76 protein-coding genes (1 of these 76 cut by a window edge) are annotated in these 84,582 nt (G+C 72.6%); 23 read left to right on the top strand and 53 right to left on the bottom strand.

Annotated features, from left to right (window positions below; all coding sequences use genetic code 11):
- Positions 1-187: hypothetical protein (locus tag ACYVK5_RS00755; protein WP_460701373.1), on the bottom strand; the 187-nt coding region annotated here is incomplete at its 3' end.
- 478 nt (positions 188-665) lie between these two features.
- Between ACYVK5_RS00755 and ACYVK5_RS00750 the strand changes: the two genes are divergently transcribed.
- From ACYVK5_RS00750 to ACYVK5_RS00740, 3 genes are read left to right on the top strand one after another with little or no spacing between them, the layout of a single operon-like run.
- Positions 666-1,625: an AAA family ATPase gene (locus tag ACYVK5_RS00750; protein ID WP_460701379.1), complete on the top strand. Its 960-nt coding sequence runs from the start codon at positions 666-668 to the stop codon at positions 1,623-1,625.
- The gene (locus ACYVK5_RS00745) at positions 1,625-2,944 is read left to right on the top strand and encodes a DUF58 domain-containing protein (RefSeq protein WP_460701372.1); all 1,320 of its coding nucleotides are present in this window, start codon (positions 1,625-1,627) and stop codon (positions 2,942-2,944) included. The genes ACYVK5_RS00750 and ACYVK5_RS00745 overlap by 1 nt, the downstream gene beginning before the upstream one ends.
- Before the next feature lie 46 nt (positions 2,945-2,990).
- Entirely contained in the window at positions 2,991-5,360 is a 2,370-nt protein-coding gene (locus ACYVK5_RS00740) for a transglutaminase family protein (RefSeq protein WP_460701371.1), read from the top strand.
- A 103-nt stretch (positions 5,361-5,463) separates the two neighbouring features.
- Here the strand turns inward: ACYVK5_RS00740 and ACYVK5_RS00735 are convergent, their stop codons facing one another.
- From ACYVK5_RS00735 to ACYVK5_RS00725, 3 genes are all read right to left on the bottom strand, one after another.
- Entirely contained in the window at positions 5,464-5,877 is a 414-nt protein-coding gene (locus ACYVK5_RS00735; RefSeq protein WP_460701370.1) for a DUF3040 domain-containing protein, read from the bottom strand.
- Positions 5,878-5,969: 92 nt separating this feature from the next.
- Positions 5,970-7,184 (bottom strand): DNA polymerase IV, encoded by a 1,215-nt coding sequence (gene dinB / locus ACYVK5_RS00730; RefSeq protein ID WP_460701369.1) that lies wholly within the window; start codon positions 7,182-7,184, stop codon positions 5,970-5,972.
- A gap of 43 nt (positions 7,185-7,227) precedes the next feature.
- The gene (locus tag ACYVK5_RS00725) at positions 7,228-7,704 is read right to left on the bottom strand and encodes an SAV_6107 family HEPN domain-containing protein (RefSeq protein WP_460701368.1); all 477 of its coding nucleotides are present in this window, start codon (positions 7,702-7,704) and stop codon (positions 7,228-7,230) included.
- Between the two features lie 90 nt (positions 7,705-7,794).
- Between ACYVK5_RS00725 and ACYVK5_RS00720 the strand changes: the two genes are divergently transcribed.
- Positions 7,795-8,781: a spermidine synthase gene (locus ACYVK5_RS00720; RefSeq protein ID WP_460701367.1), complete on the top strand. Its 987-nt coding sequence runs from the start codon at positions 7,795-7,797 to the stop codon at positions 8,779-8,781.
- A 163-nt stretch (positions 8,782-8,944) separates the two neighbouring features.
- On the opposite strand, the gene ACYVK5_RS00715 is transcribed toward ACYVK5_RS00720, so the two are convergent.
- The 5 genes from ACYVK5_RS00715 to ACYVK5_RS00695 all read right to left on the bottom strand — a co-directional run bounded on the left by ACYVK5_RS00715 (position 8,945) and on the right by ACYVK5_RS00695 (position 13,973).
- Positions 8,945-9,148: a cold-shock protein gene (locus tag ACYVK5_RS00715; protein ID WP_123815030.1), complete on the bottom strand. Its 204-nt coding sequence runs from the start codon at positions 9,146-9,148 to the stop codon at positions 8,945-8,947.
- A 199-nt stretch (positions 9,149-9,347) separates the two neighbouring features.
- Positions 9,348-10,361, bottom strand: a complete 1,014-nt coding sequence (locus ACYVK5_RS00710; RefSeq protein WP_460701366.1) for a proteasome assembly chaperone family protein — start codon at positions 10,359-10,361, stop codon at positions 9,348-9,350.
- 84 nt (positions 10,362-10,445) lie between these two features.
- Entirely contained in the window at positions 10,446-10,883 is a 438-nt protein-coding gene (locus ACYVK5_RS00705) for a response regulator (RefSeq protein ID WP_460701365.1), read from the bottom strand.
- 64 nt (positions 10,884-10,947) lie between these two features.
- The gene (locus ACYVK5_RS00700; RefSeq protein ID WP_460701364.1) at positions 10,948-12,630 is read right to left on the bottom strand and encodes a sensor histidine kinase; all 1,683 of its coding nucleotides are present in this window, start codon (positions 12,628-12,630) and stop codon (positions 10,948-10,950) included.
- A complete protein-coding gene (locus tag ACYVK5_RS00695; protein WP_460701363.1) occupies positions 12,627-13,973 on the bottom strand; it encodes a PP2C family protein-serine/threonine phosphatase in 1,347 nt (448 codons plus the stop codon). The genes ACYVK5_RS00700 and ACYVK5_RS00695 overlap by 4 nt, the downstream gene beginning before the upstream one ends.
- Positions 13,974-14,137: 164 nt before the next feature.
- Between ACYVK5_RS00695 and ACYVK5_RS00690 the strand changes: the two genes are divergently transcribed.
- The 3 genes from ACYVK5_RS00690 (at position 14,138) to ACYVK5_RS00680 (ending at position 20,128) form a co-directional block, all read left to right on the top strand.
- Positions 14,138-16,393: a HelD family protein gene (locus tag ACYVK5_RS00690; protein WP_460701362.1), complete on the top strand. Its 2,256-nt coding sequence runs from the start codon at positions 14,138-14,140 to the stop codon at positions 16,391-16,393.
- 59 nt (positions 16,394-16,452) lie between these two features.
- The gene (serA, locus tag ACYVK5_RS00685; protein WP_460701361.1) at positions 16,453-17,691 is read left to right on the top strand and encodes a phosphoglycerate dehydrogenase; all 1,239 of its coding nucleotides are present in this window, start codon (positions 16,453-16,455) and stop codon (positions 17,689-17,691) included.
- Positions 17,692-17,773: 82 nt separating this feature from the next.
- A complete protein-coding gene (locus ACYVK5_RS00680; protein WP_460701360.1) occupies positions 17,774-20,128 on the top strand; it encodes an autotransporter-associated beta strand repeat-containing protein in 2,355 nt (784 codons plus the stop codon).
- A 136-nt stretch (positions 20,129-20,264) separates the two neighbouring features.
- On the opposite strand, the gene ACYVK5_RS00675 is transcribed toward ACYVK5_RS00680, so the two are convergent.
- From ACYVK5_RS00675 to ACYVK5_RS00625, 11 genes are all read right to left on the bottom strand, one after another.
- Positions 20,265-21,578 (bottom strand): aminotransferase class III-fold pyridoxal phosphate-dependent enzyme, encoded by a 1,314-nt coding sequence (locus tag ACYVK5_RS00675; RefSeq protein WP_460701359.1) that lies wholly within the window; start codon positions 21,576-21,578, stop codon positions 20,265-20,267.
- Entirely contained in the window at positions 21,578-22,708 is a 1,131-nt protein-coding gene (locus ACYVK5_RS00670) for an ABC transporter substrate-binding protein (RefSeq protein WP_460701358.1), read from the bottom strand. The genes ACYVK5_RS00675 and ACYVK5_RS00670 overlap by 1 nt, the downstream gene beginning before the upstream one ends.
- Positions 22,695-23,450: an ABC transporter permease gene (locus ACYVK5_RS00665; RefSeq protein ID WP_460701357.1), complete on the bottom strand. Its 756-nt coding sequence runs from the start codon at positions 23,448-23,450 to the stop codon at positions 22,695-22,697. The genes ACYVK5_RS00670 and ACYVK5_RS00665 overlap by 14 nt, the downstream gene beginning before the upstream one ends.
- Entirely contained in the window at positions 23,447-24,385 is a 939-nt protein-coding gene (locus tag ACYVK5_RS00660; RefSeq protein ID WP_460701356.1) for an ABC transporter ATP-binding protein, read from the bottom strand. Before ACYVK5_RS00660 ends, ACYVK5_RS00665 begins: the two co-directional genes overlap by 4 nt.
- The gene (locus tag ACYVK5_RS00655) at positions 24,382-25,260 is read right to left on the bottom strand and encodes an ABC transporter permease (RefSeq protein WP_460701355.1); all 879 of its coding nucleotides are present in this window, start codon (positions 25,258-25,260) and stop codon (positions 24,382-24,384) included. The genes ACYVK5_RS00660 and ACYVK5_RS00655 overlap by 4 nt, the downstream gene beginning before the upstream one ends.
- Complete coding sequence (locus tag ACYVK5_RS00650) at positions 25,257-26,279, bottom strand: TIGR03842 family LLM class F420-dependent oxidoreductase (RefSeq protein ID WP_460701354.1); 1,023 nt, start codon at positions 26,277-26,279, stop codon at positions 25,257-25,259. The genes ACYVK5_RS00655 and ACYVK5_RS00650 overlap by 4 nt, the downstream gene beginning before the upstream one ends.
- Positions 26,280-26,315: 36 nt before the next feature.
- Positions 26,316-27,746: a dihydropyrimidinase gene (hydA, locus tag ACYVK5_RS00645; protein WP_460701353.1), complete on the bottom strand. Its 1,431-nt coding sequence runs from the start codon at positions 27,744-27,746 to the stop codon at positions 26,316-26,318.
- 53 nt (positions 27,747-27,799) lie between these two features.
- Positions 27,800-28,648, bottom strand: coding sequence for a nitrilase-related carbon-nitrogen hydrolase (locus ACYVK5_RS00640; RefSeq protein ID WP_460701352.1), 849 nt, complete (start codon positions 28,646-28,648; stop codon positions 27,800-27,802).
- Between the two features lie 303 nt (positions 28,649-28,951).
- On the bottom strand, positions 28,952-29,140 hold the full coding sequence (locus tag ACYVK5_RS00635; RefSeq protein WP_460701351.1) for a DUF5302 domain-containing protein: 189 nt from the start codon (positions 29,138-29,140) through the stop codon (positions 28,952-28,954).
- 163 nt (positions 29,141-29,303) lie between these two features.
- A complete protein-coding gene (nrdR, locus tag ACYVK5_RS00630) occupies positions 29,304-29,816 on the bottom strand; it encodes a transcriptional regulator NrdR (RefSeq protein ID WP_460701350.1) in 513 nt (170 codons plus the stop codon).
- Between the two features lie 134 nt (positions 29,817-29,950).
- Positions 29,951-30,529 carry a LysM peptidoglycan-binding domain-containing protein gene (locus tag ACYVK5_RS00625; protein WP_460701349.1) on the bottom strand — a complete coding sequence of 193 codons (579 nt, stop codon included), beginning with the start codon at positions 30,527-30,529 and terminating at the stop codon, positions 29,951-29,953.
- Positions 30,530-30,707: 178 nt separating this feature from the next.
- Here ACYVK5_RS00625 and lexA point away from each other — a divergent pair, with 178 nt between their 5' ends.
- Positions 30,708-31,472 carry a transcriptional repressor LexA gene (gene lexA / locus ACYVK5_RS00620; RefSeq protein WP_460701348.1) on the top strand — a complete coding sequence of 255 codons (765 nt, stop codon included), beginning with the start codon at positions 30,708-30,710 and terminating at the stop codon, positions 31,470-31,472.
- A gap of 43 nt (positions 31,473-31,515) precedes the next feature.
- Here lexA and ACYVK5_RS00615 read toward each other — a convergent pair whose 3' ends face one another.
- From ACYVK5_RS00615 to hflX, 3 genes are all read right to left on the bottom strand, one after another.
- Positions 31,516-32,502, bottom strand: coding sequence for an L-lactate dehydrogenase (locus tag ACYVK5_RS00615; protein ID WP_460701347.1), 987 nt, complete (start codon positions 32,500-32,502; stop codon positions 31,516-31,518).
- A gap of 56 nt (positions 32,503-32,558) precedes the next feature.
- Positions 32,559-34,703, bottom strand: a complete 2,145-nt coding sequence (locus ACYVK5_RS00610; RefSeq protein ID WP_460701346.1) for an ATP-dependent DNA helicase — start codon at positions 34,701-34,703, stop codon at positions 32,559-32,561.
- A 63-nt stretch (positions 34,704-34,766) separates the two neighbouring features.
- Positions 34,767-36,299 carry a GTPase HflX gene (hflX, locus tag ACYVK5_RS00605; protein ID WP_460701345.1) on the bottom strand — a complete coding sequence of 511 codons (1,533 nt, stop codon included), beginning with the start codon at positions 36,297-36,299 and terminating at the stop codon, positions 34,767-34,769.
- 85 nt (positions 36,300-36,384) lie between these two features.
- Between hflX and ACYVK5_RS00600 the strand changes: the two genes are divergently transcribed.
- Positions 36,385-37,005: a class I SAM-dependent methyltransferase gene (locus ACYVK5_RS00600; RefSeq protein ID WP_460701344.1), complete on the top strand. Its 621-nt coding sequence runs from the start codon at positions 36,385-36,387 to the stop codon at positions 37,003-37,005.
- A gap of 46 nt (positions 37,006-37,051) precedes the next feature.
- Here ACYVK5_RS00600 and dapF read toward each other — a convergent pair whose 3' ends face one another.
- The 3 genes from dapF to ACYVK5_RS00585 are packed head-to-tail and all read right to left on the bottom strand — an operon-like array spanning position 37,052 to position 39,698.
- The gene (gene dapF, locus ACYVK5_RS00595) at positions 37,052-37,993 is read right to left on the bottom strand and encodes a diaminopimelate epimerase (protein ID WP_460701343.1); all 942 of its coding nucleotides are present in this window, start codon (positions 37,991-37,993) and stop codon (positions 37,052-37,054) included.
- Entirely contained in the window at positions 37,990-38,994 is a 1,005-nt protein-coding gene (gene miaA / locus ACYVK5_RS00590; protein ID WP_460701342.1) for a tRNA (adenosine(37)-N6)-dimethylallyltransferase MiaA, read from the bottom strand. The genes dapF and miaA overlap by 4 nt, the downstream gene beginning before the upstream one ends.
- 35 nt (positions 38,995-39,029) lie before the next feature.
- Complete coding sequence (locus tag ACYVK5_RS00585) at positions 39,030-39,698, bottom strand: hypothetical protein (protein ID WP_460701341.1); 669 nt, start codon at positions 39,696-39,698, stop codon at positions 39,030-39,032.
- Between the two features lie 98 nt (positions 39,699-39,796).
- Here ACYVK5_RS00585 and ACYVK5_RS00580 point away from each other — a divergent pair, with 98 nt between their 5' ends.
- Both ACYVK5_RS00580 and ACYVK5_RS00575 read left to right on the top strand, forming a co-directional pair.
- Positions 39,797-40,396 (top strand): type III secretion system chaperone family protein, encoded by a 600-nt coding sequence (locus tag ACYVK5_RS00580; RefSeq protein WP_460701340.1) that lies wholly within the window; start codon positions 39,797-39,799, stop codon positions 40,394-40,396.
- Positions 40,393-40,956 carry a type III secretion system chaperone family protein gene (locus tag ACYVK5_RS00575; protein ID WP_460701339.1) on the top strand — a complete coding sequence of 188 codons (564 nt, stop codon included), beginning with the start codon at positions 40,393-40,395 and terminating at the stop codon, positions 40,954-40,956. Before ACYVK5_RS00580 ends, ACYVK5_RS00575 begins: the two co-directional genes overlap by 4 nt.
- An 8-nt stretch (positions 40,957-40,964) precedes the next feature.
- On the opposite strand, the gene miaB is transcribed toward ACYVK5_RS00575, so the two are convergent.
- A complete protein-coding gene (gene miaB, locus ACYVK5_RS00570) occupies positions 40,965-42,677 on the bottom strand; it encodes a tRNA (N6-isopentenyl adenosine(37)-C2)-methylthiotransferase MiaB (protein WP_460701338.1) in 1,713 nt (570 codons plus the stop codon).
- Positions 42,678-42,871: 194 nt separating this feature from the next.
- On the opposite strand from miaB, the gene ACYVK5_RS00565 reads away from it, so the two are divergent.
- From ACYVK5_RS00565 to ACYVK5_RS00550, 4 genes are all read left to right on the top strand, one after another.
- Positions 42,872-43,657, top strand: a complete 786-nt coding sequence (locus tag ACYVK5_RS00565; RefSeq protein ID WP_460701337.1) for an amino acid ABC transporter ATP-binding protein — start codon at positions 42,872-42,874, stop codon at positions 43,655-43,657.
- Between the two features lie 56 nt (positions 43,658-43,713).
- The gene (locus ACYVK5_RS00560; protein ID WP_460701336.1) at positions 43,714-44,568 is read left to right on the top strand and encodes a glutamate ABC transporter substrate-binding protein; all 855 of its coding nucleotides are present in this window, start codon (positions 43,714-43,716) and stop codon (positions 44,566-44,568) included.
- Positions 44,569-44,669: 101 nt separating this feature from the next.
- Positions 44,670-45,359: an amino acid ABC transporter permease gene (locus tag ACYVK5_RS00555; RefSeq protein WP_460701335.1), complete on the top strand. Its 690-nt coding sequence runs from the start codon at positions 44,670-44,672 to the stop codon at positions 45,357-45,359.
- Positions 45,356-46,273 (top strand): amino acid ABC transporter permease, encoded by a 918-nt coding sequence (locus ACYVK5_RS00550; RefSeq protein WP_460701334.1) that lies wholly within the window; start codon positions 45,356-45,358, stop codon positions 46,271-46,273. Before ACYVK5_RS00555 ends, ACYVK5_RS00550 begins: the two co-directional genes overlap by 4 nt.
- Positions 46,274-46,435: 162 nt before the next feature.
- Here the strand turns inward: ACYVK5_RS00550 and ACYVK5_RS00545 are convergent, their stop codons facing one another.
- The 3 genes from ACYVK5_RS00545 to ACYVK5_RS00535 all read right to left on the bottom strand — a co-directional run bounded on the left by ACYVK5_RS00545 (position 46,436) and on the right by ACYVK5_RS00535 (position 48,770).
- Entirely contained in the window at positions 46,436-47,005 is a 570-nt protein-coding gene (locus ACYVK5_RS00545) for a regulatory protein RecX (RefSeq protein ID WP_460701333.1), read from the bottom strand.
- 35 nt (positions 47,006-47,040) lie between these two features.
- A complete protein-coding gene (gene recA, locus ACYVK5_RS00540) occupies positions 47,041-48,309 on the bottom strand; it encodes a recombinase RecA (protein WP_460701332.1) in 1,269 nt (422 codons plus the stop codon).
- 227 nt (positions 48,310-48,536) lie between these two features.
- Entirely contained in the window at positions 48,537-48,770 is a 234-nt protein-coding gene (locus ACYVK5_RS00535) for a DUF3046 domain-containing protein (protein ID WP_460701331.1), read from the bottom strand.
- A gap of 143 nt (positions 48,771-48,913) precedes the next feature.
- Here ACYVK5_RS00535 and ACYVK5_RS00530 point away from each other — a divergent pair, with 143 nt between their 5' ends.
- Both ACYVK5_RS00530 and ACYVK5_RS00525 read left to right on the top strand, forming a co-directional pair.
- Complete coding sequence (locus ACYVK5_RS00530; protein ID WP_460701330.1) at positions 48,914-53,995, top strand: Lhr family helicase; 5,082 nt, start codon at positions 48,914-48,916, stop codon at positions 53,993-53,995.
- Positions 53,982-54,785: a DNA-formamidopyrimidine glycosylase family protein gene (locus tag ACYVK5_RS00525; protein WP_460701329.1), complete on the top strand. Its 804-nt coding sequence runs from the start codon at positions 53,982-53,984 to the stop codon at positions 54,783-54,785. The genes ACYVK5_RS00530 and ACYVK5_RS00525 overlap by 14 nt, the downstream gene beginning before the upstream one ends.
- A 75-nt stretch (positions 54,786-54,860) precedes the next feature.
- Here the strand turns inward: ACYVK5_RS00525 and ACYVK5_RS00520 are convergent, their stop codons facing one another.
- The 5 genes from ACYVK5_RS00520 to ACYVK5_RS00500 all read right to left on the bottom strand — a co-directional run bounded on the left by ACYVK5_RS00520 (position 54,861) and on the right by ACYVK5_RS00500 (position 60,005).
- Positions 54,861-55,217 (bottom strand): helix-turn-helix domain-containing protein, encoded by a 357-nt coding sequence (locus ACYVK5_RS00520; RefSeq protein ID WP_460701328.1) that lies wholly within the window; start codon positions 55,215-55,217, stop codon positions 54,861-54,863.
- A gap of 274 nt (positions 55,218-55,491) precedes the next feature.
- The gene (locus tag ACYVK5_RS00515; protein ID WP_460701327.1) at positions 55,492-55,992 is read right to left on the bottom strand and encodes a CinA family protein; all 501 of its coding nucleotides are present in this window, start codon (positions 55,990-55,992) and stop codon (positions 55,492-55,494) included.
- Positions 55,989-56,582 (bottom strand): CDP-diacylglycerol--glycerol-3-phosphate 3-phosphatidyltransferase, encoded by a 594-nt coding sequence (gene pgsA, locus ACYVK5_RS00510; RefSeq protein ID WP_460701326.1) that lies wholly within the window; start codon positions 56,580-56,582, stop codon positions 55,989-55,991. Before pgsA ends, ACYVK5_RS00515 begins: the two co-directional genes overlap by 4 nt.
- Before the next feature lie 105 nt (positions 56,583-56,687).
- Positions 56,688-59,318, bottom strand: a complete 2,631-nt coding sequence (locus ACYVK5_RS00505; protein ID WP_460701378.1) for an FtsK/SpoIIIE family DNA translocase — start codon at positions 59,316-59,318, stop codon at positions 56,688-56,690.
- 273 nt (positions 59,319-59,591) lie between these two features.
- The gene (locus ACYVK5_RS00500; RefSeq protein ID WP_460701325.1) at positions 59,592-60,005 is read right to left on the bottom strand and encodes a hypothetical protein; all 414 of its coding nucleotides are present in this window, start codon (positions 60,003-60,005) and stop codon (positions 59,592-59,594) included.
- Between the two features lie 124 nt (positions 60,006-60,129).
- Between ACYVK5_RS00500 and ACYVK5_RS00495 the strand changes: the two genes are divergently transcribed.
- On the top strand, positions 60,130-60,756 hold the full coding sequence (locus tag ACYVK5_RS00495; protein ID WP_460701324.1) for a TetR/AcrR family transcriptional regulator: 627 nt from the start codon (positions 60,130-60,132) through the stop codon (positions 60,754-60,756).
- 99 nt (positions 60,757-60,855) lie between these two features.
- Here the strand turns inward: ACYVK5_RS00495 and ACYVK5_RS00490 are convergent, their stop codons facing one another.
- From ACYVK5_RS00490 to rraA, 3 genes are all read right to left on the bottom strand, one after another.
- Entirely contained in the window at positions 60,856-62,541 is a 1,686-nt protein-coding gene (locus ACYVK5_RS00490) for a ribonuclease J (RefSeq protein WP_460701323.1), read from the bottom strand.
- A 38-nt stretch (positions 62,542-62,579) separates the two neighbouring features.
- Complete coding sequence (gene dapA / locus ACYVK5_RS00485) at positions 62,580-63,569, bottom strand: 4-hydroxy-tetrahydrodipicolinate synthase (RefSeq protein ID WP_460701322.1); 990 nt, start codon at positions 63,567-63,569, stop codon at positions 62,580-62,582.
- A 108-nt stretch (positions 63,570-63,677) separates the two neighbouring features.
- Complete coding sequence (rraA, locus tag ACYVK5_RS00480) at positions 63,678-64,142, bottom strand: ribonuclease E activity regulator RraA (RefSeq protein ID WP_460701321.1); 465 nt, start codon at positions 64,140-64,142, stop codon at positions 63,678-63,680.
- A 78-nt stretch (positions 64,143-64,220) separates the two neighbouring features.
- Between rraA and ACYVK5_RS00475 the strand changes: the two genes are divergently transcribed.
- Complete coding sequence (locus tag ACYVK5_RS00475) at positions 64,221-64,730, top strand: GNAT family N-acetyltransferase (RefSeq protein ID WP_460701320.1); 510 nt, start codon at positions 64,221-64,223, stop codon at positions 64,728-64,730.
- A gap of 99 nt (positions 64,731-64,829) precedes the next feature.
- A complete protein-coding gene (locus ACYVK5_RS00470; RefSeq protein ID WP_460701319.1) occupies positions 64,830-65,300 on the top strand; it encodes a hypothetical protein in 471 nt (156 codons plus the stop codon).
- Here the strand turns inward: ACYVK5_RS00470 and ACYVK5_RS00465 are convergent.
- From ACYVK5_RS00465 to ACYVK5_RS00420, 10 genes are all read right to left on the bottom strand, one after another.
- Positions 65,267-65,773, bottom strand: a complete 507-nt coding sequence (locus tag ACYVK5_RS00465) for a hypothetical protein (RefSeq protein WP_460701318.1) — start codon at positions 65,771-65,773, stop codon at positions 65,267-65,269. The genes ACYVK5_RS00470 and ACYVK5_RS00465 overlap by 34 nt on opposite strands.
- A complete protein-coding gene (gene dapB, locus ACYVK5_RS00460; protein WP_460701317.1) occupies positions 65,770-66,543 on the bottom strand; it encodes a 4-hydroxy-tetrahydrodipicolinate reductase in 774 nt (257 codons plus the stop codon). Before dapB ends, ACYVK5_RS00465 begins: the two co-directional genes overlap by 4 nt.
- A gap of 33 nt (positions 66,544-66,576) precedes the next feature.
- Positions 66,577-67,905 (bottom strand): M16 family metallopeptidase, encoded by a 1,329-nt coding sequence (locus tag ACYVK5_RS00455; protein WP_460701316.1) that lies wholly within the window; start codon positions 67,903-67,905, stop codon positions 66,577-66,579.
- Position 67,906: 1 nt separating this feature from the next.
- Positions 67,907-70,165 carry a polyribonucleotide nucleotidyltransferase gene (locus tag ACYVK5_RS00450; RefSeq protein ID WP_460701315.1) on the bottom strand — a complete coding sequence of 753 codons (2,259 nt, stop codon included), beginning with the start codon at positions 70,163-70,165 and terminating at the stop codon, positions 67,907-67,909.
- A 192-nt stretch (positions 70,166-70,357) separates the two neighbouring features.
- The gene (gene rpsO, locus ACYVK5_RS00445; protein ID WP_460701314.1) at positions 70,358-70,627 is read right to left on the bottom strand and encodes a 30S ribosomal protein S15; all 270 of its coding nucleotides are present in this window, start codon (positions 70,625-70,627) and stop codon (positions 70,358-70,360) included.
- Positions 70,628-70,767: 140 nt separating this feature from the next.
- Positions 70,768-72,681, bottom strand: a complete 1,914-nt coding sequence (locus ACYVK5_RS00440; RefSeq protein WP_460701313.1) for a bis-aminopropyl spermidine synthase family protein — start codon at positions 72,679-72,681, stop codon at positions 70,768-70,770.
- A gap of 120 nt (positions 72,682-72,801) precedes the next feature.
- On the bottom strand, positions 72,802-74,352 hold the full coding sequence (locus tag ACYVK5_RS00435) for a DUF6297 family protein (protein ID WP_460701312.1): 1,551 nt from the start codon (positions 74,350-74,352) through the stop codon (positions 72,802-72,804).
- Positions 74,349-75,032, bottom strand: coding sequence for an ABC transporter ATP-binding protein (locus tag ACYVK5_RS00430; RefSeq protein ID WP_460701311.1), 684 nt, complete (start codon positions 75,030-75,032; stop codon positions 74,349-74,351). Before ACYVK5_RS00430 ends, ACYVK5_RS00435 begins: the two co-directional genes overlap by 4 nt.
- Before the next feature lie 130 nt (positions 75,033-75,162).
- Positions 75,163-75,390, bottom strand: a complete 228-nt coding sequence (locus ACYVK5_RS00425) for a helix-turn-helix domain-containing protein (RefSeq protein ID WP_460701310.1) — start codon at positions 75,388-75,390, stop codon at positions 75,163-75,165.
- Positions 75,390-76,022, bottom strand: coding sequence for a hypothetical protein (locus tag ACYVK5_RS00420; protein WP_460701309.1), 633 nt, complete (start codon positions 76,020-76,022; stop codon positions 75,390-75,392). The genes ACYVK5_RS00425 and ACYVK5_RS00420 overlap by 1 nt, the downstream gene beginning before the upstream one ends.
- A gap of 341 nt (positions 76,023-76,363) precedes the next feature.
- Here ACYVK5_RS00420 and ACYVK5_RS00415 point away from each other — a divergent pair, with 341 nt between their 5' ends.
- Positions 76,364-77,323, top strand: coding sequence for a bifunctional riboflavin kinase/FAD synthetase (locus tag ACYVK5_RS00415; protein WP_460701308.1), 960 nt, complete (start codon positions 76,364-76,366; stop codon positions 77,321-77,323).
- 29 nt (positions 77,324-77,352) lie between these two features.
- Positions 77,353-77,715 (top strand): GntR family transcriptional regulator, encoded by a 363-nt coding sequence (locus ACYVK5_RS00410; RefSeq protein WP_460701307.1) that lies wholly within the window; start codon positions 77,353-77,355, stop codon positions 77,713-77,715.
- A gap of 13 nt (positions 77,716-77,728) precedes the next feature.
- On the opposite strand, the gene ACYVK5_RS00405 is transcribed toward ACYVK5_RS00410, so the two are convergent.
- Complete coding sequence (locus ACYVK5_RS00405; RefSeq protein ID WP_460701306.1) at positions 77,729-78,322, bottom strand: TetR/AcrR family transcriptional regulator; 594 nt, start codon at positions 78,320-78,322, stop codon at positions 77,729-77,731.
- Positions 78,323-78,457: 135 nt separating this feature from the next.
- Between ACYVK5_RS00405 and ACYVK5_RS00400 the strand changes: the two genes are divergently transcribed.
- Positions 78,458-79,648 (top strand): hypothetical protein, encoded by a 1,191-nt coding sequence (locus tag ACYVK5_RS00400; protein WP_460701305.1) that lies wholly within the window; start codon positions 78,458-78,460, stop codon positions 79,646-79,648.
- Positions 79,649-79,698: 50 nt separating this feature from the next.
- Here the strand turns inward: ACYVK5_RS00400 and ACYVK5_RS00395 are convergent, their stop codons facing one another.
- The 4 genes from ACYVK5_RS00395 to infB form a co-directional block, all read right to left on the bottom strand.
- Complete coding sequence (locus tag ACYVK5_RS00395; protein WP_460701304.1) at positions 79,699-80,133, bottom strand: hypothetical protein; 435 nt, start codon at positions 80,131-80,133, stop codon at positions 79,699-79,701.
- Positions 80,134-80,253: 120 nt separating this feature from the next.
- Entirely contained in the window at positions 80,254-81,219 is a 966-nt protein-coding gene (truB, locus tag ACYVK5_RS00390; protein WP_460701303.1) for a tRNA pseudouridine(55) synthase TruB, read from the bottom strand.
- Positions 81,216-81,677 (bottom strand): 30S ribosome-binding factor RbfA, encoded by a 462-nt coding sequence (gene rbfA, locus ACYVK5_RS00385; RefSeq protein ID WP_460701302.1) that lies wholly within the window; start codon positions 81,675-81,677, stop codon positions 81,216-81,218. Before rbfA ends, truB begins: the two co-directional genes overlap by 4 nt.
- A 138-nt stretch (positions 81,678-81,815) precedes the next feature.
- Positions 81,816-84,582, bottom strand: partial view of a translation initiation factor IF-2 gene (gene infB, locus ACYVK5_RS00380; RefSeq protein WP_460701301.1) — the 3' portion only. The gene runs 134 nt beyond the window's last position; the window shows 2,767 of its 2,901 coding nt (coding positions 135-2,901); its start codon lies off the right edge, out of view — the gene reads right to left on this strand; the stop codon is at positions 81,816-81,818.

Raw genomic sequence — 84,582 nt, 5'->3', positions numbered from 1 at the left:
CCGCCGTGCCGTCCATGCCGAGCGCCGACAGCAGCGCGTCCTGCGACCCGGTCGCGACCACTGCCGAAGCACCCGCTCCGAGCACAAGGACGAGGACTCCCGCGATCAGCACCGTCGAGCGTGAGCGCAGCCCTCGCGCCACGCGCGCCACCACGCGCCGCCCCTCGGCCAGACCCTGCGAAGCCATTCGCGCTCCCGCTCTCACGGCGACCGCCCCGACGGCGACCACACCGAGCACCGGAACGTACTCGACGCTCATTTCCCGCCCGGGTGAATATCGTCCCTGAATGAGCTTTTTGCAGATCCCGTTACCGGAATGAGATGATGCGTTCGACGGTCACGCCGCTCCGCCGCGGCGGACCCGGTCCGCCCGTCGCCGTCGTGCGCACGTGACGAACGCAACAGCTTTCGGCCCGTCTCCATTAGGCTGAACGGACACAGCGGACGTGCGGCGCGGCGCCGGCGACGTGACCCCACAGATCCCAGGCCGACGGAGGTTCTCCCCAGTGCAGCAAGATCCCCACGCTCCCGGCCTGTTCCAGCCACCGGCGGACGCTCCCGCCGCTGGTACGCCCGTTCGCCGGACGGCGGGCATCGTCCCGCCCCCGCCGTCGGCCACCACGCTGCGCTCCGGGAACGGCGCGGCGTCCGGTGACGCGGGCGCGATGCTGGCCGAGCTCGTGGACGCCACGAGCCGGGTACGCGCCTCGATCGAGTCCGTGGTCACGGGCCGGCCCGGACTGGCGGACATCACGCTCGCGGTACTGCTGGCCGAGGGACACCTGCTCGTGGAGGACGTGCCGGGCGTCGGCAAGACCACGCTCGCCAAGGCCCTGGCGCGCAGCGTCGACTGCGCGGCGGGACGCATCCAGTTCACGCCGGACCTGCTGCCGAGCGACCTGACCGGCGTGAACATCTTCCGCAACGACAGCCACGAGTTCGAGTTCCGCCCCGGTCCGGTGTTCAGCAACATCGTCATCGGCGACGAGATCAACCGCGCCTCCCCCAAGACGCAGTCCGCCCTGCTGGAGTGCATGGAGGAGGGGCAGACCACCGTGGACGGCACCACGCACATGCTCCCCCGCCCGTTCCTCGTCGTCGCGACGCAGAACCCGGTCGAGATGGAGGGGACGTACCCGCTGCCCGAGGCGCAGCGGGACCGCTTCATGGCCCGCATCACCGTGGGCTACCCCGACACCGACGCCGAACTGCTCATGCTGGAGCGGCAGGAGGCCACCACGCCGCTGAGCCACCTGGAGCCCGTCACCGACGGCGCGGCCATCCTCCGGTACGCGGCCTTCGTGCGCGGCGTGTACGCGTCGAGCTCGGTGAAGCGGTACGTGCTCGCCCTCGTGGGTACCACCCGCGAGCACCCCGGCCTGCGGCTCGGCGCCTCACCGCGCGCCTCGCTGCAGCTCCTCCGGGCGGCCAAGTCGATGGCCGCGATGGCCGGCCGCAACCACGTCCTGCCCGACGACGTGCAGCGCCTCGCCCGCCCCGTCATCGCGCACCGGCTCATCCAGACCACGGAGTCGCGCCTGGGCGGGACGACACCCGAGCTGATCGTGGACGACATCGTCCGCCGCACGCCCGTTCCGGCGCTCGACCGATCCGACCGCCGCTGATGCCACTGGTTGCCGCTCTCCGGCGCCTCGGCCGTGTACGGCTCACCGGCCGGGGCGTCGGAGCCTGCCTGATCGGCGTCGTGCTGGCCCTGGTCGGCCTGCTGCTGTCGCTGCCGGACCTCGTGGCCACCGGCGCGGCGGCGCTGCTCGCCGTCGCACTCGCCTGGCTGGTCACCGGGCTGCAGCGGCTCGACGAGGGACGCGGGGCGCTGGTGGTGCACCGCCGGGTGACGCCGAGCCCCGTGGTCCGTGACGCCCGGACCGACGTGCACCTCGCGGTCTCCGCGGCCGCGCCGACCGGCGCAGCCTACGAGCGCCTGGCCCGCCTGCGGCTGTCGGAGCAGGCCGCGCACGAGCTCGCGGGGCACGAGGGCATCCGCGCACGCGTGCACGCCCGGGCGGAACGGATCGATGTCACGTACTCACTGACGCCGTCGCGGCGCGGGCGCTGGCCGCTCGGGCCGCTGCTGACGTCGCGTACCGACGTGTTCGGCCTGGTCCGGGCCACGCAGCCGCTCGGCAGCACGACGGGCGTGGCGGTCTGGCCGCGCACGGTCGAGCTCCCGGTCCGCACGCGGACCCGCGGCGACGTCGACCGGGCGTCCGCGGGCGGCCGGCTGCAGTCGTCCGACGACGCCGTGCTGCGCGAGTACGTCCCCGGCGACGATCCCCGTCGCGTGCACTGGGCGAGCGCCGCGCGGCGCGGCCAGCTCCTGGTGCGCGCCGACGAGAGCGCCGGCGTGCGGCCGGTGAGCGTCCTGCTCGACCGCGCGCTGCTGCCGCACCAGCAGGACGGCGCCGCCGTGGCGTTCAGCCGGCCCGCGGCGGTGAGCGACGGCGAATGGGCGGTGGACCTCGTCGCGTCGATGGCGACCTCGTTCCTCGACGCGGGGCACCCCTCACGCATCCTCACGACCAGTGCGGCGCCGGCCGTCGATGGCGTCCGGTTCGTGCCGACCCGGTCCGCCCGGCACATGCTGCTCGACGCCTGCGTCGACCTGCACGGCCACCGGGGCCCGTCGGAGGCGGCGCACGCCGCCGGGACCACCGCCCGGGCGCTCCGGCTGGCACGCCGCCCGAGCGAGCTCCTGATCGCCGTCCTCGGGCCGCAGGGCCCGGACTCCCGGCGCGAGCTGGCCGCACTCGGCGCGGACCGCTCCTGCTGGGCGCTGCTCGTGGCCCCGCGCGGCAAGGGGTTCCGGCACGACATCGACGACACCGCGGCGGAGCTCACCGCGGCGGGCTGGCACGTGGCACGGTGCGAGACCCGCACCGATATCGAGCGCGCCTGGGCGCTCCTGAGCGAGGGAGCGGCGTGACGCAGGGAGCGGGAACGGAACACGAGGAACGGCGCGGAGAGAGAGCATGATCCCGGCACATCACGGAGCGCTCACCCGGACGGTCGTCAGCGGCGTCCTGGTCGCTGTCGCGACGATCGCGTCGATGTTCGCGCTGGGCGAGATCATCGAACCCGGCTCCTGGACCCGCGCCGGCGTGGCCGGCGTGATCCTGGTCGCCGCGAGCACGAGCCTGACTCGGTGGGCGCTGCTGAACCGGGCGATGACCCGGGCCGGCTCCGGGCGGGGTGCCGGCGGGCCCGGCGAGGGCTCCGCACGGGAGCCGGCGGGCGACCACGCGGCCGACCGCGCCGCCGGGACGGTGTCCTTCGTGGCCACCATCGTCGGCCTGGCGGTAGCCTCCTGGTACGTCCTGGCCCGGTACGGCACCCCGACCGGCGAGATGACGCTGCTCGTCGGGGGCGACGAGTGGCGCTGGGCCCTCGACCGGTTCGCGACCGCCACCGACATCATGATCATGGAGCGCGCGCCCGTCGAGGACAGCCTGCCCATCGGGATGGTCGCCGTCGGCGGCACGCTCCTGATGTTCCTCGTCGCCGACTCGCTCGCCGGCGCGCGGATGCCCGCCATGGCCGGACTCCCCCTGCTCGTGCTGTGGACGCCGGCGCTGTCGATCATGGGGCGGATCCCGGCCGGGACGTTCGTCGTGGCGGTGACGGCCGCGCTGCTGCTGCTCACGCTCGACCAGTCCGGCTCCGGGTTCGCGCGCGGGCGGAGCCAGGACGCCGCCGTCGCCCGGGCGCGCCGGTCCCGGGCGTGGATCACGGCGGTCTCGTCCGTCGTCGTGGCCGTCCTCGCCCTGGGCACGGGTGCCGTGGTCGCGGCGGTTCCCGGCGTGGCCGGCAGCTTCTCGCAGATCTTCCGCACGCAGGGGCAGTCCCTGGAGTTGTCCGACGAGTTCGACATGCGCGCCGGCCTCGGTGCGCGGTCCTCGGCGGAGGTGCTCACCTACGAGATCTCCGACCCGGACCGGCGCGAGCCGCTGCGGGAGCGCACGTTCACCGCCTGGGACGGCCGCCGGGTCAGCTGGGACCCGCGCGACGGCGGTCTGGTGGACGTGACGTCGGAGTCGCGGCTGATGTCCGGGACGGAGAACCTGACGGGTGAGTCCGCCGCGCTCGACGTGCGCATCTCCTCCAGCCGCGACGGCCTCCTGCCGATCCCCGGTGGCCCCCGCCGGATCGTCATGACCGCGGGCGACGACCGGTGGCGCTGGGACCCGGTGCTGGACGAGGTCCGCAGCGACGGGCGGCTCACCGAGGGCACCCAGTACACGGTCGAGATGCTCGACCGCGGCCTTTCCGCCCGGTCGCTGCGCGCCGCGGGAGACGGCATGCCGGGGAGCGCGAACTACACGTCCCTGAAGGAGACGGAGTACCTCGCGGACACCACCGAGCTCGCGCGGGAGATCACCGACGGCGCCCGGACACGCTACGACCAGGCCGTGGCCCTGCAGAACTGGCTGCACCACGAGGGCGGGTTCACCTACAGCACCGACACGGCACCGGCCCGGACGAACGACGCCACCTGGGACTTCCTGACCGACCGGCAGGGCTACTGCGTCCAGTTCTCGACGGCGTTCTTCGTCATGGCCCGCTCGCTCGACATCCCGACGCGGATCGGCGTGGGCTACCTGCCCGGGGCCGACGACGACGGCGACGGCGTCTGGTCCGTCACGGGCCAGGACTCGCACTCCTGGCCGGAGGTGTGGTTCCAGGGCTTCGGATGGGTCCGGTTCGAGCCGACGCCGCAGGTGCAGACGGGCCCGCTGCCCGACTACGCGAACCCGGTCGCCGCGACCGGCCCGGCACCGACCGAGGTGCCCCAGGATCCGCGGCCCACGAACGTCCCGGAGGCCGATCCCGAGGACGAGCCCACGGCCGAGGAGGACCCGGCCGGGGCCGCGGCGGGCCGGGGAGCCCGGGGTGAATCCCTGCCCTGGGAGGTATGGGCCGGCACGGTCGCCGGTGCGCTGGCCGTCTGCGCGGGCGGGCTGTGGCTGCTCTTCCGGCGCCGCCAGGACTCGGTGACGCTCGACCCCGAGCAGGCATGGGGACGGGTGGTGGCGCAGCTCGCCGAGCGGAACGTGGTGCTCGGGCCGTCGACGACGCTACGCCAGGCGCCCGACGAGATCGCGGAGCAGGTCCGGGCGCGCACCGGGAACCCGCTGCCCGACGAGACCGCGGAAGGCATCGTCACCCTCGCGCAGGCCGCGGAGAACGAGCGCTACGCCCGCGAGTTCGTGTCGCCGTCGCCGGGTCAGCTCGACGAGCTGACCGAGACGATCTCCGCCGGGATCTCCGAGACCCTCGGCGCGACGCCGGACACCCCGGCGGCCCGGGTCGGCGAGGTGCTGGCCCAGGCGCTGCGCCGCTGAGCGGCGTCGCACGGCGAAGGCGGCACGGATGGCGAAAGGCCGCCTGGGAACTCCCCCGGGCGGCCTTGCACCGATCAGTACGGCCGTGGACGTGGATCCCGGATCAGCGGCCCTCGCCCCGGCGGCGGTCCCAGCGTTCCTCGAGCCTGGTCAGGAGCCCTGACCAGCCCCCGCTGCCTGATGACTTGTCGTTGCCCTTCCCCGGCTTCGGGGGAGTGACGTTGCCCTCGGCGTCCACCACGCCCGACGGACCCGTCTTCCGTCGCGGCGCCGCGACGGCGAACACGACGCCCGCGAACATCAGGACGAATCCCACCACGCCGATCCAGGTGCTGGACGACGCGACGCCCACCACGAGAAGTAGCAGGCCGACGACGACGGCAACGCCCGCCAGCACATACCGCAGCACGGATCTGCGACCGGAGGACTGCAAGGTGTTCGCGAGACGCGGGTCGTCGGAGGTGAGGGCGCGCTCCATCTGCTCCAGCACTCGCTGCTCGTACTCGGAAAGCGGCATCGAGACCCCCAGATCTCGCAAAGTTACGGTGACCCCCTCAGGATAAGCCGGTCGCGCCCCGTGCGGTAGTCGACATCCCGGACGAAGCGGAACTAGGCGCCGAGGTCGATGGCTGCGCGGCCGAACTTCTGGCGCACGGCGTCCAGTGCGAGCTCGGCATCGCGCTGTGCGCCGGAACGAGGATCGGCGGCTTCCTCCAGCGTCGGCTGAGCGGCCAGACCCTCCCGCTCGAGCACGCGCTCCCCGCGCACGCCCACGAGCCGCACCGGCAGGCCGCGACGGTCCACGGACGCGACGAGCTCGCGTGCCACGAGGTAGACGTCCCGGGCCACGTCGGTCGGCCCCTCCAGGGTCCGTGACCGGGTGACTGTGACGAAGTCGCTGGTGCGCACCTTGACCGACACGGTGCGGGCCACCACTCCCTGCCTCCGCATCCGGGCGGCGACGCGGTCCGCGAGCTCCCGCACACGCCGTGCGAGGACGGTGTCATCGTGCACGTCGACACCGAACGTCGTCTCCGCGCCGACGCTGTGCTCCTCGCGTCCCGGCACCACCGGCCGGAGGTCACGGCCCCAGGCCAGGTTGTGCAGGTGCGCCCCGCTCACCCGCCCGACGGCGGTCTGCAGGCTGGGCAGGTCGGTGTGCGCCAGCTCCGCGACCGTCGTGATCCCCCACGCCGCCAGGGTCTTCTCGGTCTTCTCCCCGACGCCCCACAGCGCGCCGACCGGCAGGCAGTGCAGGAACTCGACGGTCGCCGCGTCCGGGATCAGCAGCATCCCGTCGGGCTTGGCGTGCGTCGAGGCCAGCTTCGCCACGAACTTGTTCCGCGCGACCCCCACCGACGCCGTGACGCCGTACTCCGCCCGGATCCGCTCGCGGAGGTCCGCCCCGATCGCGGTGGGTTCGCCGAGCCGCCTGCGCGCACCGGCAACGTCGAGGAATGCCTCGTCGACACTGACCTTCTCGACCAGCGGCGTGACCTCGCCGAGGATCTCCATGACTCCGCGGGACACCTCGGAGTACAGCGTGAAGTCCGGCGTGATCACGATCGCCTGCGGGCACAGCAGCCGCGCGCGCGTCATCGGCATGGCCGACTTCACCCCGTACGCCCGCGCCTCGTACGTCGCCGCCGCGACGACCCCGCGCTCCTGCCCGCCCACGATCACCGGCTTGCCGCGCAGCTCGGGCTTCCGGGCGACCTCGCACGAGGCGAAGAACGCGTCCATGTCGACGTGCATGACCGTGCAGCCGGACTCGTCGGAGCCCCAGTCCCGCCGCGCGGCCACGGACCTCGGAGCGCGGCTCACGGGCGCAGGAGGTCGAGCGGGTCGGTGGTGCCCGGGATCCCGGTCACGACGCCTCCGGCACGACCCGCAGGTGCGGACGGTGCGCGAACATCGCGTCCGGGTCCGCCAGCATCGCCACCTCGTCGCGGAAGTCCTCCGCGCACGCGACGATCTCGTCCGCCCGGGAGGCGTCCACCTCGCCGGCGCGCCCGGCGTCCACCGCCGCGCGGAGCTGCGCCCCCGACGCGAAGTATCCGGACCAGGGCGCCAGGTCCGGCTCGACGCGCACGAGCATCTCCCAGACCGTGCGGGCACCGGACCGCGGCGAGGGGCGCCCGCGCAGCGCCAGGACCGCGGCCGCCGCACGGATGGCGGCGAGGTGGGCGTGCCGGAATCGATCCTCCGGACGGGGCGCGGCGTGCGCCTGCGCCAGTTCGGCGTCCGCCCGGCGCAGCAGCGCCCGGACGCCGGGCGGTACGGGCCGCGGCACCCGCGTGCTCGCGGCGACGACATCCGATCCCCTGCCCTGGGTCATCCCCATGGTGCCCTCCGATCCGGTTCCTCACCGTCAGTCTCGAACATCTGTTCGAACATGTCAATCCGTCCCCGCCGGCGCGAGAGACTGGGCCCCATGGCCCGCCGCAAGACCCGCCCCGCCCGACGCACCCCATCAAACACCGGGACACTGACACTCCCCGCCGGGCCGGTCCCGATCAGCACCGGGACCGCGGAGGTGATCCGCGACCCCGACCATCCCGATCGAGTGACGCTGCACGTCAACGGCGTGCCGAGCTCGAGCCTCGACCTGGGGGACCCGGGATTCCTCGACTTCGAGTACATGCAGCAGATGGCCGCCGTGATCGCGCTCCTGCCCGCCGGGCCGCTGCGCGTGCTCCATCTCGGCGCCGCCGGCAGCGCCCTGGCGCGGTACGTCGAGCACGAGCGTCCCGGCTCCCGGCAGCTCGGCGTCGACCTCGACGCCCGCCTGATCGAGCTCGTGCGGGAGTGGTTCGCCCTCCCCCGCTCACCCCGCCTGCGCCTGCGCGCCGACGATGCCGGCCGCGCACTGGCGGGCCTGCCTCCGGAGTCGTTCGACGTCGTGGTCCGGGACGTCTTCGCCGGCGACGTCACGCCCGGGCATCTCGTCGGCACACGGTTCGCGCACGCGGCCCGGCGTGCGCTGCGGCCCGGCGGCGTCCTGCTCCTGAACTGCGCGGACCGGCCGCCGCTGACCGTCGCGCGCCAGGAGCTCGCGGGCCTCGCCGAGGTCTTCGGCCCCTCGGCGGCGGCGTCCGGGCGGCTGGCGGCGATCGCCGAGCCGGGGATCCTCAAGGGCCGCAGGTACGGCAACGCCGTTCTGGCGGCCGTCCGCGACAGCGGCGGGCCCGAGCGCGCCGACCTGCGGGACGCCGCGCTCGGGCGGGCGCTGCGCACGCTGGCCGTGCCCGCCACCCTGCTCGCCGGCGAGGACGCCACGCGCTTCGCGGGCACCGCGGCGCCCTTGGTGACGGCGCCGGATCCCACGGAGCGGGATCCCGATGCGCCGGATCCCACGGAGACGGACGCCAAGGATCGGGACTTCGAGGAGCCGGAGCCCGCACAGGCGGCATCCGGCTGACCCGGCACCGCTCGACGCGTCACCACCCCGGGACACGACGACGGCCGCACCCCGCGCACGGGATACGGCCGTCGTCAGCGCCGGAGCGCCGCCTCGCCGGGTCAGGCTCCGGGCGGAGGGCCGGTTCCCCGGCTCCCGCACGTCACCGCACCCGTCGTCGGCATCAGAGCGGAACTACCTGCTCCGCCTGCGGCCCCTTGGGGCCCTGGGTGATCTCGAACTCGACCCGCTGGGCCTCCTCGAGTGACTTGTATCCCTGCGTCTCGATCGCGGAGTAGTGCACGAAGACGTCGGCGCCGCCGCCGTCCTGGGCGATGAACCCGTACCCCTTCTCCGCGTTGAACCACTTCACAGAACCCTGCGCCATGCGTCTTTCGACCTTCCGTCACTGGGTGCGGGCCGAGTGCCCGCACCGTGCCGCGACGCGCCTGGGGCCCACGACGCACAAGGGCGCGGGGCCGGCAGCTCGCGGTGCGGCGTGCGCAAGTGTGGCACGGACCACCCTCCACCGCCATGGATAACGGACATTCCCGCTGTGTCGGAAACGAGAAGAGGCCCGGTCCGGGCTACTCGCCGGACCCGTCCTGCTGCGCGAGGAAGCGCTCGAGCTCCGCGCCGATCTCGTCGGCGGTCGGCAGCGGAGCGGACTCCGCGAGCAGGTTCGGGCGGCCGATCGACCGCGAGAAGGCGTCGTACTGCTCCTCGAGCGCGCTGACCACGGCCGCGATCTCGCCCGACTCGGCGACCTGCTGCTCCACCTCGATCCGGGCGTCGACCGCGGCGGCGTCGAGAGCACCGATCCCCAGCGCCAGGCCGGTCGTGCGCTCGATGTGCTGCAGCGCCACCACCGCCGCCGGCGGGTAGTGCGACTGCGCCAGATAGTGCGGCACGTGCATCGTGAAGCCGAGCGCGTCGTGGCCGGCCTCACCGAGCCGCAGCTCCAGCAGGGACGCCAGCGACCCGGGCACCTTCACCGACCCGAACCACGAGGTGTAGTCCTCGATCAGCCCGGACCTCGTGGCGTGCGCGGTCAGCGACATCGGCCGGGTGTGCGGCACGCCCATCGGGATTCCGTGCACCCCTACCGCGAGGCTCACCCCGAACCGGCGCACGAGCTGCTCCACGGCCGCGACGACGCGCTCCCACTGCAGGTCGGGCTCGGCGCCGTGCAGGAGCAGGAAGCCGGTCCCCTCCTGGTCGGTCACGTGGTCGATCGCGAGCTCCGGGGCGTCGTACCCGACCCAGCGGTCGCTGTCGAACGTCATCGTGCCGCGCTTGCTGCGGTAGTCGAGCAGCTGGTCGATGTCGAACGTCACCAGGCGCTCCGTGGTCAGTTCGCCGACCAGGTGCTCGACGGCGATCTCCCCCGCCGCACCCGCGTCCACGAACCCGCGCATCGAGTGCAGCAGGACCGGCCCCTCGCCCCGGCGTGCGATCCCGCGCCGCCCGACGACCTCGCGGCCCGGCACGGCCTCGGGGGCGTCGTCGGCGAACCGGCGCTCGTCGCCGAGGGCGTGCGCGCCCAGGGTCCGCGTCACGGCGGCCTCGTCAACCTCGTAGATTTCCTGCGGATCCAGCACGGTCTCTTCCTCGTCTCCTTCTCGACGACCCTGGTGCGAACATGACAACAACGGCACGAGGGAGGAACTTCCCGCGCCCGGTGTCTAGTGTCCGGGACGGAGCACCGTGGAGACGAAGAACTCGTCGATCTGCCGCACCACGGCCTGGAACTTGTCGAAGTCGACGGGCTTGGTCACGTAGGCGTTCGCGTGCAGCGAGTACGAGCCGACGACGTCCTCCTGCGCGTCCGACGTGGTCAGCACCACGATCGGGATGTGCCGCAGCATCGGGTCGTTCTTCACGACCGCGAGAACCTCCATGCCGTCCATCCGGGGAAGGTTGAGGTCCAGCAGCACCAGGTCCGGGTCCGGGGCGTCGGCCCACTGACCCTGCTTGCGCAGGAAGTCGAGCGCGGCCACGCCGTCGCCCGCCACCGAGACGTTCACCGGAGTCTCGTGCTCCGCGAACGCCTCCTGCGTCATCAGCACGTCGCCAGGGTCGTCCTCGACAAGGAGGATCTCGATCGGCCTGTGGTCTTCCACCTGAGGTCCTCCCGAACGGCAGCTCTCGTGTCGCCGAGCCCGCCCGCGTTCGCGATCGGTCGGCTCATCCGAGAGTAGTGGACTGCGCGCGTTCGGTCGACGTGCGCCGCGCTCCGGCCGAGGTCACGGTCCTGGCGAGGGTGAACCGGACGGTCGTGCCACCGCCCTCGGTCGCCTCGATCCAGATGTGGCCCCCGTGGTGCTCCACGATGCGTTTGACGAGCGCGAGACCGATGCCCGTCCCCGAGTACTCGCCCCGCGGGTGCAGCCGCTGGAAGATCACGAACACCCGGTCCGCGTACTGCGGCTCGATACCGATCCCGTTGTCGACCACGGAGATCTCCCACGCCGTGCGCATGGACCGCACCTCGAGGTGCACCGTCGCGTCCCGCTCCGGCTCGCGGAACTTCAGCGCGTTCGACAGGAGGTTCGCCAGCACCTGGTGCAGCAGCCGCGGCTCACCGCGCACGGTCGGCAGCGGATCGTGGGTGATCGTCGCCCCGGCCTCCGCGATCCGCTCCGACAGGTCGCTCTCGACCCGTCTCAGCACCTCGTCCAGGTCGACGGAGGCGTGCTCCTCCCCCGACCGTCCCACGCGGGAGAAGCTCAGCAGGTCCTTGATGAGCTCCTGCATCCGCTTGGCGCCGTCGACGGCGAACTCGATGTACTGGTGGGCCTTGTCGTCCAGCGAGTCGCCGTACCGCTGCTGGAGCATCTGGCTGAACCCCGCCACCTTGCGCAGCGGCTCCTGGAGGTCGTGCGAGGCCACGTAGGCGAAGTGCTCGAGGTCCCGGTTGCTGCGCTCGAGCTCACGCGCCTGGTCGGTGAGCATCACGTGGGCGTTCTCGACCTCCTGCTGGGCGAGGCGCATGTCCTCCATGTGGTGCAGCAGCTCGCGGCGCATCCCCTCCACGTGCAGCGACAGCGACATGATCTCGCCCGCCCCCACGGGCTTGATCTCGGTCTCGATCGACCCGGCCGCCACCGTTCGCACCGCTCTGGTGAGGATGGCCGCCGGCTTGATCACCCAGGTCTCGAGGGCCAGCCACATCAGCGTCCCCAGCAGCACGACGACGAGCGCCAGGGTGACGATCGCGCCGACCAGGACCGCGTCCCAGGACTGCCGCTCGGCCAGCGTCGCGCCCCGGGCCTCGTTCAGGACCTCCAGGTACTCCACGACGTCGTCCCGGGCCCGTCCGACGCTCGCCACGCCGTCGGTGACGGGCGGCATCGCCCGTTCGGCGTCCTCGATGCACTGCTCGCGCGCCTCGTCGCTCTCGTCCTGGCCGTCGAGGGCCGCGACGCGCGCCTCGTCGACCGCCGCGACGGTCGGGCGCGCGAAGTCCGCGAGCCACGCGTCCATCGACACGATCGCGTGCTCCCGGGCCCGGGCGACCTCCGGGCGGGCGTCGAGGATCCGCGGGTCGACGTCGAGCCCGAGCAGGTCCGGGTCCGCGGCGATCCGGCGGTACGGCTGGAGCACCTCGGGACTGCACGTGGTGTAGTAGGAGCGGATGGACGGTTCGGCGTCCCCGAGCGCCAGCCGCGCCTGAGCGCCGTCGGCGAGGGCGTCGAAGTAGGCGCCTTCGACGAGCTTGCTCGCCTGTGCCGCCTGCGACCAGGCGAGCAGCGCGACGATCAGCGCGAGGACGATGGCGGTCGCGACGGAGCCCTGGAGCCGCGCCAGCCTGCGGCGCATCGACACCTGGGCGAGGGGTCTCTCCCAGGGCTCCGGCAGGACGGTCATGGGCGGCCCCACTCGGTGGAGTCGGCGAGCGTGGAGGTGCGCTCGGCGGGACCCGCGTCGTCGGCGGCGTCCCAGCCGGCGAGCAGGAGGGCGGCGTCGTCGGCGAGCGGTCCGCCGTGGAGCGTCCGGACCCGGCGCAGCACGCGGGGCACGACGTCGTGGCTGCCGCGGGCGAGCTCGGCGGACATCACCGCGCGCAGTCCGTCCACGCCGAGGCGCGGCAGGCGCCCGCGCTCGTCGGGTGCGGTGGGGGCGCCGTCGTCGTCGACGGTGACCTTGGCCTCGACGAGGCCGTCGGTGAAGAGGACGACGGTCCAGGGCCCGGGGAGCTCCACGCGGGTCGCCTCCCAGGATCCGGGCGCCGGGATGCCGAGGGCGCGGCCCCGCCCGACGGCGGTCAGCTCGGCGCACTCCGCGCCGTCGTCGGTGCGCGTCGCGAGCAACGGCGGCATGTGCCCGGCCAGGTACACGTCCATGGCGTCGCGCTCCGCCGCGACCACGACCTGGCAGAGCGTGACGAACACCTCCGGACCCTGCCGTTCGGGCAGGAGCACGCGCTCCAGGAGGGGCAGGACGTCGCCGGGGTCCGTGCCGGACAGCACGAGGGTGCGCCAGGCGGTGCGCATCGAGGCGCCGAGGGCCGCCTCGTCCGGGCCGTGCCCCGCCACGTCGCCGACGACGATCATGAGCGTCCCGTCCGGGCGTTCCACGGCGTCGAAGAAGTCCCCGCCGAGCAGGCCGTTCCCGCCGGGCAGGTACCCGACCATGAGCGAGATCCGCTCGTCGCGCACCACGGCCTCGGGCAGGAGGGCACGCTCGAGCCGCATGGTCTCGGCGGCGCGCACCTCGCTGCGGTAGAGCGCGAGCTGCTGGGCCGCCGACCGGCGCCGCAGCGTGGCATAGCGCAGCGCCCGGGCAAGGCGGTCGCCGTCGACCTCGCCCTTGACGAGATAGTCGTCCGCGCCGGCCGCCATCGCCTTGGTCCCGGCGCCCGCGGCGGCGTCGCCGGTCAGGACGACGACGGCGGGCGGCACGGGCAGCGAGTCCACGTGCGCGACCACGCGCTCCAGCGCGCTCAGGCCCACCGCGTCGGGCAGGCCCAGGTCCAGCAGGAGGCAGTCGACGCGGACGTCGTCGAGGATCGACAGGGCCTCGGTGACACGATGCGCCCGGTGCATGTCGGCGCGCACCCGGGCTCCGGTGAGCAGGTCGGTCACGAGGAGCGCGTCGGCGTCGTCGTCCTCGACGAGGAGGACGGTGAGGACCTCGGGCGGCTCGGGCGGGAACGAGATCGGAACGTCGTCGGCCGCGCCGTCGCGCGGTATTGCCCCTGCCGGGTCCATGGCGGCGATCCTACGCAGGGATTCCTCGCCGTGTCAGCGTCCCGCGTGTGAAGACCGCGAACCTCTTGACCTCCGGGGGATAATGGTCGGCCGGTCTTTCACGACCGACTACTTACCGACCCCAGGCCGAGCAACGGTCCGGCCAAGAATCACGGAGGTCACGCGTGACAGGTATCGGGAACGAGCTGAGCCACGAGCAGGCCGTGGTCGACGTCCTCTATGCCCGCCTCGACGAGCTGCGCGAGGCCACGCGCGGCCGGCTGCGCGACGTGCGGATGCAGGGCGCCGTCGGCACGCACCAGAACCGCAGCGAGCGCGACGCGTTCGCCACCCTGTACGAGGACCGCGCCGCGCAGCTCGACGCCGTCGAGGATCGTCTCGCGTTCGGCCGCCTCGACCTGGCGGACGACGAGGTCCGGTACGTCGGCCGTATCGGGCTGAACGACGCCGAGCACCGCGGGATCCTCACCGACTGGCGCGCCCCGGCCGCTGAGGCGTTCTACCGCGCCACCGCGCTCCACCCCGCCGGCGTCCGGCGACGGCGGCACCTGGTGACCAAGGGGCGCACGGTGACCGGGGTCGAGGACGAGGTGCTGGACCTGGACGCGGGCCTCGAGGCGGGTTCGCTGTCGGGCGAGGGCGCGCTGCTGGCCACGATGGCGACGGGGCGTACCGGCCGGATGACCGACATCGTCGCGACCATCCAGGCCGAGCAGGACCGGATCATCCGGTCGGAGCTCACCGGCGCGCTGGTGGTGCAGGGCGGGCCGGGCACCGGCAAGACGGCGGTGGCGCTGCACCGGGCGGCGTATCTGCTGTACGCGCACCGCAGGCTGCTGGAGCGGTCGGGCGTGCTGCTGGTCGGGCCGAACCGCGCGTTCCTGCGGTACATCGACCAGGTGCTGCCGTCGCTGGGCGAGACCGGCGTGGTGGCGACGACGATCGCCGAGCTCGTCCCGGGGGTGGAGGCGTCCGGCGTGGACGAGCCCGACGTCGCGCGTGTCAAGGGGCGGCCGTTGTGGCGCCGGGCGATCCGGCGCGCCGTGCGGGCGCGCGAGCGGGTGCCTGCCGCCGACCTGCCGGTGCGGGTCGAGGGTCACGACCACGTGATCCGCCGCGACGACGTGCGCGACGCGATCGCCCGCGCCCGGCGGTCGCACAAGCCGCACAACGAGGCGCGCGTCACGTTCGTCAAGGACATGCTGGGGCGGCTGGCCGATCAGGTGCGCGACGTCGACGGCACGCGGCTCGCCGCCGAGGACCGGGCCGCGCTCGTGGAGGACCTGCGTGAGCACCGGGACGTCCGCGTGGCCCTGAACCTGGCGTGGTTCCCGATCACGCCGGAGAAGCTGCTGGAGGACCTGTACGCGAAGCCGCACCGGCTCGCCGAGGCGGCGCCCGAGCTGAGCGACGCGGAGCGGGCTCTCCTGCGGCGTGCGGCGGGCAGCGGCTGGACCGAGTCCGACGTGCCCCTGCTCGACGAGGCGTACGAGCTGCTCGGCGAGGACGACGCGCTGGCCCGCGCGGAGGCGGCGCAGGCCGCGGCCGCCGAGGCGGAGGCTCTGGAGCACGCGCGCAGCGTGCTCTCGTCCGGGGCGGTGAACACGATGATCCAGGTCGACGCCGAGACGCTGGCCTCGCGGTTCATGAGTTCAGGGCCGTCGCTCACCACGGCCGAGCGCGCCGCCGCCGACCGTCGCTGGACGTTCGGCCATGTGGTCGTGGACGAGGCCCAGGAGCTCTCGCCGATGGCGTGGCACGCCCTGGCGCGGCGCGTGCCGACCCGGTCGATGACCATCGTCGGCGACGTCGCGCAGACGTCGTCGCCCGCCGGTGCCCGCGACTGGGCCGCGATGCTCACGCCGCTGCTGCGGAAGAGCTGGCGGCTCGCCGAGCTGACCGTCTCCTACCGCACGCCGGCGGCCGTGGCTGACGCGGCGCAGCGCGTCGCCCGGGCGGGCGGGCTTCCGGTGAGCGACCTGGTCGCCGCGCGGGACGTGGACGACGCGCTCTCCCTGGTGCGGGTTCGCGGCGCCGAGGTCGGGGCGTCCGAGGTCGCGCACGAGGCGGTGACGCTCGCCAAGGAGTTCGTCGAGCCGGAGGCCGGACGTGTCGCCGTGGTCACCCCGGCGTCCCGCACCCGGGAGATCGCCGAGGCGGTGGCCGGCGCCCTGCCGGCGGCGCTCGGCGACGCCGAGGCCGCCCGCATCGGCGCCCAGCGGCCGGAGGACCGCCAGATCACGGTGCTCAGCCCGCGCGAGACGAAGGGGCTCGAGTTCGACGCCGTCGTGCTGGTGGAGCCCGGCCTGATCGCCGCGGGCCCGGGCGGGCTGAGTGACCTCTACGTGGCGATGACCCGCCCCACCCAGCGCCTCGTCGTCGTCCACACGAAGGACCTGCCGGAGGGATTCACGGAGTAGGGCTGTCCGGATCACGGAACGGAGTTGTCTCAGGAAACGGCACGGCGCACGATGACCCCGTGCACCGTGCCCTCCTGCTCGAGAACATCCACCCCGGCGCCGCCACGAACCTCGAAGCCGCGGGCTTCGAGGTGGACACCCGCAAGGGTGCCCTGGACGAGGACGAGCTGATCGCCGCCCTCGACGGCGTCCACCTGCTCGGCATCCGGTCCAAGACCCAGGTGACCGAGAAGGTGCTGTCCTCCACCGACTCCCTCCTCGCGGTCGGCGCGTTCAGTATCGGGACCAACCAGATCGACCTGGCCGCCGCCGCGCATCGCGGCATCGCGGCCTTCAACGCGCCGTTCTCCAACACGCGGTCCGTGGTCGAGCTCGCGATCGCCGAGATCATCGGGCTCACCCGCCGGCTGCCGGAGCGCGACAAGGCGCTGCATGCCGGGGTGTGGGAGAAGTCCGCGACCGGCTCGCACGAGGTCCGGGGGCGCACGCTCGGCATCGTCGGCTACGGGAACATCGGCTCGCAACTGTCGGTGCTCGCGGAGAACCTCGGCATGTCCGTGGTCTTCTACGACCTCCAGGAGAAGCTCGCGCTCGGCAACGCCCGCCGCGCGGAGACGCTGGAGGAGCTGCTCGCGACGTCGGACGTCGTGACCCTGCACGTCGACGGGCGCTCCGGGAACGCCGGCATGTTCGGCGCCGAGCACTTCGCGGCGATGAAGCCCGGCGCGATCTTCCTCAACCTGTCGCGCGGGTTCGTGGTCGACGTCGACGCGCTGCGGGCGGGCATCGTCTCCGGGCACCTCGCGGGCGCGGCGATCGACGTGTTCCCGTCCGAGCCGAAGAAGTCGGGCGACCGGTTCGACTCGGTGCTGCGCGGCCTGCCGAACGTCATCCTCACCCCGCACGTCGGCGGGTCGACCGAGGAGGCCCAGGAGGCGATCGGCCAGTTCGTCTCGAAGAAGCTGCGTGACTACATCACGACCGCCTCCACGATGCTGTCGGTCAACCTCCCGGCGCTCCAGCTGGAGCACACCGGGACGGGCCGCATCGCCCTGCTGCACCGCAACGTGCCGGGCGTGCTGGCCCAGGTGAACCAGATCTTCGCCGACCACGGCGCGAACATCGAGGGCCAGATGCTCGCCACGCACGGTGACCTCGGCTACGTGGTCACGGACATCTCGGACGTCACGCACCGCGGGGCGTCCAAGAAGCTCATGGCGATGGACACCACGGTCCGCCTGCGCATCAACGACCAGTTCGAGCGGCCGGAGTTCCCGCCGGGCCCGGCGGCCCGCTAGCGGACCTGCGTCCGCCTGACCGGCCCGGGCCGGCCCACCCGCATGGCCGTACGGGTCGCGCGTTAGCGCTAACATTCACCCGGTGTCGTACTTGTCTCGTGTGTGGAATGGCCCGGCCCGGACAGCATCGCTCCCGCGGCTCCTTCTCGCGGCAGTCCTCGCCCTCGGCGTCGTCCCGGTCGCCGGCGTCCCGGCGCACGCCGCGACGGACATCACCGGTCAGGTGCGCGACGGCGAGAACGTCACGCTCGCGGGCGACGCCGTCGTCGCGCTCGGCGACGGCGAGGAGATCGTCTACGGCGGCGTCTTCTCCGGCGTCGGCACGCTGACGATCCGCGGCCCGGGCAAGCTGGTACTCACCGCGGACAGCGACTTCCAGATCCCCGAGAACCGCCGGCAGCAGCGGATCGAGCTCCTGGGCGCACAGAACCATCCCTACGCCGCGTTCCACGACCCCGACCCGCCCGCCGTCACGGTGGAGGCCGGCGCGACGCTGCAGTACGGCGACGGCTCCGGCGCGTCGGGCCGGGTGGGCCACTACCCCTACGACTTCCCGAACTTCGCCTGGAACGCGCTCAACCACCACATCGACGGAACGCTGATCGTCGCAGTCAGTGGTACGCCGTACCATCCGGGATTCCTCAGCGGCGGCGGGGTGCTGAACCAGCCCCGGGGTATCTGGGACGGCGTCTCTCTGGCCGGGGACCACTCGTTCTCGGGCACCATCGTCAACGGCACCGGTGTCCACGCCAGCATGCGGGACCAGTACCGCACGTCTCTCCCGAACCTCGAGAAGCTGGTCAACTACGGCTCGTTCATGATCGACACCCCGTTCGACTACGACACCGTCATCGGGTTCGACGTCTTCTCTCGTGAGTGGGGGAACGACATCAACTTCTACGGCGCCCCGGACGGCAGCCGGATCATCATGTCCGGCGTGTACTCCTGGACCGACCAGGGCACGGAGACCGACCCGCAACTCTCGGACCCCGGCCTGAACTGGCGGCCGGTGCCCAAGAACATCAACAAGCGCGGCGTGAACATCCAGGGCGCGATCGTGCAGTGGGGTGACGGCACGCACAACCGGTTCTTCCTGCCCGGCACGCGCGAGACCATCTACATCAACCTGTACACGCGTCGCGCGCGCGGCCACCTGATCTTCGACTACAACGGGCCCGTCACCCTCGGCGCGCCGATCTCCGGCGGCCTCTACCACGACACGATGGCCGCCGTCGCGACCGGCGACGTCACGGTCGCCGGCACACCGGGCAACGACGTCACCTTCGCGGACCAGCAGAACTACGACGGCACCACCACGATCGGGGCCGGTGCGACGCTGCGGCTGGGCACCGGGGAGCCAGGCCAGGACTCCTGGCTGATCACCGGCACGGACACGGCCCGGGTCGTGAACGACGGCACGCTCGTCGTCCGCAACGCCGACCGGGCCGTCGAGCTGTCCCGGATCACCGGCGCCGGATCCCTGAAGCAGGCCGGCGCCGCGCGGCTCACGCTCACGGGCGAGATCGCCTACGAGGGGCCGACGACGGTGTCGGGCGGAGAGCTCGTCCTGGCGGGCGCCGACCTCTCGGCCTCGTCGGGCGTCGCGCTCCCGGGACGCGGGGCCGTGCTCGACGTCGCCGCGGCGGGCGACGGCGGCGTGAACAACCTCCGCGGCGCCAAGGGAAGTACCGTGCGGCTCGGCTCCGCCACCCTGAAGGTCACGAACACCGAGCGCACGAAGTACGCCGGACGATTCACGGGCTCGGGCGGTCTCGTCAAGGCGGGCGACGGCGGCCTGACGTACTCCGGGACCAGCGCCGCCACGGGCCCGTGGACCGTGACCGGCGGGACGCTGTCGCTCGCGGGGGCGGAACTGGCGGGCGACCTCGGCGTGGACACGACCCTCGCGCTCACCGGGAAGAGCACCGTGGGTGGAGACCTGGTACTCCGGACGAAGGCCGTGCTCCGGACCGACACCGACGCCGGGCTGGACGTCGCCGGCGACGTCCGGCTGGGCGGCGCCCTCGAGCTCCGCCACGACGGCGACGCCGAGCCGCCCGGGGAGATCACGGTCGTCACCGCCGGCGGCCGGATCACGGGCACGTTCGCCGGCCTCGACGAGGGCAGCCAGGTCGACGTCGGCGGCACCACGTACGAGATCGCTTACGAGGACAACCGGGTGGTGCTCGCGGCACCGGCGACGACTCCCACGGAGAGCGCCGCCGCCGCTGCCGCCCCGCTCCCCAGCCGGGCCGACGACGACGGCTCCCCCACCGGTGTCCTCGCACTCGTCTCGCTCGCCGCGCTCGCCCTGGCCGCGCTCGCCACGCTCGGCGTCGTCGCGCTCCGCAGACGGCGCCGAGCCGTCGCCACCGGAGCCCGCCACGTCCGGGGCCCGGTCATCGCCAAGCCCCGGACGGAGGATGCGGTTCCGTGACCCCGTAGTGCGGTCGGCCCGCTGTCGTACGGTCGTCCCGATGTCGAGTGGTAGGTCGCTCGGGGGACCGACCACTCGACATCGGACCGACCGACCTCCACAACCCGCCGACCGCATCGTCCACCCGCGCGTTCCGTTACCCGGACCGTGCCGCGTCGTCGAGGACTCCGGAGAGCACCGCCAGGCCCTCGCGGGCCTCGTCCCGGGTGATGACGCACGGCGGGACGACGTGCACGCGGTTGTCGGCGATGAAGGGCAGCACGCCGCCGTCGAGCAGCGCCTGCTTGATCGCCGCCATCGCACCCGCGCCGAGCGGCTCCCTGGTCTCCCGGTCGGCGACCAGCTCGACCGCCCAGAAGACGCCGAGGCCACGCACCTCCCCGACCAGCGGGTTCTCCGCCGCGATCGCGGCGAGCCCCGGGCCCAGCACCTCGGACCCGACGCGCGCCGCGTTGTCCACGATCCCCTCGTCGGCCATGGTGTCCAGTGTCGCGACGATCGACGCCATGGCGAGCGGGTGCCCCGAGTAGGTGAGCCCGCCCGGGAAGGCCCGCTCGCCGAACGTCGCCGCGATCCTGGGCGACACGAGCACCCCGCCGACGGGCACGTACCCGGAGTTCACGCCCTTGGCGACGACCACGAGGTCCGGGCGCACGTCGTGCCGGTCCAGCGCCAGCCACGAGCCGGTGCGCCCGAACCCGGCCATGACCTCGTCCAGGATCAGCACGATCCCGTAGCGGTCCGCGATCCGCCGCACGCCCGCCAGGTAGCCGGGCGGCGGCACGAGGATGCCGGCCGTCCCGGGCACGGTCTCCAGCAGGATCGCCGCCACCGTGTCCGGGATCTCCGCCTGCACCACCCGCTCCAGGTGGTGCAGCGCGCGCTCGCACTCCTCCTCGGCCGAGGAGGCCCAGAACTCCGACCGGTACAGGTACGGCCCGAAGGCGTGCACGTGCCCCGTCGCGTACTCGTTCGGCACCCGCCGCCGGTCCCCCGTGGCGACGATCGCCGCGCCGGTGTTGCCGTGGTACGAGCGGTAGAGCGACACCACCTTGTCCCGGCCCGTGTGCACGCGCGCCATGCGGATGGCATTCTCGATGGCATCCGCCCCGCCGTTCGTGAAGAACACCTTGGCGCCCGCCCCGAACGGCGCGCGGGCGAGCACCCGCTCGGCAGCCTCGCCCCGCACCCGCACCGCGAGCGCCGGCGACGCCGTGACCAGTTCGCCGGCCTGGCGCGCGATCGCCTCGACGACACGCGGGTGCTGGTGCCCGATGTTGGTGTTCACCAGCATCGACGACAGGTCGAGCCACTCGTCTCCCGCGTGGTTCCACACGCGGGACCCGGAGCCGCCGGCGATCGCGAGCGGCGGATTGGCGGTGCCGGGCGACCAGGGCTGGATCAGGAGGTCACGGGCGGCGGCGAGCGCGCGGGCGTCGTCGTCGGCCATCAGTTCCCGCCCTCGACGAGTTGCACGTCGAGGGGCTCGAACTCCTCGCCCTGGATGTCCACGCCCTCGTCGGCGAGGGCGGCGAGCGCCTGCTCCACGTACTCGTTGGTGTAGGCCGTGGCGGGCGGCTCGGCGGTGATGACGGTCGCGCCGGTCTCGTTCTGGGTGCCCATCGCGATCTCGACGGTCCGGTCCCACTGTGCCTCGTTGACGGTGCCGATGCCGCTGGTGGAGGGCCAGATCAGCTTGTTCACCTCGTTTGCCTGCCAGAGCTGGTGGGAGGTGCCGAGGGTGGAGCCGGCGGCGGTGACGATCCCGGCTGCTTCCTCGGGGTTGTCGCGGACGTAGGCCCAGCCCTTGAGGGATGCCTTGACGAAGGCGACGGTGGTGTCCTCGTACCCGGTGTCGTCGGCGAGGCGGGCGGCGTCGGCCCAGATCGCGTCCTGGAGCATGGCGGTGTCGTGGTCGTTCCAGTCGATGACCTCGAGGTCCTCGGGCTGGTACAGCTCGCCGGTGTCGGGGTTCACGGTCTCCAGGATCTGGGCGTACTCGTTGTAGGTCATGGCCTGGGCGGCGTCGATGTCGCCGGCGAGGAAGCCGTTCATGTCGAACGCCTGCTGCACGAGGTCGATGTCGTCGGGGGTCCGGACCCCGGCATCCTGCATGCCGGCGAACAGTTCCCACTCGTTGCCGTAGCCCCAGGAGCCGACCTTCTTGCCGGCGAGGTCGGCGGGGTCGGAGATGCCGGCGTCCTTGAAGGCGACCTGGAGCGTGCCGGACCGTTCGAACACCTGCGCCACGTTCGTCACCTCGGTGCCCTGCTCGATGGAGCCGAGCACCTTCGGGACCCAGGAGATCGCGTAGTCGGCGTCGCCGGCGGCGAGCACGTCGATCGGCACGGTGTCGGTGCCGGCCTCCTGGATGGTGACGTCGAGGCCCTCGTCCGCGTAGTAGCCCTGGTCGACGGCGGCGTAGTACCCGGCGAACTGGGCCTGCGCCACCCACTGGAGCTGGAGGGTGACGGGTGTGGCGGCGCCGGGCTCGGGCTGTCCGGTCGCTCCGCCGCAGCCGGCGAGGGTGACGACGGCGGCCAGGCCCAGGGACGTGCGCAGCACATTAGTGACGTGCATGGTTGTTCCTCTCGATCAATGCGGTGACGGCGTAGAAGACGAGCCCGGTGACGACGGCGCCCAGCACGTACGCCCAGGCCAGGGCGTAGCGGCTGGAGGAGACGGCCGAGGTGACGGCCTTGCCGAGGCCGTCCACGGGACCGCCGAAGTACTCGGCGACGAGCGCCGAGATGACGGCGAGCGATGACGCGAGCCGCAGCCCGGTGAAGAAGAAGGGCAGCGCGCCGGGGAGGGTGACGTGCCGCGTGGCCTGCCAGGGCGTCGCGGCGTAGGAGCGCATCAGGTCGCGGTGCACGGGCTGGACCGTGCGCAGGCCGCGCAGGGTGTTGACGTACACGGGAACGAAGACGGCGATGGCGGCGACGACGACCCTGGTGGTCTGCGCGTCGCTGCCGAACATCGTGTAGAAGACGGGCGCCAGGCACACTATGGGCACCACGGCCGTCGCGGTGACGAGTGGGTTCGTCGCGTCGGCGAGGGGTCGCCACGACGCGGAGAGCCCGGCGCCGAGCAGCGCCATGGCGGTCCCGATGACGAGACCGAGCAGGGCGTTGCCGGCCGTGGCGAGGGCGGCGTCGGTGACGACGCCGAGGTTGGCGGCGAACTCCGCGGCGATGTCGGACGGCGCGGGGATCACGAACGGCTCGATCCCCAGCCCGGTCACCGCTGCCTGCCACAGCGTGACCGCCCCCGCGCCGACCGCGAGGGGCGCGCCCAGGGCGAGCCACCTGCCGCCGGTCATGAGGTCACCCGGTCGGGTTCGGTGGCACCGGGCTCGGTCGTGCCGGAGGCAGGAGCACCTGATCCGGACGGAGCGGCGCCGGAGGACGCCGGTGCCGGCTCGCCGTCGACAGCCCTCTCGGGCGCAGCTCCCCCGAGCTCGGCGTCACCTCGGTGCAGGGCCTCGCGGACGGCCGAGACGCGCTCGAAGTACGCCGGGTCCTCGCGCAGGTCGATCCCGCGCGCGGCGCGTTCCGCGGGCGTGCCGAGCGGGACGTCCAGGACCTGCACGACACGGCCCGGCCGGGGTGACATGACCACGACCCGGTCCGACAGGTAGACCGCCTCCGCGATCGAATGGGTCACGAACACGACCGCCGCCCCCGTGGTGTCGCGGATCCGCAGCAGCTCGTCCTGCAGCCGCTCGCGCGTCATCTCGTCGAGCGCCCCGAACGGCTCGTCCATCAGCAGCAGCCGGGGGCTGCGGGCCAGTGCCCGTGCGATCGCCACGCGCTGCTGCATCCCGCCCGAGAGCTGGTGGGGCCGGTGACCGGCGAAGTCCGCGAGCCCGACCAGCGCGAGCAGCTCGGCCGCCCGCTCGGCCCGGGCCGCCCGGTCACCCCGGGACCTGCCGTGCAGCTGCATCGGCAGCTCCACGTTGGCCCGTACCGAGCGCCACGGCAGGAGCCCTGCCTGCTGGAACGCGATCCCGTAGTCCTGGTCCTTGCGCGCCCGGCCGGCGGGCTTGCCGAACACGGTCACGCTGCCCGACGTCGGGGCGTCCAGGTCCGCGATCAGCCGCAGGAGTGTCGACTTGCCGCACCCCGACGGACCGATCAGGGACACCAGCTCACCCTCGCCGACCGTCAGGTCGACGCCGGCCAGCGCCACCGTCCCCGTACCGGTTCCCGCGTCGCCGAACACCCGGCCCGCGCCGGTCACGACCACCGCACTCATCGTTCCTCCTCCGTCCGGTACCGGCGCAGGGCCAGGGCGATCAGCGCCACCAGCCCCGTCGCCGCGAGCCCCACGACCACCGCGCCCGCGATGGGCGACCACTGCTTGGCCGGGTCGGCGCTGGCCGAGGCGCCGAACTCGACGATCATCCGGCCGAGCCCGCCGCGCAGGCCCGTGGACACCTCCGCGACCACCGTCCCGACCACCGCGTTCGCGGCGGCCAGTCGCAGCGCGGGCAGCAGGAACGAAACCGACGACGGCGCCCGGAGCCGCCAGAACGTCGTCCACCAGCCGACGCCGTAGGCGCGGAACAGGTCGAGGTGGACGCCGTCGGCGGCCGCGTCCGGGGCCGTGAACCCCCGCAGCGCCCCGACCGACACCGGGAAGAACGCCAGGTATGACGCGATCACCGCCACCGACATCCAGTCCTGCCAGTCCAGCGCTCCGATCTCGAGCTGCGCGCCCCACCGCTTGACCAGGGGCGCGATGGCGATCAGCGGCACGGTCTGGCTCAGCACCACCCAGGGCAGCAGGCCCGCGCGCGCCGGCACGAACCGCGCCATGAGCATCGCGACGAGCAGGCCGAGCACCACGCCGGCCACCCACCCGGCGGCCGAGACGCCGAGCGTGAATCCCGCACCCTGGAGCGTCGCCAGCCACAGCGGCGGCGCGTCGGGCGCGGAGGTCAGCGGTTCGGCGGCCCGGGCGGCCATGTCCCAGAGGTGCGGCATCGCCACGTCCGTGGTGCGAGGCAGGATCCGGGTCTCGCCGAGCACCCACCCGTCGTCGGGCATCAGGGCCTTGTACGCCTCCCAGGCGACCCCGAGGCCGACGACGCCGGACACCCCGGCGACCACCGCACGCGCGCCCCTCACCGCGTCCCCGGCGTGCCCAGCGCGGGGATGATCGTCTCGCCGTAGGCCCGCAGGGTCTCCTCCTGGCCGTCGTGCTGCAGGTAGATCGCGAACTGGTCGCAGCCCAGGGCCTCCAGCTCGCGTAGGCGCGCGATATGTTCCTCGGGCGTGCCGACCAGGCAGAACCGGTCCACCACCTCGTCGGGCACGAACTCCGTGTGGCTGTTGCCCGCCCGGCCGTGCTCGGCGTAGTCGTAGCCGGTGCGGCCCTCGATGTAGTCGGTCAGCGCCTGCGGAACACCCGACGCCGCCCCGTAGCGCGACACGATGTCGGCGACGTGGTTGCCGACCATGCCGCCGAACCAGCGCACCTGGTCGCGCATGTGCGCCATACCCGACGCGGACCCGTCCCCCACATAGGCCGGTGCCGCCACGCAGAACTTCACCGCGTCGGGATCCCGGCCGGCGGCCGCGGCGGCGTCCCGGACGGCACCGATCATCCACGCCGCGATGGCAGGGTCGGCGAGCTGCAGGATGTAGCCGTCCCCCACCTCGCCCGTCAGCGCGAGCGCCTTGGGCCCGTACGCGGCCACCCAGACGTCCAGCTCCGAGCCCTTCGACCACGGGAAACGGACCGGCCGGCCGTTCACCTCCGCCTCGCCCGAGTTGCCCAGGGCCCGGATCACCTCCACGGACTCACGCAGTGTCGCGAGGTTCGCCGGGCGCCCGTTCTGCGTCCGTACCGCCGAGTCGCCGCGCCCGATCCCGCAGATCGTCCGGTTGCCGAACATGTCGTTCAGCGTGGCGAACATCGACGCGATCACCGTCCAGTCGCGCGTGGCCGGGTTGGTGACCATCGGCCCCACCACCACGCGCCGGGTCGCCGCCAGGACCGCCGAGTAGACCACGAACGGCTCCTGCCACAGCAGGTGCGAGTCGAACGTCCACACATGGTCGAATCCCTGGTCCTCCGCCTGGACCGCCAGGTCCACCACCCGCGATGCCGGCGGGTCGTTCTGCAGCACGATTCCGAAGTCCACTTGCTCTGCTCTCTTCCGCCGTCTCCGGCTGTCGTGTCAGACGAGGTACTGGCTCAGCCCGCGCTTCACGAACCGGCCGTGACCGGCCCGGCCGTGGAAGCCGTCGTCGTCCACCACCACCTGTCCGCGGGAGAGGACGACGTCGACGTGCCCGTCGATCTCGAAGCCCTCCCACGCGGAGTGGTCCATGTTCATGTGGTGCATGGCGGCGCCGATCCGGGTGCTGCCCGCGGGGTCGTAGACGACGACGTCGGCGTCGGCGCCGGGCTGGATCACGCCCTTGGCGCCGTACATCCCGAACATGCGCGCCGGGGTGACGCAGGCGAGTTCGACCCAGCGCTCCAGGGTCAGCCGGCCGGTCACCACACCCTGGTAGAGCAGGTCCATGCGGTGCTCCACCGAGCCGATCCCGTTCGGGATCGCCCGGAAGTCGCCCCGCCCCAGCTCCTTCTGGTCCGTCATGCAGAACGGGCAGTGGTCGGTGGACACCACCTGCAGGTCGTTGGTGCGCAGCGCCTGCCACATGGCGTCCTGATGGCCCTCCGCACGCGCGCGCAGCGGCGTGGAGCACACCCACTTGGCGCCCTCGAAGGCGCCCCACTCGTCGCTGCGCGCACCGAGCTGGTCCTCCAGCGACAGGTACAGGTACTGCGGGCAGGTCTCGCCGAACACGTTCTTGCCGGCGTCGCGTGCGGCGGCGAGCTGGGCCACTGCCTGCTTGGCCGACACGTGCACCACGTACAGGGGCGCCCCGGTGAGGTCCGCGAGCATGATGGCGCGGTGCGTGGCCTCCTCCTCGAGCTGCCAGGGGCGGGCGATCCCGTGGTAGTACGGGTCGGTCTTCCCCTGGTCGACGAGCTGGCCGGCGAGCACGTCGATCGCCGGGCCGTTCTCCGCGTGCATCATCGTGAGCAGGCCCTCGTCGCGGGCCACCTGCATGGCGCGCAGGATCTGGGCGTCGTCCGCGTAGAAGACGCCGGGGTAGGCCATGAACATCTTGTAGCTGGTGACGCCCTCGTCCACGAGGGTGCGCATCGCTGCCAGGGAGTCGTCGTCCACCCCGCCGACGATCTGGTGGAAGGAGTAGTCGACGGCGCAGTTGCCCGCGGCACGCTTGTGCCACGACTCCAGGCCGTCCTGCACCCGCTCACCCTGCCGCTGCACCGCGAAGTCGACGATCGTGGTCGTGCCGCCGTGGGCCGCGGCGATGGTGCCGGTCTCGAACGTGTCGCTGGCGGCGGTGCCGCCGAACGGCAACTCCATGTGCGTGTGCGCGTCGATGCCGCCGGGCACCACGTACTTGCCGGTCGCGTCGATCACCCGGTCCGCGGTGGCAGCCAGGTCCGCCCCCAGGGCGATGCTGCCGGGGGCGACGACGGCCGCCACCGTCTCGCCGTCGATCAGCACGTCGGCCTGGACCGTGCCCGTCGCGTTCACCACTGTTCCGCCGGTGATGAGTATCGTCATCGTGCCTCCAGATCGGTCTGCGGGTTCCGTCCGCGGGTCGCTGCGCGCACGGGCTACGGCGCCGTGATGGCGGTGTAGGCGTCCGGGCGGCGGTCGCGGAAGAACTGCCATCGCTCGCGGACCTCGCGCACCTGGTCCAGGTCGAGATCACGGACGACCAGCTCGTCATGGGTCGCCGAGGCGACGTCGCCCACGTAGTTCCCGTCCGGCCCGACGGCGTAGGACGAGCCGTAGAAGTCCACGGCCTCCTCGCCGTACTCGTTGTCCTCGAGGCCCACCCGGTTGTTCGCCACGACGAAGTAGCCGTTGGCGACCGCGGCCGCCGGCTGCTCGATCTCCCAGAGGCGGTTGGACAGCCCCGGCTTGGTCGCGTTGGGGTTGAAGACGATCTGCGCGCCGTTCAGCGCGAGCTCCCGCCAGCCCTCGGGGAAGTGCCGGTCGTAGCAGATGTAGACGCCGATCTTCCCGACCGCGGTGTCGAACACCGGGAAGCCCAGGTTGCCGGGCCGGAAGTAGAACTTCTCCCAGAACTTGTCGAGGTTCGGGATGTGGTGCTTGCGGTAACTACCGAGCACGGTGCCGTCGGCGTCGACCACCACGGCCGTGTTGTACAGGACGCCGGGCTGGTCCTCCTCGTAGACCGGCAGCACCATGACGAGGCCCAGCTCGGCCGCGAGCGCTGCGAACCTCTCGACGGTGGGTCCGGGGATCGGCTCGGCGTACCGGTAGTACGCGGGGTCCTCGGTGATGCCGAAGTAGGGGCCGTAGAACAGCTCCTGGAAGGCGATCACCTGTGCGCCCCGGTCGGCCGCCTCACGGGCCCAGGCCTCGTGCAGGGTGATCATGGACTCTTTGTCGCCGGTCCAGCGGGCCTGGGTGAAAGCTACTCGGACAGTGGTCACGCGAACTCCTTGCCTTGACAGGAGGCCCAGCCAAGTAGGAGTTGGTTTCGCCCGGCACACCCTCCGGGTTTCCAGGTTGTGACAATTGTTTCAGCGGGCGACATCGCTGGCACGGGCGTTCGGGCGCCCGGGGCCGACGGCGCCCTCCGGTGGCCGGGGCATGTGCCGGCCACCGCGACCATCCGATGTAGAGATACGACGAGCGCGTCGGGCTCAGCGATCAGCTCGGGGTCGAGTCCCGCCAGAACGACGAAGGCCGCCGACCAGGTCAGACACCCGGTCGGCGGCCTCGATCGATCAGCCTCAGCCGCTCTTGCGGCGGAACATCTTTTGCACAGGCCCCGTGGTCTCCGGGCCGTGCACCGCTCCGGTGTTCCGCTCGGCGTCTTCCGTGCGGTGGCTCGCGTTCTTCTTGCGCTCCAGCGCCTCGCGGAACTTCGCCTTCGCGTCCTCGCTCGGTGCCGTGCTGCGATCGTTGCTCTCGGACGTCACACCGACCACCTCCTCGTCGTCTCAGGATCCCTGGCCGGGTCCGTGCGACCAGCGTCTCCCGGACGACCGCGATGCGCCAGCCCTTTTCCGGGCTCTCCCCATTCCTCGTGCACCCGCTCCCCCTTGGAACGTGCCGCGTGCTCCCGCCGCCCGGCGGCGCCCGTCACACCCGCTCGGCAGGGGACGCGTCGCTCGCCTCATCCTCCCCCGGTTCGTGCGCGGGGACCGCCTCCGCGTCCTTGCGCAGGTCGGTGATCGCCACCTCGAAATCCTCCAGCGACGAGAAGTCCTGGTAGACGCTGGCGAAACGCAGGTACGCCACGACGTCCAGCTCCCGCAGCGGCCCCAGGATCGCCTTGCCGATCTCGTTCGCCTCGATCTCCGCGCTGCCGGTACTGCGCAGCGTCTCCTCGACACGCTGCGCGAGGAGCGCCAGATCGTCGTCGCTCACCGGGCGCGGCTGGCAGGCCTTGCGTACGCCCGTGGCGATCTTGTCCCGCACGAACGGCTCCGTCGCCCCGGACCGCTTGACGACGGTCAGGCTCGCCGTCTCGATGGTGGTGAAGCGCTTGTGGCACGCCGGGCACTCCCGCCGGCGGCGGATCGACGAACCGTCGTCCGACGTCCGCGAGTCCACCACGCGCGAGTCACCGTGACGACAGAACGGGCAGTGCATGCGGTCTCCTGCGGGCTCGGCCGGCGGCCGGGTACTCCCGGCCGGGACTTGACCGTATGCGGGCAAACCGCGCCCATGCAACACGACTGCAGCGATATGTCGAGAACGTTGCCGACTTCACGCCGGCCCGGGGGTCACCCGGCCGGGACGTAGAGGGTCTGCCCCACCGTCAGGCCCCCGGTCGGCAGGTCGTTCAGGTCCTGCAGCCGGCGCACGACGTCACGCACGTCCTGCCCGGGCTCCGCGATCGACGCGGCCAGCCCCCAGAGCGTCTCGCCGGGCTCCACGGCGTGGGACCGCACCTCGACGGGCGCCTCGGGCGAGCTCGCGACCGCCGTCGCACCCCACACCACCGGAGCCGCGAGGACCAGGGTGACGACGGCGACGGCGAACCTGCCTCGCGCGGTCAGCCGCAGCCCTTCGAGGCCGAGGCGGGCCGCGAGCGTACGACGCCCGCTGCCCGGAGGCTCACCGGCAGGATCCGCGTCCCGTCGAGGCGCGGCGGCCGGGCCTGCTGCCCCGGCGCCAGGACCGCCCGGTCCGGCGCCGACCGGGGCCACGCCGCGCGGGCGGGCGGGACCGGGAGCATCCGCCCGCACGGCGACCGCCTCGTCGAGCGGAGGCACCACCCGCAGATGGCATCTTTCCGCTCGGGATCGTGCGCTCCGAGACCTCCTGAGCCCCCGGAGCTCCACCGTGGTGGTGGTGCTCATGACCGCCTCCTGAGATAGCCTGTCGAACACGCGTTCGTCGGACAAGCGTACGACGAACACCCGTACCATTGTGTAGCACGCAACACCCTTCGTGTCGAGACACGCTCGAACATCCGTTTGAGATTCGCCCGGATCCGATCTAGAGTTGGCGCTATCAAACGACGAGGAGGGCCACAGCATGACGGGACGTGAGAGGACACCGGGCATGATGCCGGGAAGCCTGGGCAGTGTCGGCACCATCGCCCGGAACGACGAACCGCTCGATCTCGGCCCTGCCGCCGATCGTCTGACGCCTCGCCAGCGGAAGGTGCTGACCTGTATCCGGGAGTCGTTCGAGGCGCGCGGCTATCCGCCGTCGATGCGCGAGATCGGCGATTCCGTCGGCCTCGCGAGCCCGTCGAGCGTGAAGCACCAGCTCCAGGTCCTGGAGCGCAAGGGATTCCTCCGCCGGGACCCGAACCGCCCGCGCGCGATGGAGCTGGTCGATCCGGATTCGGGCGCGCGTCAGAACCCGCAGCAGGGCGAGGTGCACTGGGACGGGGCCGCCGAGCAGCCCGAGTCGGGTCCGCAGGCGTCGTACGTCCCGCTCGTGGGCCGGATCGCCGCAGGTGGCCCGATCCTCGCCGAACAGGCCGTCGAGGACATCTTCGCGCTCCCGCGCCAGGTGGTCGGCGACGGCGAGCTCTTCCTGCTCAAGGTCGCGGGCGACTCGATGGTCGATGCCGCCATCTGCGACGGCGACTGGGTCGTGGTGCGCCGGCAGAACGTCGCCGAGCAGGGCGAGATCGTCGCGGCCATGATCGACGGCGAGGCCACGGTCAAGACGTTCAAGCAGACCGACGGCCACGTCTGGCTCATTCCGCAGAACGCGGCCTACGAGCCCATCCCCGGCGACGAGGCCCAGATCCTCGGCCGCATCGTCGCGGTGCTGCGCAGCCTCTGACATCCTGCCGGGTCGGCACCCCACGTACCGACCCGGCAGCAGGTCACAGCCCGAACCGCCGCTGGATCTCGCGCACACGCTCGGCCGAGGCGCGCAGGTCGCGCAACTCGCCGTCGGACAAGGGCACCTCGATCGTCTCGGTCGCGCCGCGCCGGTCCACGAGCGACGGCACCGAGAGACACACGTCGCTGATCCCGTAGTAGTCGTCCAGGTACGAGGACACGGGCAGCACTCGATGCTCGTCCTTGAGAACGGCCTCGATGATTCGTGTTCCCGCCAGCCCGATCGCATAGTTCGTGGCGCCCTTGCCCTCGATGATGCGGTAGGCCGATTGCACGACGTCGGCCGCGATACGAGACCGGAGCTCCTCGTCCAGCGCGGGCCTCCCGGCCAGCCCGCTCCACTCCAGCAGCGGCACACCGGCGATCGACGCCGAACTCCACAGCGCGATCTCCGAGTCGCCGTGCTCCCCGGCGATGTAGGCATGGACGTTGCCGACCGCCACCCCCGACTGCCGTGCGATCGCTTCACGCAGACGCGAGGTGTCCAGCACCGTGCCGCTCCCGAACACCCGCTCGCGCGGGAGCCCCGAGACCTTCTGCGCGGCATAGGTGACGACGTCGACGGGGTTGGTCACCATCACGAAGATCGCATCGGGCGCCACGTCGACGAGCGCGGGCACGATCTGTCGCGTCAGGCTGACGGTCGACTCCGCCAGGTCGAGGCGCGTCTGGCCGTGCTTCTGTTTCGCCCCCGCGGTCACGACGACGTCGGCTCCCTCGCACACCGCGACGTCGTCGGACCCGACGATCTCCGCCTGCGGGACGAACATCTGGCCGTGCTGGAGGTCGAGGACCTCGGCGTCGACCTTCGCCCTGTTCACATCCATCAGCGCGACGGTGCGCGCCGTTCCGCGGGCGAGCGCGGCGTAGGCGAGGGTCGTCCCGACCGCTCCCGCGCCGACAACGGCCAGTTTCGTGGTCCTGGCGAACGCATGATGCGCCGCGGTGACATCGCCGACAGCGGTCACGGTTCCTCCCGATGGGTAGCGGTGGGCGGCCCGCACGGCGCGCCCACCCACGAGTTCTACGCGTCCGCGTCCAGCCGGGCCAGCGCCGCTCGGACGAGCGCCGGGTCCGTCGTCGGCCAGAAGGCGGGCATCGAGCGCACCAGGAACGACGCGTACCGGGCGGTCGCCAGGCGCGGGTCCAGGACGGCGACGACGCCGCGATCCTCCGTCCCGCGGATCAGGCGCCCGGCACCCTGCGCGAGCAGCAGTGCGGCGTGCGCCGCCGACACGGCCATGAAACCGTTCCCGCCGGCCTGCTCGATCGCGCGGGCACGGGCCGCCTTCACCGGGTCGTCCGGCCGGGGGAACGGGATCCGGTCGATGAGGACGAGCTGGCACGACGGGCCGGGCACGTCCACCCCCTGCCACAGCGACAGCGTGCCGAACAGGCAGGCGGACGGGTCCTCGGCGAACTCGCGCACCAGGGTGGGAAGCTGATCGTCCCCCTGCGCCAGGATCGGCAGATCGAGCCGTTCCCGCATCGCCTCGGCCGCGGCCGTCGCCGCACGACGGGACGAGAACAGCCCGAGCGTGCGACCGCCCGCGGCGGTGACGAGGTCGGCGATCTCGTCGAGCTGCGCGTCCGTGGTGGGCTCCCGGCCGGGCGCGGGCAGGTGCCGGGCGATGTAGCAGATGCCCTGCTTGCCGTAGTCGAACGGGCTGCCGACATCGATCCCCTGCCACGCGGCGGCCTCGCCGTCGCCGTCCGTCGCGTCGCCGGCGTCGCCACCACGACCCGCCGCGGCACCCGGCCCGAGCCCGAACGTGCTCGCGATCGGCTCGAACGTGCCGCCCAGGGCCAGGGTCGCGGACGTGAGCACACCGGTCGCCGCGCCGAGCAGGTTCGTCCGGATCAGCCCCGCGACGTGGAGCGGGGCGGCGTGGAGCCGGGAGACCGACTCCCCGAACCCGCCCCAGGCGTTGTCCGGGCGCGTCAGCCACAGCACGTCCGCGGCCGTGTCGTCCGCCGCCATCCGCTCGGCCACCTCGAAGAGCTGCAGCATGGCGCCCTGAGCCATCTTGATCCCGGGGTCGCCGTCGTTCCCCGCGGCGCCCGGGCCCTTCTCCTGCTTGTCCGGCTTGAGCTCGCTGAGGACCGCGCGCGCCGCGTCACGCACCCCGCCCACGGCGTCGCGCAGCTCCCCCTCCAGCCCTCGCGGGAAGCGGTCGCCCGGCGTCGTGACAAGGAGCGTGCCGAGTCCGGTGCCGGCGTCCTCCAGGACGGTGGTGTCGGCGCCGCCGTGCCGGCGCGCCAGGCGGGCGGCGTGCTCGACCGACGCCGCCGAGAGCTCTACCGTGGCCGACGCCGTGACGCGGTCGACCAGCTCGTGCGCCTCGTCGACCACGACGACGTCGTGCTCCGGCAGCACGTTCGGGTTCCCGGAGGCCGCGATGCCGAGCATGGCGTGGTTCGTCACCACGACATCGGCGTCGCGGGCCGCCGCGCGGGCCTGGTCGGGGAAGCACTCCGCGAGCATCGGGCACTTGCTGCCGAGACATTCCAGGGCGGTCACCGACACCTGCCGCCACGCCTTGTCCGGTACGCCCGGCACCAGGTCGTCCCGGTCGCCGGTGTCCGTCTCCCCGGCCCAGGCGTGCAGACGGCGGACATGATCGGCGAGCGAGGCGGCGTCGTCGCGCCCCCGGCGACCCCGGGCCGGACCGCCCGCGCCGCCGCCGCGTGTGCTCGGCGGCTCGGGAGCCGCGTGATCCTCCGCGCCCGCCAGGTCGAACAACGTCGTGTCGTCACCGGGATAGCCGCCGCCGACCTTGTGCTTGCACAGGTAGTTGTGCCAGCCCTTGAGCAGGGCGATCCGCGGCGTCCGCGCCAGCCGCGGGGCCACGGTCTCGGCCACGAGCGGCAGGTCGCGCGTGATCACCTGCCGCTGCAGGGCCAGCGTGGCGGTGGAGACGACGACCCGGTCCCCGGACGACACCGCGTGCCGCACCGCCGGGACCAGGTAGCCGAGCGACTTCCCGGTGCCGGTGCCGGCCTGGACCAGCAGGTGCTCGCCGGACTCGATCGCCTCGGTCACGGCCCGGGCCATGTGGTGCTGTCCCTCGCGCCGACCGCCGCCGAGCGCACCGACGGCAAGGTCGAGAAGATCGTCGACCTCGGGAACGTCGGTACTGGTGGCGGGCGCGTCAGCGGGGATGGTCACGGCATCGATCGTACGACCAGCCACTGACAGTGGTCTCCCGGGCCCTCGGGACCGCTCCGAACGTCAGGACGCCGCGCGCGCCGCCCGGTGCAGTTCGGTGGCGAGCTGCTCGTCCACGCGCCCGCGCACCAGGGTGCCCGTGGCCACGTGCTCGGTGTGGTCGATGTCTCCGTGCTCGTGCACGCGGTGCACGAGGTCCCCGCGTGAGTACGGGATCACGACGTCGACCTCGACGCCGGGACGGGGCAGCTCGGCCGCGATGCGGGCGCGGAGCTCGGCGATCCCCTCGCCGGAGTGGGCGCTGACCACTGCCGTGTTCCGCTCGCGGCGCTGGATCCGCCCGACCACCTCGGGATCGGCGACGTCGGCCTTGTTCAGCACCACGATCTCGTGCACGTCACCGATCCCGGGGATCTCCGTGAGCACCTCGCGCACCGCGGCGATCTGGCCCTCGGGGTCGGGGTGGGAGGCGTCCACGACGTGCAGCAGCAGGTCGGCGTCGCCCACCTCCTCCAGCGTGGAGCGGAAGGCCTCCACGAGCTGGTGCGGCAGGTGCCGCACGAAGCCCACGGTGTCGGCCAGCGTGTAGACCCGGCCGTCCTCGGTCCGCGAGCGCCGCACGGTGGGGTCGAGGGTGGCGAACAGCGCGTTCTCCACGAGGACTCCGGTGCCGGTGAGGGCGTTGAGCAGGGACGACTTGCCGGCGTTGGTGTATCCGGCGATGGTCACGGCGGGGATGGCGTGACGCTTGCGATTCAGGCGCTTGGTCTCGCGGGCGGGCTTCATCGCGGCGATCTCGCGCCGCAGCTTGGCCATGCGGTTGCGGATGCGACGGCGGTCGAGCTCGATCTTGGTCTCGCCGGGTCCGCGCGAACCCATGCCGGCGCCGGCGCCGCCCACCTGGCCACCGGCCTGCCGGGACATCGACTCGCCCCAGCCGCGCAGGCGTGGCAGGAGGTACTCGAGCTGGGCGAGCTCGACCTGCGCCTTGCCCTCCTTGGACTTGGCGTGCTGGGCGAAGATGTCGAGGATGAGCGCCGTGCGGTCGACGACCTTGATCTTGATGACGTCCTCCAGCGCGCGGCGCTGGGAGGGCGCGAGCTCGCCGTCGACGACGACGGTGTCGGCGCCGACGTCGCGCACGATGTCGGCGAGTTCGGCCGCCTTGCCGGATCCGAGGTAGGTGCCGGGGTCGGGCTTCTGGCGGCGCTGCAGCAGGCCGTCGAGGACCTCGGAGCCCGCGGTCTCGGCGAGCGCGGCGAGTTCGCGCAGCGAGACCTCGGCCTCGCGCGACGCGGCCTCGCCGCCGGTGTGGAGGCCGACGAGGACCACCTTCTCCAGCCGCAGCTGCCGGTACTCGACCTCGGTGACGTCGTCGAGTTCCGTGGAGAGTCCGCGGACGCGGCGCAGCGCGCTGCGTTCCTCCAGGTCGAGCTGGTCGCCGTCGTGCGCGGCGTGGACGGTGTCGCCCTCGGAGCGCGCGGTCCCCGCCCGAGCGAGCACCCGCGCTACGACGTCGTTCGCGATCGCCTGGGCGCCTCGCGGGTCGTCCGGCTCGGTGGCCGGGGCGTCGGGTTCGGTCGGGACGTGGGTCATGTAGTGCCTTCCTCCGGGTGACGTCTGGTACAACAAGGATCCCACGGGTTCTCGTCCCGGTTCCATGGGAATTTAGGATCGGGGGGTGACCCAGGACGACGTCGGATCTCACGACCACTACTTCAGCGCGCGGCCGGCCTCGGCCGGGGATCTGCGCACCATCGCGGTCCGGATCGCGGGGCGGGAGGTCGAGGTGGACGTGGCGGCCGGCGTGTTCTCGCCGGGCGGTGTCGACAAGGGGACGCGGGTGCTGCTGCAGGAGGTCCCGCCGCTGCCGGACGGGGATCTGCTGGACCTGGGGTGCGGCTGGGGCCCGCTGAGCCTGACCATGGCGTCGGAGCGCCCGGACGCGCGCGTCTGGGCGGTGGACGTGAACGAACGCGCCCTGGACCTGGTGCGCCGCAACGCCGGGCGTCTCGGCCTGGACAACGTCCGCGCGGTCACGCCCGACGAGGTGCCCGACGACGTGCGGTTCTCCGCCGTGTGGTCCAACCCGCCGATCCGGGTCGGCAAGGCGGTGCTGCACGAGATCCTCGGCCGGTGGCTGCCCCGGCTGGCGCCGGGTGCGGAGGGCTGGCTGGTGGTGCAGAAGAACCTCGGCGCGGACTCGCTCGCCCGCTGGATCACGGACGAGCTGGGCCTCCCGGTGAGCAGGGAGGCGTCGTCGAAGGGGTTCCGGATCCTGCGGGTGTCGGCGGACCGCTGAGCCGGACGACGCCAGCGCGGGCGCGAACCCACCGCGCCGTCCGGGGTCAGATGTTCAGCGTGCCGGTGAACACGAGCTCGGCGGGTCCTGCGAGTTCGACGTGCCCGTCGCTCAGCGCACGTACCCGCACCTCGCCGCCGGGGATCTCGACGAACCAGGTGTCCGGCGCCCCGTCCCCCTGCCAGGCGCGCACGGCGAGCGCCGCGGCGCAGGCGCCGGTGCCGCAGGACTGCGTCTCCCCCACTCCGCGTTCGTGCACGCGCATGCGGACGCGGCCGGCGGGCTCGCCGCTCGGTGCCCGCTCGTCGCCGAGCGGCACGACGAGCTCGACGTTGGTGCCGTGGGGCGGGACGGACGCCACCTCGGGGGCCTCCGTCAGGTCGAGCTGTTCGAGTTCGCCGACGCTGGGCAGCGCGACGACGGTGTGCGGGTTGCCGAGGTCCACCGACAGCCCGGGGCGGGGGGCGCTCCAGCCGCGCACCAGGACCCCGGCGTCGTATCCGGCGTCGCGGGCGTCGGCGCCGCCGGGCAGGGACCAGGGGCCCATGTCCACGGCGTACCAGCCGTTCGGCTCCTTGCGCACCCGCTTCACGCCGGCGCGGGTGCCCAGCGCGAAGCCGGTGTGGGACGCGTCCTGCCCGCGGCCGCCGTCGGCCCCGAACGAGACGTAGCCGAGCCGCTCGGCGAAGGCCGCGAAGACGCGTACGCCGTTGCCGCACATCTCGGCGATCGAGCCGTCGGCGTTGCGATAGTCCATGAACCAGATCGCGGACGGGTCGTCGGCGAGGATCTCGTCCCCGATCGCGTCGCCGGATCCGGCGATCGAGGCCGTGGAGGTGAGCCGGATGACGCCGTCGGCCCCGACACCGCCGCGCCGGTCCGTCAGGCGCCGGACGAGGTCGCTGTCGAGATCGAGCTCGTCCTTCGGGTCGGCGACGAGGATGAAGTCGTTGTGTGTGCCGTGTCCCTTGGTGAACTCGATCTTCATGCGCCAAGACTACGGCGAACCGGACCCTCGTCGGGACGGGGCAGGGAGCCGGTGTCGGCGGCCGCGACGAGGGCGAGCACGTCGTCGAGCAGGGTGGGCGATCCGGCGTCCAGCCACCGTACGCGCGGGTCCCGGCCGAACCAGCCCATCTGCTTGCGGGCGAGCCGGCGGGTGTTCGCCGCGATCGCCGCCCGTGCCTCGTCCTCGCTGGTCTCGCCGCGGAACCACGCCAGGACCTCGGCGTATCCCACGGCGCGTGCCGCCGTGGTGCCGAGTCCGGGTCCCGTACCGCCCTGCCCGGGCGACGCGAGGCGCCGTACCTCGTCGGCCAGGCCCGCCTCCCACATGCGCGCCACGCGCGCCTCGACACGGGCGTCCAGGGTGGCGCGGTCGCAGTCGAGGCCGATCTGTACCGCCGGCCGGACGTACTCCTGGCGTGGCAGGTTCGCCGTGTACGGCGCGCCGGTGATCTCGATGACCTCCAGCGCGCGCACGATCCGGCGGGTGTTCGCGGGCCCGATCGACTCGGCTGCGGCGGGATCCCGCCGCGCGAGCTCGGCGTGCAGGGCGCGGCGACCCTCACGCTCGGCACGTTCCTCGAGCCGGGCGCGGATCGCGGGGTCGGTGCCAGGGAAGTTCATCTCGTCGAGCAGGGCCCGCACGTACAGGCCGCTCCCGCCGACGACGACGGCCCGGGCGCCGCGAGCGCCGATCGCGTCCAGATCCGCGCGGGCGGCGGTCTGGTAGCGCGCCACCGACGAGTCCTCGTGCGGGTCGAGCACGTCGAGCTGGTGGTGCGCGATCCCGCGCCGTTCGCCCTGGGGAACCTTCGCCGTGCCGATGTCCATGCCGCGGTAGAGCTGGTAGGCGTCGGCGTTGACGATCTCGGCGGGCGCCCGGCCGGCGGCGCGGGGGGCGCCGGGACCGAGCGCCTCGGCGAGATCCAGCGCCAGGTCCGACTTCCCGGTGGCGGTGGGCCCCACGACGGCGACGACGATCACGTCCGCGACTCTATCGGCGCGGCGGCGAGTCGGCCTCAGCCGGCCGTGCAGGTGGTCAGGCGGTAGTCCGGGGGGAGGTGGTCGTGATCCTGCGGAAAGGTCCGGGTCTCGCGGGTCCACCCGTCCGCTCCCGCGGCGGCGAGCACGGCCGCGACGCCCGGCGCGGGCTCATCCTCGATCCAGGGCGCCGCAGCTGCGCCGGGCGGTCCCCCGGCGGCGACGACGAGGGTGCCGCCGGCAGCGAGGTGCGCGGCCACGGCGGCACCCGGATCCGGCGCGTCTCCGTGGACGACGCCGGATCCGGTGGCGTGCGTCTCGTCGGCGGGGTGCGGAGCCGGCTCGGCGAGCACCTCGAGGGCGAGGACACCGGCCGCCCGCTGCCCCAGGGCCATGCCGAGGCAGAACAGCGCCACCGAGGCGGCGGTCCCGGCCGGTGGCCTGGCGTGGTGGGCCGCCCAGGGGGCCGGTACGTCGTCGGGCAGCATGGCGTCCGCGATCCCGGCGGCGGCGAGCGAGGGCCGGAGCGCCCGCGGCCCGCGGGCCGGGCCCGGACCGGGGGCGAGCACCAGGGGCGGCCCCGTCTCGGCCAGGCCCGCGAGGGCCGCGCAGGCGGCGAGCCGCACCTGGGTCAGGGGGTCGGCGGCGCCCGCGGCCCCCGGGATGAGCAGGGCCGTCGCGGGCAGGATCACGGCTCGGGTGGGCACCTGGTTCACGGTAGTCGAACGATTGGTCGAGACGATTCCATGAGAAGACTTTCTCGATTCCATGGGTGTTGCCCGGCGAGCGCGGGTACTGTGGTTCGGTGAGGTTCTTCGGACCACGCCGCCGCGAGGCGGCGGAAGAAGGTGACCCGACCGGTCGCAGCACGCCCCGCACCGGGACGCCGGAGCTCTCCGACGGCGAGCTGCGGTCCCAGGTGGAAGGCGTTCTACTACGTGAGCTGACCGACGCTCTCGACGATCCAGCACGTGTCCCCGCCCCGCTCAGCCGGGAGCGGGTCACGGCCTGGCTCGCGGGCAGCGACTTCAGCTACTTCGTCGACTCCGAGGGCGACATCGGCGGGATGTGGCACGGCTGGCTGTTCCACTTCCTCGTCGTCGGTGAAGGATCCGAGGTGCTCCAGGTGCGGGGGCAGTGGCACCGCGACCTGAGCATCGAGCGCCTCGAGGAGATCCTCGAGATCTGCAACGACTGGAACGCCGAGTGGATTTGGCCCAAGGCGTACGTCTGCGTGCGTGACAACGGGGCCGTGCTGGTCTATGCGGAGGTCACGGTGGACCTGGAGCACGGTGTGTCCGACGAGCAGCTCGACCAGCTCCTGCAGTGCGGGCTCACGACCGGCTCCATGTTCTTCGAGCACCTCGACGAGGTGTATCCGGACCCGCTGAGGTCGGCACCGTGAAGCCCGGCAACGACCGGTTGAGCCCCCGGCGGGCGACACCCGGCTGGTTCGCACGGTTGTTCAATCCGCGCACCGGCGACGAGTCGGCCGACACGCACGACAGCGTCGACGACAACGTCGACGTCGAGCTGCCGCGCGCGCTGACGACCCAGCGGATCGCGGACGACCTCAGCCGGCGCGGCTACAAGTTCCGCATCGACAACGACGGCGACGTCACCGGCACGTGGGACGGCAACCGGTTCTGGTTCCTGCTGCTCGGTGAGCACGACGAGATCCTGCAGATCCGCGGCCGATGGGCGGGAAACCTCTCGGCGTCGTCGCGCCTCGGCGTGCTCCAGGCCACGAACGACTGGAACCGCGAACGGATCTGGCCCAAGGTCTACGCCCGCTCGGAGGCGTACGGGCTGACGCTCTACTCCGAGGTGTCCGTGGACTTCGAGCACGGCGCCACCGACGACCAGCTGGCGCAGACCGTGTCGTGCGGGCTGGTGACCGCCGCCCAGTTCTTCGCGTCGGTGGCGGCCCTCACGCCGCCGGAGATCAGCGACGACGCACGCTGATCGCGCCGTCAGCGCGGGCCGATGGTCGGCATCCCCAGGGTGACCGGGCCGTCCGGTGTCGGCGCGCCGTGGCCGTGGTGGTCGTCCCCGCCGCCGAGGCGCGCCTTCTCGCGCGCGGCCCAGGCGTCGCCCGAGCGCGTCCGGCGCACCGCGAAGCCCGCCGTCCCGCCGTCGGCGGTCCCGCCCTCGGCCGCGGAGTCCGCAATGAGGTGGTGCGGCGCCGCGTGGGTCACGGTCACGGTCACCATGTCGCCCGGGCGCGGGAGCCGGGGGTCGAGGTCCGCGGTGTCGGCCAGCCGCGGGTCGTCCAGCCCGGCCGGCTCCGACGGGAGCCCCGCCGAGGCGTGCCCCGCACCCGGGCCGTCGCCCGCCGCGGCGGTGCCGGGCAGGGCGAAGTGCACGAGCCGGTTGTCGGGCGCTCGGCCGCTGAGGCGGTGCGTCGCGCCGTCCTTCCGGCCCGCGCCCTCGGTGACCAGCACCTCGAGCGTGCGGCCGACCTGCGCCCGGGACTCCTCGGCGGAGATCCGCTCCTGCAGCGCGAGCAGGCGCTCGAACCGCTCCTGGACGATCTCCTTGGGCAGTTGTCCCTCCATCGTCGCGGCGGGGGTCCCGGGACGCTGCGAGTACTGGAACATGAACGCCGAACTGAACCGCGCCTCCTCGACGACGCGGAGCGTCTCGGCGAAGTCCTCCTCGGTCTCACCCGGGAAGCCGACGATGATGTCGGTGGTGATCGCGGCGTCCGGCATGGCGGCACGCACGCGGTCGAGGATCCCGAGGAACTTCGCGGACCGGTAGGACCGGCGCATGGCCCGCAGGACCCGGTCCGAGCCGGACTGCAGCGGCATGTGCAGCTGCGGCATGACGTTGGGCGTGGCGGCCATGGCCTCGATGACGTCGTCGGTGAAGGCCGCCGGGTGCGGGGAGGTGAACCGCACCCGCTCCAGCCCGTCGATCCCGCCGCAGGCGCGCAGCAGCTTCGCGAACGCCCCGCGGTCCCCGAACTCGACGCCGTAGGAGTTCACGTTCTGACCGAGCAGCGTCACCTCGACCGCGCCCGCGGCGACCAGCGCCTCGACCTCCGCGAGGATCTCGCCCGGACGGCGGTCGCGCTCCTTGCCCCGCAGGTGCGGCACGATGCAGAACGTGCACGTGTTGTTGCAGCCCACCGAGATCGACACCCAGCCCGCGTAGACGGACTCGCGGCGCGTCGGCAGCGTCGAGGGGAAGACCTGCAGCGACTCCGCGATCTCCACCTCCGCCTCCTCGTTGTGCCGCGCACGCTCCAGGAGCACCGGCAGGGCGTCGAGGTTGTGCGTGCCGAAGACGACGTCGACCCACGGCGCCTTCTCCACGATCGTGCCGCGATCCTTCTGCGCCAGGCACCCGCCGACGGCGATCTGCATCCCCGGGCGCCGCGACTTGATCCCCGCGAGCTGCCCCAGGTTCCCGTACAGGCGCGTCGCCGCGTTCTCTCGGACCGCGCAGGTGTTGATCACCACGACGTCGGCCCGGTTGTTCGCCTCGTCCTCGCTCGACGCGCGCGTGTAGCCGGCCTGCTCGAGCATGCCGGCCATGTGCTCGGAATCGTGCACGTTCATCTGACAGCCGAGGGTGCGGACCAGGTAGGTGCGCGGCTCGGGCCCGACGCCGGCTGCGGTGGCGTCGGGTGCGTCGGTGACCGTGGGATCGGGCGAGGTGGGAAGCGTCGGCGTGGACATCGCGCCAATTCTACGGTTCCCCACCGACATCGACGAAGGACGTGGCGCGGAACGCGGAGGAGTCGGCGACGCCGGGTCCAGGGACCCACGCCGACCAGCCCACAGCCCATAATCGGACATCTGTTACCGAACTGTTGTGTCCTCGTGACTCCGGCGTCCCGACGACGAAACACGCGATCGATTAGGTTCGTAGGATGGACACCGCGACCACTGACGACGCGCCCACGTCGCCCCGCGAGCCCGGCGTACCCCTCGTCGTGCTGAGCACCGTGAACAAGCACTTCGGCGCGCTGCACGTGCTGCAGAACATCGAGCTCACCGTGCACCACGGTGAGGTCGTCGTCGTGATCGGCCCGTCCGGCTCGGGCAAGTCGACGCTGTGCCGCGCGATCAACCGGCTGGAGACCATCGACGACGGCGAGATCACCGTCGACGGCATACCGCTGCCCGAGGAGGGCAAGGCCCTGGCGCACCTGCGAGCCGATGTCGGCATGGTGTTCCAGTCCTTCAACCTCTTCGCGCACAAGAGCGTGCTCGAGAACGTCACCCTCGGGCCGCGCAAGGTCCGCGGGACCCCCAAGGCGCAGGCCGACTCCGAGGCGATGGCGCTGCTGGAGCGGGTCGGCGTGGACTCGCAGGCCCACAAGATGCCGGCTCAGCTCTCCGGCGGACAGCAGCAGCGTGTGGCGATCGCCCGCGCGCTCGCCATGCAGCCGAAGGTCATGCTGTTCGACGAGCCGACGTCGGCCCTCGACCCCGAGATGGTCAACGAGGTCCTCGACGTCATGGTCTCCCTCGCCCGCGAGGGCATGACGATGGTCGTCGTGACCCACGAGATGGGCTTCGCCCGCAAGGCCGCCGACCGGGTGGTCTTCATGGCGGACGGTCAGATCGTGGAGGAGGCCGAGCCCGACGAGTTCTTCACGAACCCGCAGACCGACCGGGCGCGGGACTTCCTCTCGAAGATCCTGACGCACTGACCGAGCCTCACCACCTCCCGACACAGTTGACAGTCCGCATCATCGAAAGGGAACCCATGCGCAAGCACCTGACCGCGGTGGCACTGACCGCCGCATCCGCCCTCGCCCTGGCCGCCTGCGGCACGGCTGAGCCCGGCGATACCGGCGACGGCGGCGACGGCGACGGCGACGGCGGCGAGACGCTCGCCATCGGCATCAAGTACGACCAGCCCGGCCTCGGCCTCCAGCAGGGCGCCGACTACGTCGGGTTCGACGTCGACGTCGCGAAGTATGTCGCCGAGAAGCTCGGCTACAGCGAGGACCAGCTCGAGTTCAAGGAGGCCGTCTCCGCGAACCGCGAGACGATGCTCCAGAACGGCGACGTGGACATGATCTTCGCGACCTACTCGATCACGGACACGCGCAAGGAGGTCGTGGAGTTCGCGGGTCCGTACTTCGTGGCCGGTCAGGACCTCCTGGTCGCCGCCGACGACGACTCGATCACCGGCCCGGAGGACCTCGAGGGCAAGAACCTCTGCTCGGTCACCGGATCCACGTCGGCCGAGCGGATCAAGGAGGAGTACGCCGAGGGCGTCGAGCTCGTGGAGCGTCCCGGCTACTCCGAGTGCGTGTCCGCCCTGGCCTCCGGCGCCGTCGATGCCGCCACCACCGACGACATCATCCTCGCCGGCCTCGCCGCCGCGCAGGAGGACCCGACCACGTTCAAGGTGGTCGGCAACCCGTTCTCCGAGGAGAACTACGGCGTCGGCCTGCCGCAGGGCAGCACCGAGCTGTGCGAGGACATCAACGCCGCGATCACCGAGATGATCGAGGACGGCACCTGGGAGGAGCTCGTCGCCACGCACACCGACGGCACCGGGTACACGGCGAACGCGGCACTGAACCCGCCGGAGCCGGCCACCTGCGCCTGATCGTCCAGTAGTTTCCGGTTTGTCGGACGGCGGTCCGGGTGGCCCTGCGAGGCCACCCGGACCGCCGTCCGACGACGATCATCACGACCGAAAGGCAAGGTGTGGCTGACTATCTGTCCGGCCTCTGGACGGTGTTCGTGCAGTACGACGTCCTCGGTGCGTTCTGGGTCAACATCCAGCTGACCTTCTGGGCGGGCCTGATCGCACTCGTGCTCGGCACGGTGCTGGCCGTCATGCGGATCTCCCCGATCGCCAGCCTGCGGGTCGTGGGCACGGCCTACGTCAACATCCTCCGGAACACGCCGCTGACGATCATCATGACGTTCATGATCCTGGCGCTCGTGTTCCAGCTCGCGCTGCAGCTGTCGAGCAACCTCAGCGACAGCTACTTCCGGTTCGCGGTGCTGGGCCTGGCCGTCTACCACGCCGCATTCGTGTGTGAGGCGATCCGCTCGGGTGTGAACACCGTGCCGATCGGGCAGGCGGAGGCAGCCCGGGCGATCGGGCTGCCGTTCATGGACTCCGCGCGGCTCGTGATCCTGCCGCAGGCGTTCCGTGGTGCGATCACACCGCTCGGCAGCACTCTCATCGCCCTCATGAAGAACTCGACCGTGGCAGCCGCGGCCAGTGTGAGCACGGAGACGGCCTCGACGATGAAGGTCGCGATCGAGTTCAACCCCAACTACCTGATGGAGATCTTCGGCTTGTTCGCCATCGGATGGCTCATCCTCGTCATCCCGGTCGGTCTGCTGACCACCTGGCTTTCCCGGCGTTTGGCGGTGCGGCGATGAGTACCTCCGTCCTCTTCGATGCTCCGGGGCCGCGCGCGCGTGCGCTGATGGTCCTGCTCAACATCCTCGGCGCGATCGCCGTGGTTGCCGTGCTCGGCTGGGTCGTCTACCTGCTGCAGCTCAAGGACCAGTGGTCGTGGACGCTCTGGGGTCCCGTGTTCACCGGCGACTTCTGGATCTATTACGTCTGGCCGGGCCTGCAGAACACACTCCGGTCCGCCCTGTTCGCGACCGTGGGAGCTGTCGTGTTCGGAGTCATCTTCGGCATGGGACGCCTCGCGCGGAACCGCTTGGTACGAGGAGCCTCCGGGGCCGTCGTGGAGTTCTTCCGCGCGATGCCGGTCCTGCTGCTGATGATCTTCCTCAATCTGTTCTTCGCACGCCTCATGCCGCAGGTCGATGACCGCCCCTTCCTCGCGGTCGTGGTGGCGTTGATCCTCTACAACGGCTCGGTCATCGCGGAACTCGTACGATCCGGCGTGCTGAACCTGCCACGTGGTCAGGGCGAGGCAGGACTCTCCATCGGCCTGACGCCAGGACAGACTTTGCGTTCCGTCCAGTTGCCACAGGCCCTCGTCGCAATGCTGCCGGCGCTGCTGTCGCAGCTGGTGGTTGTCCTCAAGGACTCGGCGCTGGGACAGATCATCGCCTACCCGGAACTGCTGCGTTCCGTCCAGAGGTTTGCGTCGGCCAACAACAACCCCCTTCAGGCTCTCCTCGTCGCGGCGACCCTGTTCATCATCCTCAACTGGCTGCTGACGGTGCTGGCCAACCGGCTCTCGCGACGGCTGTCGAGTCGCGGGCGGCCCACGATGGCGCCGGCCGCCGCATTGGGAGCGGCCGCCACGGGTGCCGCTTCGATGGGTGGCGGAGCAGGTGGCGGCGAGGACGACGGGGGCGGCGGGTCTACCTGAGGCCGGCCCGCGACGTGCGAGTCACCTGGCCGCGAAGTGTGCGGCAAGGCACGAGACCGGGCCGTCGTAGGTCCTGGTGTGAGTGATCGGCAGACGAGCTGCCGATCACTCACACATCTGCCGACCGTGCGTCACCAGCCGTGCTCGCGTCGCCAGCGTGACTCAGTCCGCGTACGGGAGGTCGTCGGTCTCCTCGCCGTCCGCCGCGAGGGCGTCCCGGACCAGCTCGAACGCGAGGCCGGGCGCGTAACCCTTGCGGGCCAGTGAGCCCACGGCGCGACGCACGCGCACGTCGCGCTCCTTGCCGCGGGTCTTCGCGACCAGTTTCTCGGCGAGGCGTGTACCGGCGGCGCGCTCGTCGTCGGGGTCGATCTGGTCGAGCGCCTCGGTGGCGGTCTCCTCGTCGATGCCCCGGCGCCGCAGCTCCGCCGAGATGGCCCGGCGGGCGAGGCCCCGCTCGCCGAGCCGGGTGCGGACGATCGTGCCGGCGTACGAGGCGTCGTCGACGAGGCCGACCTCGTCGAAGCGGTCCAGGAGCGGGATCACCACCGACTCCGGGTATCCCTTGCGGGCAAGCGCCTGCTCCAGCTCGTGACGCGACTTCTGCGAGGCCGTCAGGATCCGGAGCAGCGCCTCACGCGCCGCGTCGAAGGCTTCCTCGGGCGTGATCTCACCGTCGTCGAGACGCTCCGCGACGGACTTCCGCGGTGCCCGGCTCCGACGCTTCCCCACGCCGGAACCGGGCGCCTGACCACGGTACTGCACCGTCAGAACGGCGCCTTCGCGGCGGCGGTCTCGGCAGCGGAATCGGCTGTCTCGGGGCCGTCCGCCTCCTTGGCCTTGGTGCTACGGCTCCGCGTCGCCTTGGTCGCCGTCGCGGTCCTGGACGCGGACTTGGCCGTCGTCTTCGCACCCGTCTTGGCCGTGGCTGCCGCGCGGCCCGAGGAAGAGGCCGCGGCAACCGTCCCCGAGGCGCTCGCACCACCCTTGTCCTTTGCGTCGCCACTACCGGCGGTGCCTTCGGCGGGCGCATCGATCCGCGGACCGATACCGAGACTCTCCTTGATGCGCTTCTCCAGCTCGGCCGCGAGGTCCGGGTTGTCGCGGAGGAACGACCGCGCGTTCTCCTTGCCCTGGCCCAGCTGGTCGCCCTCGTACGTGAACCACGAGCCGGACTTGCGCACGAACCCGTGGTCCACGCCCATGTCGATGAGGCTGCCCTCGCGGGAGATGCCGACGCCGTAGAGGATGTCGAACTCGGCCTGCTTGAAGGGCGGGGCCATCTTGTTCTTGACGACCTTCACGCGGGTGCGGTTGCCGACCGGTTCCGTGCCCTCCTTCAGGGTCTCGATCCGGCGGATGTCCAGGCGGACCGAGGCGTAGAACTTCAGCGCTTTACCACCGGTGGTCGTCTCGGGCGAGCCGAAGAAGACACCGATCTTCTCGCGCAGCTGGTTGATGAAGATCGCCGTCGTACCGGACGAGCTGAGGGCGCCCGTGATCTTGCGGAGCGCCTGGGACATGAGGCGGGCCTGGAGGCCGACGTGGCTGTCGCCCATCTCGCCCTCGATCTCGGCCTTCGGGGTCAGCGCCGCGACGGAGTCGATGACGATGATGTCCAGGGCGCCGGAACGGATCAGCATGTCCGCGATCTCCAGCGCCTGCTCGCCCGTGTCCGGCTGCGAGACGAGGAGCGCGTCCGTGTCGACGCCGAGCTTCTTCGCGTAGTCGGGGTCCAGGGCGTGCTCGGCGTCGACGAAGGCGGCGATCCCGCCGGCCCGCTGCGCGTTGGCGACGGCGTGGAGCGCGATCGTCGTCTTACCCGACGACTCGGGTCCGTACACCTCGACGACGCGGCCGCGGGGCAGGCCACCGATCCCGAGCGCCACGTCCAGCGCGATGGATCCGGTGGGAACGACCTCGACGGGGGCGCGGGTCTCGTCCCCGAGGCGCATGACCGAGCCCTTGCCGAAGCTGCGGTCGATCTGGGCGAGAGCTGCCTCAAGGGCCTTCTCGCGGTCTGCCGGTGCTGGCATGTGTCCACCTTCTGATCTCGGGGCGCCCTGTGCGCCGATCCGGATGGGTCCTCCGGGCTGTACCCGGGACGTCAGAAGCGACGGTACGCGGACCCACTGACACGAACGCCTTCTCCGGCCCCTGCCTGTCGACAAGGTTCCGAAATCCGTGCCTGTGGTCAGAGTCTAGACGAACGCCTGTTCGATGCAATGCCGACACACCGGCACGAGAAGGAGATCGCGATCGCCTATCGCTGGGGCGGGGCCTGCCGGTGGTCGTCGGCTCCCCAGCGCTCGGGCTCGGGCACGTCGAGCGCGTCGCACAGCGCGTGCCAGACGTCGCGCGGCTCGAACCCCGCCGTGAGCGCGTCCTGGGCCGTCTGGTTCCCCAGCTTCGGCAGCACCTGCTCCCGCACCAGGACACGCCCGTACGCCGAGCCGAAGACCTCGTCCACCAACCGCTGGAAATCACTGTGCCGCACCGGCTCAGCCTACGGTCTCAGGCCTGTTCCGCGCGGACCGCCGGTGCCCGCTCGCGCCCGCGCCCCGTCGATGGCCGGCGCCCCGGCCCGCCCCCGGCGCCGCATCCCTCGTCGATGTCAGTGTCCCGGACCACAATGGCCGCATGACCGATCCACTTCCCGCGTTCGGGCCCGCCACCCGGGCGTGGTTCACCGGCGCCTTCGAGCAGCCGACCACCGCGCAGTCCGGCGCGTGGGACGCCGTCGCGCGCGGTGAGCATGCGCTCGTCGTCGCGCCGACCGGATCGGGCAAGACGCTCGCCGCGTTCCTCTGGGCGATCGACCGTCTCATGACGTCGGACCCGCCCGAGGACCCGGCCCGCCGCTGCCGCGTCCTGTACGTCTCGCCGCTCAAGGCGCTTGCCGCCGACGTCGAGCGCAACCTGCGCTCGCCGCTCGCCGGCATCCGGCAGGCCGCCGTCCGCGAGCGCCTCGAGGTGCACGACGTCGCGGTCGGTGTGCGGACGGGCGACACGCCGCAGGCGGAGCGCCGGGCGTTCGCGACGCGTCCGCCGGATGTCCTCATCACGACGCCGGAGTCGTTGTTCCTGGTGCTCACGTCGCAGGCCCGGGCGGGTCTCGCGGGCGTGGAGACGGTGATCCTGGACGAGATCCATGCGGTGGCAGGGACCAAGCGCGGTGCCCATCTCGCCCTCAGCCTGGAGCGCCTGGACGAGCTGCTGGAGCGGCCCGCCCAGCGGATCGGGCTGTCGGCGACGGTCCGGCCGGTGGACGCGGTCGCGCGGTTCCTGGCAGGTGGACGGGACGACGGCGGTGCCCGGGCGGTGTCCGTGGTGCAGCCGTCGGTGGTCAAGAAGTGGGACATCGACGTCGTCGTCCCGGTGCCGGATCTGACGGATCTGGACGCGGTCGGTACGCCGGGTCTGGATGTGGTCGGTGCGGATACCGTCGGTGCGGCCGCGATCGATGGTGACGCGGTCGGCGGGAACGCCGCGGGCGCGCTCTCGCCGGGTCCGGGCGATGTTGATCTGACGGGGGCGGCCACGCGGCCCCTGCGTCGCGCCTCGGTGTGGCCGCATGTCGAGGAGCGTGTCGTGGATCTTGTCGCGGGTCACACGTCGACGCTGGTGTTCACGAATTCGCGGCGGGGTGCCGAGCGGCTGACCGCCCGGATGAACGAGGTGTGGGTGCAGCGCCAGGGCGCCGGTCTCGCCGATCCGTCGGGGACCTGGGCTGCCGCCGTGCCGGGCCAGTCGGGGACGGCGGCGGGGGTGGCCGGTCGCGCGGCGCGCGCCGGCGATGCGCACGGGCCGGCCGAACCGGACGGGGGCGCGCCCGGGCGGGGGATGCCCGAGGCCACGCCCGGGACGCCGGAGGAGGTCTCGGTGATCGCGCGGGCTCACCACGGTTCGATGAGCCGGAACGAGCGCACGCAGACGGAGTCGGAGCTGAAGGGGGGTCTGCTGCCGGCGGTGGTCGCCACGAGTTCCCTGGAGCTCGGTATCGACATGGGTGCGGTCGACCTGGTGGTGCAGGTGGGGTCGCCGCCGTCGGTGGCGAGCGGGCTGCAGCGCATCGGCCGTGCGGGGCATCAGGTGGGTGCCGTGTCGAAGGGCGTGATCTTCCCGATGTTCCGCGGCGATCTGGTGCCGTCGACGGTGATCGCGCAGCGCATGCGTCAGGGCGAGATCGAGCATCTCCATGTGCCGGCCAATCCGCTCGACGTCCTGGCGCAGCAGGTGGTGGCCATGCTCGCCGTGGACGACTGGTATGCCGAGGAGCTGCTCGCCGTCGTGCGTCGTGCCGCGCCGTACGCCGGCCTGGGTGACGCCACGTGGCGTGCCGTGCTGGACATGCTGGCGGGACGGTACCCGAGCGAGGACTTCGCCGAGTTGCGCGCCCGCATCGTCTGGGACCGCGCCACGGGCCTGCTGCGGGGCCGGCGCGGGGCACTGCTCCTGGCGGCGACCAGCGGGGGAACGATCCCGGACCGGGGCCAGTACGGCGTCTTCCTCGTCACCGACGACGCCGGTGGCGCCTCCGACGGGACGGCGCGCGGCGGAAAGCGCGTGGGTGAGCTCGACGAGGAGATGGTGTACGAGTCGCGGGTCGGTGACACGTTCACGCTCGGGTCGAGCACCTGGCGCATCGAGGACATCACGCCGGACCGCGTCCTCGTCTCCCCCGCTCCGGGGCTGCCGGGCCGTCTCCCGTTCTGGAAGGGTGACACCCCCGGGCGTCCCGCCGAGCTCGGTCGCGCGGTCGGCGCGTTCGTGCGGCAGGCCGATGCCGCGCTGGCCGCCGATCCCGCCGGTGGCCGCGGCCGTCTGCAGGATGCCGGCCTCGATCCGTGGGCCGCGGACAACCTGGCCACCTACCTCGTCCAGCAGCGCGAGGCCACGGGCCGCGTGCCCGACGACCGGACGGTCGTCGTCGAGCGCTTCCGTGACGAGCTCGGCGACTGGCGGGTGGTGATCCACTCCCCGTTCGGTGCGCGCGTGCACGCGCCGTGGTCGCTCGTGGTCGCGGCGCGGCTGCGCGCCCGGTTCGGCGTCGACGTGGCGGCGATGCACTCCGACGACGGCATCGTGCTCCGCCTGCCGGACGGCAGCGGTTCCTGGGAGTCGTGGGACGGCGAGCCCGGAGCGGATGTCGCTCGCGGCGCGGCGGACGACGCGCCGTGGGCCGGTGCCGGACCCGGCCGTGACGGGTCGGTCCCGGGCCTCTCCTCCCGGCACCCGGGCGACGGGGGCGTCGCCCTCGAGGACCTCCTCATCGAACCGGACGAGGTGTTCGGCGCCGTGCGCGACGAGCTCGGGTCGTCCGTGATGTTCGCGGCCCGGTTCCGGGAGGCAGCGGCCCGGGCCCTGCTCCTCCCCCGCCGCCGCCCGGGCAAGCGGCAGCCGCTGTGGCAGCAGCGTCAGCGGTCGGCCCAGCTGTTGCAGGTCGCGTCGGAGTTCCCGGAGTTCCCGATCGTGCTGGAGGCGGCGCGCGAGTGCCTGCAGGACGACTTCGACGTGGCCGCCCTCGTGGACCTGATGCGCGATACGGCCGCCGGGCGGATCCGCGTCGTGGAGACGACGACCGAGTCGCCGTCGCCGTTCGCGCAGGCGCTCCTGGTCGGATACACCGCCCAGTTCCTCTACGACGGCGACGCCCCGCTCGCCGAGCGCCGTGCGGCCGCGCTGTCGCTCGACCCGGATCTCCTGAGCGAACTGCTGGGCGAGCGGTCCGCCGATCTCGCCGACCTGCTCGACCCCGATGCGATCCAGCAGACGGAGGCCGAGCTGCAGGGCCTCGCCCCGGACCGGCAGGCCAGGGACGCCGAGGAGCTGTGGGATCTCCTGAGGCGCACCGGGCCGCATCCCGTCGCCGCTCTCGAGGAACGCACGATCACGGACCGTCGTCGCGACCTGCCGGAGTGGCTGGCGGGCCTCGAAAGTGCGCGCCGTGCCGTGCGTGTGCGTCTCGCCGGCGGGACCTCCGGATCGGGCACCGAGCACTGGGCGGTCATCGAGGACTCGGGCCGCCTGCGCGACGCGCTCGGCGTCGCGCTGCCCACGGGCATCCCGGAGACGTTCACCGAACCGGTCGCCGACCCGCTCGGTGACCTGGTGCGCCGCCACGCCCGCACCCACGGGCCCTTCACCACGCACGACGTCGCCGCCCGGCTCGGCGTCGGTCCGGCCGTCGCCGCCGAGACCCTGACCCGCCTCGAGGCGGCCGGGCACGTGGTCCGCGGCCGGCTCCTGCCCGACACGCTCGGCGGCACCGGCGACGAGTGGTGCGATCCGGGAGTCCTGCGCGTGCTGCGCCGCCGGTCGCTGGCCGCGCTGCGGGCGGAGGTCGAACCCGTGGAGCCGGCATCGCTCGGCGTGTTCCTGCCGGCCTGGCAGGGTGTCGGCTCCGCCGACCTCCGGGGTGCCGACGGGCTGCTGCAGGTGGTCGAGCAGCTCGCGGGCGCGGCGGTCCCGGCGTCGGCCCTGGAGACGCTCGTGCTGCCCGCGCGCGTGCCGGACTACCGGCCCGCCCTGCTCGACGAGCTCACCGCCGCCGGGGAGGTGCTGTGGTGCGGCCACGGCCGGCTGCCCGGATCGGGCGGCGGGGACGGTCTCGTCTCCCTGCACCTGGCCGACGGCGCACCGCTCACTCTCCCGACGGCCGCGGCCATCGAGCCGGACGGGCCGCTGGACACCAGCCTGCACCGTGTGGTGCTCGACCTCCTGACCGGGTCGGGCGGCTACTTCCTCCCGCGGATCGCCGAGCTCGCCGACGCCGAACCCGCCGCCGTCCTGGAGTCGCTCTGGGACCTCGTGTGGGCCGGTCTGGTGACGAACGACGGGCTGGGCGCGCTCCGCGAGCATCTCGGCGGCGCCGGAGGCACCCACCGGGCGCCGCGGGGACCGAACCGCGCGCGCCCCGTCCGCCGCTCGCGGTTCGCGTTGCCCGCCCGCGGGATGTCTCCCGGCCGTCCCGCCTCGGCGCTCGCCGCCGCGCGGACCCCGCCCGGCGGTGGTGGCCGCTGGGCGGCACTCCCGCTGCGGGAGAAGGACCCGACGCTGCGGGCCCATGCGATGGCTCAGGTCCTGCTGGATCGTCACGGAGTCCTGACCCGGCCGGCCGCGGCCGCCGAGGGCGTGACGGGCGGCTACCGGGACGTGTACCGGGTGCTGTCCGAGATGGAGCAGCGCGGCGGCGTGCGCCGCGGGTACTTCGTGGAGCATCTCGGCGGATCGCAGTTCGCGCTCCCCGGCGCGGTGGACCGGCTGCGGCAGGACGCCCAGGATCGGGCCCGCCGCATCGAGAGCGCCAGGGCCCCGGCCGCCGTCGTGCTCGCCGCGACCGATCCGGCGAACCCGTACGGCGCGGCGCTGGCGTGGCCGGCCACGCCGGCCTCCGCGGAGGACACCCGCGGCGCGCATCGACCGGGCCGCAAGGCGGGGTCGCTCGTGGTGCTGGTGGAGGGGAGCCTGGTGCTGTACGTCGAGCGCGGCGGGCGCAGCATGCTCTCGTTCGACCGGGATCCGGCCCGGCTCGCCGCGGCGGCCGCGGAACTGGCCCGGGCGGCCGCGTCGGGCACGCTGGGCAGGCTCGTGGTGCAGCGGCTCGACGGCCTGAGCGCGGTACAGACCTCGGTGTCCGGGAACCCGGTCGCCGCGGCACTGACCGCTGCCGGTTTCGCGCTCACGCCACGCGGGTTGCGGGTGGCGCATGCCCGAGGGTGACGTCCTGCGCCTGACCGCCGAGCGCCTGGACGCCGCCCTGGCGGGTCACGTCCTGACCCGGGCCGAGCTGCGCTGGCCGAGCGCGGCCGCCGCGAACCTGGTCGGTGCCACCGTGCTCGGCACCGCCGCCTACGGCAAGCACCTCCTGACCCGGTTCGACGACGGCCGCACCCTGCACACGCATCTGCGCATGGAGGGGCGGTGGCGTGTCGATCGCACCGGCTCCCGGGGCGCGGCGGCCCGCAGCCCGCTGATCCGCGCCGTGCTGGCGACGCGGCACTGGACGTGCACCGGCTGGCAGCTCGGGATGCTCGACCTGCTCGCCACCCGCGACGAGCCGCGCGTCCTGGCCGGGCTCGGCCCGGACGTCCTCGCCGACGACTTCGCACCCGGCGCCCCCGGCTCGCGGCTGCCCGACGGCGTCACCCGGCTCACCCGCGACCCCGACCGCCCGCTGTGCGACGCCCTGCTCGATCAGCGCACCGTCGCCGGGCTCGGGACGATCTGGATGGCGGAGTCGCTCTTCGCCCGGCGCCTGCACCCGTGGGCCCCGGTGCGCGGCCTCGACGACGACGGCGCCGCTGTCCTCCTCCTGACCGCCCGCGAGCTCATGTGGCGCAGCATCCGGACCGCGCGCACGAACGGGCTGGGGGCCGTCGAGACCGCCGTGCACGGCCGCCTGGGACGGTCCTGCCGCCGCTGCCGGACGCCGATCGCCGTCGGGACGGCCAACCAGGCACCGTTCGAACGGCCCGTCTTCTGGTGCCCGACGTGCCAGGCCGAGACGTGATCGGCAGGGCATGAGGACGGGCGCCCCACCCGCAGGTGGTGCGCCCGTCGTGAAATCCGCAGACGACCGGTCCGGTCAGCCGACCGGCGCCAGGTCCTCGCGTGCGACGTCCCGCTTCGTCGCGGAGCGGTCGCATCGAGCCAGCATGCCCTGCATGAAGTCCGCAGGGATGGTGTCGGGGATCTGGGGGAGGATTCCTTCCGCGACCGCGACACGGTCGCTCACCTCGCGCAGGACGCGTGACAGCGGGACGTCCAGCGCGACGCAGATCGAGGCCAGAAGCTCGGACGACGCCTCCTTCTGACCACGTTCGACCTCGCTGAGGTAGCCGAGGGACACTCGTGCCGCCGAGGACACCTCTCGTAGGGTGCGCCCCTGAAGCTGACGCACATCTCTCAGCACGTCACCGATCTCTTGCCGCATTACGACCATCTCGCGCCCCCTTCCCGTGCCTGTCTCGTTCCCGGATGCGTCCGCCCCCGTGGCGCGGGAGACGATCGCACGTGCCTTTCGCGTGTGCCCGCCTCCTCCGGGGTTCGTCCTACGGTACCCCGTCGTCGGTGAGCCATGGCGTCGGGTCCGGCCCGTCGGCTTGTTCGCGATCACGCCCGGTCCAACGCCACTGGTCCGACTCTTGTTCCCGAAGGCCACTCCCGTCAAGTGTTTTGCAAGAATTGACCAAGAACTTTCACCCTTGGGCAACGGTTCACGACAAATCCGAGATGACCCCGAGGGCCAGTTCCAGCGCCCCCGACGTCGCTCCGGCGATGACGCCGGGCCGGGATCCGGGGAGGTCGATCCGTCGGACCTGGTCGGAGCCGGGCGCACAGACCGCGACGTAGACAAGGCCGGGTGCGTGGCCGTCCTGCGGGTCAGGTCCCGCCACGCCGGTCGTCGCGAGCCCGACGTCGGCCCCGGTCACCTTCCGTACGCCGGCGGCCATCTGCGACGCCACGTCCGGGTCAATCGCACCGCGCGTCGCCAGCAGTCCGTCGTCGACCCCGAGCAGCCGCGCCTTGAGGTCCGTCGCGTAGGCCACGATCCCGCCGCGCAGCACGGCGGACGCGCCCGGCACGGACACCAGGGCGGAGGTCACGCCGCCGCCGGTGAGCGACTCGGCGACGCCGAGCGTCCAGCCGCGACCGACGAGCTCCCCGATCAGGTCGCGGGCGAGTTCGGGGGCCCGCCGGGCGGCCTGGCCGGTCATGCCTGGGCCGAGGAGGCCCGCCTGGCCGACCGCCGGATCTTCCACCCCTGGTAGGCGTAGTCGAGGCCGGTCACCACGGTGACCACCACCGCGGCCGCCATGACGACCCAGGCGACCACCGTCAGCCACGGCAGGCCGGCGTGCGGGAGCAGGAACGCGGTGATCGCCACCGCCTGCAGCACCGTCTTGAGCTTGCCGCCGCGGGAGGCGGGCATCACCTCGTACTTCAGGAGTGCCATGCGCATCAGCGTGATGCCGAGCTCACGCACCAGGATCACCACGGGCACCCACCAGGGCAGCTCATCCAGCGGCCACCACAACAGGACCAGGGCAGCCCCGACGAGAAGCTTGTCCGCGATCGGGTCGAGGAGCTTGCCGAGGTCCGTGACCAGGCCGCGGGAGCGGGCCAGATAGCCGTCCACCTTGTCGGAGAGGGCGGCGACGACGAAGATGACCGTGGCCACCACGCGCCACGTGACGGACTCCCCGCCCTCGGCCAGGAGTGCCCATGCGAAGAACGGGACCATCGCGATGCGGACCATCGTGACGTAGTTCGCCACGTTCCAGGGCGACGGCGCGTCATTGACCATTGCTCCACCCTATCGGCCGGGCAGGGTGCTTCCCGAATCGCCGCCTCCCGACATCGCGGCCTCGTCCGGCGCGTCCGCCGGCCGGCACGTCCGGCCGGCCCGCGGTCAGCGTAGGTCGTTGCCGTCGACCATCACCGCACCGGACGCGTAGCCGGCCTCACCGTCGGGCCCGGCGCCGTCCGGCCCGCCGCTGTCGCCCTCGTCGACGGCGGAGCCGTCGGGCTCGTCCTGGTCGTAGAGCCGCGTCGACTCCCCCCGGATGAGCGCCAGCGCCGCGGGCAGGTCGTCCGCGGCGACGAGCACGTCGCGCGCCTTGGAACCCTCGGACGGCCCCACGATCTCCCTCGACTCCAGCAGGTCCATGAGGCGGCCCGCCTTGGCGAACCCGACGCGCAGCTTGCGCTGCAGCATCGACGTCGAGCCGAACTGGGTGGTCACCACGAGCTCGGCCGCCTGAAGCAGCAGGTCGAGGTCGTCGCCGATGTCCTCGTCGATCTGCTTCTTCGCGGCGGCCGGCACCGCGACGTCCTCCCGGTACACCGGTTTGAGCTGCGCCTTGACGTGCTCGGTGACCGCCTCCACCTCGGACTCGGTGACCCAGGCACCCTGCACGCGCATCGGCTTGGCGGCGCCCATCGGGAGGAAGAGCGCGTCGCCCTGCCCGATGAGCTTCTCGGCGCCGGGCTGGTCGAGCACGACGCGGGAGTCGGCCAGCGACGACGTCGCGAAGGCGAGCCGGGACGGGACGTTCGCCTTGATCAGACCGGTGACGACGTCGACCGACGGGCGCTGCGTGGCCAGCACCAGGTGGATGCCGGCCGCGCGGGCCAGCTGCGTGATCCGCTGGATCGACGCCTCGACGTCCCGCGGCGCGACCATCATGAGGTCCGCGAGCTCGTCCACCACGACCAGCAGGTACGGGTACGGCGCGATCTTGCGCTCCGAGCCGGGCAGCGGCTTGACCTTCCCGACCCGCACGGCGGCGTTGAAGTCGTCGACGTGCTTGTACCCGAACTCGGCCAGGTCGTCGTAGCGGGAGTCCATCTCCCGCACCACCCACTCCAGGGCCTCGGCGGCCTTCTTGGGACTGGTGATGATGGGCGTGATGAGGTGCGGGATGCCCTCGTACATGGTCAGTTCCACGCGCTTCGGGTCGACGAGCACGAGCCGGACCTGCTCCGGCGTGGCGCGCATGAGCACCGAGGTGATCATCGAGTTGATGAAGCTCGACTTGCCCGCGCCCGTGGCACCGGCCACGAGGATGTGCGGCATCTTCGCGAGGTTCGCCACGACGTAGCCGCCCTCGACGTCCTTCCCGACGCCCATCACCATCGGGTGCTCGACGCGGCGGGCGGCCGAGGACCGCAGCACGTCGCCCAGCACGACGGTCTCGCGGTCGGCGTTCGGGATCTCGATGCCGATCGCCGACTTCCCCGGGATCGGCGCCAGGATCCGCACGTCCGCGCTGGCCACGGCGTACGCGATGTTGTTCGCGAGGGATGTGATCCGCTCGACCTTGGTCTTCTGTCCCACCTCCACCTCGTACCGGGTGACGGTCGGCCCGCGGGTGAAGCCGGTGACCTGGGCGTCCACGCCGAACTGCTCGAATACCCCGGTGAGCGACTCGACCACCCGGTCGTTCGCCGCGGACCTGGTCTTGTGCGGCGGCCCCTCCACGAGCAGCGACTCGTCGGGAAGGAGGTAGACCATGTCGCCGTCGAACATGGGCTGCTCGCCCCGCGGCATCGGGTCCGGCGTGGCGGGAGGTTTCGGCGATGCCTTCTTCCCGGGCCCCGGGGACCTCTCGTCGAGGAGCCCGGGGCCGATCGCCGGGGCGCCCTTGCCGCCCTTGGCCTCGCCCGTCGGGATCCGCTGGGTGGTGAGCTTGTCCGGACGCGTGGGGGCCCCGGGCGCTTCCGCGCCGTCGGCCGGCTCGAGGTAGGCCGCCTTCTCGAAGGCCTCGTCGCCGACGTACCCCTTGACCCCCTTGCGCTTGCGACGCCTGCCGGCGGGCGATCCGGTGCGCGACGACGTGCCGTCGCCGGGTTCGGCGCCGTCGGCGTCCTCGGGCCGGTGGTTGCCCGTGAGCCGGTCGTAGACCCCCAGAAGCCGGGCCGGGATGCGATGGACGGGAGTGGCCGTGACGATCAGCAGGCCGAAGAACGTGGCGAGCGCGTAGAGCGGCACGGCGAACCACTGGGTCAGGCCGGTGACGACGGGGGTGGCGAAGAGGTAGCCGACCACGCCGCCGGCGTCCTGGACCGGCCCGAAACCGTCGGCCGGCGAAGGCAGTCCCGCGCTGATGTGCACCAGGGCGCACACCGACGCGACGATGAAGCTCAGCCCGATCGTGACCCGGCCGTTCGCCCGCGCCCGCTCGGGATGCCGCATGATCCGTACCGCGATCCAGAGCAGGAGGACCGGCAGCGCGACGCCCGCGAGGCCGAAGGTGCCCGCCACGACCGCGTGCACGCCGTCGCCGAACGCGCCGTCGATCCCCCACCACTCCCGGGCGGCGACGACGACGGCGAGCGCGAGCAGGAAGAAGCCGACGCCGTCCGCCCGGTGGTCCGGTTCGGGGGCCGCGCCGGCCTTCGGCACCGCCCCCTTCGAAGCGGCCCCCTTCGCCGCGCTGGTCCCGCTCGCCTTGCTCACGTCGTCCTCTCCGTCACCGGGTTCCCTGCCCTGGTCTCGCGGCCCGACCGCCCGCGTGGCGCCGCCGACGGCGTGCGCCATCCCCATCCAGGTGCCGCGCGCCGCGCGGACCGGCCAGGACTGCGCCACCCCGGCCTTGGCGGGCTTCCCGCGCACCGCGCTCGCGCCCTTGGCCTGACGGGGCTGGGGAGCGCGCTTGCGCGGGGTGGACTTCCGGGACTTACCGCTCCGGCTGCCGCCCGCGGTGGTTCGGGTCGCCATGATGCTGCCCACGGTAACGAGACAGACCGACACACCCACGCACCTGACCCGGTGTGTCCGGTTCCTGCGGCGCTCGGGCGGTGCCCGGCCCGGTCAGGAGAGGAACATCCCCACCGCCAGCGTGGCCACTCCCGCGCCCAGGAACGCCGCGCCGGCGGGAAACAGGACCTTGAAGCCGTTCGGCTCGGTACGGCCCGCCCCCATGGCGCTGAAGAAGAACCCGCCCGGCAGAAGGATCGCCGCCACGAGCACGCCCGTGGCGCCGAGCCAGTGCCAGAAGCCGGTGAGCGCCGTCGCCGCCTCGGCGAGGACGACGCACAGGAGGCCGAGGGTCACCAGCACGCCCGCATGGGCATGCCCCGCACGGAAGAACGACTTCTGGAAATCGGTGGCCGGTACGCGCCCGGTACGGACCTTGAGCAGGAATAATCCACCGGATTCGATGCCGACCACGGTCAGCAGGACGATCGCGGCGGTGATACGCGCGCCGTCGGACAGTTCGAGCATGGGTACTTCCCCTCACGTGTGGGACATCTGCTCCCGCGGGCCGGCGTCGTCCATCGGCCCGCTTCTGTAACACTGTTATAAAACACCGTTCGCAAACGCGAGTCAAGGCTTCTACACTCTGGACATGGCTCGGCCCCGCACGCACGACGACACTCTGCGCCTCCGCCTGCTCGAGGTCGCCTCCCGGACGACGTCCGAGCGGGGCGAGGCGGGAGTCACGGTGCGCTCGGTCGCCGCCGAGGCGGGCACCAGCCCGTCCGCCGTCTACGCGCTGTTCGGGTCGCGCGAGAAGCTCCTCGCCGCCGTGACCGACGAGGGTTTCCGCCGCTTCGCCGAGCATCTCGCGGCCGTGCCGCGCACCGACTCCCCGCGCGAGGACCTGCGCGCCCTCGGCATGGCCTACCGCGCCTCCGCGCTGGCGGACCCGCACTTCTACCGGGTCATGTTCGACCAGGTCGCCGAGCCGGTACGCGACGACGCGACAGGCTCCGTGCCGCCCGTCGGCCCCGGCCTCGGAGGCACTCCCTCCACGAGGCGTGACACGTTCGGCGTCCTGCGCGACGCCGTCGCGCGCGCCATCACCCACGCGCCCGCCGAACGCGTCGAGACCGTGGCCCTCGGCCTGTGGGGCCTGGTCCACGGTCTCGTCTCCCTGGAGCTCGCCGGCCGGCTCGACGACGACGCCGAGACCCGCGAACGCCACTACGCCGAGGCCCTGGGCGCCCTGGGCCCGCTGCTGATGACGGACTGACCGCACACGGCGACCACCACGAACGACGGAACCCGTCGGCCCGGAACAGCAAACGGGCGGTCGGTCCATCGGACCGACCGCCCGCCACGAGTCCCGCGACTACGCCTCCACGACCACCGGGACGATCATCGGCTTGCGGCGCAGCTTGGTGGCCACGAAGCGGCCCACCGTGCGGCGCACGATCTGCTGGAGCTGGTGCGTGTCGGTCGCGCCGCCCGCGACCGCCGTCTCCAGCGCGTTGGTGATCTCGGGCAGGACGCTGTCGAACACGGCGAGGTCCTCCGCCATGCCCCGCGCCAGGATCTGCGGCCCGGCGAGCACCTTCCCGGTCGCGGTGTCGATCGCGGCGTAGACGGAGACGAAGCCCTCCTCGGCCAGGGTGCGGCGGTCCTTGAGCTCGGCGTCACCGATCTCGCCCACCGACGAACCGTCCACGAAGACGTACCCGCACGGCACGGCCCCCACGACGGACGCCCTGCCGTCCACGAGGTCGACGACGACGCCGTCCTCCGCCAGCACCACGCGGTCGGCGGGGACACCGGTCTTGACCGCGATGGACCCGTTCGCCACGAGGTGCCGCACCTCGCCGTGCACGGGCATGACGTTGCGCGGCCTGATGATGTTGTAGCAGTACATGAGCTCGCCGGCGCTCGCGTGCCCCGACACGTGGACCTTGGCGTTCGCCGAGTGGACCACGCGCGCTCCGAGCCGGGTGAGGCCGTTGATGACGCGGAACACCGCGTTCTCGTTGCCCGGGATCAGGGACGAGGCGAGGATGACCGTGTCGCCGCTGTTCACCTGGACGCGGTGGTCGCCGTTCGCCATGCGGCTCAGCGCCGCCATCGGCTCGCCCTGCGATCCGGTCGACATGTAGACGATCTTGTCGTCCGGCAGGCTGTCCGCCTTCTTCACGTCGATGAGGACGCCGGGCGGCACGTCGAGGTAGCCGAGCTCCGAGGCGATGCCCATGTTGCGCACCATCGAGCGGCCCACGAAGGCGACCTTCCGCCCGTGCGTGTGCGCGGCGTTCAGCACCTGCTGCACGCGGTGCACGTGCGAGGCGAACGACGCCACGATGATCCGCTTGTCCGCCTGCGCGAACACGCCGTCGAGCACCGGGCCGATCTCGACCTCGGGCGTGACGAAGCCCGGCACCTCGGCGTTCGTGGAGTCGACCATGAACAGGTCGACGCCCTTCTCCCCCAGCCGCGCGAAGGCGCGCAGGTCGGTGACGCGCCCGTCCATCGGGAGCTGGTCCATCTTGAAGTCGCCGGTGTGCAGGACGGTCCCCGCTCCGGTGGTCACGGCGACGGCCAGCGAGTCGGGGATCGAGTGGTTCGTCGCGACGAACTCGCACTCGAAGACGCCGAGCTTCACCGTGTCGCCCTCGGCGACCAGCCGGGTGACCGGCTTGATGCGGTGCTCCTTGAGCTTCGCCTCGATGAACCCGAGCGTCAGCTTCGAACCGACGAGCGGGATGTCACGGCGCAGCCGCAGCAGATAGGGCACGGCACCGATGTGGTCCTCGTGCCCGTGGGTCAGCACGATCGCCTCGATGTCGTCGAGACGGTCGGCGATGTACTCGAAGTCCGGCAGGATCAGGTCCACGCCGGGCTGGTTGTCCTCGGGGAAGAGGACGCCGCAGTCGATGACGAGCAGGCGCCCGTCGTACTCGAGGACGGCCATGTTCCGGCCCACCTCTCCGAGACCGCCGAGGGCGACGATACGGAGCCCGCCCTTCGGCAGCTCGGGGGGCAGGGGTAGTTCAGGATGTGGGTGACTCAAAGGGCCTCCAGGCCTCGTTCTGACAATGTCTCAAGTCTTTATCCGGGGGTGGCGATCGCGGGATGTCCCACGATGGCCGTCGCCTCTTCCGGCAGCTCCGGCGGCGACATCGGTGTCGTGCTCTGCGGGAGCAGCCCCACGGCGGTCAGGACCGCGCGGAGCGTCGCCACCTCGTGGTCGCTCGCGGCGACGTTCGGCAGCCGCAGCGTGCGGTGCTCCAGCACGCCTTGTGCCTGCAGCGCGGCCTTGGCCATCACCGCCTGGGCGCCGGCACCGTTGAGGGCGCCGACCACGGGCATCACCCGGCGGAACGCGGCCAGCGCCCCGGCGTGGTCCCCGGCGTCCCACCGGCGGACCACATCGGCGTACTGGGCGCTCACGACATGTGCCGACACGGACACGAGGCCCGCCCCGCCCACGCTGAGGAACGGCAGGAGCAGCCCGTCGTCGCCCGAGTACCAGGCGAGGCCGGTCGCCTCGATCAGCTGTGCCGCGGACCAGACGTCGCCGGTCGCGTCCTTGTTGGCGATGATCTGCGGGTGCTCCGCGATCCGCACGAAGGTCTCCGGCGCGATCCGCACGCCGGCGCGCCCCGGGATGTCATAGAGCATCACGGGCAGCTCGGTCGCGTCGGCCACGGCGGTGAAATGCCGGAGCAGGCCCTCCTGCGTGGGCCGTGAATAGTAGGGGGACACGACCAGCAGGCCGTCCGCGCCGGCCTCGGCGGCCTGCTCGGCCATCCGGATCGCGTGGGCGGTGTCGTTCGAGCCCGCACCCGACAGGACGGCGGCGCGGTCCCCGACGGCCTCGGCCACGGCCGCCACGAGCTCCGCCTTCTCGGGGGCATGCGTCACCGGAGCCTCGCCGGTGGTGCCCGACAGGACCAGGCCGTCGCTGCCGTCGTCGACCAGTTTCTTCGCCAGCTTCACCGAGGCCTTGAGGTCGATCGCGCCGTCCGGCGTCATCGGAGTGACCATTGCGGTAAGGAGGGCGCCGAACGGGCGCTCCGTCGTGCTGGGAAGAACCATGAGGATACCGTACCGTCCGGACCCCCGTGTCTGCGCCTTCGCCGCCGTCGGCGCCCTCCCCGGGCCCACCCCGCGGGCCCCGTCCCCGTGCCCGCCCGCACCGCGTCGTCAGCGTTCCACGAGCACCCCGTCCGGATCCGCCCACACCGTCGCGCCCGGCCGGAAGACGACCCCGCCGATCTCCACGGGCTCGTCGATGACGCCCGCGCCCGCCTTCGCGGACTTGCGCGGGTTCGTGCCCAGCGCCTTCAGCCCGAGCCCCAGGCCCGCGATCGCGACGGAGTCCCGGATCGCGCCGTGCACGATCGCCCCGGCCCAGCCGTTCTCCACCGCCGACGCCGCGATGAGGTCCCCCATCAGCGCGGACCGCAGCGAGCCGCCGCCGTCGACCACGAGGACCGCGCCCTCGCCGGGGGTCGCGCACACCGCCTTGACGAGGGCGTTGTCCTCGAAGCACCGGATCGTGCGCACCGGTCCGGAGAACTCGGCGACACCACCGAGGTCGCGCAGCTGGAGCGGGAGCGAGGCGAGTTCCTCGCCCCGTTCGTCGTACAGGTCTGCCGTGGCCACCATCTGATCCTCCGTCTCACAATTCTGTCGGCGATCACGATACTCAGGCTCGCAAGCGGGATGTGACATAGGGTTCCCCGCATGACGCTGTTCCGCGATCTCGCCGACGTCTCCGTCCGGCCCGCCGTGCCGGGAGACGAGGCGGCCGTGACTGCGATCCAGCTCGGGGCGTGGCGTGCCACCCACGACGCCACCCTCGGCGAGGGTGTGATGGAACGCCTCGACACCGAGCTGATGCGGGAACGATGGAAGGCCGCGATCGAGACGGCGCCCGGACCGGGCTTCGCGGTACTGGTCGCGCTCGACGGCCCCCACCTCGTCGGATTCGCCGCCGTCACCCCGGGACAGCTCATGTCGCTGGAGGTGGAGCCCGACCGTCGCCGGGCCGGGCACGGCTCGCGCCTGCTCGCGGCCGCCATCGACCGGCTGCGGACCGACGGCGCGCAGGAGGTCACCACGTGGGTGCTCGACGGCGACACCGCGCGCGAGCAGTTCCTCGCCGACTGCGGGCTCGGCCCCGACGGTGTCGAGCGAACCCTCGCGACCGGCCCCCGGGACGTCGTCGAACGCCGGTGGAGCGCCGCGATCTGACGGGCACGGCCCGGCGGCACCGCCGTGGCGCGCACCGCGAACCCGAAGGTTCACCGGCACGTGACACCCCCGTGACATGGCGTTGCCACCATCACGGGCATGGGGATCGTGACGGAATACTTCGCGGCGGCGACCGACGAGGTCGCGGTCGAGGCGCTGCGCATCCCCGGCGGGCCCTCCGCTCCCGAGGGCGGGAGCCCGCCGCGGTTCGACTCCGTCACGCTGCCGTCGGTGGATCCGTTCATCATGCTCGCGGGGCTGGCGCAGGCGTTGTCGGGCCGGCCCTACGGCGAGGTCACCGCCCACCCCCGCCACGGCTCGCTCGTCGGCAGCAGCGGTGACGAGGGCCCGTGGATCGTGACGGTCACGGACGACCTCGCGAAGGATCTCGCCTCCGTGTCCCCCGCCCGGCTCGCCCGCGCGGTCAAGGACTGGGTGCGCGAGTCCGAGCCGCCGGTCCCCGCGCACCGGCTGACGTCGGCCGTGCTGCTGCTCGCGGAACTCGCGACCCGCGCAGTCGCCGACGGCCGCGGCCTCTACTGCTGGACGTCCCTGGGCGGCGAGCCGTAGATACCGACGGCTCTGCGCAGGGTCGCCCGCGCGCGACGGCGGTCGCCGGCCGCGTCGTAGGCGAAGGCCAGGTGGTACCAGACGCGCCAGTCGTCCGGCCGCGCCTCCGCCGCCGCACGCCGGTCCGCGAAGGCCTCGTCCGCCGCCGCGCGGTCGATCCGGCCGCCGGCGGAGCGCGGCAGGTCGTCGACGGGCAGGTCCCCGGCCGCGGCCAGCGCGTCGGCCATGGCCTGCACACGCGCGGCCAGCCAGAACTCCCGCACGATGAACGCCAGCACCAGCAGCGGCAGCACGAGGACCGCCACGCCGATGCCGATCAGGAGGGGCTCGCCGGTGCCGATCATCGCCAGCCCGCGCCCGGCCACCGCCCACACGTACAGGGCGAGCAGCGCCGTGACGGCGAGCGCCCCGAGCAGTCCCCGCGGCAGGCGCCGGCGCCGCCCCCCGGGCGCGGGCCGGTCCGCGTCACTCATGCCAGGTCCAGCACGTGTTCGAGGCCCACGGTCAGTCCCGGGCGGTCCACCACGGCCCGCACGGCCACGAGCACGCCCGGCATGAACGACGAGCGGTCGAACGAGTCCTGCCGGATGACGAGCTGCTCGCCGGGGTTCCCCAGGAGGATCTCCTCGTGGGCCACGAGGCCGCGCAGCCGCACGGCGTGCACGCGGACGCCGTCGACGTCGGCCCCGCGGGCCTCCCATCCGGTCTCGGTCGCGTCCGGGGAGGCGGGCAGGCCGGCGTCCGCGCGGGCCGCGGAGATCGCGGCGGCCGTGTGCCGGGCCGTGCCCGACGGCGCGTCCACCTTGTCCGGGTGGTGCAGCTCGATGACCTCGGCCGACTCGAAGTACCGGGCGGCCCTCGCCGCGAACGTCATCGCCAGCACGGCCGACAGGCCGAAGTTCGGCGCGATGAGCACGCCCAGGCCGCCGTCGGACCGGGCCGCGTTGAGGCGGTCGAGGTGCTCGGTGACGCGTCCGCGCGACGCGTCGTCCCAGCCCGTCGTACCGACGACGGCGTGCGCGCCGGCGTCGAGCACGGCGTGCACGTTCGCCTCGGCGGCCGTGGGCACCGTGAAGTCGACGACGACGTCCGCCCCGGACAGCGACTCGCCCGTGATCGGGTCGTCCTTGTCCAGCCGTGCGACGAGCGTCATCCCGTCGGCCGCCTCGACGGCGGCGCAGGTCTGCGTCCCCATCCGCCCGGCCGCCCCGAGCACGGCCACCTTGATGTCAGCCAATCTCATCAACCTTTCTCCTCAACGGCCGCCGAGGCCGAGTCACGCCGCGAACGGTCCCACACGGACCACCGAACGCGGGCGGGACGCCAGATCCTGGGCCAGGGCCCGCACGTCGGCGAGCGTGACCGCGCGGATCCGGTCCAGGCTCTCCTCCAGCGAGTAGAGCTCGCCGTACACGAGCTCGGCCCGGCCCAGGCGGCTCATCCTGGACCCGGAGTCCTCCAGCCCGAGCACGAGCGACCCGCGCAGCTGCCCCGCCGAACGGGTCAGTTCCGCCTCGGTGATGCCGCCGTCGGCCAGCCGTTCCAGCTCGTGGACCAGCAGTTCCTCGACCTGCTCGGCCTTCGCCGGAGCGCAGCCCGCGTACAGGCCGAACGTCCCGAGCCCGCCGTGCCCGGCCGCGAAGGAGTAGGTCGTGTAGGCGAGGCCGCGCTTCTCGCGGATCTCCTGGAACAGCCGTGACGACATGCCGCCGCCCAGTGCCGCGTTCATGACCGAGAGCGCGTAGCGGCGGTCGTCGGTCGCGGCCAGCCCCGTACCGCCCACGATGATGTTCGCCTGTTCCACCGGTCGTCGGACGGTCCTCGTGGTGCCGCGGGTGGGGATGCCCTCGGTCTGGGGCGTGGCGTCGCGCCGCATCCGTGGCGCGATCGCCTCCTCCAGCGTCCAGCCGCCGGCGGTCAGGGCGTGGGCCACCAGGTCGCACAGCTCGTCGTGGTCGACGCCGCCGGCGGCCGCGACGACCAGCGTGCCCGGCTCGTAGTGGGTGCGGTAGTGGTCCCAGACGGCGTCGCGGGGCACCGCGCCGATGGTGTCGGCCGTGCCGCCGATCGGCCGGCCCAGCGGGTGCGACCCGAGCACGGCGGCCGAGAACTCCTCGTGCACCACGTCCGCGGGGTCGTCGTCGGTCATGGCGAGCTCCTCGAGGATCACGCCACGCTCGGTCTCCAGTTCCTTCGCGTCCAGGCGGGCGCTGGTCACCATGTCGCCGATGACGTCGACCGCCATGGGGAGGTCGGCGTCGAGCACGCGCGCGTAGTAGCACGTGTGCTCCTTGCCGGTGGCGGCGTTGGCCTCCCCGCCGACGGCGTCGAACGCCTCGGCGATGTCGAGGGCGCTGCGCCGCTGGGTCCCCTTGAACAGCAGGTGTTCCAGGAAGTGCGTCGACCCGAAGTGCCCGTCGGTCTCGTCCCGGGAGCCGACGCCGACCCACGCGCCCACCGTCACCGAGCGCAGGCCCGGCATGTGCTCGGTGATGACACGAACGCCGCCGGGCAGGACGCTGCGACGGATGGTCGCGCCGTCCTGCCCGGCGGTCAGGTCGGCACCGGGCTCACCCGCGGCTGCGAGCGGCAGGTGCCAGACCATCTCAGGCTTCCGCGCCGGCGGATGCCGTCTCGGACGCCCCGGAGTCCGCGGAATCCTCGGGCGCCTCGCCCTCCTCCGTCACCGCGACCAGCGAGAGCTTGCCCCGCGGGTCGATCTCGCCGATCTCGACCTGGACCTTCTGGCCGATGGAGAGGACGTCGTCGACGTTCTCGATGCGCTTGCCGCCCACGAGCTTGCGGATCTGGCTGATGTGCAGCAGCCCGTCCTTGCCCGGGGACAGCGAGATGAAGGCGCCGAACGACGTCGTCTTGACGACCGTGCCGACGAACCGCTCACCCACCTCGGGGACGTGCGGGTTGGCGATCGCGTTGATCGCCGCGCGGGCGGCCTCGGCCGAGGGGCCGTCGACCGCGCCGATGTAGACGGTACCGTCGTCCTCGATGGTGATGTCGGCGCCCGTCTCCTCCTGGATCTGGTTGATCATCTTGCCCTTGGGGCCGATGACCTCGCCGATCTTGTCGGTCGGCACCGTGATCGCGATGACGCGCGGTGCGTTCGGGGACATCTCGTCCGGCGTGTCGATGGCCTCGGCGATGACGTCGAGGATCGTGAGACGGGCGTCGCGCGCCTGCCCCAGCGCCGCGGCGAGCACCGAGGCCGGGATGCCGTCCAGCTTGGTGTCGAGCTGGATGGCGGTGACGAAGTCCGCCGTGCCGGCGACCTTGAAGTCCATGTCGCCGAACGCGTCCTCGGCACCCAGGATGTCCGTCATCGCCGCGTAGCGGGTCTCGCCGTCGACCGTGTCGGACACGAGGCCCATCGCGATGCCCGCGACCGGGGCCTTCAGCGGCACGCCGGCGTTGAGCATCGAGAGCGTGCTCGCGCACACCGAGCCCATCGACGTCGAACCGTTGGACCCGAGCGCCTCGGAGACCTGGCGGATGGCGTACGGGAACTCCTCGCGGCTCGGCAGCACCGGCACGAGGGCACGCTCGGCGAGCGCGCCGTGACCGATCTCGCGGCGCTTCGGGCTGCCCACGCGGCCCGTCTCACCGGTCGAGTACGGCGGGAAGTTGTAGTTGTGCATGTAGCGCTTGCGGGTCACCGGACCGAGCGAGTCGATCTGCTGCTCCATGCGCAGCATGTTCAGCGTGGTGACGCCCAGGATCTGGGTCTCGCCGCGCTCGAACAGCGCGGAGCCGTGCACGCGCGGCAGCACCTCGACCTCGGCCGACAGGGTGCGGATGTCCGCGAGCCCGCGGCCGTCGATGCGGACGCCGTCGGTGAGCACGCGCCGGCGCACGAGCGCCTTCTGCAGCGACCGGTACGCGGCCGACAGCTCCTTGTCGCGGCCTTCGAAGGCCGCGCCCTCGCCCGCGAGGTCGGCCACGAGGCCCGCCTTGATCTCGTCGAGACGGTTCTCGCGGTCCTGCTTGTCGGCAATGGCCAGAGCCTCGCGGAGCGGCTCGGTGACCGCGCCCTCGACCGCGGCGTACACGTCGTCCTGGTAGTCCGGGAAGAGCGGGAACTCCTGCGTCTCCTTGGCGGACTGCGCGGCCAGCGCGGACTGCGCCTCGCACAGCGCCTTGATGAACGGCTTGGCCGCCTCGATGCCCTCGGCCACGACCTCCTCGGTCGGGACCGTGGCGCCCTCGTTCCGCATGAGCTTGAGCGCGTCGTCGGTGGCCTCGGCCTCGATCATGGCGATCGCGACGTCGTCACCCACGGCCCGGCCGGCCACGACCATGTCGAAGACCGCGCGCTCCTTGTCGGAGTGCTTCGGGAACGCGACCCACTGACCGTCGATCAGCGAGACGCGCACCGCCCCGGCAGGGCCGGAGAACGGCAGGCCGGACAGCTGCGTCGAGGCCGACGCGGCGTTCATGGCGAGCACGTCGTACGCGTCGTCCGGGTGCTGCGCCATGACGGTGATGACGATCTGCACCTCGTTGCGCAGGCCCTTGACGAACAGGGGGCGCAGCGGGCGGTCGGTGAGGCGGCAGGTCAGGATCGCCTCGGTCGACGGCCGGCCCTCACGGCGGAAGAACGAGCCGGGGATGCGGCCCGCGGCGTACATGCGCTCCTCGACGTCCACCGTGAGCGGGAAGAAGTCGAACTGGTCCTTGGGGTGCTTCCCGACCGCGGTGGTCGACAGCAGCATGGTCTCGCCGTCGAGGTACGCGGCGACGGAGCCGGCGGCCTGCTTGGCCAGGCGGCCCGTCTCGAAGCGGATGGTGCGGGTGCCGAAGCGACCGTTGTCGATCACGGCCTCGGCGAACTGGATCTCGGGACCCTCCACGGGTGCCCTCCTTTTCGGATGGGCGCCGCGCACCCCGTAACGGTCATCGATCGAGACCCACCGAACCGTGTTCGGGAGGCCACTACCGAGGACCGGACGCGGGCTGCGCCGGCGCGCTGTGTGGTTGTACTTACATCTCACCAGACCAGCCCGGCCCCTGCAGGAGGGACCGGGCTGGTCTCGAAGACTGGTTCAGCGGCGCAGACCGAGGCGCTCGATCAGCGAGCGGTAGCGGTTCACGTCGATCCGCTGGAGGTAACCCAGCAGGCGACGGCGCTGGCCCACGAGGAGCAGCAGCCCACGACGGCTGTGGTGGTCACCCTTGTGGGACTTGAGGTGCTCGGTGAGGTCCTTGATGCGCTGCGTCAGCAGGGCGATCTGCACCTCCGGGGAGCCGGTGTCGGTCGGCGTCTTCCCGTACTCGGCGACGATCTGCTGCTTCGTGGCGGTGTCGAGCGGCATGGCTCTCCTTCGTGTCGTTGCGCGGTGCTCCCGGACTGATTCACGGGGGCGCTCTGTATCCGCGGCCGTCCTGACGGCCCTCCTACCTTACCTGCTGCACGACGTCGGTCGTGGTACCGCGGGCTGTGACGTTACCGTCGTCAGAGGGCCGGCGAGCCGGGCCGCGCACCGGCAGCGGCACGGCCGCGCGCGACGGAACCCGCGACGGCGGACAGCACGGCGCGGACGGTCTCCCGCGGAAGGGTCACGAGCGCGCGGTCGAGCGTCCCCGCGCGGAGCCCGCCGTCGGCCGCCGCGGACACGACGAGCGCCCGCGCCTCGTCCTTGCCCAGCGCCCCGCCCTCGGCCCGGGCGGCCTTGACCAGGGCATCCCGCCAGGCGTTCGCGAGCCTCCGGGAGGCACCCCCGAGCATCAGGCGGCGCGCGACGGCGACCGGGTCCTGTCCCCACCCGCCGGGAGCGTCGTCCTGGCCGGGCTCGCCCGGCCGGCCGCCCCGCACGATCCCGCCGTCCGGACGGGACGGGACGGGATACCTGCCTGACGGGCCGGCTTCCCCGACCGCGTCCGCGACGAGGATCGCGTGCTTCGAGTCGGGCGTGCTGCGGCGGAACGTGAGCACCCATTTCCCGGCGAGGTCGTCTCGCAGCATGTCCTGGGCGGCCTGGCTGGTGATATCCGGATGGTTGTTCGGGACCGCGACCGCGACGCGCCGGGCGCTGACGCCGAGCAGGACGCGGAAGAGCCAGGTGCCCGGATCGTCCGACAGGTCAGCCGCGAGCGCCGACGCCCTCGCGTTCCTGATCGAGGTCTGGGCGGATCCGTCGAGGAGCGCCTCCAGCGGCAGTTCCGTGGCTTCGGGGCGGGCGCCGTCGTGGGTCGCGTCGTGGGTCGCGTCGTCGGTGGCGCCGGGGTCGTGCGGGATGAGCGCCGTCGCGGTGACGGGGAGTCCGTCGGGTCCGCGCGCGCCCGCGAGGACGGCGTCGTGCACGGGCGCGCTCCCGGTGCCGGTGCCGGCCTCGAGGGACTGCGTGCCGTGCGTGTAGATGTTCACGGCGTTGGTGGTGACCCGATCGAGCGAGCGCCAGGTGCGCGCCGTGGGCCGGCACACGTACAGGTCGCTGGCGCTCCCCACGGCCTGCGCGCCGGTGTACCGGTTGAAGTGCGGCAGGATCGCCTCGTAGACGAGCGAGAGCTCGCCGATCGCCTGCTGCACGTTGAACCCGAGGCCCGGGTGGTGCGTGCCATACCCGTACGCCAGCAGCAGGCGCCCGTTGTCGCGGTCGCGGAGCCCTTGCAGGCCGCGCGCGAGGAACAGCCGGACGCCGTCGGGGGTGTAGGGCGGATCGGTGAAGACGAGGTCGGCGGTGCCGCGCGCGGCCTCGGGGAGCCCGGTCCGGAGGTCGCCGTACGCGGTCTCGATGTCCAGCCCGCGCTCCGCGGCGACGCGGTCGACGTAGGTGAGCAGGTCCTCGTCGATGTCGACGACGACCGCGCGCGCGGCCGGGTTACGCAGGCACGTGACGATCGAGGTGAGGTCGTGGTCGCCGACGCACAGGAGCGTGGCGCCGGCGAGGTCGTAGGTGCCGTCCATCCAGAGGGCGCGCCGGACGGTGGTCTCCGGCGTCGCGGGCACGTGGTCGAGGGCCTTTTTGGGGCGAGGGGCCGCCGCGACGATCCGCTCCATGTCGCGCAGCAGACCCGCCGCGGCCGGGAGCCGGTCGTCCGCCGGCATCCCGAGGGCGGTGGCCGCGAGGTGCCCGGCGCCGGCCAGTTCGCGGTAGTCCTCCGCGTGTTCCGGGCGGATCCGGAGGTGGTCGCCCTCGGCGAGCAGGTCGGCGCCGAGGGCGGCGACGATCTGTTCCACCAGCCGGCGCGGCAGCGCGGTGGCCCGGACGACGTCGGCGAGCGTGGTGCCGTCGCTCAGCATCGCGACGGCCTCCCGGTGCCCGCGCCCGTAGGCCCCGAAGGCGTCCACGAGTTCCCGGACCTCGTGGATCGGAGGCCGGACCTCGACGAGGCCTGGGGACTCAGCGGCCGGAGATTGCGATGCCATACGGGCAACCTACGTCACGCACGCACGGTGCACCGACGACCGCCTGTTGACTCTGGTTCAGCAGGGCCTCGCACCCCCTTTGAGCATGCTATGGGTCTGCGAGGCCCTACTGAACAGGAGTCAGCTCCGGCTCCGGGCGATGGTCGCGAGCGCCAGGGCCGCGAGGACGTACTGCGCCAGGACCGCCACCGGATCCGGGCCGGAGACGAGGATCCATGCGAGCGGGAGCAAGCCGAGGATCGCGAGGTCGAGACCGGTGGTCGCGTGGATCGCCTGCCCGGTCGAGAACGCGCCCATGGGGGTGGCGACCATGGGCAGGTCCCACCGGACCACACCTCGGTAGGCGTGCCGTACGGCGGCGGCCCCGAGGACGACGGCGATCGCGGGGACCGCGACAAGCACGCCTCCGGCACTCGCCGCCACTCCCACCGCCGTCATCGCCGTAGCCGTGACGGCCGCCGCGGCACCCAACGTCGGCCAGACCGCCCGGACGGGGCGGACGGCGCGTCCCCCCAGAGGGACCAGAGCGTCGAGGCGAGGGTTCTCCCCCGCCGCGCGGGCACCCGGGGCGCAGGCCCGGGCCGCGGAAAGTCCGGCGGCGAGCACCAGTGGCCAGAGCCCGATACCGCCCGAGATCACGGGGACCTGGGCCAGGAAGGCCCCGACCAGCGTGATCGACACGAGGGCAACGAGCGCGCGGCCTCCGCGGACGATCATCAGGGCGTCGGCGACGAGCACCGCGGAGGCTGGACCGCGGGCGATTCCGGTCATGCGGGTGAGGGTGCGCCGTGTCCGCGCCGCCCCCGCCCACGCCAGGCCGACAGCTCCGGAGTCCGCGCTGAGCGCCGCGACCTGTGCCTGCTGGAGCGCGGCGGCCCAGGCGCGCAGGTCGCCCGCCCGGAGCCGGTCGAGGCCGCGTACCCAGAGCCGGAGCCCGGCCGCACCCACGACGGCCAGTGCGACCGACGCCCACCATGGCGCCACCCACGCGGGAATCCCCGGCGCCCAGGTCGCCAGGGCCACACCGGCGACCGGTACGAGCATCAGAAGGATGTCGGCGACCCGCGCGGCCACCCGGCGGGCCGCGCGCGATCCGTGGGTCTGCAGCACGCCGGCCACCCCCACGACGGCGAGCCCGAGAGTCCCGCCGAAGGCGGCCGTCGCCAGGACGCCCAGGATTCCGAGGCCGCCGAGGACGCCGCCGGCCACCCCCGAGACGAGGCCGCCCCCCAGGGCGAGCGACGCGGCCCGGACGACCGACGGCGTCAGCATTCCGGCGCGGTCCGCCGGCGTGGGCAGCCACCAGCGCACACCGCCCGCCGGCATGGTCGCCGGCCCGAACCGCAGCGCCGCCCCCGCTCCCGAGAGGACGGCGAAACTCAGGACGATCACCTGGACAAGGCCTGGGCCCAGGCCCGTGACCATGACCGAGTCGGCACCCAGGACGGCGCCGCCCTGGACCACGACGCCCCAGAGGTAGAAGGCGACGAGGCCGCCGACCAGGACAGTCTCGGCCGTGTCGCCGACGACGTCGCGCGCGGTGCGTCCGGACCGGGCCGCACGGACCCGCGCGGTGAGCCAGCGGAGTCCGGCACCGGTCAGCAGGGCGTCGTCGACTACGACGGGGCGGGTGACCGTGACCCCGCCGCCCGGCTCGCGTGCCGAGTTCATCGCATCCCCGCCAGGGCCGACACCGCGGCGTCGGGTTCGAGGACCGTGGCGTCGCCGTCGGACACGTGGAGAGCCCGGGCACCAACGGCGGCGAGAAGGCGGTCGTCGTGCGTCGCGAAGAGGACGGCGGTGCCGGAGGCGGCCTCCGCGACGAGCATGTCGCCGAGGCGGGCGCGCATCGCGGTGTCGAGGCGCTGTTCCGGTTCGTCGAGGACGAGGAGGTCGCGCGGGCGGACGAACCCGCTCGCAAGGAGGAAGCGGCGGCGCTGGCCCGAAGAGAGCGCGTCCGGGCCGGCGTCGCGGCGGTCGGCGATCCCGAAGGCGCCGAGGGCCTCGTCAACGACGACGCCCGGGTCGCGCACGCCGTGACCGCGCGCACTCAGGACCAGGTGCTCGCGGACGGTGAGTCCGGGGAAGTACGCGTCGTCGTCCATCACACCGGCCACGCGGGTACGGAAGCTGCGCCGCCGCTCGTCGACGGGGCCGCCGAAGGCCCGCACCGCGCCCCGCAACGGCTCCTGGAGCCCCAGGACGGTACGCAGCAGCGTCGACTTGCCCACGCCGTTCGCGCCGATCACCGCGACGAGATCGCCGGGCCGCACCACGAGGTCCACCGGCGCGGCCACGGCGTTGCCGCCGTACCCGACGACGAGCCCTTCTAGTTCCAAGATCGGTGACACGGCTCCTCCAACGCGCGACGAGCGGCCGTCGTGCCCGTAGGACGCTTGGCGGCCCGTTTTCGGCCCACCCCGGCGACATTCTCGTCAGGATCGAAACGTCCCGGGCGCCCGCGGGCCGTACCGCCCGTCCTCAGCCGCGCCGGACCATCAGGAGGTCTCCCGGGGTGCAGTCGAGGGCGTCGCAGATCGCCGTCAGCGTGCTGAACCGGATCGCGCGGGCCCGGTCGTTCTTGAGGACGGACAGGTTCACCACCGTCACGCCGACGATCTCCGCGAGCCTCGTCAGGGTCATCCCCCGTTCCGCGAGGAGCTCGTCGAGGCGGCAGTGCACCCGCCCGGCGTCGTCCTCCGGAGGCATCAGACGAGGCCCTCGGTGTCGCGCTGGAGTCGTTCGCCCGCGTGGAACGCCGCGATCAGCGGCACGAGCCCCACGACGACGAGCAACGGCCAGAGCGGCAGGTCCATCTCGAACGCCAGGGTCCGGTCCGTCACCGCGGGATGGTCCAGCGCACCGGACTCGAGCGCGGCACCGAACAGAGCTGTCTGGCTCAGGAGGTTCATGGCCCACCCCACCAGCACGGCTATCGCGATACCCCCGATCAGCCAGGTGTTCCCGGGATGGAACGCCTGCCCCCGCCCGAGCCGCCGGGTCAGCAGGACCAGGCAGGCCGCGATCACCGCCAGGACCGCGCACAGGACGGCATGCTCGGCGACGTCGACCCCGTACGCCCAGGCGGGCATGTTGCCGACGAGGACATCGACACCGCCGATCACCCCGTCCGCCTCGGCGCCCTCGCCGAGAAGGCCGGCGAACTCCCCGAACGACTCCTCCCCCGAGGGGGGCGCCACGGGCACGGGCAGCGGCCCTCCGCGGATCGCCCTGCTGACGCTCACCACCACTCCGATCACCGCGAAGACCCCTGTCAGCCCCCCGAACACGATCATCGCCCACACGTCGCCCTTGCTCACCGTCACCAGGTCGCCACGCATCACTGAGCACCTCCTGCTCGAATCGCCATATCGATTTTCGATGTTATCGAAACACGATAAGCCAGCGAGGTCAAGCCCCCTGACCTGCGGCCGAGTAGCGCTCGAACGATCCTCGGAGCTTCGCCGGGCTCCGGGCCCCGCACCTGAGCGGATCGTCGCGCAGCGGTGCACGAGCGACAGGTGGCGGTCCTCGGCGCCCCGTGCGGCGGCGCGCACGCACCGCCGTGCCCGATTCCGCGATCCGGCCTGCGGCGTGGCAGGCTGGACCAGCGCGGCATCGGGCCGCGAACGCCGCGGCCGGAGGGCCGCGCGACCCTTCCGGCGCCGAAGGAGTATTCCGCGTGCAGGTGTGGACCGATCTGGAGCAGGTTCCCGCAGGTTTCGGGCCGTCCGTGGTGACGATCGGCAACTTCGACGGCATGCACCGCGGCCATCAGGCCGTGCTCGGGCGGATCGCCTCGCTGGCGAGGGCGGACGACGCGCGTGCGGTGGCCGTCACCTTCGACCCGCACCCCGCTGCGGTACATCGCCCCGAGACGGCGCCCGAGCTGCTCACGAGCCTGACCGACCGGCTCGACCTGATGGCGGGGACCGGCCTCGACGCCGTGCTGGTGGTCACGTACACGCTGGACTTCGCGGCGCAGACCCCGCAGGAGTTCGTCGGGAAGTATCTCGTGGACGGGCTGGGCGCGCGGACCGTCGTCGTCGGGCACGACGTCCGCTTCGGCAAGCAGAACGCCGGCACGCTCTCGACCATGGTCGAGCTCGGCGGGGAGCACGGGTTCGAGGTCGTGGCGATCGAGGACGTCGGCGGTGACGATCATCACCGCTGGTCGTCGACGGTGGTGCGGGCGAACCTCAGCGAGGGCGACGTCGCGGGGGCCGCGGAGGTGCTCGGACGCGCGCACCGTGTGCGAGGCGTCGTGGTGCACGGCGACGCACGCGGCCGAGAGCTCGGCTTCCCGACGGCGAACCTGGGCGGCATCGCCGGGATGGTGCCGGCCGACGGCGTGTACGCCGGGTGGCTGCGCCGTCCGGAGCTGGCCGAACGCTCGCCGTCGCACCCCGACCGTGTCCTGCCCGCCGCGATCTCCGTCGGCACGAACCCGACGTTCGACGGCGTGGAGCGCCGCGTCGAGGCGTATGTGCTCGACCGGGACGACCTCGACCTGTACGACGAGCAGGTCGTCCTGGAGTTCACGGAGCACCTGCGGCCGACGGTCCGGTTCGACGGCCTGGAGCCGCTCGTCGCCCAGATGCACGACGACGTGGCCCGGACGCGAAGGATCCTGGACGCCTGACCGCCACAGGGCCTGGCATCGTGGGTGCCGTGATCACCATCGACGCAGATTCCCCCGTACCCCCGTTCGAACAGGTGCGTACCGGGCTCGCTCGCAAGATGGCCGACGGGACCCTGCCCGTCGGTGCGCGCCTGCCCACGGTGCGCGCCCTGGCCGGCGAGCTCGGGATCGCCGTCAACACCGTGGCCCGCGCCTACCGGGAACTGGAGGCGGCACGGCTCGTGGAGACCCGCGGCCGCGCCGGGACCTTCGTGAGCGCCGGGGGCAGCCGGCGCCTGGAGTCCGCGCGGGCCGCCGCCCAGCGGTACGCCGAGACGGTGCACGGCCTGGGGCTCGACGCCGACGAGTCGCTACGGATCGTGGAAGCGGCGCTGCGCCGCGATCCGGCCTAGGGCCGCGCCCTCCTCACGACGGCAGGACGGCGGCGGCCGCGTCGAGGTAGGCCTCGCCGTCGAACCCGTCCATGATCGAGTACTGCACCATGAACCCCTGCCCCAGCGCCAGCAGCACGGGCAGCAGCCGCCCCGCCGCGGCCTGCGGGCCGTCCGGGGCGTGCTCCGGGTGCCGCGCGAACCAGCGCACCAGCGCCTCCTCGAACGACGTCCTGATCACCGCGACCGCCTCGCGCACCATCTCCCGGATCTCGGGCTCGATCGTCGCCTCGCTCCAGAACTGCAGGAGGACCCGCGGATCGAGCCCCTCCCGGAGCACACCGTGGACGACGATCCGCAGGATCTCGGCAGGGGCCGGCGGGTCGCCGGCGGCCCCTGCCGCGACGACCTCGTCGTTCCGCCGCAGGAGCGTGTTGCGCGCGACGGCGACGAACAGCTCCCGCTTGCCCGCGAAGTGCGCGTAGATCGCCCCGGTCGACAGGCCGGACTCGGCGAGCACGTCCGCCATCGAGGTGCGCTGGTATCCCTTGGCCGCGAACGCCCGGAGCGCGGCGGCGAGGATCTCCTCCCGTCGCGCCTGCCGGTGTGCGTCGCTGACCTTGGGCACGGCGCCCTCCTCACGAGTCGGTGTGTTGACAAGGGTACGAACACGAGAGCATCGTGGTCCATAGAAAAACGAATATTCGTTTTTCTATCATGACCGACGGCGCCGCCCCGCGCCACACGATGACGGAGACCTGTCATGTCCCACGACTCCCCCGCCGGCGCCCCCGTGCCGCACACCCCCGCCGGCAGACTCGTCGGCGTCGCCCTCGGGCTCAGCCTCGCGCTGACCCTCATCCTGCTCGCCTTCACCTGGCCGGCCCAGACCGCGGACGCGAAGAACCTCCCCGTCGCGATCACCGGCCCCGCCGACGCCGTGACCGCGATGACCGACCGGCTCGACGACGCCAGACCCGGCACCCTCGACCTCGTCGAGGTCGACGACCGCGACGCGGCCGTCGACGCCATCGAGACGCGCGAGGTCTACGGCGGCATCGTGCTCGGCGACCTGTCGGCCGGCGAGGCCCCCGAGGTACTCACGTCGTCCGCCGCGGGCGGCGTGAGCAACCAGCTCATGAACCAGATCGCCCAGCAGCTGCAGGCCGCCGTCACCGAGCAGGCGACAGCCGCGATGGGCGAGCGGATGACCGCCGCGCAGGCCGAGGCCGTCGAGGCCACCCAGCAGGCCGTCGGCGACGCGGTATCGGCGGCGCTCGCCGCCGCTGCCGAGGGACGCCGGCCGCAGGCCCCCGAGGGGCCGGCCCCGGTGCCGGACCCCGCGACGATCGAGATCCCGCAGGTCGCGGTGACCGACGTCGTCCCTCTGTCCGACGACGACCCGAACGGCAGCGGATTCACCGCCGCCCTGTTCCCGACCCTGTTGGGCGGGATGATCGGCGGCATCGGCATCTCGATCGCCGTGCGGGGGGCCATGCGCCGGGCCGTCGCGACACTCCTCTACGCCGTGCTCGGCGGCGGCATCCTGACCGGCATCCTGCAGGGCTGGTTCGGCGCGCTGCAGGGCGACTGGTGGTGGACGCTGGCGGCCATGTCGCTGTCGATCGCCGCGATCGCCGCGCCGATCACGGGGATCGTGGCACTCGTCGGCCCCGCAGGGGTCGCCGCCGGCCCGGTGCTCATGCTCCTGATCGGGAACCCGATCTCCGGGGCCACGATGCCGAAGGAGTTCCTGCCGTGGCACTGGGGCGAGATCGGCCAGTGGTTCCCGCCCGGCGCGAGCGGGACCCTGCTGCGCGACCTGTCCTACTTCCCGGAGGCGGACCCGGCGACCGCCTGGATCGCGCTCGGCGCCTGGGCCGCGGGCGGCATCCTGCTCTCACTGGTGGGCCATGCGACGGCGTCGGCAAAGCGGGCGCCGGCGACGAGGTAGTCCCCGGCAACCGGGCGGGCGGGTCGCGCGACCGGCCCGCCCGGCCCCGGTCAGGACCTCAGAGCAGGCTGCTTGACCGAGTAGATGAATCCCGTCAGGCGGTGCTCCCCGAGCGACTGGCGCACCGTGAGGTCGAGGATCCTCAGGAAGTTCCCGAACTCGGCCTCGGTCATCGTCGAGCCGATGAGCTGGATGTTCCGGTCACCGACCGCCCGCCAGCCCACCTGGGTCGGGTCCACCGGCTCGGCGATCCTCTCCGTGAGCACCGCCGGGTAGCGCGTGCGCACGATGACGCGTCCCTGGAGCGCCACGAGCGTCAGGTAGGTCTCCTGGAACGCGATCCCGAGCTCTGTGTTCTCCGGCCACCAGGGCAGCGCGGACACGAGCGCCTGCAGCAGCTCGGGACTGCTGTCGGTGCCCTCACTTTCCTCGTCCACGATGTCGACGCTCGCCTCTCGCCCCACGAGGGCGGGGAGCGCCGCCACCACTGCCCCTACGTCTGCAAGACCCGCTGTTATTCGTACCCCCACAAGGCACAAAGGTATCAATCCGACATGCCACTCAGGAAGGCTGGAAGTGATTGACAATCGGAGCGAATTTGCTGATCAGCGAGTAACGAGGACTGGCTTGGCCAGGTCCTCGCCCTTGCGGCGGGTGTCCTCCACCAGCGCGACGAGGTCTCCCGACGGGCCGATCGCCGCCAGCACACCGGACCGGCCGCTGGGCGCGATCCACTGACCGAAACCCAGCGCACGGGCTTCCGCCTCGTCGACGTCCCGTACCGGCAGGACGCCCCGCGCGGCGTCGGCGAGCGGCAGCGTGGCGAGCGTGCCGTCCTGATCGGCCTGCGCCTCCATCGCGTCCAGCGTCCGTGCCGTGTCGAGGCCGTAGCTGCCGACGCGGGTGCGCCGCAGCGCGGTCAGGTGCCCGCCGGTGCCGAGCGCGGCGCCGAGGTCCCGGGCGAGCGCGCGCACGTACGTCCCCGAGGAGACGGAGACCCGCACGTCCAGGTCCAGGACGGGTACGCCGTCGGCCAGGCCGGTCCGGGCGGCCGTCACGTCGAACCGCGAGACGGTGACGGGGCGCGCGGCGAGCTCGACGTCCTCGCCCGCCCGGGCGCGCGCGTACGCGCGTTCACCGTCCACCTTGATCGCCGAGACGGTGGTCGGGACCTGCATGATGTCGCCGGTCAGTCGCTCGACGGCGGCCCGGAGCGCGTCGTCGGGCACGTCTGAGGCGCCCTCGGCCGCCGTGATCTCGCCCTCGGCGTCGTCCGTGTTGGTCGCCACGCCCAGACGGATCGTGGCGTCGTAGTCCTTGTCGGCACCCACCACGTACGTCAGCAGGCGGGTCGCCTTCCCGATCCCGAGCACCAGGACGCCCGTCGCCATGGGGTCGAGCGTGCCGGCATGGCCGACCTTCCGGGTCCCCGCCAGCCCTCGCGTCCGTGCGACGACGTCGTGGCTGGTCCAGTCTGCCGGCTTGTCGACCACGACGAACCCGTCAGCAGCGGTCGGACGGCGCGGGGGACGCTTCGCCGCGGGCCCGCGGCCTCCCGGACGGCCGCTCACGACTCGTCGTCGAGCGGCTGCTCGGCCTCGTCCGCCTCGCCGGGAGCCTTGCGGTACGGGTCCGCCTCACCGGCGTGTCGTGCTCCCGCGCGCAGCTTCGCCAGCTCGGCGTCGCGGCGCCGGGCCTCGAGCAGAGCGGCGTCCAGGTGCGCGGCAGTCTCCGGAACGGCGTCGAGGTGGAACTCGATCGTCGGCGTGAGGCGCATGCTCGTCTGCTTGCCCACCTCGCTGCGGATCACCCCCGTGGCGCTCTTCAGCGCGGCGGCGGTCTCCGTCCGCTCCTCGTCGGAGCCGTACACGGTGTAGAAGATCGACGCGTTCTGCAGGTCTCCGGTCACGCGCACGTCGGTGACCGTCACGAACCCGAGACGCGGGTCCTTGATCCGCGAGTCCAGCATCTGCGCCACGATCACCTTGATCCGGTCGGCGAGCCGCCGGGCACGAGGATTCTCGTTCATGGGTTCTTTCCCTTCCCAGGAAGAGGAGGCCGCGCGGGGAGGTCCACCGTCCTGACGACGGTCCCTGCCCGCACGGCCTCCGGGACGCCGTCGCGGCGGGCCCGGAAGGGCCCGCCGCTCCGGCGTGGTGATGACGGATCAGCTGCGCGGGATCTCGCGCATCTCCCACGTCTCGATGATGTCGCCCTCGTTGATGTTGTTGAACGTCCCGAGCCCGATACCGCACTCGAAGCCCTCGCGAACCTCCGTGGCGTCGTCCTTGAACCGCTTGAGCGACTCGACCGTGAGGTTGTCCCCCACGACCGTGCCGTCGCGCAGCACACGCGCCTTGGCGTTGCGGCGGATCTCGCCGGACCGGACGATCGAGCCGGCGATGTTGCCGAACTTCGAGGACCGGAAGATCTCGCGGATCTCCGCGGTACCCAGCTGGACCTCTTCGTACTCCGGCTTGAGCATGCCCTTGAGCGCGGCCTCGATGTCGTCGATCGCCTGGTAGATGACCGAGTAGAACTTGACGTCGACGCCCTCGCGGTCCGCCAGTTCCTCGACCCGCTCGCCGTACTTGACGTTGAAGCCGATGATCACCGCGCTGTCGACCGTCGCGAGGTTGACGTCGTTCTGCGTGATGGCACCCACACCGCGGTGGATGACGCGCAGCTCGACCTCGTCGCCCACGTCGATCTTGAGCAGTGCGTCCTCCAGTGCCTCGACGGCACCGGACACGTCGCCCTTGAGGATGAGGTTGAGGCTCTCGACCTTGCCCTTCTTGAGCTCGGCGTCGAAGTCCTCGAGGCTGATCCGCTTGCGACGCTTGGCCAGCAACGCGGCACGCTCGGCGGCCTGGCGCTTCTCGGCGATCTGCCGTGCCGTGCGGTCGTCCGGCGCCACGAGGAACGTGTCACCGGCGCTCGGCACCGACGTCAGACCGGTCACCTGGACCGGACGGGCCGGGGTGGCGACCTCGACCGCACCGCCGTGCTCGTCGATCATGGCGCGCACGCGACCGTGCGCGGTACCCGCGACGATCGCGTCGCCCACCTGCAGCGTGCCGGACTGGACCAGCACCGTGGCCACGGCACCGCGACCGCGGTCGAGATTCGCCTCGATCGCGACGCCGCGCGCGTCCTTGTTCGGGTTGGCCCGCAGGTCCAGCGACGCGTCGGCGGTCAGCAGGACCGCGTCGATCAGGCCCTCGATGCCGATGCCCGGCTTGGCCGCGACGTCGACGAACATCGTGTCGCCGCCGTACTCCTCGGCCACCAGGTTGTACTCGGTGAGCTGCTGGCGGACCTTGGCCGGGTTCGCACCGTCGACGTCGATCTTGTTGACGGCCACCACGATCGGCACACCTGCGGCCTGCGCGTGGTTCACCGCCTCGACCGTCTGCGGCATCACGCCGTCGTCCGCCGCGACCACGAGGATCGCGATGTCCGTCACGTCCGCGCCACGGGCACGCATGGCGGTGAACGCCTCGTGGCCCGGGGTGTCGATGAACGTGATGGCGCGGTCGACGCCCTCGTGCTCGTGGTGGATCTGGTACGCACCGATGTGCTGCGTGATACCACCGTGCTCGCCCGCGACGACGTCCGACTTGCGGATGGCGTCGAGCAGCTTCGTCTTGCCGTGGTCGACGTGACCCATGACGGTCACGACCGGCGGACGCGGCAGCTGGTCCTCGTCGGACTCGCCGGCCTCCTCGGCCTCCAGGTCGATGTCGAAGGCCCCGAGCAGCTCGCGGTCCTCCTCCTCGGCCGAGACCATCTCGATCACGTAGCCGAGCTCGACACCCAGGGTGCCGAACGTGTCCTCGTCGAGGGACTGCGTGGCCGTGGCCATCTCGCCGAGGTGGAACAGGACCGTCACGAGCGCCGCGGGGTTCGCGTCGATCTTGTCGGCGAAGTCGTTCAGGGACGAGCCCTGACGCAACCGCACGACGGTCTTGCCGTTACCACGGGGCACGCTGACGCCGCCGAGCGACGGAGCCTGCATCGCCTCGAACTCCTGGCGCTTCTGCCTCTTGGACTTCCGGCCCCGGACCGGGCGGCCGCCGGCGCGCCCGAAGGCACCCTGCGTCGCCCCGCGACCGCCGCCACCGCGACCGCGGAAGCCGCCACCAGGACGACCGCCGCCACCCGGGGCACCGCCCGGGGCACCGCCGCCGCGGCCACCAGGGCCGCCGCGACCGCCACCGGGGCCCGGACGCTGTCCGGGACGCGGCATCGACGTCTTGCCCGGCATCATGCCGGGGTTCGGACGCGGACCACCGCCGCCACCGCCACCGGGGCGCGGCGCCGCAGGACGCGGACCACCGCTGCCACCGGGACGCGGCGCGGCGCCGCCCGGGCGCCCGCCGCCACCGGGACGGGGACCGCCGGAGCGCTCCGCCGTGTCACCGCCACGACGCTCGCCTGCACGCGGCATGCCCTGGCTGGACGCGAACGGGTTGTTGCCCGGACGCGGGCCGCCGGCACCGCCGCCACCACCGGGGCGACCGCCGCCACCACCGGAACGGCCACCGCCACGGCGGTCGCCGGGACGCGGCATGCCCTGGCTGGACGCGAAGGGGTTGTTGCCCGGACGCGGGCCACGCCCGCCGGGCTTGGGTGCCGCAGGGCCGGGCTTCGGCGCCGCGGGAGCAGGCTTCGGAGCCGCGGCACCGGGGGCCGGTGCGGACTTGGCTGCGGGCGCCTCGCTCGCCGCGGGCGCTTCCGCCGCCTCGGCGGCAGGGGCAGGCATCTCGGCGGGCACCTCCGGCGCAGGCTTCGGAGCCGGCTTGGCTCCCGGCGCGGGGGCGGACTTCGCCGCCGGCTTCGGGGCAGGCTTCGCCCCGGGCTTCGGGGCAGGCTTCGCCCCGGACCGGGCGGGCGCCTTCGCGGCGCCGCCGTCGGTGAACTTGTCGCGCATA

This window comes from Myceligenerans halotolerans (assembly GCF_054782975.1).
The sequence above is the reverse complement of the archived record's forward strand: the minus strand, read 5'-3'. Positions and strand labels throughout refer to the sequence as shown.

Excerpts from the sequence above, each read along its gene's own strand:
- ACYVK5_RS00750 (WP_460701379.1), top strand. The coding sequence starts at position 666 with ATGCTGGCCGAGCTCGTGGACGCCACGAGCCGGGTACGCGCCTCGATC.
- ACYVK5_RS00745 (WP_460701372.1), top strand. The coding sequence starts at position 1,625 with ATGCCACTGGTTGCCGCTCTCCGGCGCCTCGGCCGTGTACGGCTCACC.
- ACYVK5_RS00740 (WP_460701371.1), top strand. The coding sequence starts at position 2,991 with ATGATCCCGGCACATCACGGAGCGCTCACCCGGACGGTCGTCAGCGGC.
- ACYVK5_RS00735 (WP_460701370.1), bottom strand. The coding sequence starts at position 5,877 with ATGCCGCTTTCCGAGTACGAGCAGCGAGTGCTGGAGCAGATGGAGCGC.
- ACYVK5_RS00725 (WP_460701368.1), bottom strand. The coding sequence starts at position 7,704 with ATGGGGATGACCCAGGGCAGGGGATCGGATGTCGTCGCCGCGAGCACG.
- ACYVK5_RS00720 (WP_460701367.1), top strand. The coding sequence starts at position 7,795 with ATGGCCCGCCGCAAGACCCGCCCCGCCCGACGCACCCCATCAAACACC.
- ACYVK5_RS00715 (WP_123815030.1), bottom strand. The coding sequence starts at position 9,148 with ATGGCGCAGGGTTCTGTGAAGTGGTTCAACGCGGAGAAGGGGTACGGG.
- ACYVK5_RS00700 (WP_460701364.1), bottom strand. The coding sequence starts at position 12,630 with ATGACCGTCCTGCCGGAGCCCTGGGAGAGACCCCTCGCCCAGGTGTCG.
- ACYVK5_RS00695 (WP_460701363.1), bottom strand. The coding sequence starts at position 13,973 with ATGGACCCGGCAGGGGCAATACCGCGCGACGGCGCGGCCGACGACGTT.
- ACYVK5_RS00675 (WP_460701359.1), bottom strand. The coding sequence starts at position 21,578 with ATGGCCGACGACGACGCCCGCGCGCTCGCCGCCGCCCGTGACCTCCTG.
- ACYVK5_RS00670 (WP_460701358.1), bottom strand. The coding sequence starts at position 22,708 with ATGCACGTCACTAATGTGCTGCGCACGTCCCTGGGCCTGGCCGCCGTC.
- ACYVK5_RS00665 (WP_460701357.1), bottom strand. The coding sequence starts at position 23,450 with ATGACCGGCGGCAGGTGGCTCGCCCTGGGCGCGCCCCTCGCGGTCGGC.
- ACYVK5_RS00660 (WP_460701356.1), bottom strand. The coding sequence starts at position 24,385 with ATGAGTGCGGTGGTCGTGACCGGCGCGGGCCGGGTGTTCGGCGACGCG.
- hydA (WP_460701353.1), bottom strand. The coding sequence starts at position 27,746 with ATGACGATACTCATCACCGGCGGAACAGTGGTGAACGCGACGGGCACG.
- nrdR (WP_460701350.1), bottom strand. The coding sequence starts at position 29,816 with ATGCACTGCCCGTTCTGTCGTCACGGTGACTCGCGCGTGGTGGACTCG.
- ACYVK5_RS00625 (WP_460701349.1), bottom strand. The coding sequence starts at position 30,529 with ATGAGCACCACCACCACGGTGGAGCTCCGGGGGCTCAGGAGGTCTCGG.
- lexA (WP_460701348.1), top strand. The coding sequence starts at position 30,708 with ATGACGGGACGTGAGAGGACACCGGGCATGATGCCGGGAAGCCTGGGC.
- hflX (WP_460701345.1), bottom strand. The coding sequence starts at position 36,299 with ATGACCCACGTCCCGACCGAACCCGACGCCCCGGCCACCGAGCCGGAC.
- dapF (WP_460701343.1), bottom strand. The coding sequence starts at position 37,993 with ATGAAGATCGAGTTCACCAAGGGACACGGCACACACAACGACTTCATC.
- miaB (WP_460701338.1), bottom strand. The coding sequence starts at position 42,677 with ATGTCCACGCCGACGCTTCCCACCTCGCCCGATCCCACGGTCACCGAC.
- ACYVK5_RS00565 (WP_460701337.1), top strand. The coding sequence starts at position 42,872 with ATGGACACCGCGACCACTGACGACGCGCCCACGTCGCCCCGCGAGCCC.
- ACYVK5_RS00560 (WP_460701336.1), top strand. The coding sequence starts at position 43,714 with ATGCGCAAGCACCTGACCGCGGTGGCACTGACCGCCGCATCCGCCCTC.
- ACYVK5_RS00550 (WP_460701334.1), top strand. The coding sequence starts at position 45,356 with ATGAGTACCTCCGTCCTCTTCGATGCTCCGGGGCCGCGCGCGCGTGCG.
- recA (WP_460701332.1), bottom strand. The coding sequence starts at position 48,309 with ATGCCAGCACCGGCAGACCGCGAGAAGGCCCTTGAGGCAGCTCTCGCC.
- ACYVK5_RS00530 (WP_460701330.1), top strand. The coding sequence starts at position 48,914 with ATGACCGATCCACTTCCCGCGTTCGGGCCCGCCACCCGGGCGTGGTTC.
- ACYVK5_RS00525 (WP_460701329.1), top strand. The coding sequence starts at position 53,982 with ATGCCCGAGGGTGACGTCCTGCGCCTGACCGCCGAGCGCCTGGACGCC.
- ACYVK5_RS00520 (WP_460701328.1), bottom strand. The coding sequence starts at position 55,217 with ATGGTCGTAATGCGGCAAGAGATCGGTGACGTGCTGAGAGATGTGCGT.
- ACYVK5_RS00515 (WP_460701327.1), bottom strand. The coding sequence starts at position 55,992 with ATGACCGGCCAGGCCGCCCGGCGGGCCCCCGAACTCGCCCGCGACCTG.
- pgsA (WP_460701326.1), bottom strand. The coding sequence starts at position 56,582 with ATGGTCAATGACGCGCCGTCGCCCTGGAACGTGGCGAACTACGTCACG.
- ACYVK5_RS00505 (WP_460701378.1), bottom strand. The coding sequence starts at position 59,318 with ATGGCGCACGCCGTCGGCGGCGCCACGCGGGCGGTCGGGCCGCGAGAC.
- ACYVK5_RS00500 (WP_460701325.1), bottom strand. The coding sequence starts at position 60,005 with ATGCTCGAACTGTCCGACGGCGCGCGTATCACCGCCGCGATCGTCCTG.
- ACYVK5_RS00495 (WP_460701324.1), top strand. The coding sequence starts at position 60,130 with ATGGCTCGGCCCCGCACGCACGACGACACTCTGCGCCTCCGCCTGCTC.
- dapA (WP_460701322.1), bottom strand. The coding sequence starts at position 63,569 with ATGGTTCTTCCCAGCACGACGGAGCGCCCGTTCGGCGCCCTCCTTACC.
- rraA (WP_460701321.1), bottom strand. The coding sequence starts at position 64,142 with ATGGTGGCCACGGCAGACCTGTACGACGAACGGGGCGAGGAACTCGCC.
- ACYVK5_RS00475 (WP_460701320.1), top strand. The coding sequence starts at position 64,221 with ATGACGCTGTTCCGCGATCTCGCCGACGTCTCCGTCCGGCCCGCCGTG.
- ACYVK5_RS00470 (WP_460701319.1), top strand. The coding sequence starts at position 64,830 with ATGGGGATCGTGACGGAATACTTCGCGGCGGCGACCGACGAGGTCGCG.
- ACYVK5_RS00465 (WP_460701318.1), bottom strand. The coding sequence starts at position 65,773 with ATGAGTGACGCGGACCGGCCCGCGCCCGGGGGGCGGCGCCGGCGCCTG.
- dapB (WP_460701317.1), bottom strand. The coding sequence starts at position 66,543 with ATGAGATTGGCTGACATCAAGGTGGCCGTGCTCGGGGCGGCCGGGCGG.
- ACYVK5_RS00455 (WP_460701316.1), bottom strand. The coding sequence starts at position 67,905 with ATGGTCTGGCACCTGCCGCTCGCAGCCGCGGGTGAGCCCGGTGCCGAC.
- rpsO (WP_460701314.1), bottom strand. The coding sequence starts at position 70,627 with ATGCCGCTCGACACCGCCACGAAGCAGCAGATCGTCGCCGAGTACGGG.
- ACYVK5_RS00440 (WP_460701313.1), bottom strand. The coding sequence starts at position 72,681 with ATGGCATCGCAATCTCCGGCCGCTGAGTCCCCAGGCCTCGTCGAGGTC.
- ACYVK5_RS00435 (WP_460701312.1), bottom strand. The coding sequence starts at position 74,352 with ATGAACTCGGCACGCGAGCCGGGCGGCGGGGTCACGGTCACCCGCCCC.
- ACYVK5_RS00425 (WP_460701310.1), bottom strand. The coding sequence starts at position 75,390 with ATGCCTCCGGAGGACGACGCCGGGCGGGTGCACTGCCGCCTCGACGAG.
- ACYVK5_RS00420 (WP_460701309.1), bottom strand. The coding sequence starts at position 76,022 with ATGCGTGGCGACCTGGTGACGGTGAGCAAGGGCGACGTGTGGGCGATG.
- ACYVK5_RS00400 (WP_460701305.1), top strand. The coding sequence starts at position 78,458 with ATGTCCCACGACTCCCCCGCCGGCGCCCCCGTGCCGCACACCCCCGCC.
- rbfA (WP_460701302.1), bottom strand. The coding sequence starts at position 81,677 with ATGAACGAGAATCCTCGTGCCCGGCGGCTCGCCGACCGGATCAAGGTG.